Origin of the sequence: Pseudonocardia ammonioxydans, assembly GCF_900115005.1 — a bacterium.
GTDB lineage: Bacteria > Actinomycetota > Actinomycetes > Mycobacteriales > Pseudonocardiaceae > Pseudonocardia > Pseudonocardia ammonioxydans.
Genome location: NZ_FOUY01000013.1, coordinates 1 through 113995, shown reverse-complemented (window position 1 = coordinate 113995; position 113995 = coordinate 1). Strand labels below are relative to the sequence as shown.

General features: G+C 73.4%; 102 protein-coding genes, 1 rRNA gene and 1 pseudogene (1 of these 104 cut by a window edge). 52 read left to right on the top strand and 52 right to left on the bottom strand.

What is annotated here, in order from left to right:
- The 9 genes from BM093_RS14660 to BM093_RS14620 all read right to left on the bottom strand — a co-directional run.
- Positions 1 to 951: the 5' portion of a CocE/NonD family hydrolase gene (locus tag BM093_RS14660; RefSeq protein ID WP_093343056.1), read on the bottom strand. The gene continues 816 nt to the left of window position 1, outside the view; only the first 951 of its 1767 coding nucleotides appear in the window; it begins with the start codon at positions 949 to 951; its stop codon lies beyond the left edge, outside the window.
- Between the two features lie 72 nt (positions 952 to 1023).
- The gene (locus tag BM093_RS14655; protein WP_093343054.1) at positions 1024 to 2556 is read right to left on the bottom strand and encodes an MFS transporter; all 1533 of its coding nucleotides are present in this window, start codon (positions 2554 to 2556) and stop codon (positions 1024 to 1026) included.
- A complete protein-coding gene (locus BM093_RS14650; protein WP_093343049.1) occupies positions 2549 to 3820 on the bottom strand; it encodes a 2-hydroxyacyl-CoA dehydratase family protein in 1272 nt (423 codons plus the stop codon). Before BM093_RS14650 ends, BM093_RS14655 begins: the two co-directional genes overlap by 8 nt.
- A complete protein-coding gene (locus BM093_RS14645) occupies positions 3817 to 4926 on the bottom strand; it encodes a 2-hydroxyacyl-CoA dehydratase family protein (protein ID WP_093343046.1) in 1110 nt (369 codons plus the stop codon). Before BM093_RS14645 ends, BM093_RS14650 begins: the two co-directional genes overlap by 4 nt.
- Before the next feature lie 27 nt (positions 4927 to 4953).
- A complete protein-coding gene (locus BM093_RS14640) occupies positions 4954 to 6192 on the bottom strand; it encodes a CaiB/BaiF CoA transferase family protein (RefSeq protein ID WP_093343043.1) in 1239 nt (412 codons plus the stop codon).
- Positions 6189 to 7331, bottom strand: a complete 1143-nt coding sequence (locus BM093_RS14635) for a CapA family protein (RefSeq protein ID WP_093343040.1) — start codon at positions 7329 to 7331, stop codon at positions 6189 to 6191. Before BM093_RS14635 ends, BM093_RS14640 begins: the two co-directional genes overlap by 4 nt.
- Entirely contained in the window at positions 7328 to 8104 is a 777-nt protein-coding gene (locus BM093_RS14630; RefSeq protein WP_093343037.1) for an amino acid ABC transporter ATP-binding protein, read from the bottom strand. The genes BM093_RS14635 and BM093_RS14630 overlap by 4 nt, the downstream gene beginning before the upstream one ends.
- Positions 8101 to 8997 (bottom strand): amino acid ABC transporter permease, encoded by an 897-nt coding sequence (locus tag BM093_RS14625; RefSeq protein ID WP_093343035.1) that lies wholly within the window; start codon positions 8995 to 8997, stop codon positions 8101 to 8103. The genes BM093_RS14630 and BM093_RS14625 overlap by 4 nt, the downstream gene beginning before the upstream one ends.
- Positions 8994 to 9911, bottom strand: a complete 918-nt coding sequence (locus BM093_RS14620) for a transporter substrate-binding domain-containing protein (protein ID WP_093343033.1) — start codon at positions 9909 to 9911, stop codon at positions 8994 to 8996. The genes BM093_RS14625 and BM093_RS14620 overlap by 4 nt, the downstream gene beginning before the upstream one ends.
- A gap of 180 nt (positions 9912 to 10091) precedes the next feature.
- On the opposite strand from BM093_RS14620, the gene BM093_RS14615 reads away from it, so the two are divergent.
- The 6 genes from BM093_RS14615 to couO all read left to right on the top strand — a co-directional run bounded on the left by BM093_RS14615 (position 10092) and on the right by couO (position 16363).
- The gene (locus BM093_RS14615) at positions 10092 to 11087 is read left to right on the top strand and encodes a PaaX family transcriptional regulator (RefSeq protein WP_093343031.1); all 996 of its coding nucleotides are present in this window, start codon (positions 10092 to 10094) and stop codon (positions 11085 to 11087) included.
- A 123-nt stretch (positions 11088 to 11210) separates the two neighbouring features.
- Complete coding sequence (locus BM093_RS14610; RefSeq protein WP_093343029.1) at positions 11211 to 12665, top strand: aldehyde dehydrogenase family protein; 1455 nt, start codon at positions 11211 to 11213, stop codon at positions 12663 to 12665.
- An 11-nt stretch (positions 12666 to 12676) separates the two neighbouring features.
- The gene (locus BM093_RS14605; RefSeq protein ID WP_093343027.1) at positions 12677 to 13507 is read left to right on the top strand and encodes a p-hydroxycinnamoyl CoA hydratase/lyase; all 831 of its coding nucleotides are present in this window, start codon (positions 12677 to 12679) and stop codon (positions 13505 to 13507) included.
- 2 nt (positions 13508 to 13509) lie between these two features.
- A complete protein-coding gene (locus BM093_RS14600) occupies positions 13510 to 15000 on the top strand; it encodes an acyl-CoA synthetase (RefSeq protein ID WP_093343025.1) in 1491 nt (496 codons plus the stop codon).
- A 14-nt stretch (positions 15001 to 15014) separates the two neighbouring features.
- Positions 15015 to 15494 (top strand): MarR family winged helix-turn-helix transcriptional regulator, encoded by a 480-nt coding sequence (locus BM093_RS14595; protein WP_093343191.1) that lies wholly within the window; start codon positions 15015 to 15017, stop codon positions 15492 to 15494.
- Between the two features lie 2 nt (positions 15495 to 15496).
- Positions 15497 to 16363 carry a 4-hydroxyphenyl-beta-ketoacyl-CoA hydrolase gene (gene couO, locus BM093_RS14590; RefSeq protein ID WP_093343188.1) on the top strand — a complete coding sequence of 289 codons (867 nt, stop codon included), beginning with the start codon at positions 15497 to 15499 and terminating at the stop codon, positions 16361 to 16363.
- A 25-nt stretch (positions 16364 to 16388) separates the two neighbouring features.
- Here the strand turns inward: couO and BM093_RS14585 are convergent, their stop codons facing one another.
- Positions 16389 to 17006 carry a TetR/AcrR family transcriptional regulator gene (locus BM093_RS14585; RefSeq protein WP_093343023.1) on the bottom strand — a complete coding sequence of 206 codons (618 nt, stop codon included), beginning with the start codon at positions 17004 to 17006 and terminating at the stop codon, positions 16389 to 16391.
- 46 nt (positions 17007 to 17052) lie between these two features.
- Here BM093_RS14585 and BM093_RS14580 point away from each other — a divergent pair, with 46 nt between their 5' ends.
- Both BM093_RS14580 and BM093_RS14575 read left to right on the top strand, forming a co-directional pair.
- Positions 17053 to 18069: a hypothetical protein gene (locus BM093_RS14580; RefSeq protein ID WP_093343021.1), complete on the top strand. Its 1017-nt coding sequence runs from the start codon at positions 17053 to 17055 to the stop codon at positions 18067 to 18069.
- Positions 18066 to 18791, top strand: a complete 726-nt coding sequence (locus BM093_RS14575; RefSeq protein WP_093343019.1) for a YqeB family protein — start codon at positions 18066 to 18068, stop codon at positions 18789 to 18791. The genes BM093_RS14580 and BM093_RS14575 overlap by 4 nt, the downstream gene beginning before the upstream one ends.
- Here the strand turns inward: BM093_RS14575 and BM093_RS14570 are convergent.
- From BM093_RS14570 to BM093_RS14525, 10 genes are all read right to left on the bottom strand, one after another.
- Entirely contained in the window at positions 18763 to 19662 is a 900-nt protein-coding gene (locus tag BM093_RS14570; protein ID WP_093343017.1) for an NADP-dependent oxidoreductase, read from the bottom strand. The genes BM093_RS14575 and BM093_RS14570 overlap by 29 nt on opposite strands.
- 226 nt (positions 19663 to 19888) lie before the next feature.
- Complete coding sequence (locus tag BM093_RS14565) at positions 19889 to 20806, bottom strand: alpha/beta hydrolase (protein WP_177238480.1); 918 nt, start codon at positions 20804 to 20806, stop codon at positions 19889 to 19891.
- Positions 20807 to 20895: 89 nt separating this feature from the next.
- Positions 20896 to 22683: a sigma-54-dependent Fis family transcriptional regulator gene (locus tag BM093_RS14560; protein ID WP_143105384.1), complete on the bottom strand. Its 1788-nt coding sequence runs from the start codon at positions 22681 to 22683 to the stop codon at positions 20896 to 20898.
- Between the two features lie 101 nt (positions 22684 to 22784).
- Positions 22785 to 23999, bottom strand: a complete 1215-nt coding sequence (locus BM093_RS14555) for an acyl-CoA dehydrogenase family protein (RefSeq protein WP_093343009.1) — start codon at positions 23997 to 23999, stop codon at positions 22785 to 22787.
- Positions 24000 to 24009: 10 nt separating this feature from the next.
- Positions 24010 to 24837, bottom strand: coding sequence for a mycofactocin-coupled SDR family oxidoreductase (locus BM093_RS14550; protein ID WP_093343006.1), 828 nt, complete (start codon positions 24835 to 24837; stop codon positions 24010 to 24012).
- 222 nt (positions 24838 to 25059) lie between these two features.
- Positions 25060 to 26151, bottom strand: coding sequence for a tellurite resistance/C4-dicarboxylate transporter family protein (locus tag BM093_RS14545; RefSeq protein WP_218162772.1), 1092 nt, complete (start codon positions 26149 to 26151; stop codon positions 25060 to 25062).
- A 29-nt stretch (positions 26152 to 26180) separates the two neighbouring features.
- Positions 26181 to 27068 carry a DUF6282 family protein gene (locus tag BM093_RS14540; protein WP_093343003.1) on the bottom strand — a complete coding sequence of 296 codons (888 nt, stop codon included), beginning with the start codon at positions 27066 to 27068 and terminating at the stop codon, positions 26181 to 26183.
- A 30-nt stretch (positions 27069 to 27098) separates the two neighbouring features.
- A complete protein-coding gene (locus tag BM093_RS14535; protein WP_093343000.1) occupies positions 27099 to 28439 on the bottom strand; it encodes an MFS transporter in 1341 nt (446 codons plus the stop codon).
- On the bottom strand, positions 28436 to 29227 hold the full coding sequence (locus BM093_RS14530; protein ID WP_245773523.1) for an HpcH/HpaI aldolase family protein: 792 nt from the start codon (positions 29225 to 29227) through the stop codon (positions 28436 to 28438). The genes BM093_RS14535 and BM093_RS14530 overlap by 4 nt, the downstream gene beginning before the upstream one ends.
- Positions 29224 to 30141 carry a cupin domain-containing protein gene (locus tag BM093_RS14525; RefSeq protein WP_093342997.1) on the bottom strand — a complete coding sequence of 306 codons (918 nt, stop codon included), beginning with the start codon at positions 30139 to 30141 and terminating at the stop codon, positions 29224 to 29226. Before BM093_RS14525 ends, BM093_RS14530 begins: the two co-directional genes overlap by 4 nt.
- A gap of 135 nt (positions 30142 to 30276) precedes the next feature.
- Here BM093_RS14525 and BM093_RS14520 point away from each other — a divergent pair, with 135 nt between their 5' ends.
- Positions 30277 to 31059 (top strand): IclR family transcriptional regulator, encoded by a 783-nt coding sequence (locus tag BM093_RS14520; protein WP_093342994.1) that lies wholly within the window; start codon positions 30277 to 30279, stop codon positions 31057 to 31059.
- Here the strand turns inward: BM093_RS14520 and BM093_RS14515 are convergent.
- Both BM093_RS14515 and BM093_RS14510 read right to left on the bottom strand, forming a co-directional pair.
- Entirely contained in the window at positions 31029 to 32603 is a 1575-nt protein-coding gene (locus BM093_RS14515; RefSeq protein ID WP_245773522.1) for an AMP-binding protein, read from the bottom strand. The genes BM093_RS14520 and BM093_RS14515 overlap by 31 nt on opposite strands.
- Positions 32600 to 33967 carry an MFS transporter gene (locus BM093_RS14510; protein ID WP_093342991.1) on the bottom strand — a complete coding sequence of 456 codons (1368 nt, stop codon included), beginning with the start codon at positions 33965 to 33967 and terminating at the stop codon, positions 32600 to 32602. The genes BM093_RS14515 and BM093_RS14510 overlap by 4 nt, the downstream gene beginning before the upstream one ends.
- 225 nt (positions 33968 to 34192) lie before the next feature.
- Here BM093_RS14510 and BM093_RS14505 point away from each other — a divergent pair, with 225 nt between their 5' ends.
- Positions 34193 to 35080 carry a LysR family transcriptional regulator gene (locus tag BM093_RS14505; RefSeq protein ID WP_093342988.1) on the top strand — a complete coding sequence of 296 codons (888 nt, stop codon included), beginning with the start codon at positions 34193 to 34195 and terminating at the stop codon, positions 35078 to 35080.
- Here the strand turns inward: BM093_RS14505 and BM093_RS14500 are convergent.
- The 4 genes from BM093_RS14500 to BM093_RS14485 all read right to left on the bottom strand — a co-directional run bounded on the left by BM093_RS14500 (position 34983) and on the right by BM093_RS14485 (position 39181).
- On the bottom strand, positions 34983 to 35933 hold the full coding sequence (locus tag BM093_RS14500) for a LysR family transcriptional regulator (protein ID WP_177238479.1): 951 nt from the start codon (positions 35931 to 35933) through the stop codon (positions 34983 to 34985). The genes BM093_RS14505 and BM093_RS14500 overlap by 98 nt on opposite strands.
- Before the next feature lie 73 nt (positions 35934 to 36006).
- Positions 36007 to 37113 carry a zinc-binding dehydrogenase gene (locus BM093_RS14495; RefSeq protein ID WP_281248708.1) on the bottom strand — a complete coding sequence of 369 codons (1107 nt, stop codon included), beginning with the start codon at positions 37111 to 37113 and terminating at the stop codon, positions 36007 to 36009.
- A 68-nt stretch (positions 37114 to 37181) separates the two neighbouring features.
- A complete protein-coding gene (locus tag BM093_RS14490) occupies positions 37182 to 37946 on the bottom strand; it encodes an alpha/beta hydrolase family protein (protein WP_143105383.1) in 765 nt (254 codons plus the stop codon).
- Complete coding sequence (locus BM093_RS14485) at positions 37943 to 39181, bottom strand: NAD(P)/FAD-dependent oxidoreductase (protein WP_093342981.1); 1239 nt, start codon at positions 39179 to 39181, stop codon at positions 37943 to 37945. The genes BM093_RS14490 and BM093_RS14485 overlap by 4 nt, the downstream gene beginning before the upstream one ends.
- Positions 39182 to 39410: 229 nt before the next feature.
- On the opposite strand from BM093_RS14485, the gene BM093_RS14480 reads away from it, so the two are divergent.
- The 5 genes and pseudogenes from BM093_RS14480 to BM093_RS14465 all read left to right on the top strand — a co-directional run bounded on the left by BM093_RS14480 (position 39411) and on the right by BM093_RS14465 (position 43451).
- Complete coding sequence (locus BM093_RS14480) at positions 39411 to 40409, top strand: fatty acid desaturase (RefSeq protein WP_177238478.1); 999 nt, start codon at positions 39411 to 39413, stop codon at positions 40407 to 40409.
- Between the two features lie 100 nt (positions 40410 to 40509).
- Positions 40510 to 41247, top strand: a pseudogene (locus BM093_RS37275) (FGGY family carbohydrate kinase); the annotation flags it as partial.
- A gap of 48 nt (positions 41248 to 41295) precedes the next feature.
- Complete coding sequence (locus BM093_RS37270) at positions 41296 to 42099, top strand: xylulokinase (RefSeq protein WP_245773530.1); 804 nt, start codon at positions 41296 to 41298, stop codon at positions 42097 to 42099.
- A gap of 31 nt (positions 42100 to 42130) precedes the next feature.
- Positions 42131 to 42457 (top strand): non-heme iron oxygenase ferredoxin subunit, encoded by a 327-nt coding sequence (locus BM093_RS14470; RefSeq protein WP_093342976.1) that lies wholly within the window; start codon positions 42131 to 42133, stop codon positions 42455 to 42457.
- A gap of 34 nt (positions 42458 to 42491) precedes the next feature.
- Positions 42492 to 43451 carry a LysR substrate-binding domain-containing protein gene (locus BM093_RS14465; RefSeq protein ID WP_177238477.1) on the top strand — a complete coding sequence of 320 codons (960 nt, stop codon included), beginning with the start codon at positions 42492 to 42494 and terminating at the stop codon, positions 43449 to 43451.
- A 412-nt stretch (positions 43452 to 43863) separates the two neighbouring features.
- Here the strand turns inward: BM093_RS14465 and BM093_RS14460 are convergent, their stop codons facing one another.
- Positions 43864 to 45228 (bottom strand): MFS transporter, encoded by a 1365-nt coding sequence (locus BM093_RS14460; protein ID WP_093342972.1) that lies wholly within the window; start codon positions 45226 to 45228, stop codon positions 43864 to 43866.
- A gap of 136 nt (positions 45229 to 45364) precedes the next feature.
- Positions 45365 to 45982 carry a TetR/AcrR family transcriptional regulator gene (locus tag BM093_RS14455; protein ID WP_093342969.1) on the bottom strand — a complete coding sequence of 206 codons (618 nt, stop codon included), beginning with the start codon at positions 45980 to 45982 and terminating at the stop codon, positions 45365 to 45367.
- Between the two features lie 180 nt (positions 45983 to 46162).
- Here BM093_RS14455 and BM093_RS14450 point away from each other — a divergent pair, with 180 nt between their 5' ends.
- The 7 genes from BM093_RS14450 to BM093_RS14420 all read left to right on the top strand — a co-directional run bounded on the left by BM093_RS14450 (position 46163) and on the right by BM093_RS14420 (position 53676).
- Positions 46163 to 47083 (top strand): hotdog domain-containing protein, encoded by a 921-nt coding sequence (locus BM093_RS14450; RefSeq protein ID WP_093342967.1) that lies wholly within the window; start codon positions 46163 to 46165, stop codon positions 47081 to 47083.
- The gene (locus tag BM093_RS14445) at positions 47080 to 47901 is read left to right on the top strand and encodes an alpha/beta fold hydrolase (protein WP_093342964.1); all 822 of its coding nucleotides are present in this window, start codon (positions 47080 to 47082) and stop codon (positions 47899 to 47901) included. Before BM093_RS14450 ends, BM093_RS14445 begins: the two co-directional genes overlap by 4 nt.
- Entirely contained in the window at positions 47898 to 49607 is a 1710-nt protein-coding gene (locus BM093_RS14440; protein WP_093342960.1) for an AMP-binding protein, read from the top strand. Before BM093_RS14445 ends, BM093_RS14440 begins: the two co-directional genes overlap by 4 nt.
- A 5-nt stretch (positions 49608 to 49612) precedes the next feature.
- Positions 49613 to 50830: an acetyl-CoA C-acetyltransferase gene (locus BM093_RS14435; protein WP_093343174.1), complete on the top strand. Its 1218-nt coding sequence runs from the start codon at positions 49613 to 49615 to the stop codon at positions 50828 to 50830.
- Positions 50827 to 51618, top strand: a complete 792-nt coding sequence (locus BM093_RS14430) for an NAD(P)H-dependent oxidoreductase (protein ID WP_093342957.1) — start codon at positions 50827 to 50829, stop codon at positions 51616 to 51618. The genes BM093_RS14435 and BM093_RS14430 overlap by 4 nt, the downstream gene beginning before the upstream one ends.
- An 8-nt stretch (positions 51619 to 51626) precedes the next feature.
- Complete coding sequence (locus BM093_RS14425) at positions 51627 to 52799, top strand: acyl-CoA dehydrogenase family protein (protein WP_093342954.1); 1173 nt, start codon at positions 51627 to 51629, stop codon at positions 52797 to 52799.
- 67 nt (positions 52800 to 52866) lie between these two features.
- Positions 52867 to 53676 carry an IclR family transcriptional regulator gene (locus BM093_RS14420; RefSeq protein WP_093342952.1) on the top strand — a complete coding sequence of 270 codons (810 nt, stop codon included), beginning with the start codon at positions 52867 to 52869 and terminating at the stop codon, positions 53674 to 53676.
- A gap of 55 nt (positions 53677 to 53731) precedes the next feature.
- Here the strand turns inward: BM093_RS14420 and BM093_RS14415 are convergent, their stop codons facing one another.
- From BM093_RS14415 to BM093_RS14395, 5 genes are all read right to left on the bottom strand, one after another.
- On the bottom strand, positions 53732 to 57577 hold the full coding sequence (locus BM093_RS14415) for a hydantoinase B/oxoprolinase family protein (RefSeq protein WP_093342948.1): 3846 nt from the start codon (positions 57575 to 57577) through the stop codon (positions 53732 to 53734).
- Entirely contained in the window at positions 57574 to 58944 is a 1371-nt protein-coding gene (locus tag BM093_RS14410) for an MFS transporter (protein WP_093342942.1), read from the bottom strand. Before BM093_RS14410 ends, BM093_RS14415 begins: the two co-directional genes overlap by 4 nt.
- A gap of 90 nt (positions 58945 to 59034) precedes the next feature.
- A complete protein-coding gene (locus BM093_RS14405; protein WP_093342939.1) occupies positions 59035 to 59733 on the bottom strand; it encodes an isochorismatase family protein in 699 nt (232 codons plus the stop codon).
- 287 nt (positions 59734 to 60020) lie between these two features.
- Positions 60021 to 61244: a cytochrome P450 family protein gene (locus BM093_RS14400; RefSeq protein WP_093342936.1), complete on the bottom strand. Its 1224-nt coding sequence runs from the start codon at positions 61242 to 61244 to the stop codon at positions 60021 to 60023.
- A 58-nt stretch (positions 61245 to 61302) separates the two neighbouring features.
- Complete coding sequence (locus BM093_RS14395; RefSeq protein ID WP_093342934.1) at positions 61303 to 62058, bottom strand: MerR family transcriptional regulator; 756 nt, start codon at positions 62056 to 62058, stop codon at positions 61303 to 61305.
- 176 nt (positions 62059 to 62234) lie between these two features.
- Between BM093_RS14395 and BM093_RS14390 the strand changes: the two genes are divergently transcribed.
- From BM093_RS14390 to BM093_RS14365, 6 genes are all read left to right on the top strand, one after another.
- Positions 62235 to 62897: a DUF3159 domain-containing protein gene (locus BM093_RS14390; RefSeq protein ID WP_245773521.1), complete on the top strand. Its 663-nt coding sequence runs from the start codon at positions 62235 to 62237 to the stop codon at positions 62895 to 62897.
- Between the two features lie 108 nt (positions 62898 to 63005).
- On the top strand, positions 63006 to 64013 hold the full coding sequence (locus BM093_RS14385; protein ID WP_093342931.1) for a tripartite tricarboxylate transporter substrate binding protein: 1008 nt from the start codon (positions 63006 to 63008) through the stop codon (positions 64011 to 64013).
- Complete coding sequence (locus tag BM093_RS14380; protein ID WP_093342928.1) at positions 64006 to 64512, top strand: tripartite tricarboxylate transporter TctB family protein; 507 nt, start codon at positions 64006 to 64008, stop codon at positions 64510 to 64512. Before BM093_RS14385 ends, BM093_RS14380 begins: the two co-directional genes overlap by 8 nt.
- 13 nt (positions 64513 to 64525) lie before the next feature.
- Positions 64526 to 66046, top strand: coding sequence for a tripartite tricarboxylate transporter permease (locus BM093_RS14375; protein WP_093342925.1), 1521 nt, complete (start codon positions 64526 to 64528; stop codon positions 66044 to 66046).
- A 97-nt stretch (positions 66047 to 66143) separates the two neighbouring features.
- Positions 66144 to 67310, top strand: coding sequence for an acyl-CoA dehydrogenase family protein (locus tag BM093_RS14370; protein WP_093342922.1), 1167 nt, complete (start codon positions 66144 to 66146; stop codon positions 67308 to 67310).
- Between the two features lie 55 nt (positions 67311 to 67365).
- Positions 67366 to 68994, top strand: coding sequence for a class I adenylate-forming enzyme family protein (locus tag BM093_RS14365; protein WP_245773529.1), 1629 nt, complete (start codon positions 67366 to 67368; stop codon positions 68992 to 68994).
- Positions 68995 to 69078: 84 nt separating this feature from the next.
- On the opposite strand, the gene BM093_RS14360 is transcribed toward BM093_RS14365, so the two are convergent.
- Complete coding sequence (locus tag BM093_RS14360) at positions 69079 to 69426, bottom strand: hypothetical protein (protein WP_093342916.1); 348 nt, start codon at positions 69424 to 69426, stop codon at positions 69079 to 69081.
- 127 nt (positions 69427 to 69553) lie between these two features.
- On the opposite strand from BM093_RS14360, the gene BM093_RS14355 reads away from it, so the two are divergent.
- A complete protein-coding gene (locus BM093_RS14355; protein ID WP_093342913.1) occupies positions 69554 to 70195 on the top strand; it encodes a TetR/AcrR family transcriptional regulator in 642 nt (213 codons plus the stop codon).
- Positions 70196 to 70204: 9 nt separating this feature from the next.
- Here BM093_RS14355 and BM093_RS14350 read toward each other — a convergent pair whose 3' ends face one another.
- The gene (locus tag BM093_RS14350) at positions 70205 to 71965 is read right to left on the bottom strand and encodes a helix-turn-helix domain-containing protein (protein WP_093342910.1); all 1761 of its coding nucleotides are present in this window, start codon (positions 71963 to 71965) and stop codon (positions 70205 to 70207) included.
- Between the two features lie 111 nt (positions 71966 to 72076).
- Between BM093_RS14350 and BM093_RS14345 the strand changes: the two genes are divergently transcribed.
- Both BM093_RS14345 and BM093_RS14340 read left to right on the top strand, forming a co-directional pair.
- Positions 72077 to 73504, top strand: a complete 1428-nt coding sequence (locus BM093_RS14345) for an aldehyde dehydrogenase family protein (protein WP_093342907.1) — start codon at positions 72077 to 72079, stop codon at positions 73502 to 73504.
- A 48-nt stretch (positions 73505 to 73552) separates the two neighbouring features.
- A complete protein-coding gene (locus tag BM093_RS14340) occupies positions 73553 to 74005 on the top strand; it encodes a GlcG/HbpS family heme-binding protein (RefSeq protein WP_093342905.1) in 453 nt (150 codons plus the stop codon).
- A 141-nt stretch (positions 74006 to 74146) separates the two neighbouring features.
- Here the strand turns inward: BM093_RS14340 and BM093_RS14335 are convergent, their stop codons facing one another.
- The 3 genes from BM093_RS14335 to BM093_RS14325 are packed head-to-tail and all read right to left on the bottom strand — an operon-like array spanning position 74147 to position 77605.
- Positions 74147 to 75514, bottom strand: coding sequence for an MFS transporter (locus BM093_RS14335; RefSeq protein ID WP_093342902.1), 1368 nt, complete (start codon positions 75512 to 75514; stop codon positions 74147 to 74149).
- On the bottom strand, positions 75511 to 75981 hold the full coding sequence (locus BM093_RS14330; RefSeq protein ID WP_093342899.1) for a RidA family protein: 471 nt from the start codon (positions 75979 to 75981) through the stop codon (positions 75511 to 75513). Before BM093_RS14330 ends, BM093_RS14335 begins: the two co-directional genes overlap by 4 nt.
- Entirely contained in the window at positions 75974 to 77605 is a 1632-nt protein-coding gene (locus BM093_RS14325) for a gamma-glutamyltransferase family protein (protein WP_245773520.1), read from the bottom strand. Before BM093_RS14325 ends, BM093_RS14330 begins: the two co-directional genes overlap by 8 nt.
- 226 nt (positions 77606 to 77831) lie before the next feature.
- On the opposite strand from BM093_RS14325, the gene BM093_RS14320 reads away from it, so the two are divergent.
- The 7 genes from BM093_RS14320 (at position 77832) to BM093_RS35950 (ending at position 84226) form a co-directional block, all read left to right on the top strand.
- Complete coding sequence (locus BM093_RS14320; RefSeq protein ID WP_093342896.1) at positions 77832 to 79490, top strand: hypothetical protein; 1659 nt, start codon at positions 77832 to 77834, stop codon at positions 79488 to 79490.
- A 268-nt stretch (positions 79491 to 79758) separates the two neighbouring features.
- Positions 79759 to 80499 (top strand): iron-containing redox enzyme family protein, encoded by a 741-nt coding sequence (locus tag BM093_RS14315; RefSeq protein WP_177238475.1) that lies wholly within the window; start codon positions 79759 to 79761, stop codon positions 80497 to 80499.
- A gap of 63 nt (positions 80500 to 80562) precedes the next feature.
- Positions 80563 to 80904, top strand: a complete 342-nt coding sequence (locus tag BM093_RS14310; protein ID WP_245773519.1) for a Rieske (2Fe-2S) protein — start codon at positions 80563 to 80565, stop codon at positions 80902 to 80904.
- On the top strand, positions 80904 to 82130 hold the full coding sequence (locus BM093_RS14305) for an NAD(P)/FAD-dependent oxidoreductase (protein ID WP_093342893.1): 1227 nt from the start codon (positions 80904 to 80906) through the stop codon (positions 82128 to 82130). Before BM093_RS14310 ends, BM093_RS14305 begins: the two co-directional genes overlap by 1 nt.
- A gap of 8 nt (positions 82131 to 82138) precedes the next feature.
- The gene (locus BM093_RS14300) at positions 82139 to 82516 is read left to right on the top strand and encodes a Rieske (2Fe-2S) protein (RefSeq protein WP_093342890.1); all 378 of its coding nucleotides are present in this window, start codon (positions 82139 to 82141) and stop codon (positions 82514 to 82516) included.
- A 114-nt stretch (positions 82517 to 82630) separates the two neighbouring features.
- Positions 82631 to 83863 (top strand): MFS transporter, encoded by a 1233-nt coding sequence (locus BM093_RS14295; RefSeq protein WP_218162769.1) that lies wholly within the window; start codon positions 82631 to 82633, stop codon positions 83861 to 83863.
- Between the two features lie 111 nt (positions 83864 to 83974).
- Positions 83975 to 84226 (top strand): hypothetical protein, encoded by a 252-nt coding sequence (locus BM093_RS35950; RefSeq protein WP_177238474.1) that lies wholly within the window; start codon positions 83975 to 83977, stop codon positions 84224 to 84226.
- An 11-nt stretch (positions 84227 to 84237) separates the two neighbouring features.
- Here BM093_RS35950 and BM093_RS14285 read toward each other — a convergent pair whose 3' ends face one another.
- The gene (locus BM093_RS14285; protein WP_218162768.1) at positions 84238 to 85353 is read right to left on the bottom strand and encodes a winged helix DNA-binding domain-containing protein; all 1116 of its coding nucleotides are present in this window, start codon (positions 85351 to 85353) and stop codon (positions 84238 to 84240) included.
- 59 nt (positions 85354 to 85412) lie between these two features.
- Positions 85413 to 86447 (bottom strand): FUSC family protein, encoded by a 1035-nt coding sequence (locus BM093_RS14280; protein WP_093342881.1) that lies wholly within the window; start codon positions 86445 to 86447, stop codon positions 85413 to 85415.
- A gap of 54 nt (positions 86448 to 86501) precedes the next feature.
- On the opposite strand from BM093_RS14280, the gene BM093_RS14275 reads away from it, so the two are divergent.
- Entirely contained in the window at positions 86502 to 86987 is a 486-nt protein-coding gene (locus BM093_RS14275) for a MarR family winged helix-turn-helix transcriptional regulator (RefSeq protein ID WP_093342878.1), read from the top strand.
- A 123-nt stretch (positions 86988 to 87110) separates the two neighbouring features.
- Here the strand turns inward: BM093_RS14275 and BM093_RS14270 are convergent, their stop codons facing one another.
- From BM093_RS14270 to BM093_RS14260, 3 genes are read right to left on the bottom strand one after another with little or no spacing between them, the layout of a single operon-like run.
- Positions 87111 to 88331, bottom strand: a complete 1221-nt coding sequence (locus BM093_RS14270) for an aminopeptidase P family protein (RefSeq protein ID WP_093342875.1) — start codon at positions 88329 to 88331, stop codon at positions 87111 to 87113.
- 43 nt (positions 88332 to 88374) lie between these two features.
- Positions 88375 to 89262 carry a polysaccharide deacetylase family protein gene (locus tag BM093_RS14265; protein ID WP_218162767.1) on the bottom strand — a complete coding sequence of 296 codons (888 nt, stop codon included), beginning with the start codon at positions 89260 to 89262 and terminating at the stop codon, positions 88375 to 88377.
- Between the two features lie 7 nt (positions 89263 to 89269).
- On the bottom strand, positions 89270 to 90739 hold the full coding sequence (locus BM093_RS14260; RefSeq protein WP_093342868.1) for a purine-cytosine permease family protein: 1470 nt from the start codon (positions 90737 to 90739) through the stop codon (positions 89270 to 89272).
- 134 nt (positions 90740 to 90873) lie between these two features.
- Here BM093_RS14260 and BM093_RS14255 point away from each other — a divergent pair, with 134 nt between their 5' ends.
- Positions 90874 to 92424: a PucR family transcriptional regulator gene (locus tag BM093_RS14255; protein ID WP_177238473.1), complete on the top strand. Its 1551-nt coding sequence runs from the start codon at positions 90874 to 90876 to the stop codon at positions 92422 to 92424.
- Here the strand turns inward: BM093_RS14255 and BM093_RS14250 are convergent.
- Complete coding sequence (locus BM093_RS14250; protein WP_093342862.1) at positions 92393 to 93070, bottom strand: FCD domain-containing protein; 678 nt, start codon at positions 93068 to 93070, stop codon at positions 92393 to 92395. The two genes, BM093_RS14255 and BM093_RS14250, sit on opposite strands and share 32 nt — an antisense overlap.
- 133 nt (positions 93071 to 93203) lie before the next feature.
- On the opposite strand from BM093_RS14250, the gene BM093_RS14245 reads away from it, so the two are divergent.
- The 3 genes from BM093_RS14245 to BM093_RS14235 all read left to right on the top strand — a co-directional run bounded on the left by BM093_RS14245 (position 93204) and on the right by BM093_RS14235 (position 95474).
- Positions 93204 to 93671, top strand: coding sequence for a hypothetical protein (locus BM093_RS14245; RefSeq protein WP_093342859.1), 468 nt, complete (start codon positions 93204 to 93206; stop codon positions 93669 to 93671).
- A 106-nt stretch (positions 93672 to 93777) separates the two neighbouring features.
- Entirely contained in the window at positions 93778 to 94074 is a 297-nt protein-coding gene (locus tag BM093_RS14240) for a YrhK family protein (protein ID WP_093342857.1), read from the top strand.
- 53 nt (positions 94075 to 94127) lie between these two features.
- Complete coding sequence (locus BM093_RS14235; protein WP_093342853.1) at positions 94128 to 95474, top strand: aspartate aminotransferase family protein; 1347 nt, start codon at positions 94128 to 94130, stop codon at positions 95472 to 95474.
- An 89-nt stretch (positions 95475 to 95563) separates the two neighbouring features.
- Here the strand turns inward: BM093_RS14235 and BM093_RS14230 are convergent, their stop codons facing one another.
- The 3 genes from BM093_RS14230 to BM093_RS14220 all read right to left on the bottom strand — a co-directional run bounded on the left by BM093_RS14230 (position 95564) and on the right by BM093_RS14220 (position 97252).
- Positions 95564 to 96316, bottom strand: coding sequence for a DUF899 family protein (locus BM093_RS14230; RefSeq protein ID WP_245773518.1), 753 nt, complete (start codon positions 96314 to 96316; stop codon positions 95564 to 95566).
- Positions 96317 to 96444: 128 nt separating this feature from the next.
- On the bottom strand, positions 96445 to 96918 hold the full coding sequence (locus BM093_RS14225; protein ID WP_093342850.1) for a VOC family protein: 474 nt from the start codon (positions 96916 to 96918) through the stop codon (positions 96445 to 96447).
- A gap of 115 nt (positions 96919 to 97033) precedes the next feature.
- Entirely contained in the window at positions 97034 to 97252 is a 219-nt protein-coding gene (locus tag BM093_RS14220; protein WP_093342844.1) for a three-helix bundle dimerization domain-containing protein, read from the bottom strand.
- Between the two features lie 433 nt (positions 97253 to 97685).
- Between BM093_RS14220 and BM093_RS14215 the strand changes: the two genes are divergently transcribed.
- Positions 97686 to 98732 (top strand): Glu/Leu/Phe/Val family dehydrogenase, encoded by a 1047-nt coding sequence (locus BM093_RS14215; protein ID WP_093342840.1) that lies wholly within the window; start codon positions 97686 to 97688, stop codon positions 98730 to 98732.
- A gap of 34 nt (positions 98733 to 98766) precedes the next feature.
- Here the strand turns inward: BM093_RS14215 and BM093_RS14210 are convergent, their stop codons facing one another.
- Positions 98767 to 99000 (bottom strand): ketohydroxyglutarate aldolase, encoded by a 234-nt coding sequence (locus BM093_RS14210; RefSeq protein ID WP_143105381.1) that lies wholly within the window; start codon positions 98998 to 99000, stop codon positions 98767 to 98769.
- Position 99001: 1 nt separating this feature from the next.
- Entirely contained in the window at positions 99002 to 100270 is a 1269-nt protein-coding gene (locus BM093_RS14205; RefSeq protein WP_093342834.1) for a S8 family serine peptidase, read from the bottom strand.
- Between the two features lie 598 nt (positions 100271 to 100868).
- Between BM093_RS14205 and BM093_RS14200 the strand changes: the two genes are divergently transcribed.
- Positions 100869 to 101831 carry a universal stress protein gene (locus BM093_RS14200; RefSeq protein WP_093342831.1) on the top strand — a complete coding sequence of 321 codons (963 nt, stop codon included), beginning with the start codon at positions 100869 to 100871 and terminating at the stop codon, positions 101829 to 101831.
- A 26-nt stretch (positions 101832 to 101857) separates the two neighbouring features.
- On the opposite strand, the gene BM093_RS37265 is transcribed toward BM093_RS14200, so the two are convergent.
- A complete protein-coding gene (locus BM093_RS37265; RefSeq protein WP_143105380.1) occupies positions 101858 to 102544 on the bottom strand; it encodes an ANTAR domain-containing protein in 687 nt (228 codons plus the stop codon).
- 442 nt (positions 102545 to 102986) lie between these two features.
- Between BM093_RS37265 and BM093_RS14190 the strand changes: the two genes are divergently transcribed.
- The 4 genes from BM093_RS14190 to BM093_RS14175 are packed head-to-tail and all read left to right on the top strand — an operon-like array spanning position 102987 to position 106537.
- The gene (locus BM093_RS14190; RefSeq protein ID WP_093342825.1) at positions 102987 to 104621 is read left to right on the top strand and encodes a long-chain fatty acid--CoA ligase; all 1635 of its coding nucleotides are present in this window, start codon (positions 102987 to 102989) and stop codon (positions 104619 to 104621) included.
- A 58-nt stretch (positions 104622 to 104679) separates the two neighbouring features.
- Entirely contained in the window at positions 104680 to 105003 is a 324-nt protein-coding gene (locus tag BM093_RS14185; protein WP_093342822.1) for a hypothetical protein, read from the top strand.
- On the top strand, positions 105000 to 105857 hold the full coding sequence (locus BM093_RS14180; protein ID WP_093342819.1) for a mycofactocin-coupled SDR family oxidoreductase: 858 nt from the start codon (positions 105000 to 105002) through the stop codon (positions 105855 to 105857). Before BM093_RS14185 ends, BM093_RS14180 begins: the two co-directional genes overlap by 4 nt.
- Positions 105858 to 105883: 26 nt before the next feature.
- Complete coding sequence (locus BM093_RS14175; RefSeq protein ID WP_245773517.1) at positions 105884 to 106537, top strand: TetR/AcrR family transcriptional regulator; 654 nt, start codon at positions 105884 to 105886, stop codon at positions 106535 to 106537.
- 35 nt (positions 106538 to 106572) lie between these two features.
- Here the strand turns inward: BM093_RS14175 and BM093_RS14170 are convergent, their stop codons facing one another.
- Together BM093_RS14170 and BM093_RS14165 are read right to left on the bottom strand one after the other, a co-directional pair.
- Positions 106573 to 108153 (bottom strand): NHL repeat-containing protein, encoded by a 1581-nt coding sequence (locus BM093_RS14170; protein WP_093342816.1) that lies wholly within the window; start codon positions 108151 to 108153, stop codon positions 106573 to 106575.
- A complete protein-coding gene (locus BM093_RS14165; RefSeq protein WP_342743006.1) occupies positions 108150 to 110024 on the bottom strand; it encodes a flavin-containing monooxygenase in 1875 nt (624 codons plus the stop codon). Before BM093_RS14165 ends, BM093_RS14170 begins: the two co-directional genes overlap by 4 nt.
- Positions 110025 to 110199: 175 nt before the next feature.
- On the opposite strand from BM093_RS14165, the gene BM093_RS14160 reads away from it, so the two are divergent.
- From BM093_RS14160 to BM093_RS14150, 3 genes are all read left to right on the top strand, one after another.
- On the top strand, positions 110200 to 110892 hold the full coding sequence (locus tag BM093_RS14160; RefSeq protein ID WP_245773516.1) for a TetR/AcrR family transcriptional regulator: 693 nt from the start codon (positions 110200 to 110202) through the stop codon (positions 110890 to 110892).
- Positions 110889 to 112319 (top strand): DHA2 family efflux MFS transporter permease subunit, encoded by a 1431-nt coding sequence (locus BM093_RS14155; RefSeq protein ID WP_093342810.1) that lies wholly within the window; start codon positions 110889 to 110891, stop codon positions 112317 to 112319. The genes BM093_RS14160 and BM093_RS14155 overlap by 4 nt, the downstream gene beginning before the upstream one ends.
- 1611 nt (positions 112320 to 113930) lie before the next feature.
- Positions 113931 to 113995, top strand: a 16S ribosomal RNA gene (locus BM093_RS14150); the annotation flags it as partial.

Here is a 113995-nt window from a genome sequence, read left to right as displayed (position 1 = left end):
CCGCGAGCCCGGCACGTTCAGCAGCGTCGCGACGCCCTGGCCGCGCAGCTCGTCCCGCCACCCGCCGATCACGTAGACCGGCACGTCGGCGGCCCGGACCTGGTCGGCGTAGGTCCCGACGCTGCCCTCGGACCAGAACCGGGACTGCACCGACGGGGCCCAGCTGTCCCGGTACGGCATCGAGCGCCACATGTCGGCCAGCGGGGTCGCCTTCTGGTGCTCGACGGCGGCCTCCCGCAGCAGGGTCTTGTCCTCGTCGCCGTCGACGGGGGCGTTGGCGAGGTCCTGCTCGACGGTGCGGGACGGGCCGAAGCCCCACTGGGCGGAGATGCCGCCGACCCGCCACGAGTCGTACTTGTCCCAGGAGAAGCAGCCCGCGAGCACCGCCTTCAGGTGCGGCGGCCGGACGGTGAGGGTGTGCATCGCGGCGTCCCCGGTGTTCGAGCAGCCGTAGACGCCGACGTTGCCGTCGGACCAGGGCTGCGCGGCGAGCCACTCGGTGACCTCGTAGGCGTCGCCGGCCTCGAGCCGGTCGTTGTAGCCGCGCCGCACCCCGAAGGACTGGCCGTTGCCGCGGCGGGCGACCTGGGCGACGACGTAGCCGTGGTCGGTGAGCGTCGGGATCGTCTGGATGCCGCCGGTCTTCGGGCCGGCGCCGTCCTCGGGCTTGCGCTCGGTGGACAGGCTGTGCTGCCACAGCACGGGGAACGGGCCGGGCGCGGGCGCGCCGTCGATCGCGGGCCGGTCGAGCCTCACCGCGAGCCGGGTGCCGTCGCGCATCGGGAGGTAGAAGGACTCGGTGACCCGCTCGGTGAACTGTCTCTCCGGCGTGTAGGACCCGAGCGCGGACGGCGCGGCGGCCGGCGCGGCCGGCCCCGAGCAGGCCGTGACGACGGCGAGGGCGAGCAGGACGACGAGCCCGGTTGCGGTTCGTCGGGCGGGCACGGGCATGGCGAGGCCTCCGCGGGCGCGGTCGATGGTGCAGCGGTCGGACAGGACGGACAGGAGAGACAGCGCGGTGGGTCAGGGGTCCGGAGCGCCCTCGCCGAGTGCGGTCTCGCGGACCAGCAGCACCGCGACCAGGGCGAGCACCGCGACCGGCAGCGTGGCGAGGAAGACGAGCGCGAGCCCGTGCGTGTAGGACGCCCGCACCGCGTCGGCGAGTGGAGCGGGCAGCGCGGCGACCTGGGCGGGTGTGCCCAGCAGGCGCCGGACGTCGTCGTCGGTCGCGGGCAGGCCGGCTGCGGTCAGGGCGGCGGGCAGGTCGGCGCGCAGCCGGGCGGCGATGAGCGCGCCGAACGCGGCCACCCCGACCGCGCCGCCCAGGGTCCGGGCGAAGGTCGCCGACGACCCGGCGACGCCGACGTCGCCGGGCCCGACCGCGTCCTGCGCGGCGAGCACGAGCACCTGCTGGGTCAGCCCGGTCCCGGCGCCGAGCAGCGCCATCCCGGCGGCGACCTGCCAGGCCGGGGTGGCGGGGGTCAGCGGGGCCAGCACCGCCAGGCCGGCGACGAGCAACGCGCACCCGGCCGCGGGGAACCGCTTCCAGCGCCCGGTCCGCACGATCAGCCGGCCCACCACCGCCGAGGCGACGATCATGGTGCCGACCTGCGGGAGCATGAGCAGCCCCGCGGTCATGGCGTCGTGCCCGTGCACCACCTGCAGGAACTGGGGCAGGTAGATGATCCCGCCGAACATCACCGTGCCGACCAGCAGGCTGGTGGCGCAGGCGATGGTGGAGGTCCGGCTGCGGAACAGCCGCGGCGCCAGGATCGGGTCGGCCGCGCGCTGCTCGCGCAGCACCGCGAGCAGTGTGGACACCACCACGGCACCAGCCAGCACCGGCGTCGCCGGTGAGGACCACGGCCACGCCACGCCTCCGGCGGACAGCAGCACCACCAGCCCACCCGCGGCGAGCGCGAGCAGCGCCGCACCGAGGTGGTCCAGCGGGGTGTCGCGGCGGTCCGGGCGGCGGTCCGGGGCGAGCCGGACCAGCGCCGCGGCCACCAGGGTGACCGGCACGACGCCGAGGAAGCACCAGCGCCACCCCGGCCCGGCAGGCGTCACGAGCAGACCGCCGAGCAGCGGCCCGGCCACCGACGCGGTCCCGAACGACAACCCGAACCAGCCGGTGTAGCGCCCGCGCTCGCGGGCCGGGACGAGCACCGCGACCAGCGCGTTCGCGCAGGCGAGGATGCCGCCGGACGCGGCTCCCTGCACCGCCCGGCCCGCGATCAGCCACCCCATGGTCGGTGCGAGGCCGGCGGCCAGCGAGCCGGCCACGAACAGCGCGATCGCCGCGAGCAGCATGGGACGCGACCCGCGGCGGTCGGCGAGTTTGCCCCAGACCGGTGTGGCCGCGGTCATGGTGAGCAGTGCCGCGGCCGCGACCCAGGCGACCCGGTCCTGCCCGCCGAGCTCGCCGGCGATCGTCGGCAGCGCGATCCCGATGATCGTGTTGGTGAGTGAGCCGGTGAACAGGGCGACTAGGGCGCCGGCCAGCACCGCGGGCGTCGAGAAGCCGGTCCCGGCCGGTGCGGCCCGGGTCTCAGTCATCGGCCCGCGGCAACACCTCGGCCTCGAGCCAGCCGCCGACGGTGCGGTCCAGGTGGTCCGGGTCGGAGCGGCGGGCGTCGACATTGTCGGCGTGCAGCTCCAACACCGGGATCCCGGCGGCGCGCAACGCGCGGGTGGTCGCCCAGCTGCCCCGGGCGTCGTCGGAGACCAGGTGGACGACGCCCTGCACACCGTGCGCGCGGGCCTCCTTGACGTACCACTCGGCCGACCAGGGCGGGGTGTAGAGCTGGTCGGAGAACGCGGCGAACCGGGCGGCGAGGGTGCGGAGCGGGTCGTCGCCGTAGCGGACGTAGCCGTCGGCGGCGATCGCCAGGTACATCGACCAGACGAACACGGCGCCGTAACGCTCCTGGAAGCGCTGGTAGAAGCCCAGGTCGAACCACAGGCCGCGACCGACCCACATCAACCGGGCCCGCTCGCCGTCGCACACGGCGGCGCCGGCGGACACCCGGTCGGCGACCTCGTCGTGCAGCCGGTGCGCGGCGTCGCGCGCCCACGTCGTCCCGCGGTGCCACTGCGGGATCATCACCGCCGGGATGGAGTCGGTGACTGCGACCGGGCACGGGCGGGCGGCCGCGACCAGGTCGCGGGTCCGCCGGTTCCACTCCTCCTGCTCGTTGGTCAGCGCGAGCACCTCGGCGAAGCGTTGCTCGGAGAACCGCCGCCCGGTGGTCTGCTCCAGGAACCGGATCAGTCCCTCCAGCTCGCCGACCATCAGGTCGAGCCGGTCGGTGCCGACCGTGGACTCCCAGTCGTGCGGCATCAGCTCCCACCAACGCTCCGGGACGGTGTCGGCGGCCGCGCTCTCCAGTGGGTAGAACGTGACCCCGGGCTGGTCGCCCCACACGTCGAAGATCTTGCGGGAGGCGTCGCCGGTGGTCTCGGCGAGCACGATCGACGGCGTCGGCAGCCCGCCCCACGGGGCGCTCGCCGGGTCCGGGTCGAACGCGCTGCCCAGCGCGGTGGAGCTGTACTGCTCGGTGTAGTCCGGGTAGCCGCGCTCGCGCAGCCGGGCCAGGTGGTCCTGGGTGCGGCGTTTGGCGGCCACGATCGAGGCCCACCACTGGTTCACCACGTACGGGATCCCCATCGCGCGGAAGATCTCCTGCGGGGCGTCCGCGTTGACCAGGGCGAGCGGGGCGCCGGGGACGTGGTCGCGGTGCAGGTCGGCGAACCACTGCCGCTGGTACGCCGTGGCCGCCGCCGCGCCGGGCAGCCGGCCGGTCCGGACGGGGGCGTTCACGCCGCCACCGCCGGGGCCCGCAACGCGCGCACCGCGCGGTCCAGGGCGTCCGGGTCGACGCGGCCGTAGGGCTGGCGCTCCAGCAACGCAGCCGGGACGCCCGCCGCGGCCCGTTGCGCGGCCCAGTCCCACGGCGGCCCGTCGTCGTGCTCGCGGACGTAGCCGAGCAGCCCGGCCGCGTCCCGGGAGCGGACCCGGGCGGCGGTGTGCGCCGCCCGCTCGGCGATCGACGCGCGGGGTGCGGCCGGCCCGTTGTGCTGGTACCGCTCGGCCAGCGCGAGCTCCAGTCCGGCCGGGTCGCCCGGGTCCCCGACGTCGGTGGCCGCGAGCAGGTCGCCGCGGTCGTGATCCTCCCCGACGACGAGCAGCCCGCCCGCCTCCACGGCGGCGTAGACGTCCGGGCAGTCGTGCGCGGACCCGGTCAGGTGCACCGGGAGCCCCGAGCGCGGGTCCCGGTCCGCCAGCTCCGCGACCAGCGCGCCCAGCAGCTCCGCGGCCCGGTCCGGCAGGAGCGCGGTAGCCGCGTCGACGACGCCGAGGAACTCGGTTCCGGTCAGCCTGCGTCGCGGCCGCAGCTCCCCGGTGGCCCGCAGCAGGGCGCGGACCCGGTCGTGCGCGACGACGGCGGCGGCCAGCGCGTCGTCGCCGACCGGGCGACCGGACCGCTCGGCCAGCCAGGCGCGCAGGCCGCGCACCTTCGCCAGCACGTAGCGGGTGGTGGTGCGGTGCGGCAGGTGCAGCACGTCCACCAGGTGCAGCGGCGGCAGCGCGACCGAGGGCTCGACCCGGCGCAGCTCGCGCAGCACGTAGAACAGTCGCAGCGACGCCTCGCAGTCGCGGGACACGACCAGCACGTCGAGCGGGCCGTAGGAGCCGGCCAGCAGCCGGGTCAGCACCGAGCAGGCGACCGGGTCCAGGCCGCCGCCGAGGTAGCGGCGTCCCGCGGACGCGTCCTCGTGCGGCGAGCCGGACAGCCGCCGCGGGTGATACCCGGCTGCCGTCAGCAGCTCCACCGGTACGTCGGCGCCGACGTAACCGGCGACCGGCCGGTCCGGCGTCCGGCCGGGCAGGGCAGGGTCGAGCAACGCAGCGAGGGCTGCGGACATGGTGGTTCCCCCCGGGAGGTGTCGAGCTCAGATGACGCTGTCGGCGGCGAGGTCGGCGATCTCGGCCGCGTCGTAGCCGAGCAGCTCGCGGTAGACGCGGTCGTTGTGCTCGCCGAGCGCCGGCGCGGGTCCGTCGAGGCCGACGTCGGAGCCGGAGAACACGATCGGCATCCCGGTCGCGGACAGGTCGGCGGTCGCGCCGTGCCGCGGGTGGGTGAGCGGGACGACCTCGCGCCGGTCGCGGACCAGCGGGTCGCGCACCGCCTCGTGCGGGTCGCGCACCTCCGCGGCCGGGACGCCCTCGGCGGTGAGCCGGTCGATGATCTCGCCCCGGGGCAGCGTGCGGCACCAGTCGCCGATCAGGGCGTGCAGCTCGTCGGCGCGCTCGACCCGCTGGTCGCGGGTGCGGTAGCGGTCGTCGTCGACGAGGTCGTCGCGTCCCATCGCACGCAACACCCCGCGGGCGAAGGCGTCGGTGGGCGCGCACAGCGCGATGTGCCCGTCGGAGGCCTCCAGGATCCCGAACGGCGCCAGCCGGGGGACCATCGCGCCGGTGCGTTGTTCCAGGCCGACGGCGTCGTAGGCGTCGAACGGCTCGCAGGCGACCAGCGAGGTCAGCGCGCCGAGCATGGACACGTCGACGTGCTGGCCCGCCCCGGTCCGCTCGGCCTGCAGCAGCGCCGACACGGTCCCGACGACGGCGTAGAGCGGCGCGAGCAGGTCACCGACCGGCAGCCCGAACCGGACCGGGTCGCCGCCCGGCTCGCCCGCGGTCATCATCACCCCGGACAGCGCCTGGATGATCGAGTCCATGGCCTTGCCCGAGCCGGGGCCGCCCTGCGCGCCGAACCCGCTGATCGAGGTGTAGACCAGCCGCGGGTTGATCTCCCGGACGGCCGCGTAGTCGATGCCGAGCCGGCCGGTGACGCCGGGGGAGTAGTTCTCCACCAGCACGTCGGCGCCGCGGACCAGGTCGGTGAACACGATCTTCGACCGCGGGTCCTTCAGGTTCAGCGTGACGCTGAGCTTGCCCCGGCCGCGGAGCAGCATGGAGACGGACATGTCGTCGTCGTGCGTGCGGCCCAGCGCCAGACCGTCCCGGCCCAGGTAGGGGGCGTTGTTGCGGGAGGTGTCCCCGCCGGTCGCCGGGTTCTCGACCTTGATCACGGTGGCGCCGAGCCCGGCGAGCAGCAGGGTCGCGTAGGGGCCCGCCAGCGCGGTGGTCAGGTCGATCACGGTGCGGCCGGCGAGTGGCTGGTCGGTCATGCGCTCTCCTCGATCGTGCCCGCCCCGGCGACGAGCCAGTCGTCGCCGCGGCGGACCAGCCGGCCGTTCAGCCGGGCGCGGGTGGTGATGTCGGCGACGTAGCCGACGACGGGGGAGTCCGGGCCCTGTGGGACGGGGCGGCCGGCGTCGTCGATCCGGCAGGGCACGATCCCCGCCACGACCAGGCCCCCGGCGTCGTCGAACCGGCAGGTGGCGACGACGGTGTCCCGGCTCTCCGGGTGGAAGGGGTAGTAGGGCATGTCCGGGTCGGGGGCGAAGCCGTAGAGCTCCCGGCGCTTGGCCGCCCACGCGTCGCGCTCGGCGCTGTCCCCGCCCGAGGCCGGGGTGAGGGCGTGGGTGACGGTGACGAAGTTGCCGAGCCCGTGGAAGATCGGTCGCCCGCGCCAGACCTCGATCCCGCGCAGGATGTGCGCGTGGTGGCCGAACACGGCGTCGGCGCCGGCGTCGATCGCGGCCCGGGCGACCGGCGACTCGTACATCGCCACCGCGGCCGGCGTGTGTCCGACGCCCTTGTGCAGGCCGACCAGCACGACGTCGGCCTCGGCGCGCAGCCGCGCGACGTCGTCGGTCATCGCCTCCAGCGAGTCCGGGTCGGCGAAGGTGTAGATCCGCGGCGGGCCGCCGGGGCTGGCGTGGTCGAGCTCGTAGTGGGTGAGCACGTGCACCGGGGCGCAGCCCGCCTTGCGCGAGGTCGCCCAGGACTCCCGCGGCCCGACGCAGTTGTAGGACAGCACCCCGATCCGCAGCCCGCCCCGCTCGACGACGGCAGCGGCCCGCGCTTCGGCGAGGTCGGCCCCGGCCCCGGCGGTGTGCAGGCCGGCCTTGCGGGCGTGCGCGACCGTGTCGGTGACACCCTGCTCACCGGCGTCGAAGATGTGATTGCCGGCCAGGGTGACGACGTCGAACCCGGCCCCGGCCAGGGCGTCCAGCGCGGCTGGGTCCGCGGGCGGGGCGGGGACGTCGGTGGAGACCTGCACCGTGGTCGTCGAGTGGGGGACCTCGACGTGCCCGACAGTCATGTCCGCGGCGCGCAGCAGCTCTGCGGAGGGGGCCAGGAACGAGGCCGGGTCTGGCTCGTCGAGGATCAGGTCCCCGACCGCGGCGACGGTGACGGTCATGCGGGGACCTCCCGGGTGTGGCGGGACAGGAAGCTGTGCAGCCGCTCGCTGCGCGGGCTCCCGAAGATCTGTGCCGGCGGGCCGGTCTCGACGATCCGGCCGGCCTCCATGAACACGACGCGGTCGGCGACCTCGCGCGCGAAGGCCATCTCGTGGGTGACCACGACCATCGTCAGGCCGTCCCGGGCGAGCCCGCGGAGCACCCCGAGCACCTCCTCGACCAGCTCCGGGTCCAGGGCCGAGGTCGGCTCGTCGAACAGCAGGATCCGGGGCCGGGTGGCCAGCGCGCGGGCGATCGCGACCCGCTGCTGCTGGCCGCCGGAGAGCTGGCGCGGGTAGTGGTGCAGGCGGTCGCCGAGCCCGACCCGGTCCAGCAGGGCGGTGGCCTCGCGCTCGGCCTCGCCGGCGGTGCGGCCGTGCACGCGCCGCGGCGCCTCGCTGACGTTGCGCAACGCGCTGAAGTGCGGGAACAGGTTGAACTGCTGGAACACCATGCCGACCCGGCGGCGTTGGGCGGCGGTCCCCCTCGGCGTGAGCGGGCGCAACGCGCCGCGGTGCTCGGAGTAGCCGAGCAGCTCGCCGTCGAGGTACATCCCGCCGCCGTCGACCGACTCCAGCTGGTGCACGCAGCGGACCAGGGTGGACTTGCCCGAGCCGGAGGGCCCGATCACGACGACGACCTCGCCCTCGGCCACGTCGAGGTCCACGGCGTCGAGCGCGGTGTGGTCGCCGAAGCGCTTGGTCGTGCCGCGCAGGGACAGGACGGGGCTCACGAGGCACCTCCGGTCGGGGCCGTCCGGACGTGACCGCGGGCGAAGCGGCGCTCCAGCCGGCGCTGCCCGATCGTCAGCAGCGTGACGACCGTCAGGTACCAGATGCACGCCACGAGCAGCATCGGGACGATCTCGTAGGTCTGGTTGTAGATCACCTGCACGGAGTGCAGCAGGTCGTTCATCGCGATCACCGAGACGAGCGCGGTGCCCTTGAGGACGCTGATGAACTGGCTGCCCGACGGCGGGATGATCACCCGCATGGCCTGCGGCAGGACGATCCGGAAGAAGGTCTGCAGCGGCGTGAAGCCCATCGCGGACGCGGCCTCGCGCTGCCCCTGGTCCACCCCGAGCACGCCGGCCCGGATGATCTCGGCCAGGTAGGCGGACTCGACCAGCGACAGTCCGATGACGCCCGCGGTCAGCGGGGTGATCAGGTCGTTGGCGTTCCAGCTGACCAGGTCCGGGCCGCCGAACGGGATCCCGATCGAGATCTCCGGCAGCAGGTAGGCCAGGTTGAACCAGAAGATGAGCTGGACCAGCGGCGGGATGCCGCGAAACACGCCGACGTAGGTCGTCGCCGCCCAGCGCAGCGGGCCGAAGCCGGACAGCTGCGCGGCGGCGAGCAGGCCGCCGAGCACCGAGCCGATCAGCATCGCGAGCACGGCGAGCAGCACGGTGGTGCCGAGGCCGGCGAGCACCGACGGCGCGAACAGGTGGGCCGCGACGACGTCCCAGCCGAAGCGCTCGTTGGTCACCAGGAAGGTCAGGATCTGCGCGGCGACCAGCGCCAGGACGGCGGTGGCGACCCAGCGCCACGGCCGGAACCGGGGCCGGGCGTCGGCGACGTCGTGCGTGCCGGGTCCGGTCGTCGTCGGCGGTGCGGTCACGGTCATGCCGGGGTGCCCGCGTTCAGCTGCGGCGCCGGGACCCGCACGTCGCTCAGGCCCCACTTCTGCATGATCTGGTCGTAGGTGCCGTTGCGGAACAGCTCCTCGAAGGCCTGCTGCATCACCGGTCCGAGCTCGCCGGTCTTCGGCATGTACAGGGCCAGCTTGTCGGCCGTCGCGCCCTGCTCCTCGGTCTGGGTGACGTAGGTGTAGGAGCCCTGCTGCTGCGCGGTCACGTCGATCGCGGCGGCCTGGGTCATCCCGGCGGCCTCGGCACGACCGGACTGCGCAGCCAGCAGAGTGGCGTTCGTGTCGGCCAGGCCGATCGGCTCGACGGCGCCGCGACCGCTGTTCGCGCAGTACGCCGAGAGCTGCCGCAGCTGCTCCTCGACCACGCTCGCGGAGACCACGGCGACCCGGCGCCCGCAGAGATCGTCGGTGGACCCGATCGGCGTCGGCGCGTCGGCCGGCACCACGTAGGAGGTGCGGGTGGTCATCCAGGTGACCGTGTCGAACTGGCGCTCCCGCTCGGCGGTGACCTTGACCGGCCCGTTGAAGGCGTCGTAGCGGTTCGCGAGCATGCCCTGCAACGCGGCCGGGAGGCTGTCCACCACCGAGGTCTCGGTGCGGACGCCGAGCACCGTGCCCAGCGCCGCCTGGAAGTCGGCGTCGATGCCGGTCATGGAGCCGTCCGCGCCGACCGTGCGGTACGGCGGGTGCGAGTCACCGGCGAACCGGATGACGCCCGACTCCCGGATCGGGTCCGGCAGCGCGGCGTGCAGTTCGGCGTTCGCGCCGGGTGGTGGCGGCCCGGACCCGGCGTCTCCGGTACTCGCCCCGCAGCCGGTGGCCAGCAGGGCCGACGCAGTGAGCGCGGCGAGCACCCAGCGACGTGGCCGGGGGAGGGGGATGTGGCGCATGGCGGGTTCTCCCTGCGTTGGGTCGTGCCATGTGTGCTGCGTCGGGGGCCGGGGTGCAGCTTCCGGATCATTGCCGACGAAGATGGTGACGAGCGTCGCATGAGATGTCGCCTATGACAACAGCCCGATTCCACTGTGCGGAAGTCGAACCGACGACACGTACGCTCCCGGGCGGGAGGGATGCCGATGCCGGACGACGGGCGGGCGCGCGCCGAGCCGCAGCTGCTGCTCACCTCGCTGCTCGGCGACCACTGGTACTGGCGCGACGAGCACATCCCGTCCGCGGCGCTGGTGCGGTTGCTCGCGGAGTTCGGCATCGGCCGGGAGAACGCGCGGGCCGCGATGCGCAGGCTGGCCGCGAAGGGGCTGCTCACCACCTCCCGCACCGGGCGCACCACCGCCTACGGCATCCCGCCCCGCACCAGCGAGGTGATCGTCGAACGCACGCACCGGATGCTCACCTTCGGTGCCGCGACCCCGGAGTGGGACGGCTACTGGACGGTCGTGGCGTTCTCCGTGCCGGAACAGGAGCGCGAGGTCCGCACCGCGCTGCGTGCCCGGCTGCGGGTGCTCGGCCTTTCCGCTCTCTACGACGGGCTCTGGGTGTCGCCGCGGGATCTCGCCGGGCCGGCCCGCGAGCTGGTCGCCGAGCTGGGTATTGGACGGGCGACGGTGCTGCGTGCGACCGAGGTGCCCGGCGGCCCGGCGGGCGGCGGCCCGGCGTCGGCGTTCGACCTCGACGCGCTGGCCACCGACTACCGGGAGTTCGTGGCGGCCTACGCGCCGGTGCGCGCCGAGCTCGCGGCCGGGCGGATCGGGCCCGCCGACGCCCTGCGGATCCGCACCGAGCTGCGCGTGGCCTGGCGGACGTTCCCCGAGCGCGATCCCGACCTGCCGGCCGAGATGTTGCCGTCGGAATGGCCCCGCGCCGCGGCCCGGCAGGTGTTCCTCGAGGTCTACGACCGGCTCGGTCCGCTGGCCGAGCACCGGTTCCGGCAGGTGCTCGCCGAGGTCGACCCGGACCTGGCTGAGCTCGCGTCGCATCACGACAGCGCCCGTGTCGCGCAGCTGCACGCCGCTCTCGGCGGTCGGCGGGCCCGGGGGGACACGCCGTTCGAGCAGGCGGTCCAGGCACGCCGGCTGGACGAGGTGCAGCGCGGCCGCCCGTCCGTCTGACCGACAGGACATCTTCCGCAGTTCCGGTGACGCAGCCCACTCGGGCTTGCATCGTCGCACGCCGTCGCAGCAGTCTCCTCGTAACGTCATCAGGAAACCTGATGGTTGACCAAGGAGGTTCGGGTGGCATTCCTCGATCCCGGGACGTGGCAGGGCCGGGTCTTCACCGGTGCCTGGACCCCCGGTGGCGACGGCGTCCGCGAGGTCCGCGAGCCGGCCACCGGCGCCGTCATCGGATCGGTCGGGGCGGCAGGTGCCGCCGAGGTCGGTGCCGCCGTCGAGCGCGCCGCCGCGGCGCAGCGGGCCTGGGCCGCCACCCCGCACACCGAGCGGGTTGCGGTCCTGATCCGGGCGGCCGCCCTGTTCGCCGAGCACGCCGCCGAGATCGGCGACTGGCTGGTCCGCGAGGCCGGATCGGTCCGGCTCAAGGCCGGGATCGAGATCGACGGCTCGGCGGGGGAGTGCACCCAGGCCGCCGCGCTGGCCTCGGCGCCCTACGGCGAGCTGCTGCCGGCCGCCGGCCGGGTCAGCCTGGAACGCCGGGTGCCCGTGGGGGTCGTCGGCGTCGTGTCGCCGTTCAACTTCCCGCTGCTGCTGTCGATGCGCTCGGTCGCGCCGGCGCTGGCGCTGGGCAACGCCGTGATCGTCAAGCCGGACCCGCGGACCGCGGTGTGCGGCGGCGTCGTGATCGCGCGGGTGTTCGAGGAGGCGGGACTGCCCGCCGGGGTGTTGCAGGTCCTGCCCGGTGGAGCCGAGGCAGGCGCCGCGCTCGTCGAGCACCCGCGGGTGCCGGTGCTGTCGTTCACCGGCTCCACCCGGGCCGGGCGGGCGATCGGCGCGCGGGCCGGCGAGCTGCTCAAGCGGGCCCACCTGGAGCTGGGCGGCAACAGCGCGCTCGTCGTCTGCGCGGACGCCGACCTGGAGGCCGCCGCCTCCTGCGGCGCGTTCGGCAGCTTCCTGCACCAGGGCCAGATCTGCATGGCCACCGGCAGGCACCTGGTGCACCGCTCGCTCTACGACCGCTACGTCGAGCTGCTCGGGAAGAAGGCCGAGCAGCTCCCGGTCGGGGACCCGTTCACCGCCGAGGTCGCGCTCGGCCCGATCATCGACGAGGGCCAGCTCGCCAAGGTCGCCGATCTCGTCGACCGCAGCGTCGCCGCGGGGGCGCGGCTGGTCCAGGGCGGGACGTCCGACGGCCCCTTCTTCCGGCCCACCGTGCTCGCCGACTGCCACCCTGCCGTCCCTGCCTACGCCGAGGAGGTGTTCGGACCGGTGGCCTGCGTGCGCCCGTTCGACACCCTCGACGAGGCCGCCGAGCTGGCCGCCGAGACCGAGTACGGCCTGTCGCTGGGCGTGCTCACCGCGGACCCGGCCGCCGGGCTCGCGCTGGCCGACCGGATTCCGTCCGGGCTCGTGCACATCAACGACCAGACCGTCAACGACGACCCGTCCGCCCCGTTCGGCGGCGTCGGCGCCTCCGGCGTCGGCCGCGTCGGCGGTACCCGCGCCAACCTCGAGGCCTTCACCGAGACCCAGTGGGTCACCGTCCGCGCCGAGACGGCCCGCTACCCGTTCTGAGAGGAACCACCATGACCGAACCCTGGGGCAACACCGTCCTCGTCGAGTTCGACGAGGGCATCGCCTGGGTCACGCTGAACCGACCGGACAAGCGCAACGCGATGAACCCCACCCTGAACGACGAGATGGTCGCGACCCTCGACGCGCTGGAGGCCGATCCGCGCTGCCAGGCGCTCGTGCTGACCGGCGCGGGCGACTCGTTCTCCGCCGGGATGGACCTCAAGGAGTACTTCCGCGAGGTCGACGAGTCCGGCGACCCCGCCCTGCAGATCCGGGTGCGGCGCGCCTCGGCCGAGTGGCAGTGGAAGCGGCTGGCGAACTGGTCCAAGCCGACCGTCGCGATGGTCAACGGCTGGTGCTTCGGCGGCGCGTTCACCCCGCTCGTCGCCTGCGACCTGGCGATCTCCGACGAGCAGGCGCAGTACGGCCTGTCCGAGATCAACTGGGGGATCCCGCCCGGCGGCGTCGTGTCCCGGGCCCTCGCCGCCACCGTCAGCCAGCGCGACGCGCTCTACTTCATCATGACCGGCGAGCCGTTCGACGGTCGGCGCGCCGCCGAGATGCGGCTGGTCAACGAGGCCGTCCCGGCCGCGCGGCTGCGCGAGCGCACCCGCGAGCTGGCGCTCAAGCTGGCGTCGATGAACCCGGTGGTCATGCGGGCGGCGAAGGTCGGCTACAAGCTCGCCCAGGAGATGCCCTGGGAGCAGGCCGAGGACTACCTCTACGCCAAGCTCGAGCAGTCCCAGTTCCTCGACGCCGAGCGCGGGCGGCAGAAGGGTATGTCCCAGTTCCTGGACGACAAGACCTACCGCCCCGGCCTGTCGGCCTACGCGAACGGCTGACGATGCGGGACGGGGGACTGGGCTCCTGGCCGGCGCGCCGGGCGCGGATGACGCCGGACCGGGTCGCGCTGGTGCACGACGGCCGCCGCGACACCTACGCCGAGCTGGCCCGGCGCACCGCGGCGCTGGCCGCGGGCCTGCGCGGGCTCGGGGTGCGCCGCGGGGACCGGGTCGGCTACCTCGGCCCGAACCACCCGGCGTACCTGGAGACGCTGTTCGCCACCGCGTCGCTCGGGGCGGTGTTCGTGCCGGTCAACACCCGGCTGGCGGCACCGGAACTGGCGTTCGTGCTCGACGACGCCGGTGTGTCGGTCCTCGTGCATACCGCGGCGGCCGGGCCGACGGTGGACGCCGCCACGGGCGGGATGCTGCACACGCGGCTGGTCATCGGTGGCTCCTACGACGACCTGGTCGCGGGCAGCGCTGCACCGGTCGACGAGCCGGTCGGGCCCGACGACCCGTGCCTGATCATGTACACGTCGGGTTCCACCGGCCACCCGAAGGGCGCCGTGCTCTCGCACGCCAACCTCACCTGGAACTGCGTCAACGTCCTGGTCGAGTCCGACCTGTCCGGCGACGAGGTCGCGCTCGTCGCCGCGCCGCTGTTCCACACCGCGGCGCTGGGCATGACCTGCCTGCCCACACTGCTCAAGGGCGGGACCTGCGTGCTCATGGAGTCGTTCGACCCGGCTGCCGCGCTCGGGCTGGTCGAGCGGCACCGGGTCACGCTGCTGTTCGGTGTGCCCGCGATGTACGACGCGATGGCCGCCCGGCCGGACTGGGCCGCGACGGACCTGTCGAGCGTCCGCGCTCTGCTCTGCGGCGGGTCCCCGGTGCCGGACGCGACTGCGCGCCGGTGGCTGGAACGGGACCTGACCTTCGTGCAGGGCTACGGGATGACCGAGACCGCACCCGGCGTGCTGATCCTCGACCCGGCGTCGGCCCGCACGAAGGCGGGCACCGCGGGTGTGCCGTCGTTCTTCACCGACGTCCGGATCGTCGATCCCGCGGGCGACCCGGTCGCGCCGGGGGAGCGGGGCGAGATTCTGGTCAGGGGACCGAACGTGATGCTCGGGTACTGGAACCGGCCCGACGCGACCGACGAGGCGCTGGCCGGGGGCTGGATGCACTCCGGCGACGTCGCGACCGTCGACGACGACGGCTACGTCACCGTCGTCGACCGGATCAAGGACATGATCATCTCGGGCGGGGAGAACGTGTACCCGGCCGAGGTCGAGTCGGCGTTGTACGAGCACCCGGCGGTCGAGCTGTGCGCGGTCGTCGCGGCAGCGGACCCGACCTGGGGCGAGGTGCCGCGGGCGGTCGTCGTGCTGCGGCCCGGCGCCCAGGCCGACGCGGACGGGATCCGGGCCCACCTGCGCGACCGCCTGGCGGGCTACAAGGTGCCCCGCCACGTCGACTTCCTGGACGAGCTGCCCCGGACCGGCTCCGGCAAGGTCATGAAGGCGGCGCTGCGGGAGCGGTTCGGGTGACGGCCCCGACGCCGATGCCGACGCCCGCGGGAGCGGTGCGGGAGGATCCCGCGGTGCCGGACCGACCCCTCACCCTCTATCTCGTCAAGCGCCTCGAACTGGCGATCCGGGCCCGGATGGACGAGGCCCTGCGACCGCACGGACTCACCACGCTCCAGTTCACCGCACTCACGGCGCTGCGTGAACGGGACGGGCTGTCGTCCGCGCAGCTCGCGCGGCGCTCGTTCGTCACCCCGCAGACGATGAACGAGATGGTGCGCTGGCTGGAGAACCGCGGCCACGTCGCGCGCCGGCGCGACCCGGACAACCGCCGCGTCCTGCTGCTGACCCTCACCGGCACCGGCCGGGACCTGCTCGCGCGCTGCGACCCGCTGGTCGGGTCGATCGAGTCCGAGATGCTCGGCGCGGTGCCCGAGGTCCAGCACCCGCTGTTCCGGCAGAGCCTGGAACTGGGTTACACCGCGCTCACCGAGCCCCGGGAGGACTCACCGTGACGATCGATCCCGACCGGCTGGTCGCCGTCGACGTGCACACCCACGTCGAGCAGGACGGCCACGGCTGCCTGTCGCTCGACCAGGAACTGATGGACGCCTCGGCGGCGTACTTCCGCGCCGGCCAGGACCGCACGCCGACCGTCGCCGCGATCGCGGAGCACTACCGCGAGCGGTCGATGGCCGCCGTGGTGTTCACCGTCGACGCGGTGTCCGGCACCGGGCACCCGGCGTTGTCCAGCGAGGAGGTCGTGGACGCCGCGGCAGCGCACCCGGATGTGCTGATCCCGTTCGGCTCGGTCGACCCGCACGGCGGGAAGGCGTCGGTCGCGCGGATCCGCCGGCTGGCCGAGCGCGGGGCGCGCGGGTTCAAGTTCCATCCCTCGCTGCAGGCCTTCGCGCCGAACGACCCGGCCTACTACCCGCTCTACGACGCGGTCGCCGAGGCCGGGGTGCCCGCCCTGTTCCATACCGGGCAGACCGGGATCGGCGCCGGGCTGCCCGGCGGGCGCGGCATCAAGCTGCGGTACTCGGACCCGATGCTGCTCGACGACGTCGCTGCCGACTTCCCGGAGCTGACCGTGGTGCTGGCGCACCCGTCGGTGCCGTGGCAGGACGAAGCGATCTCGATCGCCACCCACAAGGCGAACGTGTTCATCGACCTGTCCGGCTGGCGGCCCAAGTACTTCCCGCCGCAGCTGGTGCGGGCGGCGAACTCGTTCCTGCGGGAGAAGGTCCTCTTCGGCTCGGACTACCCCGTGATCACCCCGGATCGGTGGCTGGCCGACTTCGCCGAGCTCGACCTGCGGGACGAGATCCGGCCGCTGATCCTCAAGGAGAACGCAGCCAGGGTCCTCGGCCTACGGCACTGACGTTGATCAAATCGGTGTGCGCGACTCAGCACGGCGTGGTCGGGGTGGAGCGCGGACCGTCCAGCAGCGCCCCGACCTGCTCCTGCAGCAGGGGTGCCTCGGTCCTGACGTCGAACCCACCGGTCGTGACCCGGGACGCGAAGCCGTCCACCAGCAACATGATCCAGACCGCGAGCCGGTCGGCGGGCAGGTCGTCGCGCACCTGGCCCTGCTGTTGGGCCGCGGCCACGACGTCGCGCAGCCGGGATCGGGTGGTGTCCTCGTCGGCCTGCAGTGCGGCGGCGATCTCCGGGTGCGCGGTCAGCCCGCCGACGACGGTGATGAAACCGGCTGCCCGCGGGTCGGCGAGATCGCCGACCGCGTGCTCGACGTAGTCGGACAGGACCTGCCGCGGCGGGCGCTGCGGGTCGCGCGCGGTGAAGAACGCGATGGTCTCCTCGACGCCGAGCTCCAGGATCGCGACCAGCAGGGAGTTCTTCGTGGGGAAGTGGTGGAAGAACGTGCCCGAGCCGATCCCGGCGATCCGGCAGATCTCCGCGGTGGTGGCACCGGCGTAGCCGTGCTCGGCGAAGGCGGTCAGACCCGCGTCGATGATCTGGAGTCGGCGGGCTCGCCGGAGGGCGGGATCGATCGGGCGCGGCATGGCTCCATCGTAGTTAATGGAGTGGCCGCTCTGTTAATGTGCCGGCATGCTCCCGCTCCGTGCCCGGATCGCTTCACTGGCCGGCATCGCCGTGGGCGCGCCGGTGGCGGCGGAGTACCTGCAGGCGTATCTGACCTCCACCGGCGACGCGCTCGCACTGCTGGCCGGCCTGCTGATCTTCGTGCCGCTCTACGGCGGCGCGGCGTTGCTGATCCGGGAGGTCACCGTCCGCACCGGGCGGGGCTGGACCGGGACGCTGCTGCTGGCCGCCGCGTTCGGGGTCGCGATGCCCGGGGTGATCGACCTCGCGATGTTCGGCGACTCGCGCCCGGACATCCCGTACTGGGCCGAGCTGCGCGAACCGACGCTGATCGAGCCGCTGCAGCTCAGCGCGTCCGCGACGCTGGGCTGGGTGGTCGGCCACGTCGTGATGAGCGTGGGTGCGCCGCTGGCCGTGCACCACGCGCTGGCCCCGTCGCAGCGGGGCCGCCCGCTGCTGGGCCGGTGGGGGATCGGGGTCGTGCTCGTACTGTGGGCGCTCGCCGCCGCGCTCGTGCACGGCGACGGCCGCCGGACCTACGGCTACGCCCCGTCCGTCCCGCAGGCGGCCGGGGTGCTGCTCGTGGTCGCGGCGCTGGTCGCCCTGGCGATGTCCCGGGCGGGCCGGCCGGCCCGGAGCAACCCCGACGGCCGTCCTGTGCGGACCGGCGCGATCCTCGCCGGCGGCGTCGTGGCCGTCCTGGGCTTCAACGTCCTCCCGCCGACCTGGACCGGCGTCGTGACCGGGGTGGCGCTCCTGCTCGCCGTCGCGGTGCTGCTGCGCCGGGTCGCGGTGCACCGGCGGTGGGGAGCCCGCGAGATCGGGCTGCTCGGCGCGGCCGCGATCGTCGGCGGCGCGCTGCTCGGCGGTCTCGCGCCGGTGCCGGAGGGCGTCCCGGTCGCCGCCAAGGCCGCCCAGAACGCGGCGCTGCTCCTGGCCGCACTCGCGCTGGCGGCCGTCGTCCGGCGCCGGACGGCACCGGACGCGCTGCCCCGTACCCCGACACCGGAGGGACGACCATGACGGCACCCACGCGCACCGTGCGGATCTCGCACGCGCTGCTCGGCGCGATCCTGCTCGCCGGGCTGCCGGTCGGTGCCGCGGCGGGCTACCTGGTCGGCCCGCTCACCCGGTGGCTGGTGGACGTGGTCGGCGGAGCCCCCGGCCCGCTGCGCCTGCTCGAACAGATCCCGGAGCCGTGGCTGATCGGGCTCGGCACCGTGGCCGGGCTGGTCGCCGCGGCACTGCTCGTCGCGGTGATCCGGGCGGAGACGATCGCGGTGGAGATCGGTGCCGACGGCGTCACGGTCGCGCGCGACCGGGCGCGCTGCTACGTCGGGCGGGAGCGGATCGCGAGCGTCTTCACCGACCCGCACGACCTGGTGCTGCGCGACGCCGACGGCCGGGAGCTCCTGCGCCGGGAGGCCGACGTCGGTGCCGCACGTCTCGCCGCCGCGTTCGAGGCCGCCGGCTACCCCTGGTCGGGCACCCGCGACCCGGACGAGGACCGCTTCCGTGACTGGGTGGACGGCACCCCGGACCTGCCCGGCGAGGCCCACACGCAGTTGCGCCGCAGGGCGCGTGCCCGACGCGACGACGACACCGACACCGCCTCCGACCTGCGGGAGCAACTTCAGGACGCCGGGGTCGTCGTCCGTGACCGGGGTTCGCGTGGCCAGCAGTGGCGCCCGCTCGGCGGCCACGGGGCGGGCCGGCCTACGGAACCAGCACGATCTTCCCGGTGACGTGCCCGCCCTCGACCGCCGCGAGTGCCGCTCCCGCCTCCTCCAGCGGGCGGACCTCACCCACCATCGGGTCGAGCTCGCCCGCGGCGACCAGCCGCGCGAGCTCGGCCAGCACCGCCGTGCTGCGGTCGCGGGTCACCTCGTCCCCGCCGAGTGCCTTGACCAGCGGCTTGTCGGCGACGGAGTAGAGCCGCCCGGCGGGCACCAGGGCGGCGACGGCACGCAGCGCGTCCCCGCCGACGAGGTCGAGCGCGCCGTCGATCCCGCCCGGCGCGGCCGCCCGGAGCCGGTCGGTCACGCCGTCGCCGTAGGCCACCGCGGTCGCGCCGAGCCGGGCGAGCAGGTCGTGCTTGGCGGGGCTCGCGGTACCGACGACGGTGAGCCCGCGCCGGCGTGCGAGCTGGACCAGCGGCAGGCCGACCCCGCCGCCGGCGCCGTTGACCAGCAGCGTGGACCCCGCTGCGAGCTGCAGGTTCTCCAGCGTGTCGTACGCGGTCCCGGCGGCCACCGGCAGCACCGCCGCCTGCTCCGGGGACACACCGTCCGGCCGGTGCGCGGCGAACGACGCCGTGACCACCGCCGTCGGGGCCCAGCCGCCGAGCATGCCGGGGCAGCCCCCGAACACCTCGTCGCCGGGGGCGAAACCGGTGACGCCCGCGCCGGCGCCGAGCACGGTGCCCGCGACCTCGCGGCCGAGCACCGCCGGGCCCTCGACGCCGTAGGAACCGTCGCGCACCCGCCAGTCGCCGGGGTTCACCCCGGCGGCCCGCACCCGCACCAGGAGCTCACCGGGCCCCGGCACCGGCTCGTCGACCTCCAGGAACGCCTGCTGCTCCGGCCCGCCCGCCCGGAGGAACCCGTAGCCCCGCATGCACCGTCCTCGCCTGTCGCCTGTCGCCTGTCGCCTGTCGCCCGGGCGTCACGCTACGCCGCAGCGATCAGCGGTTGGCCTCGCAGCGCGGCCACGAACGCCACCGTGGTGCCGTGCGGGCGCTCGTGGCCGAACGTGCTGTGCGTACCGCTATGCAACACGGCTGTGGAGGGCACACACCGAGCCACCCGCCACACGCGTCGCGACGAGCCCGGCGCGATCGCGGTCAGGCCACAGCAGCTGCGCCTGTACGCGCGCGGACGAAGGACCCGATTCGCTCGATGGCGTTGGCGGCTTCGGGGATCTTGTCGGCGAACATCTGGAACACGTGGACCATCTCGTACCCGATCTGGAGAACGGCCTCCCCGCCCGAGTTCAGGACGGCATCGGTGATTCGTACCGCGTCGTCCTCCAGGACCTCGCTGCTACCGGCCTGAACAAGGAGTGGCGGAAGGCCGGCGAGGTCGGCCAGCAACGGCGAAGCCCTGTGGTCCGTGGGATCCGCTCCCTGGAGGTAGCCCTCCTGCATGCCGGTCAGGACGGCGCGGCTGACAAGCGGGTCCATGGGCTCCCGCGCGGACATGGAGTCACCGGACAGCGTGAGGTCGGCCCACGGCGACATCAGAACTCCGGCTGCGGGCGCCGGCCTTCCGGCGTCGCGTGCGGCAACCAGTACGGCGAGGGCGAGCCCGCCGCCGGCGGAGTCTCCTGAGATCACGAGTGAGGACGGGTCAACGCCGTCGGCGAGCATGCCGTTGTACGCGCTGACGCCGTCGTCGAAGGCAGCGGGGAACGGGCTCTCGGGTGCCAGGCGGTAATGGGCGAGGAAGACACGAGCCCGGGCGGCGCGTGCCATGCGGGCGGCGAGATCGCGGTGACTCGTCGGGGAGCCGATGAGGTAACCGCCTGCATGGAAGTGCAGGATGATCGTCTCGTCGGACTCGGGAACGCTGACCCACGCACCGGGGATACCGCCCACGACTCCTTCGGCCACCTCGACCTCCGGGCCTGGGGCGGGGCACATGTCGTCGAACCCTGTCCGCATCTCCTCGACCGTCGCACCGTCGCGGAGCCAGCCTGCATAGGCCTCGGACGCGATGGTGTTGACCCGGGATGAGACCACTGTGTCCTCCTGTGCGTTCACGCCGAGCTGCATCGCTCGGTGAAGTAGACGACACCAGACCTGGAGCGCGGCAGAGGTCTCAATACAGAGACCGGCAGCTGAGAGGGGTGTCAGCGCTGCACGGGTCGTCGGATCGAGAGTGCCTTCATCTTCCGGTAGATCGTCGCCCGTGAGATGCCGAGGTGCTCGGCGGCGGACTCGGCGTTCCACCCCGTGCTCTGCAGCGCGTCGACGATGGTCGCGCGTTCTGCCTCCTCGAGGGCGATGAGCTTGCGACCGTCCCGCGTCACCGTGCGGTGGGTGGGGGGAAGGTCGTCCACTCCGATATCGCGTGACGTCGAGGTGGCGAGCGCCGTGGACAGGACGCGGCGAAGCTCGGCGACGTTGCCGGGCAGATCGTGGTGCATGAGCGCGGTGATCGCTCCCGAGGTACAGCGGCGCTCGGAATCCGCGCCGAGATCCCGTAGAAGGGCGCTCACCAGGCCGGGGAGGTCCTGTCGACGCTCGCGAAGTGGCGGGATGGTGACCGCACCGTCCGTGCGGTCCAGCAGCCTGCCGAGCACAGCGGCCTCGACTACGTCGGGGTCGACGGCGAGAAGCACCCGTGCGGCGGCGCGTTCCAGGCGGGCCGCGAGCTCGAGCGCTGCTCGTCGTGGGAGACAGTCCACGTGGTGCAGGAGGAAGGTCGACGAGGGGTCGTGATGGCCGTCGACGAACGAGCTGATGCCGTCGACAGCGAAGTCGATCTCGATGAGGGGAGTCCGCGGCGCTGTGGCATCGTGCAGCGCTCGCGCGAGCGTGGCCTTGCCGGCCCCACCTTCGCCGAGAACGGCAACCCTTCGTCGGGCACGGAACAGCCGGAGCCCGGCCTCGCGCACCTTCCACCACTCCGGTGTCGAGACCTGTCGCTTCGGCGCCTTGTCGGAGGACTGGGTTCCGGGTGTGGAACGCATGGTGAGCAGGACGCCCGCGGCTGTCGGCCCGTCGTGCACGGTGGAGCAGCGGACATCGACGGCGAACCCCCGGCTCAGGGTGACGCGTCCGGTCATGGTCCGTCTGCTGCGCATGGCTTCCTGAGCCCAATCCCAGAGTCTGGCATGGTCGGAGGGGTCGAACAGTTGCGCGGCCTGCGCATTGGTGAACAGGTACTCCTCGTTCATCGAAGCGACGGCAAGCGCGGGGGACCTGGCGGTGCGGACGAAGGCGTCGAACAACGCCCGCTCGCGGGTCGAGGAACCCAGGCGGAGGCGGTCCTCGATCTCCTTGGCCGCTTCGGCGACGAGCGGGAGCAGATGTTCGTTGGTGTCACGGTAGTGGCACGTCAGGGCGACGATGCCTTCGAGACGGCGGGAGAACGGGTCGCGGACCGGGACACCGACGCACGTGAAGTCCTGCATCCCCTCGAGGAAGTGTTCGGGGCCGGCTACGATCACGGGTCCGCGGACCTCGAGCACCGTGCCGAGTCCGTTGGTTCCGGCCACCTCTTCGGCCAGTAGCGATCCCGGCATCGCAGCGACCTGGTCGAGACCGGTCAGGAGTCGCTTGTCGGCCGAGGCGCGCCACAGGATCCACGACGAGCTGTCGGCGAGGGTGATCACGGTGTTGCTGAGGTCGGCGCTGAGCCGTTGGAGGACCGGTTCCGCCGCACGCAGCAGCCGCGGCGCGCCCTCGCGCTCCGGATCGTGGGGGAGGGTGAGCGGGGCGCCGGGATCGATTCCATTGAGTTGTGAGCGTCGCCAAGAGGTGACGATCTCGCTGCGCACGAGGGCGCTCGCCGCCGTCTCCGGTTGCGTGGTCGAGGCCCCCAGCAGGCGCTCGCGCGCCGCCATGGTCTGGCGGCGCGCGGTCTGACCCCAGCGTTCTGCCTGAAGCGGTGGGATCCCACGTTCATCGGACACGGCCACACCTCACGATGCACGACGGTCGATCTCCTGCGCGACGACCGCCGGGAACGACCCGCCCGCCCGGTCAGGGGAGGCCCCGCCGGGCGGGCCGGAACTCAGATCAGCAGCAGTCCGTCGACCGGGTCGGCGAGGCCCAGCAGGGCGGCTCCCGCGGGCACGAAGGCGCCGTCGGGGTGTAGGTAGGAGTGGTTCTTCAGAAAGTTGACGTCACGCTGTTGGCGCTGGAGAGGGTTGTCGAGGTGGAAGATGCTCGACCCCGACCCCTCCACGACGATCTGGATGGCGTCGCGGGCGACCTGACAGATCCGAGGCGAGGCCATTCGAAGCTTCGCCGCCGTCTCGACGTCCGCGGCCTCGCCCCGGTCGGACAAGTCGGTCACGATTCGCAGGGTCTCGTCCCACAGCGTGCGGGCCATCCGAGCCTCGGTGAGGGCCTGGCCGTAGCGGCCCCAGGCCTCCGGGTGCTCGCGCTGTGGCCCGAGCCCGAAGCCGACGATCCGGGTCTGGATCCGCGCATGCATGTCCTCGACGGCAGCCTCGGCGCAGCCGACGGCGACCGCGGAGAGCAGGACGTCGAACATGCGGATGATGGAGAAGCCTTCGAGCGGGCGTACGTCGTTCGGGTCCGCCGGGGTCAGACGTTCCTGGCCGAACGCTGTCCACCGGCGGTCGGCGGGGATGAAGTGGTCGTCCAGCGCGAAGGTGTTCGATCCCGTGGCCTGCATCCCTGCCATGTGCCAGATGTCGATGAGCTCGACGTCCGCGACATCGGCGCACAGACCGAGCACGGCGGGCTCCTCGTCGCCGGGGCGCTCCTCGAGCGTGACGAACAGGACGTGGTCGGCGTTCATGATGCCGCTCGCGAACGGCCACTTGCCGGTGACCCGCCAGCCCCCCTCGACCGGGACGGCGGTGCCGGACGGCGTCGCCTGGAACCCGGCCGAGAGCGCTGCGGTGGCGAAGGGGCGGCCATTGAGCAACTGCTTGAGGTCCTGGGTGATGGAGACGTTGTGCACCACCAGGAACGAGTATACCCAAGCCGTCGAGGCGCAGCCCTTGGCGAGAATGCGAGTGATCGTGCCGAGCTCGCGCATGCTGTGGCCGTAGCCGCCCTCGCTCTGCGGGCTCACGACGTAGAACAGACCTGCGGCCTCGAGGTCGGCGATCGTCTCGTCCGGGATGCGGCGCATGCCCTCGGCGGTACGGGCGCGCTCACGGAGGACTGGAACGAGGGCCTCCGCGCGCGCGTAGAGCTCCTCGGCGGCGGGACGGCCACCGGCCTGCGGGGGCGTGGTCAGGGTGGAGGTCATCGGGTCTCCTTCAGATCTGCATGGAGCCGGCGTCGACGGGGAGTGCGACTCCGGTGATGTAGCGGGCGTCGTCGGAGGCGAGGAACAGCACCGCGGTCGTGATGTCCGAGGTCTCGACCCATGGGATCGGCATGATGTTCAGCGATGCGAACCCGGCCTTGGCGTCCTCGGCTGTCGGCGCCTCGAGATCCGGGCGGAAAAGCTTGTACTGCGCGTCGTGTTGGATCATGTCGGTGTCCACGGTGGTGGGGTGCACCGAGTTGACCCGGATGCCGTGCGGGGCGAACTCGTGGGTCATCGCCTTCATCAGGCCGGTGACACCATGCTTGGCGGCGGTGTAGTGCGCGACGCCGCCGTTGCCTTTGAGGCCGTACACCGAGCTGGTCAGGACGTAAGCCCCACCGCCGGCCGCGATGACGTGTTCGATCGTGGTGCGCGCAGTGTTGAAGACACCGGTGAGGTTGGTGCCGATCATGTCGTCCCACTGCGCGGTCGTCAGATCGCGGATCCCGCCGTAACTACAGACCCCGGCATTCGCCACCACGATGTCGAGCCGGCCCAGCTCGGCCACCGCCGCGTCGACCGCCCCCGCCATGGCGTCGGCGTCGCGGACGTCGACGACGGCCTGGACGGCTCGGCGGTCTTCGGTCTCGACCAGCTTGACCGTCTCAGCGAGGTCGGCCTCGGTCCCGAGCGCGTACGGCACCGACCTGATGTCGTCGCAGAGGTCGACGACGATGACGTCGGCGCCCTCGCGGGCCAGCCCGAGCGCATGATTGCGGCCCTGGCCACGGGCCGCTCCGGTGACAAGGGCGACCTTGCCATCAAACCTACCCACTTCGACTCCTTCGTCTGGGGGGCTTGTCGTGAGCCGGTGAGGACGGCGCATCCCGTACCGGCTTGTACGGATCATCCGCGCGGCACGGTCCCGTGAAGCTCTCAGTACTGAGACTCGATGCAGGTACGGGCCTTCGCGCCGCGTGGGCGAACCCGGCGCGCTCGGCACCGGCCGACGGTGAGGCTCGGCGGGTGCGCCTGCCAGGTGTGGCTGCGGGAGTGCCTACCTGTCGTCAGGGCGGCCGTGACCGGCGGCGTCGCGGGTGCTGCGCAGGCGGTTACGCACGGGGGCGACCAGCATCGCGGCGAACGTGATCGTCCATGCCGCCAGCGCCACCCAGCCCTCGGCGGCGCCGATCGCGGTCACGATCGGCAGCTCGGCCGCCTCGCCGAAGGTGTGGCTGGCCACGCCGTACATGCCGAGCGGGAAGATCACCGTCCACAGGCTCGTCTCGTAGCGCAGCGGGACGCGGTGAACCCGGTGTCGCCACCAGCCGGCGGCGACGAGCACCGGGAACAGCCACGTGCCCAGGGTCCAGAACGCCAGCGCGGCCCCGGCGACGAACCCGCTCGCCGCGAGCGCACTCGGTGCCTCGGCCATCGTCATGATCGTCGCGGCGGCCATCGTGCTGATCGCGGTCGCGCCCATCGTGATCCAGTAGGGCGGCGTCAGCTCCTCCGGGGACGGTGGGTGGAGCAGCAACCGGGCGGTCACCAGGGCCATCGCCACCGCGTAGAGCAGCGAGCCGAGCATCCACGCGAACAGGGCCAGCAGCGCGAACGCGTCCCGCCAGACGGTCGTCGTGGCCTCCAGCGTCGCCGCGAGGACGGCGACCGACTGGGTCGCGACGACCCAGACGAGCCAGGTCCCGTCCACCTGGCCGAGCACCGGGACCGCGGAGCGCCGGAACATCGTGGTGGCCGGGACCAGGTAACCCAGGACCAGCCAGCTGAGCCACCCGACGGCCAGCAGGCCGAGGGCGACCCGCTGCCTGCCGTCGATCGCGAGCCGGGTGCCCAGCACGTTCGTCGCGGCCACGAACGTGAAGAAGCCGAACGCCCGGCCCGGGTCCATCAGGTCGGCTCGCAGCGCCCGCGGGAAGGCCAGCGCCCGGTACGACGTGGCGACCACGAGCACGGCGTACCCGACGAGTGCGATCACCAGCAGCACGGTGGAGAGCAGGCCCAGGTGTAGGTGGGCCATGCCCACCGAGACGATGCCGGTCGCCATCACGAAGGCGAACGACCCCGGGCTGAGCGTGGCCACCGCGTCCCGTACCGGCGTCCGCCGCACCCGTGCCGATCCCCGCCCCACGGTGCGTACGGTAACGGGCCCGTACCGGGTCAGTCCGACAGCGACAGGAGCTCGCGCGGGTTGTCGTGCACGATCCGGCGCAGGTCCTTCTCGCCCAGCCCGAGGTCGAGCAGGGCCCCGGCGACGCGGCGGAACGCGTCCACCGGACGCGGGAAGCCTGCCTGGCCGAGGTCGGACCCGATCAGGGTGTTCTCCGGGCCGAGTGCGGAGATCCACTCCATGAGCTGCTCGACCGGCCACCGCATCGTCGCGCCCGGGTCGTACATGTGCAGCTCGTGCTCGATGAGCGCCCCGCCCTCGATGTAGCTCGCGCACTGCTTCGGGTCGGCCCCGATGACGAAGTCCGGGTGCGAGACGACGAACTTGCGGACCCCGCGTTCGCGTGCGGCGGCGAAGCAGGCGGTGATGTCGTCGGGGTGCAGGTGGCCGCCGTTGAGCACCGCGTCGTGCTCGGCGATCAGGTCGAAGATCGGCAGCAGGTCCGGGACGACCTCCCCGTCGCGGACGACCTCGATGCGTTCGGCGGTGAGCTTCACCGTCGGGGTGGGGAAGCCGAGGTTCTCGGCGTGGCAGTCGATGTGCCGGCCCGACGACACGGTCGGCAGATAGACGATCTTGCCGCCGAGCCCGAGGCAGAGCTGCACCTGCGCGAGGTTGAGGCCGCCGACCGTGGTGTTGAGCGCGACCGCGCCGATCACCTCGGTCGGGATGTCGGCCAGCAGCGGACGCTGCGCGAGCACGTCCATCTGGGTGTTGTGGTGGTGGCACTTGGCGACCATCGCCCGCATGCGCAGGCGCTCCCAGCCGTCGCGGGCGCCGCCCGCGTGGTCGAACTCCCGGGGCATCGGGGACGGCCCGGAGTGGCAGTGCATGTCGACGAGTCCGTCGAGGACGGCGTCGACGGCGGTGCTGGTCATGGTGGTTCCTCCTGGGAGATCGGGGCGGCCTCAGCCGCTGTGCATGTCGACGTCGCGGGTCTCCGGCCCGAGCCAGGCGCCGGCGACGGTGAGCAGGCCGCCGATGACGACCAGCGCGGCCGGGGCCAGCGCCGGGCCGACCAGGGCCTCGAGACCGAGCAGGTAGTAGGCGAAGAAGGCGGGGACGACGAGCGCGAGGCTGTAGCCGACGCCGTAGCCGGTGGCCCGCAGCGACGCCGGGAAGCGCTCGGTCAGGTGCGCGGCGATCGGGCCGAACGCGAGGATCCCGACGGTGAACGCCACGGTCAGCAGGGCGGTGGCCGACCAGTAGCCGAGGTCGGTGGCCCGGCCCAGGACCGCGAGCGTCCCACCGCCGACGACGACCACGACCGCGCCGGTCACGATGTAGAACGGCCGGCGCCCGAACCGCTGGCTGGCCAGACCGGCCGGTGGGTAGGTCACGGTGCAGATCGCGGAGGCGACCACCAGCGCGAGCGTCAGCTGGGTCGACGTCATACCGGCGGCCGCGGAGGTCAGCTCCGGGAGGATCGTGACGGTGACGTTGAGGACCGTCCAGATCCCGGTCATCAGGACGAACACCTGCAGGAGGCTGCGCCGGTGCTCCCCGGCGAACAGCTCCCGCAGCGGCGAGACCCGCCGGGCACCGGTGCCCGCCGGCTGCTGGGCCTCCGGCTCCGACACGTACCGGACGAAGTAGTACAGCACCCCGAACGCCAGCAGCGCCCCGATCACGAACGGGATGCGCCAGCCCCACACCGCGTACGGCGAGTCGGGCGAACCCGCGGGGAAGATCTGCAGCAACAGCAGCGTGAGCAGCGAGATCAGGCACAGCGCCAGCGGGGACGTCATCGTGATCAGCCCGCTGGCGAGCCCGCGCCGGCGTTTCGGCGTCCACTCCATCGCGAGCGGGATCGCCGCGGTGTACTCCCCGCCGAGGAACACACCGTCGAGCAGGCGCAGCGCGATCAGCAGGACCACGGCCCAGATGCCGATGCTCGAGTAGCCGGGCAGCAACGCGATGAGCAGCGTGGTCACCGCGATACCGGTGATGGCGATGATGGTCGCCTTGCGCCGGCCCGTCCGGTCGGCCAGCACCCCGAAGATCATCGCGCCGATCGGGCGCCCCAGCAGCGTCGCGGTGAAGATGAACGCGCCGATGATCGTCCGGGTGCTCGCGTCGAGGCCGGGCGGGACGAAGAAGGCCATCGCCGGCGCCAGCGCGATGACCGGGAGGTAGATGTCGAACTGGTCGACGAAGTAGCCGGTGATGCCACCGGTGAGTGCCCGGCGGCGTTCCGGGGACTGTGCCGCGGCCCCGGCGGGCCGGTCGTCGTGCACGGAGGAGGTCATGGCCGGTCCTTCGCTGTGGCGGCGGCCGGTGCGCTGGCACCGGCCGGTCGCAGGTCGTCGACGGTGCCGCGCGCGGCACCGGCGAGCATCGAGGCGTCGTTGCCGACGAGGACGAAGTCGTAGTGGTCGGGGAGCGCCCGGGCCGCCGCCGGGTTCCCGACCGCGGTGCCGAGCGGGACACCGTGGGTCACCGCGGCCTCCCGCACCCGGGTGAGGAGGCCGTCGAACTCGGCGGAGCCCGCCGGAAGTCCGGTGGCGACCGTGAGGTCGGCCGGGCCGACGAAGAGCGCGCCGAGCCCGGGGACGGCGGCGATGGCGTCGACGGCCGCGACGGCCTGCGGGCTCTCCAGCTGCGGGATCGCCACGGAGCGCTCCGCGGCCTCGAGGTAGCCGGGTACGTCGGTGCCCCACCGGCCCGCCCGCACGGTCGGGCCGTACCCGCGGGTGCCGTGCGGCGGGAACCGGGTGTGCGCGACGGTGGCGAGCGCCTGCTCGACGTCGTCGACGTGCGGGACGAGCACGCCGGCCGCCCCGGAGTCGAGCACCCGGCCGATCGTCGAGGCCGTCCGGTCGGGCACGCGGACCAGCGCCGGGAGGCCGCAGCCGCGGGCCGTGCCGATGAGCCGGTGCACGGTCGGCAGGTCGAGCGGCGCGTGCTCCATGTCGACGGCGACGAAGTCGAACCCGGCCGCGGCCAGCATCTCCACGCTGTCGGCGACCGGGAGCTTCACCCAGGTTCCGAGCGCGGGCCCGCCGGGGGTGAACAGGTCACGGAACGCCGGGATCACGGCCGGGCCCCGGGCGGCAGCGGGTACTCGGCGTCGTTGAGCACCCAGCCCGGGCGCTCGGAGAAGTCGAGGCGCGGTGGGCAGAAGACGTCGATCAGCTGGTTGACGCCCTGGCCGACCGAGCGGCTGGTGTGGACCGCGGGCGGCGGGATGACCGTGACCGAGGGGCTGGCGACCTCCACGTGCTCGTCCGGCCGCCAGTCGGCCAGGTCCCGGGTCCAGGGGGTCCGGATGTGGTGCACCCACCGGCCGGCGACGGTCAGCGAGTACTGCTCGAAGTCGTCGTGATGGTGCGGCGAGAGGTTCGCGGGGTCACGCGGCCCGAAGTCGGCGTCGAACAGGTTCACCATGACGGTGCTGCACCGGAAGATCCGGCCGAAGCGGCCCGGCTCGTACGGATGGTCGGCGACCGGGTAGATCCGCACCCGTGGGCCGTCGACCGGGTCCGGCCAGGGTTCGAACGGCGCGACGTTCGGGTCCGGCTCGGCGTAGGCGGACCGGTTGCGGCAGCGGTCGAGCAGGTCGGCCGAGCGGACGGAGAACAGCCGCACGACCGTCGTGTCCGACCGGACCTCGACATGGCTGTCACCGGCCGGCACGACGACGACGGACCGGTCGGTGACGGTCGCCTTGTCGGTGCCCGTGCCGATCTCTGCCACGGCCCCGGCGTCCGGGAACACCACCATGTACTCGTCGGCCTGCCCGGCGCGCTCGAGCCGTTCCCCGGCACGGGCCTGGGTGTGCGCGACCACCATGTTCTGCCCGCGGACCCACCACGTGCGGCTGCCCAGGGAGCTGATCTCGTCCGGTTCCAGCTCACTGAGGTCCAGGAACTGGGCCGGTGCGTTCGGCCGCGCCGGGGTCTGCCGGCCGGCCGCGATGGCGCTCCGGGGGTCGTTCGCTCCGTACGACATCCTGCTCCTTGATGTTCACATCGTGATATCAATGTTCGTGATGTGAACAGAATGCAGCGTGCCGGGGGCTCGGTCAAGACGCCGAGCGGCCTAGGGTCGACCTCGTCGATCGACGAGGTGGGGAAGGGATCTGCCATGGACGAGCCCGTGCAACGGGGGAGCGACGGGGCCTCGTCGGACATCCAGGCCGTGACCAGGGCGAGCCAGATCCTCGCCCTGTTCCGGTCGGACCGTCCGCAGCTCACCGTCGCCGCCGCGGCCACCGAGCTGGGGCTCAACCGGACCACGACGCACCGCTACTTCGCGTCCCTCGTCTCGAGCGGCCTGCTGGAGCGCGGGCGCGACGGCACGTCGTTCGTCCCCGGCGGCCTGCTGGTGCAGCTCGGTACGTTCGCGCTCGGGCGGCGAGCGGTCGTCGACCTGGCACCGGCACACCTGGCGCGGCTCTCGCGGGCGACCGGCCTGTCGTCGGCCCTGGGGCTCTGGGGGTCCTCCGGTCCCGTCGTCACCCGGGTCGAGGAGGACAGCTCGAACGCCGTGGTGGTGTCGGTGCGGGTCGGGCACCAGCTGCCCGCCGACTCGGCGCAGAGCCAGGTGTTCCTCGCCTTCATGGCCGACCGGTCGCGGGCCGAGCGGCGCCTCGCCGACGACCCCGGGCTGGCCGAGCGCGTGGAGCAGGTCCGGCGGACCGGCATCTCGTCGACCCACATCACCGAGTCCGACATCACGGCGTTCGGGGCACCGGTCTTCGACGAGGCGGGGATCTGCGCGACCGTGGCCGTCATCGGCACCGCGCGCACGCTCCCGGTGCACGAGCCGACCCCGGCCGTCCGCGTCCTCGCGGACACGGCGTTCGCACTCAGCACCGAGCTCGGTGGTGAGCGGTACTACCCGGCGGAGTTCGTCGGCGGGGCCTGATCGGGCGCCGGTGCTCGGCGGGCGTCGCGCAGCTCCCGGCGCAGCAGCTTCCCCGACGCGGTGCGGGGGAGCTCGTCGGTGAACTCGATGGTGCGCGGCACCTTGTAGCCGGCCAGCGCGGTGCGGCAGTGCGCGACGAGCTGGTCGGCCAGGGCGCTCCCGGCCGGTACGCCCGGTTCCGGCTGGACGACGGCGACGGCGCGCTGCCCCCATTCCGGGTCGGGGACGCCGATCACGGCGGCGTCGGCCACGGCCGGATGGGCCGCCAGCACGCCCTCGATCTCCGCGGGGTAGAGGTTCACCCCGCCGGAGATCACCAGGTCGGTGCGCCGGTCGTGCAGGAACAGCCAGCCGTCGTCGTCGAGGTGGCCGATGTCGCCGGCGGTGAACAGCCCGTCGTGCATCGCCGAGGCCGTCTTCGCCGGGGCCTTGAAGTACTCGAACGGCGTGGGCAGCGAGAAGTGGACCGTCCCGGCCTCGCCGGTGGGGACGTCGCGACCGTCGTCGTCGAGCACGCGCACCCGTGTACCGGGCAGCGGGTAGCCGACGCTGCCCGGCTTGGTGAGCCACTCCGCCGAGGTCAGCGCCGTCGCCGAGCCCTCGGTGGCGCCGTAGAACTCGGTGAGTACCGGTCCCAGCAGCTCGATCGCCTGCCGCTTGACCTCCGGCGGGCACGGCGCCCCCGCGTGCACGACGCTGCGCAGCGACGAGGTGTCGTGGCCGCCGCGGACCGCCGCGGGCAGGCGCACCAGGCGCTGCAGCGTCGTCGGCACCGTGAACGTCACCGACACCCGGTGCTGCTCGACCAGGCGCAGCCACTCCTCCGGCGTGGGACGTTCGGCGAGTACCACCGTGTGCCCGAGGGCGAGCGCGACGGCGGAGAAGGTGCCCGGCGCGGCGTGGTAGAGCGGGGCCGCGGCGAGATGGACCTCGCGCCCGGGCCGGATGTCGAGCCGGGCCATGAAGTCCAGCACGTGCTGCGAGAACCGCGGTGGCCCGTCGGGCAGCGGCTTGCGGACCGCCTTCGGACGACCGGTCGTCCCCGATGTGTAGCCCATCACCTCACCGGCCCGCGGTTGCGGGAGCGGACCGTCGGGCTGCCCGGCGAGCAGCTGCTCGTAGTCGGTCCACCCCGGCGCGCCGTCCACCGCGATCCGGCCGCCCGGCCCGAAACCGATCTCGTCCAGCGCGGCACCGACGGTCCCGGTCAGCGTCCGGTCCGCGACGACCAGCCGTGCCTCGCTGTCCGCCACGACGTAGGCGATCTCGGCGGTCGTGAGGTGGTGGCCGATCGGCGTGAAGTACAGCCCCGACTGCCCGGTCGCCAGCCGCACCTCGTAGTACGCGCGCCGGTTCGGCAGCACGGCCGCGACCGTGTCGCCGGGGCCGAGCCCGCGGGCCGCGAACGCGTGCGAGAGCCGGTCGACCCGCCGGGCGAGCTCGCCGTAGCTCGTTGACGTCCCGTCGGCGTCGAGTACGGCGACCCGACTGGGGTCGGTCGCGGCGATCGCCGCGAAGCCGAGCCGGTCGAGCACGTCCGTCACTCCTGCACCCCGGCGTGCCGGCTCGTGGCGGACGCACCCAGCAGGCGGGCCTTGTCCCGTTCCGGGTTCACCGTCAGCAACGCGATCACCGCACCGACCACGGACATCACCCCGAAGATCTGAAAGGCGGAGGCGTAGCCCTCGGCGGGGGTGGCCGCGGCGTCGACGACGAGACCGGTCAGGTACGGCCCGACGAGCCCACCGGTCGCCATCAGCGCGAGGAACACCCCGAGCGTGCCGGCGAGCTGCCGGGCCGGGACCACCTCGGAGATCGCCGAGTTGAACAGCGGGAAGATGCTTGCGCCGAACGAGTACCCGACCGACACCACGACCACGGCCATCCACGGCACGTCGAACCAGGGCAGCGCCGTCAGCGACAGCCCGCACGCGAGCAGACCGGTCGCGGGGAGCACCCCACGCAGCATCCGCGACGTCGAGCCGCGGGAGATCAGGCGGTCGCTGATCCCGGTGAGCACGAACAGCATCAGCAGGCTGGCGATGCTGGGGAAGCCGAACATCACGCCGGCCTGCACCCGGGAGTACCCCAGCCCCTCCTCGAAGTACGACGGCAGCCACGTCAGCACGACCGTCACCACCGCGTACATCGGGAGGATCGCCGCGACGCCGCCGAGGAACGTCGGGGTGCGCAGGATCCGTCCCCATGGCACCGACGCGGTCGGCTGATCGGCCTGCGTCGTCGACTCGGTGGTGCTCCGGGCGGGCGCGGCCCGCTTGCCGTACGGGCCCTCCCGCCAGGTCGGCAGCCACACCAGGCACCACACGACGCCGACGGCGGCCAGCGTGACGAACGCGGCCCGCCAGCCCCACGTGGCCACGATCAGCGTCAGCACCGGGGCGATCGCGATCTTCGCGATGGAGGCGGCCGCGGTGATGCAGGCCGAGGGCACGCCCCGCTTCTCCGGCGGGTGCCAGGAGTAGACGCCGGTGTGGATCATCGCTCCGGACGGGCCCTCGGCGAACCCGAGGACCATCCGGCTCACGAGCAGCACCGCGAACGTCGCCGCGACGACGGCGGGCAGCATCGCCACCGCCCACCCGAGCGCGAGCAGCACCAGCGACCACTTCAGCGGCATCCACCGGTCGAGCAGGCCCGCGAAGAACCCGCCGATCGTGAACGTCACGAAGAACGCGCTGCCGACCAGACCGATCTGGGACGCCGACAGGCCCAGCTCGTCGGCCAGGGGCTGCGCCACGATCCCGAGGACGGCCTTGTCCGCCCAGTTGACCACGTACAGCAGCACCAGCAGCCCGGTGAGCCCCCACGCCGTCGTGCGGGACCCGGCGCCGGGGTCCGGGGTGGTCGTCGCGGTGCCGGTCACCGCCGGGGCTGAGCCTGAGGCCATGTCATCGGACCCTTCGGAGCGGGAGGTACTCGTCGGTGAGGACCCACGGGTCGCCCGGTCGCCGGTGCGGCGACGGAGGCCGGGTGGTCCGCGTTCCGGGCCAGTGAAGGTGACGTGGGTCGCACGGGTCAAAGACGGGGCCGCGAACACGGTGTGAGCCGGTGCCTATGTGGCCAGGTCACAGGGCCTGTGACCGGGGTCGGCGGTCGGTAGGGTCGGCCACCGATGGAGCTGCACCAGGTCGAGTACTTCCTCGCGGTCGTCGACCACGACGGCATCAACGCCGCCGCGAGCGCGCTCGGCCTGGCCCGGCCCTCCGTCTCCCGGGCGATCCGGGTCCTGGAGCGCGACCTCGACGTCGAGCTGTTCCACCGGGTCGGGCGGGGCATGGTGCTGACCTCGGCCGGTCACGCGCTGGTGGGCCCGGCGCGCCGGATGCTGCGCACCGTGGTCTCGGCGCAGGGGGCGGTGGTGGACGCGGCCGGGAAGCCGCGCGGACGGCTCGACCTCGTCGCGTTCGCGAGCCTCGCCGCCGAGCCGGTGGCCCGCCTGGTCGGGGCCTTCCGCCGGGAGTACCCGGGGGTGTCCGTGCGCATCGGGGACCTGCGGGTGGAGGCGTCGGCGGCGTCGATGATCCGGGACGGGCACTGCGAGATCGTGTGCTGCCACCTGCCCGCACTGGACAGCGCGGACCTCGAGGTCCGCGAGCTCGGTGCGCAGGAGTGGTGCCTGGTCTTCCCGCCCGGCTCGGACGTCCCACCGGACGACCCGATGCCGCTGTCCGGGCTGCCGGACCTGCCGCAGGTGATCGTGCCGCGGGGCGGTTCGCAGGCCGGGGAGATCGAACGGTCGGTACGCCGGGCCGGTCGCGGGATCCGGCCCGCGGCGGTGCTGCAGAACCGGGAGGCCCGCCTGCCGTTCGTCCTGGCCGGGGTGGGCGCCACGTTCCTCGAACGGTCCCTGGCCGACGACGCGGTCGCCCGCGGGGCCGTCGTGCGCGACATCGAGCCGCGGATCAGCCGGTCGTACGGCCTGGTGTTCGACCCGGCGGCGTTGTCCCCGGCGGGGCAGGCGTTCGTGCGGTCGGCTCTGGCGACCGCCCGTCCCGGATGAGTTCGGCGGCACGCAGGAAGGCCGTCGCGGCGGGAGACAGCGGGCCGGGCCGGTGGACGACGCGGACGGTGTGCCGGATCGAGGGGACCGTGGAGCGCACCACCACGTCGCGGAGCTCGTCCTCCGCGATCCGCCGGGGCAGGAACGCCGCCCCGGCGCCGTGCACGACCAGCTGCCCGATGGCCGGCCGGTGCGCGCACTCGACGCCGACGTCGAGGAGGTCGCCGAGCTCGGCCTCGAGCACCGCGCGGCTGCGGGAGCCGGAGGGCTCCACGATCATCGGGATCCCGGCGAGCGCGGTCAGCGGGACCGGGTCGGGCAGGTCGGCCGCCAGCGCCGGCGGGAGCACGAGCACCGTCTCCTGCTCCCACAGCTCGTGCACGGGCAACGACCCGTCCGGCATGGGGCGGTCGATCAGCCCGAGCTCGGCCCGGCCGCGGCGCACCTCGCCGACCACGCCGTCGGTGGTGCCCGGGTCGAGCACGGTCAGCCGGATGCCCGGGTGGCCGGTCAGCAGCGCGCCGGCCAGGTCCGGGAGCGGGTCCACGGTCAGCGCGGCGACCGCGGCGATCTCGAGGCGCCCGGCGGCGAGGTCGCGGACCGAGCGGACGCGGTCACGGGCGTGCTCGGCGTCGGCGAGGATGCGCCGGGCCGGTCCGGTGAACGCCTCGCCGTCGGGGGTCAGGACGAGGCGGCGCCGGGACCGGTCGAACAGCGTGACGCCGAGCTGCCGTTCGAGGGTGCGGATGGCCTGGGACAGCGACGGCTGGGAGACGTAGAGGGCCTCGGCGGCCCGGGTCGTCCCGCCGTGGTCGACGACGGCGACGAAGTACTCGACCAGCCGCAGGTCCACTCGGTGGACCCTACCCGCGGTGCCGGCACGACGGTGCGTGACGGACGGCGGCGCCGGGCTCGGCGAGCGAACGTCATGATCCGAGTTCGAGGACCGTCCGGATGCCGACGCCGGCTGCCATCCGCGCGAACCCATCGTTGACGTCGGCGAGCCGACCCCGGTGGGTGATCTGGGAGTCGAGATCGAGGTCGCCGTCGAGATAGAGGTCGACGAACCGGCTGAGGCCGGTCCGGCCTCGAACTCCGCCGAAGTAGCTACCCTTGATCGTCTTGCCGTAGCGGACCCCGACCGGCGGGATCGGGAGCTCGGCGCCGGTCGGCTCCACTCCGAGCAGCACGCAGGTGCCCCATCCGGGTCGGGCGGCGTCGACGGCCTGACGCATCACGGGGACGATCCCGGTGCATTCGAACGACGCGTCCGCGCCGCCACCGGTCAGCTCCCGAATCGCTTCGACGACATCGTCGACCTCGCCGGCGTGTACGAAGTCGGTCATCCCGAACCGCTCGGCGAGTTTCCGCTTGGCCGGGACGGTGTCGACCCCGATGATGCGGGCCGCGCCCGCCAGGCGGGCGCCCTGCACCACGTTGGTCCCGATCCCGCCGAGTCCGAGGACGACGACGTCATCGCCGGCCTCCACGTCGGCGAGCGCTGCGCCCACCCCGGTGGTCACCCCGCACCCGAGCAGGCACACCGCGTCCAGCGGCGCGTCCGGCCGGATTCGGCTCAACGCGATCTCCGGCACCACGGTGTAGCGGGACAGGGTCGAGGTGCCCATGAAGTGGTGGACCGGTTGCCCGCCGAGCGAGAACCGGGTGGTGCCGTCCGGGAGCACACCGCGGTCCCGGGTGGCCTTGATCGACCAGCACAGGTTGGTGCGGCCGCTGCGACACATGCTGCAGGTGCCGCACTCGGGCCCGTAGAGGGGGATCACGTGGTCGCCAGGGCGGAGATCCACCTCGGGCCCGGTCTCGACCACCACGCCGGCGCCCTCGTGTCCGAGCACCGCTGGATACACACATGACGGGTTGTCACCGTCCAGCGCGGTGGTGTCGGTGTGGCACAGGCCCGTCGCAGCGATCTCCACCAGGGCCTCACCGGGGCCGGGCGGGTGAACGTCGATCGTCTCGATCGTCAGCGGTTCACCGGGGCGGTGCAGCACGGCCGCCTGCGTGGAGATCATTCGGTAACCGTGTCCGGAGGTGCGTGGGAAGTCGAATACATGTTGTCGAGCAGGGGTATCGACCCCGGCTATACGAGCCGGCCCAGTGCCTCGGAGGCGAGCGCGAAGTCCGGGCTGCCGGGCTCGATCGCGGCCGTGTGCGCACCGGATGCGTGAACGAGCTCGGCGTCGTCGCCTGCGGCTCGTGCCCGCTGCACCCAGGACCAGGACTGTGTGGAGGGGACGCGTTCGTCATGGTCGCTGTGCAGGCAGCGGGCCGGAACGCCGAGCGGAAGCCGCAGCGCCGGGTCGGCCTCGGCGAAGCGGGCCGGGACCTCCTCCGGCTCACCGCCCAAGAACCCGGCGACGGCCCCGTCCCCGACCCCGTCGCGGGCTGCGCTACGCAGGTCCAGCGCCGCGCCCGCGGTGACCAGCCCGGCAATCCGGACCGCGGGGGGCTGTCGGCCCGTGCGCGCGGCGACGGCCTGTCGCCCGGCGCACCACGCTGCGAGCTGGCCCCCGGCTGAATGCCCGAACAGCAGAACCGGGGCCTGATCGAGTCCGTGGTCGTGGGCGAGCTCGGGTAGGTGGTCGACCGCCGCGCCGACGTCGGACAGCGTGTCCACCCAGCTGCCCTGACCCGCCCGCCGGTACTCGACGTTCCACACCGCGAAACCGTGCCGGGTCAGTGCTGCTGCTGCGGCCGAGGTCATGTCGAGGGTGCGGTGAGCCCGCCAGAACCCCCCGTGCACGACGACGACCACGGCGCGTGGGGAACCCGAGCACCGGTGCAGGTCACCGACGTGGTGCGGGCCGGGACCGTAGGCGAGCCGGATGACCGGCGCGTGGGTCATCGGGTGCACCGCGCCGCACGGGCCAGCGCCTTGAGGGTGGTGGCCGGGTCGTCCAGGGAGCCGGGATCGACCCGGGTGCCGGAACGGATCAGATCGGTCGCCGGCCGGACGTCCCGGCCGCGGTTGACCGCGGTGATGCCGGTGACGAGCCCGTCGTCGTGGTACAGGACCGAGAAGCACAGATCGGCGACGTCGCCGCGCACACATCGCTGTGGGCCGCGCCCGGGGGCACCCGCCAGCTGGATGTTGAGATCGAACTGGTCGGACCAGAACCAGGGCACCGTCGGGGGCTCGGGTGGGAGCCCGAGCACGTCGCGGGCGACCCGGACGCCCAGTTGGGTCGCCGCCTTCCAGTGTTCGGTCCGTTGGCGCCCGTTGCCGGGGGCCGGGGTCGCGGCCACGTCGCCCGCCGCCCAGATCCCGGGGGCCGACGTGCGGCCCCGGTCGTCGACGTGGACGCCGTCCCCGACCGCCAGACCGGCGGTCGCTGCCAGCTCGTGGGACGGCGCCATCCCGAGTCCGACAACCACCAGGTCTGCGGCCAGGCGGCTGCCGTCGGCGAGTTCGACCCGTTCCACCCGACCGTTCCCGGCGAACCCGGTGACCGCGACCCCGGTGCGGAGTTCGACGCCACGTTCCCGGTGCACGCCCGCGAGCACGCCGGCGACCTCGGAGCCGAGCACCCGCCCCAGCGGCAGGTCCGCGGACTCGACCAGGACGGTCGGGCAGCCGCGGGTGGCGGCGGCCGCGGCCACCTCCGTCCCGATGAACCCGCCTCCGACGACGACCACCGGCCCACCGCGCTCCAACCCCGCCCGGATGGCGGCGGCGTCCTCGACCGTGCGCAGGGTGTGCACCCCGCCCAGGTCCGCACCCGGCAGGTTCACCGTTCGAGGGCGTCCGCCGGTGCACAGCACCACGGCGCTCGCCGGCACCCGGTCACCGTCGGCGAGATCGACGGCGCCTGCGGCCCGGTCGACGCGGACCGCGGTGCAGCCGAGCCGCAGGGCCACGTCGTACTCGTCGTAGAAGGCCTCGGGACGCAGTGCGAATGTCTCCGGCGCCGCGTCGTCCAACAGGGCTTCCTTCGACAGCGGGGGACGGTCGTAGGGCAGGTGGTCCTCGGCCGACAGGACGGTGATCCCACCGGTGTGCCCGGCCTCCCGTAGGTGCTCGGCGACGGCGATACCGGCCGGGCCGGCGCCGATCACCACAGTATCGGTGGATTCGTGCATCGGATTCCTCTCGTGAGCGGATCGCACAGATTCAACAGGAATGCAGAATGCCGGTTCGGAGGGTTGTCGTCAAAACTCGGTAAGGGGTCTGTGTCGCCCGGAGCAGGAGGTATAGAGGTTTTGAATGGGCTTCTTGCGGTTTTTCGATTCGACCGCGACCGGTCGGTGACTGCAGAATCGGCGTACATCTTCGGACCTACCGCTACAGAAAGAGTCGACGATGGCGCCGATGCTCACACCCGACGACGTGGATCCCTGGGCGCAGCCCCCGAAGCCGCCGCTCCCGCGTAAGGAGCTGAAGGCGTTCCAGAAGCGCCGGGACGCGCCGGCATTGCGCTATGTGCTGGGGCATCTCGCCCTCGCCGGCGTGACCGGTGCGTTGATCGCAGTCTCCTGGGCGAGCTGGTGGATGCTCCCGGCGATGTTCGTGCACGGGATCGTGCTCGTCTTCCTGTTCGCCCCACTGCACGAGTGCACCCACGGCACAGCGTTTCGGACACGGTGGATGAACTCCGCCTTCGCACAGTTCTGCGGCCTGGTGCTGATGCGCCCGGCGCTGTACTTCCGGTACCGGCACGCCGCGCACCACAGCTACACGCAGGACCCGGCTCGTGACCCGGACCAGGTCCCGATGCCCGACGGCCTCGGCGGTTACCTCGGCGAGGTCTTCGGCATGGAGTTCTGGCCGAAGATGATCGGCACCCTGTACCGCGGCGTCACCGGTCGCTTCAACGAGCGGGAGAAGACGTTCCTGCCCGAGTCCGAGCGCGGCCGGATCATCGGCGAGGCCCGACTGATGGTGGGCTTCTACGTGCTGCTCGCCGTCGCCTCGGTGGCGCTGTCGTTCTGGCCGCTGCTCCTGGCGTACTGGATCGTCCCGCGGGTCATCGCCGAGCCGACCCTGCGCCTGGTCCGGATGGCCGAGCACACCGGAATGGAGGAGAATGCCGACTGGCTCGCCAACACGCGTACGACGCTGTCCAACCCGCTGGTCAGGTTCCTGTACTGGCAGATGCCCTACCACGCCGAGCACCACTTGGCGCCGTCCGTGCCCTTCCACAACCTGAAGGCCCTGCACCATGCGCTGCCCGGGCGACCCGAGGAGCGCCAGTACGTGGTGAGCAAGGGCTACGTCCGGGCTCACCGCGACATCGTGTCCAATCTGGGGAACGGGGCTGGCTCGACCGTTCCGACCACCACCGCACTCACGGCGGCCGGCAGGGGCTGAACCCCGCTTGCCACCCCGCCGGCCGGGGCCGACCGGTCCCGGAGCGCGGCAGCGGTGCCCGACCGCTGCCGCGCGCCGTCCCCGATGCAAAGGAGCATCCGTGCCCGGACAGCTGACGCTCGGTGTCGATATCGGCACCACCAATGTCAAGGCCTGCGTCCTCGACACCACCACGGCGACCGTCGTCGCCTCGGCTGCGGCCGAGCATCCCCTGCACCATCCGCATCCCGGCTGGGCCGAACAGCTCGCCGACGAGTACTGGGATGCCGTCTCGGCGTGCATCCGTGGCTGCGTCGCCGAGCTCGGCGGCAGCGGCCGGGAGATCGCCGCGGTTTCGGTCTCCGGCCTGGTCGGCGTGACCCTCGGCGTCGACGTCGACGGACGTCCTGTCCGGCCCGGGATGATCTAGATGGACTCCCGCTCGCACGCCGAGTGCGAGGAGATCCGCGAGCGGGTCGGCGAGGCCCGGATCAACGCCGTCAACGGCAACCGAGTCGCTTCTTGGTTCGTCGAACCCAAGCTGCTGTGGATGCGCACCCACGAGCCGGACGCCTACCAGCGGATCCACAAGCTGCTTTCCCCGACCGGCTACTGCAACCTGCGTCTGACCGGCGAGTTCACCATCAACCCCGGCGACGCAGGCCTCTTCTACCCCTACGAGCACAAGATCGGTGAGTGGAACCACGCACTCACCGCGGACCTGGGGCTCGAGCCGTCGATCTACCCGGACATCAAGGCCTCCCAGCAGATCATCGGCACGGTGACCGAGCAAGCGGCCACCGCCACCGGGCTGGCCCCGGGGACCGCGGTGGTCGCGGGCGGCACCGACATCAGCGCTGCCGCGCTCGGCTGCGGGGTCGCCGAGGCCGGCCGCGCCTACTACTCGATGGGGACCGGATCGAACCTGGGCATCGTCGTCCCCCGGGAGCAGGAGATCCCGGAGTACCGGATCCTCAAGTGGCCGCACGTGCTCGACGGGCTGACCCTCTACGACGCGCCGATGGCGTTCACCGGGGCGTCCCTGAAGTGGTTTCGGGACAAGTTCGCCGACCCCGAGGTCGTCATGGCCGAGCGTATGGGGCGCAACGTCTTCGACCTCGTCACCGAACAGGCCCGCAACGTCGGGGCCGGCGCCGACGGCCTGCTCTACCTGCCCTACCTGGGCAACTCGTTGGCACCCCGCTGGGACCTCAACGCGTGCGGGGTGTTCTTCGGCGTGCAGCCGTTCAGCAGCCGGGCACACTTCATCCGTGCGCTCATCGAGGGCGTCGCCTTCGATGTGCACTCCAACGTGCGGATCGCGGAGGAAGCCGGCGTGGAGTTCGACGAGATCGTGCTCAACGGCGGGCCGACGAAGAGCACGTTCTGGAACCAGATCACCGCTGACGTGACCGGTCGTCGCCTGCTCGTCCCTGATGTCGACGAGGCCGCCCCGCTGGGTGACGCCGTCGTCGCGGCGACCGGGGCCGGGTTTTACCGCGACATGCGCGAGCCGCTGGCGGAACTCGCCCCCATCCGGTCGGTCGTGGAACCGGACCCCGAGCGGCATGCCATGTACGGCGAGTTCTTCGAGCTCTGGCACTCCGTCTACGCCGACCTGGCCGACTGCATGACTCGCCACAAACAACTGGTGACGAAGTACAGCCATCCGGCGCCGAGCGAACTCCTGGGCGCCGGCGGCCACCGCTGACCGACCACATGCGACGAGAAGAGGCAGCACCATGAGTACGACCGACGGCTGGAAGGCTGTCACGCCCGCCGACGAGGTCGAGGAGGACGACGTCGTGTGCGTCACCGCGTGCGGGCGGCGCCTGGCCGTGTTCCATCTGGAGGACGGGGAGTACGTCGTCACCGACGACCGGTGTACCCACGGGGAGGCGTCACTGGCCGACGGCTACCTCGACGGTGACACCATCGAGTGCCCGCGCCACCAGGGCGTGTTCCACGTGCCGACCGGCAAGGCGATGAGCCCGCCGGTCGTGGACGCGCTGCCGGTGTACCCGACGCGGATCGAGGACGGGCAGGTCTGGGTGCAGCTCCCGGACTGAGACAGGGCCGGGGGAGTACGACATGGTCGGCAGGATGCCCACCGGGGGGACCGACGAGCACGGCGACGGGGGACGGCGTGAGACCCCCGGCGGCCTGCCCTACGTCAGCTTCAACCAGCTGCGCTCGTTCCATGCAGTGGCCGTGGCCGGCAGCGTCACCGCAGCGGCGGCGCTGCTGCACGTCAGCCAGCCGACCGTCACCACACAGCTGCGCCAGCTCGAGGCTCACTACGGCATCGAGCTGGTGCGCCGTACCCCGCGCGGGATGGTGTTGTCGCCGCTCGGCGAGCAGCTGTTCGGACTGACGGAACAGGTGTTCGACCTACAGAGCCGGATCGTGGACCTGCTCGGCAGCTCGGCGACCGCCGTACGCGGCGAGCTCCGCGTCGGCGGCGTCGCGCCGCACTACGTCATGCCTGCGCTGGCAGCCTTCACCCGTGCCCACCCGGCCGTCCGGGTCAGCCTGCAGCTCGCGAACTCGGCCGCTGTCGTCGAGGGGCTGGTCGAGCAGTCCCTCGACGTTGGTGTCGTCGGCCAGACCGTCCTGGACTCACGACTTGCTGCCGTGCCGTCCAGCACACAGCAAGTGGTCATCGTCTGCCGCGACGATCATCGCTGGGCAGGCCGGGAGGGGATCGAGTTGGCCGAGCTCGACGGCGAACCGCTCGTGATGCGCGAGCCCGGGTCGACGAGCCGCCTGGTCCTCGAGCAGGCCCTCACCCGGCGCGGAGTCGTCCCGTACGTCTCGCTCGAGGTCAACCGGGAGGGGGTCCGAGAGGCGGTCGTTGCCGGCTTCGGTGTCGGAATCAGCACCGAGGTGGAGTACGTGGCCGAACCCCGGACCCGGAGACTCCCCATCATGGACGCCGACATCTCCACCGAGGCGTTCGCCGTATGCCTGCGCGGCCGCCGACACGGGCCCGCGGTCCGTGCGTTCATGGCAACGGCCGAGCGGCTCTTCGACGAGAATCGCCCTGTGCGAAGCCCGCACTGACGCGCACATCGTGAGACCACCGAGCCGGAGCACGTCGATCAGAGACGAACAGCGGGGCCGCTGACCGGGCTGCGCCGCACAGGTTGTGTGCCCGCCGCACGACTCCGGTCCTGTGCGGCGCCCGCGCAACGTGTGCGGCGGGCGGCGGCTCGGCCGTTCCGGCAGGCCCCGGCCGCGGCGGCCGCCCGGTCGGGAACTCCGGTGTCGGAGACCTGGTGCGGAATCGCGGTGCCGCGATCTCGGTCGGGGCCGGGGCCGCGTGCCGTGGTCGCCGAAGCGCCGCGGGGAGTGCCGGGTGCCCGTGCCGCACAGGTTCGGTGCGCGTCGCACAAGGCCGGACCTGTGCGGCGCCCGCGCAACCTGTGCGGCAGCGCGCAACGTGTGCGGCGCGGGCGCCGGTGCCGGGCGGTGGTCAGGCGCCGGGCGAGGGTTGCTGTGCGCGGGCGGCGGCCAGCTCGGAGGCGGAGGTCTCGTAGAGGTCGCGGCGGAACCGCTCGTTGATCGTCACCACCGAGACGAACGTGAGGACCGCGCCGCCGACGATGTAGAGCGACACCGACCACGAGCCACCGGTCGCGGCGAGCAGCGCGGTCATGATGAACGGCGCGAGCCCGCCCGCCAGCACCGAGGCGACCTGGTAGCCGAGCGAGGCACCGGAGAAGCGCACGTCGGCCGGGAACATCTCGGCGTACAGCGCGGCCTGCGGGCCGTACATCGTGGCGTGGATGGTGAACGCGATCAGCAGGCCGAGGAACACCAGCGGGACCGAGCCGGTGTCGATCAGCCAGAACAGCGGGAACGCGAACAGTCCCATCAGGACGGTGCCGGTCAGGTAGAGCTTCTTGCGCGAGCCCATCCGGTCGGTGAGCGCGCCGAAGAACGGCATGGTGACGACCTGGGTCAGCCCGGCGATCATGACGCACCACAGGATCGAGGTGCGGGACATGCCGACGTTGCTCGTCGCGTAGCTCAGGATGCCGCTGATCAGGATGTAGAACGTGGCGTTGACGACGAAGAACGCGCCGGCGGCCTGGACGATCTCCTTGCCGTTGCGCCGGACCGCCTCGACCAGCGGGGCCTTGCGCAGACCGGCCTCCTGCTGGGACTCGGCCGACTCCTGCTGCATCTGCTTGAAGACCGGGGTGTCCTCGATCTTCATCTGCACGTACGCGCCGATCAGCACGAGGAACAGCCCCGACAGGAACGGGATCCGCCAGCCCCATGAGCCGAACTGTGCGTCGGTGAGCGTCGCGGACAGGATCAGGAAGAACATGTTGCCGGCGACCGCGCCGACGATCGCCCCGGTCTGGACCAGGCTGCCGTAGAACCCGCGCCGCTCGACGGGTGCGTGCTCGGTGAGCAGCAGTGCCGCACCACCCCACTGCGCCCCGACGCCCAGGCCCTGCACGAGCCGGGCGACGACCAGCAGGACCGGCGCCCACACGCCGATCGCGTCGTAGCTCGGCAGCACGCCGATCGCGAACGTCGATCCGCCCATGAGCAGCATCGATGCCACCAGTGGTGGCTTGCGTCCGAAGCGGTCGCCGACGTGTCCGGCGATCACGCCACCGAGCGGGCGGGCCACGAACCCGACGGCGAGCGTCGCGAACGACGCCAGGGTCCCGGCGACCGGGCTGACCGACGGGAAGAACAGCTCGTTGAACACCAGCGCTGCCGCGGTGGCGTAGACGAGGAAGTCGAACCACTCGAGCGCGGTGGCGAACACCGCGGCGGTGGCGAGCTTGCCCATCCTCGCGGGCGGTGCGTGCTGGGTCATGGATCCACCTCCGGGCCGCTGCAGTGCGGCCGAGCCGTGACGGGGACGATCGGTTGCGTGGAAGCACGAACGATCGTTCAGCAAGGTACCCACGGCGTTCCCCCGCGGCAAGGGGCCGGCGTCGATCAGGGGGATGTCACTGGGGGAGCGGGCCCTCCAGCAGGGCCAGTGCGAACCGGGCGTACTGCTCGGCGAGCTGGCCGCGGCTCAGCGGCCCGTCGGCGCGGTACCAGCCGGCGATCGCGCCGACCGCGCTGAGGATCGCCCGCGCCGCGTCGTCGGTGTAGGGGGTGCGGAAGCTGCCCTCGGTCGCGCCCTGGGTGATGATCCGCTCGAAGGTCGCCTCGGTCGCGTCCCGGTCGACGACCAGCGACGTGCGGTCGTCCGGGTCCAGGTAGCGCACCTCGTTGGTGGACACCAGCATCGCGACCTGGTGGTCGACCACGAATCCCACGTAGGCCCGGACCGCCTCGCGCAGCCGCGAGGGCGCGTCGTCGCCGGCCTGCTCGACGCCGGTGTGCACGCGCAGGAGCAGCTCGTCGTTGGCGTGGCGCATGGCCGCGGCCAGCAGCTTCGACTTCGACGGGAAGTAGTTGTAGAGGTTCGACAGGCTGGTTCCGGCGCCCCGTGCGACGTCGCGCATGGAGGCGCCGTTGAAGCCCTTCGTGCCGAACGCATGGATGGCGGCGTTGAGGATCGCCGCCTCGTTCCGGCGACCGGTGTCGGCGACGAGGGCCGCAGAACGGGTGTTCATGTCGCGAAGCGTAACCCATCGCGGACCGCGCGCGGTCGTCTTTGACGGTCGGGTGTCGAGCTGTCTAGCGTGCGAAGTAAGAACGTTCGTTCATGTCGTGCTCGCCGATCGCGGTGGGCCGGCAGCGACGAGAGCGTCGGGGGAGCAGCCACGCGCGCCCACGACCCGAGAGGACGGTCCATGACGGACAGCATCACCGCCGACGCGCCCGTGGCCACGGCGTCACCGCCCGGCCCCGCCCCCTACTTCGAGGACTTCGAGGTCGGCCAGGTCTTCAGCGGGCCGGCGCGGACCTTCTCCGCGGAGGTCGTCGCGGCGTTCGCCGAGCTCAGCGGCGACCGGGCCGCGCTGCACACCGAGCACGGCCGGACCGCCGACGGGCGCCCGCTCGTGCACGGCGCGCTCGGCCTCGCCGGGTTCTTCGGGTGGCACCACGAGCAGGGGCTCTCCGACCACGTCGAAGCCGCACTGGACACGCACTGGGACTACCTCGCCCCGATCCACGTCGGCGACTCCGTCACCTACGAGATGACCGTCGTCCGGACCCGGCGCACCTCCTCGCTGCGCAACGGCGTCGTCGGCCGGCACGTCGTCGTGCGCAACCAGGACGGCGTCGTCGTCCAGCAGGGACGCACCTCCGCGCTGGTCACCGCCCGGTCCGCTGTCGACGACAGCGAGCTCCGGGCGGGTCGCGCGTTCGGCACGCCGGCCTGGGCGTCGGCCCTCGCCGGCCGGCTCGGGAACTCCGCGGCGTTCACCCGCGCCACCGGCACCTGGGACGGCGCGATCGGCCTGCGGTTCGGCGACGACGTCGTGCAGTTCCGCGTGTACCGCGGGCGGGTACTGGAGAGCGGGCGGCGCACCCCGCACGGGCCGACGTTCGTCGTGGGGGCCTCCGACCTCACCTGGGCCCGGCTGCTGACCGGCCCGGCCAACGACTTCACCGTCCGGACCATGCGCGACGAGTTCCACACCGACGGCGACGCCTACGAGTACCTCCGGCTGACCGCAGCGCTCGTCGCCCTGATCGACGAAGCGCGAGCCCTGGTCGACGAAGCGCGGGCGCTGGCCGGGACCGAGCACGAGGACGGTGACCGATGAGGGCCGAGTACATCGAGGTGGGCGGGACGCGATCGTTCGTCCTGGAGGACGGCGACGGGCCGCCCGTGCTGTGCCTGCACACCGCGGGCCAGAACGGCGTCCAGTGGCGGGACGCCCAGTCCGAGCTGGCCGCGCTGGGCTACCGCGTGGTGGTCCCGGACCTGCCGGGGCACGGCCGCTCCGAGCCGGCCGCCGGCGGCCCCGTCCGCGACCTCGGGGTCTACGCGGCCTGGTGCGAGGAGCTGATCGACCGGCTCGGGATGGAGCGTCCGTACGTGGCCGGGTGCTCGATCGGCGGGGCGATCACCCTGCAGCTCGCGGTCCGCTGCGGGGACCGGCTCGCCGGGGCGGTCGCGATGGCCGCGCACGGCGGCACGGACTCGCCCGGGCTGAGCGTGCGCGGGCTGGAACGGGAGCTGGTCGACGCCTCGGCGCCGAGCCGGACCGACCGAACCTACTTCGGCACCCTTGCCGTGGTGGGGAGCCGGGTCCCGGCGGAGCGGGCCGAGCTGATCGCCCGGATGCACCGGCGCGAGGACCCCGAGATCTCCACCAGCGACCTGATCGGCTGGACGACCCACGACGTCCGCGACCGGCTCGACACGGTCGCCTGCCCCACCCATCTGGTGGTCGGCGCCGACGACCTCTGGCTGGACCCGGCCGAGGTGCGGCGCACCGCCGACCGGATCCCGGGCGCGCGCTACACGCTGCTCGAGGGCATCGGGCACTACCCGATGGAGGAGCTCGAGGGCTTCGCCGGGACCCTCGACGGGTGGCTGCGCGAGCTCGCCGGGCAGCGGGACGCGGTGACCCGGTGACAGCCGGCCCGACCCCGAACCCGAACCCCGGTCCGACCCCGAATCCCGGTCCCACCCCGAACGTCGGTCCGACCCTGACCGGGGTGCTGGCCGACACGGTGCGGGCCGCGCCCGGCACGGTGGCGCTGATCGACGGTGGCCCGCAGCCGCGCCGGGTCACCCGCGCCGAGCTGTGGCGGCGCACCGTCGCGCTCCGCGACGACCTGCGTGCGCACGGCGTGGGCGCGGGCGACTGTGTCGGCGTGTGGCTGCCGAACTGGTCCGACGCCGTCGTCGCGCAGTTCGCGGCCGCCGCGCTCGGCGCGCACGTCATCGGCATCAACACCCGCTACGGCGTCGCCGAGGTGGCCCACGTCCTCGGGCACGCGCGGCCGGTCGTCGTGCTGGTCGCGCACGGGTTCCTCCACCTCGACCTGCGCGCCACGCTGCACGCCGCGGTGGCCGAGGCCGGGGTCGCCGCGCCGTCGGTCGCGGTGCTCACCGGGCCGGGCGAGGACCCCGCCACCGCGGACGAGGCCGCCGGCTACGACCTCGGCGCCGGCACCTGGGCCCCGGCCCCGGCGCCGGATGCGGAGCCCGACCTCGCCGCGCTGCACGGTGCCCCCGATGGGCTCGCCGTCGCGTTCACGACGTCCGGGTCGACCGGCATGCCCAAGCTCGCCGCCCACCGCGACGGCGCCGTCGCCGAGCACCTGGGCCACGTCGCCGCGGCCGGGGGCTGGGACCCGAGCTCGGTCAGCCTGGTCGCGCTGCCGCTGTCCGGGGTGTTCGGGTTCGTCCCCGCGTTCACGGCGGTCGCCGCCGGCGGGGCGGCCCTGCTCGAGCCCGTGTTCGACACCGGACTCGTGGTGGCGCACATGGCCGAGTTCGGGGTCACCCACCTCGCCTGCGCCGACGACGTCGCCGGGCGGCTGATGACGCAGTGGCGCGAATGCCCGGCCGACCTCGGCACGTGGCGCCGGATGCTCATCGGCGACTTCTACGGCACCTCGATGCAGGTCGCGGCCTGGACCGAGGACGAGCTGGGCGTCCCCACGCTGGGGATCTACGGCTCGAGCGAGACGTTCGCGCTCGCCGCGTTCTGGCGCACCGACGATCCGGCCCCGGAGCGCAGGCGGGGTGGCGGGCGACCGGTCTCGGACCGGATCGAGGTCCGCGCGGTCGACCCGGCCACCGGCGGGCCCCCGACCGGCGACGAGCCTGGCGAGCTGCAGTTCCGCGGCTACAACGTGGTCGACGCCTACCTCGGCGACGACGACGGGGCGATCCGTGCCCGCTCGTTCACCGATGACGGCTGGTTCCGGTCCGGTGATCTCGGGTTCGTCCGCCCGGACGGCGGGTTCGAGTACCGCGGCCGGATGGGCGAGTCGCTGCGGCTGCGCGGGTTCCTCGTCGAACCCGCGGAGATCGAGGTGCGGCTGGCCGAGCACCCGGCGGTGGCCCGCTGCAAGGTCGTCGGTGTGACGGTGGACGGCGACACCCGGGCGGTCGCGTTCGTCGAGGCCGCCCCCGGGACCGCACCCGACCCGGGCGAGCTGCGCGCGTGGTGCGCGGCGACCCTGGCCCGGTTCAAGGTGCCCGAGTCCGTGCAGGTGATCGAGGAGATGCCGACCACGGTCGGCACCAACGGGTCGAAGATCCGCGCCGCCGCGCTGCGCGAGCTGGCCGAAGAGCTGATCCGGCGTCCCCAGGAGGTCCAGCCGTGAACGCACTGTCCGATGTGGTGATCTGCGACCCGGTGCGCACCCCGGTCGGCGTCGACGGGGGCGTGTTCGCCGGCCTGACCGCCGCCGACCTCGCGACCCAGGCGCTGCGCGGCCTGCGGGAGCGGACCGGCCTCGGCGAGGGCGACGTCGACGACGTCGTGCTCGGCTACTGCTACCCGACCAGCGAGGCCCCGGCGATCGGCCGGGTCGCCGCGCTGAACGCCGGGCTCGGCGTCGGCGTCGGCGGGATGCAGCTCGACCGGCGGTGCGGTTCCGGGCTGCAGGCCGTCCTGCAGGCGGCGCTGACCGTCGGGCAGGGCTGGGCCGACGTCGTCGTCGCCGGCGGGGTGGAGGCCATGAGCCAGGCCGAGTACTACGCCCTCGGCCTCAAGGACGGGGTCCGGGCGGACGAGCTGAGGCTGGTCAACCGGATCGCCCGCGGCCGCACCACGGCCGGCGGCACCGACTTCCCGGTGCCGGGCGGCATGCTGGAGACCGCGGAGAACCTGCGCGCCGAGTACCGGATCAGCCGCGAGGAGCAGGACGAGTTCGCGCTCGCCTCCCAGGAGAAGGCCGTTGCCGCGGCGAAGGACGGCCGGTTCACCGACGAGATCGTCCCGGTCACCGTGCCCGGCACCCGGCGCACCCCGGAGACCGTGGTGACCCTCGACGAGCACCCCCGCCCCGGGCTCACCCTGGCCGACCTGGCCCGGCTCAAGCCGGTGCGCCGCCGGGAGGACCCGGACGCGACCGTCACCGCGGGCAACGCCTGCGGGCAGAGCGACGGCGCCGCGGCCTGCGTGGTCACCACGGCGGCCCGCGCCGCCGAGCTGGGCCTGACCCCGTACCTGCGGATCGTGTCCTCGGCCGTGGCCGGGGTGCCGCCGCGGACGATGGGCATCGGCCCGGTGCCGGCGGTGGCGAAGGCACTCGACCGGGCCGGCCTGAGCCTCGCCGACATCGACCTGCTCGAGATCAACGAGGCGTTCGCCGCCCAGGTGATCGCCTGCCTGCGGGAGTGGCGGTTCACCCCGGCCGACCACGAGCGGCTCAACGTCAACGGGTCGGGCATCTCGCTCGGCCACCCCGCGGGCGCCACCGGCGGGCGGATCCTCGCCACGCTCGCGCACGAGATGCGCCGCCGCGGCAGCCGCTACGGGATCGAGACGATGTGCATGGGCGGTGGCCAGGGCCTCGCCGCGATCGTGGAGCGGGTCGGATGAACGTCCTGTGGGTCTTCGCGCACCCCGAGCCGCGCTCGCTCAGCGGTGCGCTGCGCGACGACGCGACCCGGGCCCTCGAGCGGGAGGAACACGCGGTCACCCACTCCGACCTGTACGCGATGGGGTGGAACCCGGTCGTCACCGCGGCCGACTACGGGCACGACCCGCAGGAGCGGTTCCGCGTCGGGCCGGTGTCGGCGTCGGCGCTGGAACGGGGCACGCTCAGCGCGGACGTGCTCGCCGAGCAGGACAAGCTCAAGGCGGCCGACGCGCTGGTCGTGCAGTTCCCGCTCTGGTGGTACTCGGTGCCGGCGATCCTCAAGGGCTGGTTCGACCGGGTGTTCCTCAAGGACTTCGCCTACGGCATCGAGGACCCCGCGCACCCGGGACGCACCCTGCGCTACGGCGACGGCAACCTGGCCGGGCGCCGCGCGCTGGTCGTGACCACCGCCGGTGGCCGGGCGCCCGCGCTCGGGCCGCGCGGGATCAACGGCGACGTCTCGGAGCTGCTGTTCCCCCTGCTGCACGGCACGCTGTTCTACGTCGGCATGGAGGTGCTGCCCCCGGTCGTCGTCCCCGGCGCCAACCGCGTCACCGACGACGAGTTCCGGGCCACCTCGGCGATGCTGCGTGAGCGGGTGCTGTCGATCCCGACCGCGGAGCCGCTGGCCTACCGCACCCAGAACGACGGCGGGTACGACGACGACCTCGTCCTGGACGACCGCCACGCCCCCGGCCGGGCCGGGCTGGGCGTGCACCTGCAGCAGGACCCCACCGACCCGAGCTGAGGACACACATGGACACACACCACCCCGGGGTCTTCCTCACCGAGGACCGCCTCGCCATCCGGGAGATGGCGCGCGAGTTCGCGACGACCGAGGTCCTCCCGCTCGCCAACGAGCTCGACCCGGTCCACGGCGAGATCCCGATGGCGCTGCGCGAGAAGATGGCCGAGCTCGGCTTCTTCGGCATCCTCGTGCCCGAGGAGTACGGCGGGCTCGGCCTGGGCCTGTCGGAGTACGCGATCGTCGTCGAGGAGCTGGCCCGGGCCTGGATGAGCGTGGCGAGCCTGATCGCCCGCGGCCAGCAGTTCACCGCCGGGTTCGGCCCGGAGCAGCGTGCGCGCTACCTGCCCGCGATGGCGCGCGGCGAGTTCCTCAGCGCGTTCGCGCTGTCCGAGGCCGAGGCCGGTTCGGACGTGGCGAACCTGAGCTGCCGGGCCGTCCCGGACGGTGACGGGTGGCGGATCACCGGCCAGAAGATGTGGTGCACGTTCGCCGACGGCTCGGACTACCTGCAGGTCTTCGCCCGCACCGCGCCGGTCGACCCGGCCCACCGCTCGCGCGGCGTGACCTGCTTCCTCATGCCCAAGGAACGCGGCACCCTGCCCGAGGGCGTGACCGGCACCCCGGTCCGCAAGATCGGCTACCACGGCTGGACGACCTGGGAGCTCTCGTTCGCCGACGCCTGGGCCGACGAGGTCGTCGGTGAGCTCGGCAAGGGGTTCCGGGTGGCCATGGGCGACCTCGACACCGCCCGCATCCACACCGCCGCCCGCGCGATCGGGCTGGCCCGCGGCGCCCTGGAGGACTCGATCACCTACGCCGGGCAGCGCGTGCAGTTCGGCAGGCCGATCGGGGAGAACCAGGGCATCCGGTTCAAGATCGCCGACATGGCCGCGCAGATCGAGGCGTCCCGGGCGCTGATGTACCAGGTCTGCACCGCCGTCGACACCGGCCGGCCGAGCCCGGTCGAGGCGTCGATGGTCAAGCTCGTCGCCTCCGAGATGGCCGAGCGGGTGACCAGCGAGGGGCTGCAGATCCACGGCGGTGCCGGGTACACCACGGACTTCCCGGTCGAGCGCTACTGGCGGGACGCGCGCCTGACGAAGATCTTCGAGGGCACCTCGGAGATCCAGATGAGGATCATCTCCGACGCGCTGCTGGGGCGGCCGGACGCGCGGACGTGAGCCACCGGCCGGGGGCGCCCGCCCCCGGATATCCTCGTCGGCGACCGCGACGGGGGGAGGAGCCACGATGGCGTCGACTCGACCGGTCGGCGACGCGGCGCAGGTGGAGGACGGCCCGGTCCGGGGTCCGCTGGTGTCCGTGCTCAACGCGGTCGCGCTGCTCGACACGTTCTCGGTCGCGGAGCCGCGGCTGAGCGTCACCGAGATCGCGCGGCGGCTGGACCTGCACAAGAGCACGGTCTCCCGGCTGCTGGGCACGTTGGAGAGCGTCGGTCTCGTCGAGCGCGACGGCGGCAAGGGCCACTTCGGACTCGGCGTCGGCATTCTCGGGCTGGCCGGCCCGCTGCTGGCCCATCTCGACGTCCGCAAGATCGCCTACCCGGAGATCGAGGCGCTGGTGCACGCCACCGGCGAGACGTGTGCGCTGGCGTTGTGGAGCGGGCACGAGTCGATCGTCGTGGAGCAGATCCCGAGCCCTCGCCAGGTCAAGCACACCACCCCGCTGGGCGCCCGCTTCAGCAAGGTCGCCAGTGCCTCGGTGCGGGTGTTCCTGGCCGAGCTGCCCGAGTCGCGGGTGCGCACCCTGCTGCGCGAGGGCCTGGTGACGGCCGACGGCCGCGACGCCGAGGCCGTGCTCGAGGAGCTGGCCGCGGTCCACCGCGACGGTCTCGCGGTGAACGACGGCGACACCGACCCCGAGGAGCTCTCGATCTCCTCGCCGATCCGGGACCATCGCGGCCTGGTGACCGGGGCCGTGCTGCTGTCCGCGCCCCGCGCCCGGGTCACCCCGTTCCTGCGCGACGACTACGGCGAACGCGTCCGCCGGTCCGCCGCCAGCGTGTCGTCCCGGCTGGGCGGTCTCGTTTCCGGCGGCTGAGCCCCGCGCCCTCCCGCGGCCCGGGCCCCCGGGCCCGGGCCGCAGCGGGAGGACGTCAGCCCGTGCGGTGGGCCCGTAGCGCGGTGGTGGCCGCGTCGTCGACGGCCATCCGGTCCGGATCGATCACCACGCCGTAGTCGGACTCCGCCCGCTCGAGCGTGGTCAGGTCGTCGAGCACGTCGGCGAGCACCTTCTGCGGCGCCCGGCGCAGCGGGTCGCCGTAGCCGCCGGAGCTCGGCACGGTGATCTGCAGCGAGTCCCCGGCCTCGATCCGGCGTGCGGTCACCTTCGACGGCCACGGCTCGTCGTCGTGCCCGGGGTTGCGCACCAGTGAGGCGTTGAGCCCGTCGTGACCGCCGAACACGCCCCACGGCGGGTCGGAGTCGTGCCGCTCGCCCTCACACGTGACCACGGTGGGGGTGAGGAAGGTGTTGACCCGCACCATCCCCACGCCGCCGCGCTGCTCCCCGGCCGCGCACGGCTCGGTGCGCAGCTCGTAGCGGTCGGTGCGCATCGGGAAGCGCCACTCGAGCTCCTCGATGGGGTTGTTGCGGGTGTTCGCGACCAGGCAGTCGACGGCGTCGAGCCCGTCGGAGGTCGGGCGGCCGCCGTAGGACCCCTCGTTGACCTCCAGGTACACCCAGTACTCGCCCGCGGTGTCGTCCCACCCGGAGTAGGACATGAAGTGCAGGTGCGCCGAGTTGCCGGCGGTGACCTGCTCGGGCAGCACCGGGGCCAGCGCCCGCAGCGCGAGGTCGACGGCGCGTTGCACCTGGCAGAACCGCGCGAAGCAGGCCGTCGGGTAGGTCGGGTTGAAGATCGACCCCTCCGGCGCGACGACCTTCACCGGGCGGAGCATGCCCTCGTTCTGCGGCACGAACACCGGGTTGCTGACCTCGTCGAGGAAGATCATGCGGGTGATGAAGGCGAACGCCGACATCGTCGTGCCCTCGAACGGGCAGTTGTAGGCCGTGGGGACCTGGGCGCTGGAGCCGGTGAGGTCGTAGGTGATCTCGTCACCGGAGACGATCACCTTCACCGCGACCGGCAGCGGCACGTCGCGGTTGCGGCCGTCGTCGTCGAGGTGGCCGATGTCGGTCTCGTAGACCCCGTCGGGGACCCGCGCGATGGCCTCGCGCAGCATCGTCTCCGAGTAGTCGATCCACGCGGTGCCGGCGTCGAGCACGGGGTCGCGGCCGTAGCGGCCCATCAGGTCCAGGACCCGGCGTCCGGCCAGGTCACACGCGGCCATCATGGCCTCCAGATCACCGGCGTTGTGGGTCGGTGTCCGGGTGTTGGACAGGATGTGGTCGATCAGCCGGTCCTGGCGCACCCCCCGGTCGACGATCTTGAGGGCCCGGAAGATCTGGCCCTCGGCCTTGTTGTCGACCAGGTCGACGGCCAGCCCCGGGAAGGCGCCGCCGATGTCGAGCAGCTGGCCCGACGCACCGGCGAACCCGACGAGCTCGTCCTCGTGGAAGATCGGTGTCACGACGGCGACGTCGGGGGAGTGGGTCGCGCCCAGGTACGGGTCGTTGTGCAGGATGACGTCGCCGGGGTGGATGTCGTCCCCGAGCAGCCCCAGCACCCCCTTGACGATCTTCGGCATCGCGCCCATGAACATCGGGGTCGAGTCCGACTCGGCCAGCACGTTGCCCTCGCGGTCGAAGATGCCCGCGCCGAGGTCCTCGGACTCCCGGATGATCGACGAGTACGCCATCCGGAACAGGACCGAGGCCATCTCCTTCGCCGCCGAGGCGAAGGCACCGCCGATCACCCGCATGAGGATCGGGGTGGCGAGCGCGTGGGAGTCCTGGCCGTCGGACCGGGCAGGGACGTCGATGACCAGGTTGCGGGCGTCGTCGACGCGCACCCCGAACCCGGGCGGCACCACCGTGGTCGAGTCGTACTGCTCGATGACCGCAGGACCGTCGAACGTCGTCCCCGGCCCGAGGCGGTCGCGGTCGTAGAAGCGGGTCGGGCGGGTCTGCAGCGTCCCGCCCACGTCGAAGGTCACGTCGGCGGTCTCGAGCAGCGCGTCCTCGGGCGCCCCGCCCTCGGCGCCGCGCGGCGCGACGAGCTCCTCGACCCGGCCGAGTCCGAGCACGCGGATGTTGACGACCTCGATGCCGCCCTCGGCGAAGCGGTGGCCGAACTCCTCCTCGTGCGCGGCGTGGAACGCCTCGGCCAGGCGCTGCACCCAGTCGTCGTCGATCTCGCCGGCGGGCACCTCGAAGCGGACCTCGTAGCCCTGGCCCGCGTAGCGGCAGTCGGCCAGCCGCCGGATCTCGCGGGCCGGGTCGGGCACCCCGTCGGCGTCGAGCTGCGCGCGTGCCTGCGTGATCAGCTCGCGGTAGCGGGCGTCGAGCCGCGCGTGGTCCAGTTCGGCCAGCGCGTGCCGCTCGGTGGCGACGAACTCGTACTTCTGGTCCGTGGCGAGCAGCCCGTTGGCCGCGATGATCCCCGGGTGTGGCGGCACGAGGACGTGCGGGATGTCCAGCTCGGCCGCGATCTCGCAGGCGAACAACGGGCCGGCGCCGCCGCCCGCGACGATGGTGAAGTCGCGTGGGTCGTAGCCGCGGCGGACCGAGTTCAGCTCGATGGCCTGGCACATGCCGAAGCGCTGGATCTGCAGCGCACCCAGGGCGGCCTCGCGGGCGTCCATGTCCAGCTGCTGCGCGACCGGCCCGAACGCGCGGGCGGCGGCGTCCCGGTCGAGCTCCATGTCGCCGCCGGCGAGTCCGCGGCGCGGGCGCAGGCGGCCCAGCACGACCTGGGCGTCGGTCGAGGTCGGCTCGGTGCCGCCGTGGCCGTAGCAGGCCGGGCCGGGGGTGGCGCCCGCCGACTGCGGGCCGACCCGGAACACCCCGCCCGGGTCGACGTAGGCGATCGACCCGCCGCCGGCACCGATCGTGTCGATGTCGACCATCGGCACCATGGCCTGGTAGTCGCCGACCTTGGTGTCGAGCAGGTGGCGCATGCGCAGCTCGCCGTCGTGCGCGACGCCGATGTCGGCGGAGGTCCCGCCGATGTCGAGCGTCACGACGTTGTCGAAGCCGGCCTGCTCACCGGCCCAGATGCCGCCGATGAGCCCGGCCACCGGCCCGGACATGAGCAGGGCGACCGGCTGGGCGGCGGCCACGTTCAGCGGGATCATGCCCCCGGACGAGTGCATGATCAGGACTTCGCGGGTGTATCCGAGCTCCTTGACCGCCGCGGCGAGCTCGCCCAGGTAGCGGGAGACCTTCGGGCCGACGTAGGCGTTGAGCGCGGTGGTCGAGAACCGCTCGAACTCCCGGTAGAGCGGGACGACCTCGCTCGAGACCGAGAGGAAGCACTCGGGGTACTCCTCGGCGACGATCTCCTTGACCCGTCGCTCGTGCGTCCCGTCGAGGTAGGAGTGCAGCAGGCACACCGCGATGGACTCGACGCCGGCCGCGCGCAGGGTCCGCACGCGGGTGCGCACCTCGTCCTCGTCGAGCCGGACCAGGACCTCGCCGTCGGGCGCGGTGACGCGTTCGCGCACGGTCAGCCGGTGCCGGCGCTTGACCAGCGGGTGCGCCTGCCACGGCAGCTCCTGCTGCAGTGAGAAGTTGTGCGGCTTCTTGTGCCGGGCGATGTGCAGGATGTCGCGGAAGCCCTCGGTGGTGATCAGGCCGACCTCCGCACCGCTGTGGGTCAGCGCGATGTTCGTCGCGACCGTGGTGCCGTGCACGAGCTGGTCGACGTCACCGAGTTCGACGCCGGCCTTGCGGCACAGCAGCTGCAGTCCGTTGAGCACGGCGCGTGCCGGCTCGTCCGGTGTGGACGGCACCTTCTCGATGAGGACCCGGCCGTCGTCGCTGTCGGAGAAGTAGAGGTCGGTGAACGTTCCGCCGACGTCGACACCGATGCGTTTCATCCTGCCTCGCTTCCGTGGATCGTCGCTTTCGCTGCCCGGGGCCGTGTCGCAGCCCCGGGCTCGCCGTCGCCGTGGTCGAGCGGGCGCCCGGCCGTCTCGGGCAGCGACCAGGCGGCCGCCAGCGCGACCACCGCGACGACGGTCATGTAGAACGCCGGGGCGAGCTGCAGGCCGGTCGTCGTCACCAGCCAGGTGGCGACGAACGGTGCGGTCCCGCCGAACAGTGCGTAGGCCACGTTGTAGGTGATCGCCGATGCGGTGAACCGGACCCGGGTGGGGAACAGCTCGGACAGCAGCACCGCGGTGACCACGTTCGCGGTCACCGCGCCCACGGCGATCAGCAGCTGGCCGGCCAGCGCGCCGCCGAAGCCGCCCTGGCCCGCCAGCAGGTAGCCGGGGACCGTGAGGACGATCAGCGCCGCGCAGGCCGTGACCATCGTGGGGCGCCGCCCGATCCGGTCGGATAGCCGCCCGACCAGCGGTGCGGCCAGCATCGCCGCGCCGAGGGCGAGCACGTTGGTCACCAGGACCACGTCCGTGCGCATGCCGACGACGGAACGCAGGAACGTGGTCAGGTAGGTCGAGAAGATGTAGAACGACAGCGCCGTCAGCATGATGAAGCCGCCCAGGCGCAGCATCGTCGAGGCCTGGGTGCGTAGCGTCGCGCGCAACGGCGAGTGCTCGGGCGCGCTCTGCTCCAGCCTGCGGAACGCGGGGCTCTCGTCGAGCCGGCGCCGGATGACGAAGCCGACCAGGCCCAGCGGTGCGGCCAGCAGGAACGGCACGCGCCATCCCCACTCGGCGACCTGCTCGCCGGCGACCGGGGCGCTGAACAGGAACGCCACCAGCGCGGCGGCCGCGAACGCGCCGAACGTCGCGGCCGGCATCAGGGCGGCGTAGGTGGCCCGCTTGTGCGGCGGGCAGTGCTCCACCAGGTAGGTGCAGGCCCCGGCGTACTCACCACCGGCGGAGACACCCTGCACGCACCGGGCGACGGCGAGCAGGATCGGGGCGGCCAGGCCGATCTCGGCGTGCCCCGGCAGCAGCCCGATGACCGCCGTCGACCCGGACATCAGCAGCACGGTCAGCGCCAGCACCCGCTTGCGCCCGATCCGGTCGCCGAGCGTCCCGAAGACGACCCCGCCGAGCGGGCGCATCGCGAACGCGACCGCGAACACGGCGAACGTCTCGAGGAGCCCGGCCGTGGGGTCCTCGGAGGGGAAGAAGGTGGCCGCCAGGGTGGTGGCGAAGAAGCCGTAGACCGCGAAGTCGAACCACTCGACGAAGGTGCCCGCGGCCGCCGCCCCGCTGACCTGTCGCAGCTCGTTCCGGCGGGTACCCGGTGGTTCCACGTCGCTGTCGGCCATGTCGGCCCCCTGTCGCTCGTGATCGGGTCGATGGACACCGGACGCACGCCCGGCCCGGCGGGCGCGCGTCCCGCGCCCGCCGGGGTCGTGTCACGGGGTCGTGGTCTCGGCGAACTTGGGCAGGCCGTCCAGATAGGCCAGCACCGCGTCGAGCGGCTCGACGTCACCGAACTTCGCGTCGATGTCGAACAGGTTCCAGTCGACGACACCGGCGACCCGGTCACCGACGGCCTCGCGGACGACGATCGGCCGGAAGCCCTCGGCGATGGCGTCCTCGACGGTGTGGCGCACGCACCCGGCCGCGGTGACCCCGGTGATGATCACCGTGTCGATCCGGTTGACCGTGAGGAACTGCTGCAGGTTCGTTCCCGGGAAGGCGCTGGCCCGCTTCTTGGTGAGCACCAGCTCACCGGGCTCGGGAGCGATCCGGTCGTCGATCTGCACCTCGGGCGTGCCGACGGCGAGCTTCTCGACCGGGATCTTGTTCACCCACAGGCCCATGTCGGACGGCCGTCCCGGGTCGGTGACCTCGTACGCGGTCGTCGTGTAGGCGACGGGCACCCCCTTCGCCCGGGCCGCCTGGTTCAGCGCCTGGCAGGCGGGAATGATCGTGTCCATGTTCTCGCAGGAGAACGCATGGCCCGGGCGCGTCCACGCGTTGGCCATGTCGATGTGGATGACGGCGGGCCGATTGCCGTAGCCCACGCGCCGCTGGAAGCCGCGCTCGTGGTACTCCGCCGAATCGGTCTCGAAGGTCTTCTGCAGCAGCTCGCGGAGCTCCTGGCTCATGCACCCTCCTGGGTCGTGCCGGTACGGGCCGGGCAGTGGCCGGCGGGTGGCACGCTAGTTGCCGTTGCGCCAACGCGATAGCCCCTGTGGCAACGAAGTTCGATGCGAAGGCTTCGCGTGCGACCGGCAAAGGAGGGCGGGATTCCGGTTCTACCTGCAGCTATAGATGGCGTCTCTCCCGTGTCTGGGGTGAGCGCACACTCGTCCTCCGAGAGGGAGCTGTTCCGATATATGACAACTGTGATGCCGCTATGGCAACAACGAGGTGAACTCGGGAGGAGTGGCTGTCAGGACACCCGCACGAACAGCTCGGGCAACCGGTGGAACCCGAGGTGCGACGGCTGCGTGGCGTCCGTGCCGGCGTGGTCGAGACGCAGGTCCTCGAAGCGGGTGAACAGTGCCCGCAGCGCCACCTCGGTCTCCTGCCGGGCGAGGGCGGCGCCGAGGCAGTAGTGCGCCCCGTGGCCGAACCCGAGGTGCCCGTCGCCGCGGCCGGTGTCGCGCCGGACGTCGAGCTCGTCGGGGGCGTCGTAGGTCCGCGGGTCGAAGTTCGCGGGCAGCAGGCCGGGGAGCACCGCGGCCCCCTGGGGGATCGTGGTGTCGCCGATCTCCACGTCCGTGGCGGCATGACGCGGCAGCCCGGTCGGGATCGGGCCGCAGGTGCGCACCAGCTCGTGCACCGCCCGCGGCCAGAGGCCCGGGTCCGCCCGCAGCGCCGCGAGCTGCTCCGGCCGGGTCAGCAGCGCCAGCGTGGCCTTGGACAGCAGGTGGGCGGTCGTCTCGAACCCGGCCGTGACCAGGTCGAACACCATCGTGACCAGCTCGCGTTCGGTGAGCCGGTCGCCGTCGTCGTCGTGCGCCCGGACCAGGTCGGTGAGGAGGTCGTCGGCCGGGACGGCGCGGCGCGCCTCGATCAGTTCGGTGATCTGGCCGGCCACCGCGCGTGCCACCTCCGGCATGCGTCCGGTGTCCGGGGTGAACAGCAGCGCGCCGAGCTCCTGCCACCGTGCACGCCGGTCCGCGGGTACGCCGACCAGCTCGCAGATCACCGCGACCGGCAGGGGATAGGCGAACCTGCTCACCAGGTCGACCGGGCGGCCGTCGGCTCCCGCCGCGGCAACGTCGTCGAGCAGGCCCTCGGTGATCGTCTCGACGCGGGGCCGCAGCGCGTCGACCCGCCGGACGGTGAACGCCCGTGAGACGAGCCTGCGCAGCCGGCTGTGGTCGGCACCGTCGCGGGTGAGCAGGCCACGACCGAGGTGGGCGAGATCGTCCGGGAAGCCGAGGATCTCGAACAGGCTCGCCACCGTCTGCGAGGCGCCCTCGATCGCGTCCGGGTCGCAGCGGAACCGAGCGTCGGTCAGCACGGCGCGGACGTCGTCGTGCCGCGTGACCATGACGGTGCGCCCGCCGCCGATCCCCGGCAGCTCGACGGTACGAGCCTGCTCGCGCAGCCGGCCGAACTCGGTGACCGGGCACTCCGGGGTCTCCGGCGGTGTCGTCGGGTCCATCGTGTCTCCTCGCTGTCGCCGCTCCTCCCGGAGGGCGGGCCGGTGGGCGGGTCGTGGTTCAGCCGGCGCCGGTGGGCGGGTGCGACTCGGCCTTCCGGGACTCCAGCAGCGTGTGGGCGCGGCGCATCACGTCGATCTGGGCCGGGTTGTAGAGGTCCCGCATCGCGATGCCGACCGTCCGGGCGACGAAGTGCTCGCCGCGCGGTGCGTCGGTGTCCGGCCCGGTGAGCCCGGGGTTCGACTCGAGCAGCGTGTGGATGTAGGGCGCGAGCCGCTCGGCCAGGTCCTGGCGGGTGGCCTCGTCGGCGTCGGCGGGCAGTGCATCGAGCTCGCCGTCGAGCGGGTCGGCCGGGAGATCCTGCAGCATGTCCGCGTAGGCCTGTATGCGCTGCGGGCCCAGCACCCGGCTCAGCACGACGACCAGCGAGCGGTCGGCGTCGGACATCCGGGCGCCGGCCGCGGGCGCGAGCTCGGCCGGGAGATCGGTCGGCACCGACGTGCGAAGGATCAGCCCGAGCTCGACGCGGACGCGCTGCAGACGCTCGATGGTGGCCGCGAGCTCGGCGTCGAGGGTGCGCAATGCCTCTTCGGGATGGTCGTCCTCCTCGCCCATGGCCGCGATCTGGGACAGGGAGAAGCCGAGGTCGACCAGCCGCTTGATGCGCAGTAGCCGCACGAGGTGCGGGACGCCGTACTGCTTGTAGCCGTTGGACCGCCGCTCGGGCTCGGGCAGCAGTCCCACCTCGTGGTAGTGCCGCACCGCCCGCAGGCTCGTGCCGGCGAGCTCGGCGATCTCCCGGGTGCTCCAGGCCACGACGACCCCTCTCTCCTCGACTGCACGTCCAGTGCAGACCGTGCCGTAGCGGCATGGTCAAGTCCCGCCGGAAACAGTGGCATGGGCCACAACCGGGTTGAGTATGCCGTTGCGGCACGCCTTCTCCTGGGGATCGCGCCACACCAGGCCGACGCGCAGCACCCGGGAGGACGGACATGACCATGACGCAGCCGGACCGGCATCGCCGGAACGACCAGCCCGCCGCGCAGCCGCGCACGGCACTCGACCATGCAGGCGGCCCGATGGGGATCGTGTACTCCACCATCCCCGTGATCGTGTTCGTCGCGGCCAACGCATTCCTGTCGCTGACGATGACGATCGGGATCTCCATCGCCGTCGGGCTCGCGCTCACCGGGTTCCGGCTGCTGCGCGGGGAGGCGTTCACCTCGGCCGTCGGGGGGCTGCTCGGCATCGCGGCGGCCGCCGGCCTCGTCGCCTGGACCGGGTCGGCCAAGGACTTCTTCGCGATCGGCATCTGGGCGGCCCTGGCGGGCTTCGTCGTCACCTTCGGGTCGGTGCTCGTCCGGCGACCGCTGAGCGGCGTGATCTGGAACGCCGTGCACGGCGGTGCCCACCGCTGGCGCGAGGACCGCGTCGCGCTGCGAGCGCACGACGTGGCGACGCTGTTCGCGTCCGTCGTGTTCGGTGCGCGGTTCGTGGTCAAGGAGTGGCTCTACCTCGTCGACGCCACCGGCTGGCTGGCGTTCGCGAAGATCGCAATGGGGACGCCGCTGACGGTGCTCGCCGCGCTGGTGGTGGTCTGGGCGTTCCGGCGCACCACCCGGCGCCTCGTCGAGCCGGCCCGCGAGAGCGACTGAGCGCAGTGCGGCCGCAGGTCGACTATCGAACGACCGGTTGACTCATCGACGGCCCTCGTGCCTACCCTGAGTCACCGCGCAAGGGTGCGCGGTGAATCGGGGGTACGGATGCCCGCACGGACGTACCGTCGGCGAGGACGCCGGCGCCCGGCGCCGACCGTCGCGCTCGTCTCGATGGTGGCGGTGTCGGCGGTGATCCTCACCGGCTGTGCGGCCGCACCGACGTCCGGGGCCGAGAACTTCCCGCAGCGGGAGGTCCGATTCGTGCTCCCGTACTCGGCCGGTGGCCCCTCCGACCTCGGCGCTCGGGCCTTGATGGACTGCTTCGAGCAGCGGTTCGGCGAGTCGTGGGTGGTCGAGAACCAGGCCGGGGGAGCAGGCGCACCGGCCATGGTCGACGTCGCTACCGCCGGTCCGAACGGCTACCTGCTCGGCCTCGGCACCCAGTCCACACTGGTCACCACCCCGACGCTCGAGGAATCGGTCGGCTACACCGACGGCGATTTCACCTACCTCGGGCAGCCGATGGCGATCCCCAGCCTGATCATGGTTCGTCCCGACTCCCCGTTCCGGACCATCGACGACCTCCTCGCGGCGGTCCGGGCGACGCCCGAGACGGTCAGCGTCGGCACCAGTGGGGCACAGACATCGTTCTCGATGGCGCTGCGCGAGCTGTCCGGACGCGGGACGGTGTTCAACACGGTCCCGTTCGAGGGCACGTCCGAGGCCAACGCGGCACTGCTCGGCGGCACCGTCGACGCCCGGTGGGACGCGGCGGGCCGCGACACCCTCGCCCTGGTGGACGCCGGGCGCATGCGGCCGCTGGCCACCGGCTCCGAGGAGCGGCTCACCTTCCTGCCGGAGGTGCCGACGCTGGCCGAGCACGGCATCACCGATCTCATCGACACCACCACCTACTACGCGATGATCGGGCCACGGGATCTCGATCCGCGGATCGTGGAACGGCTGCGTGCCGAACTGCCGGGCTGCGTCGCCGATCCCGGCTACCGCAACGCCGTCGGCGCGCCGTACGCGGTGCACACCGCCCCGGACGTGCTGACCGACCGGTTGGAGGCGTTCGGGCGACGGCTCCGGGAGGTGGTCGCCGGTGGCTGAGCCGACGACCACGTCGAACACCCCGGGCGGGGCGGGTGACGCCGAGCCGGTCCCGCGGACGTCCGGCCCCGGGCGCTGGCTGACGTCCGCGGTCGCGACGGTCGTCGGTGCCGCGGCGGTCGTGCACGCGCTGCGGATGGGGGTCGGGTCGGCGGCCGAACCCGGGCCCGGCCTGTGGCCTCTGGTCGCCGGCCTCCTGCTGGTCGGATCCGGCGCGGTGAGCACCCTGATCGACGTTCGGGCGTCCGACGGACCGGCTGTCGGGATCAATGTGCGGGTCCTGCTCGGTATCTCCGCGCTGGTCACCTACATCCTCGCGTTCCGCTCCTACGGGCTGCTGCTGCCGACACCGCTGTTCCTGCTGTTCTGGGTCCGGGTCGTCGCCGGCGACGGATGGCGGGTCGCGATCGCCACCGCCGTGCTCGGTACGGCGGGGTTCTGGCTGGTCTTCGCGGAGGCGTTGCAGGTGCCGCTACCGATCGGACCGTTCGGGCTGTGAGCGGGGTGACCTGATGGGCGTGCTCGACTCGATCGTCTTCGGCTTCTCGGTCGCTCTGACCCCGGCGAACCTGCTCTACGTCTTCGCCGGCGTGCTGCTGGGTACGGTCGTCGGCGTCCTGCCCGGGCTCGGTCCCACGGCCGCGATCGCGCTGCTGCTGCCGCTCACCTACACCGTCGAGCCGACCTCGGCGATCATCCTGCTCGCCGGGATCTACTACGGATCGATGTACGGCGGCACGATCACCTCGGTGTTGCTGCGGCTGCCCGGCGAGGCGGCATCGGTGGTCACCACCTTCGACGGCTACGAGATGGCCCGGCAGGGGCGGGCCGGACCCGCGCTCAGCATCGCCGCGATCGGGTCCTTCGTGGGAGCGACCGTCGCACTCGTCGGCCTGACCCTGCTCGCCCGCCCGCTCGCCGAGTTCGCCGTCGGTTTCGGCCCGGCCGAGTACACCGCGCTCGCCGTGCTCGGCATCCTGCTGGTCGCCTACCTCGGGACCGGCTCGTTCAGCCGGGCGCTGGTCATGGCGGCGGGCGGTCTGCTCCTCGCGACCGTCGGACAGGACCCGATCACCGGGGCGGCCCGGTTCAGCTTCGGGAGTCTCGACCTGCTGGGAGGGCTGGACCTGGTGTCGGTCGCGATGGGACTGTTCGGGGTCGGCGAGCTGCTGCACAACGTCGCGAACCGGCACGGTGCAGCACCGCTGGCCCGCGTCGGTCGGCTGCTGCCGGACCGGGCCGACGCGAAGCGCTCGATCGCGCCGGTCGCCCGAGGGTCCGTGCTCGGGTTCCTCGTCGGTGCGCTGCCCGGCGGCGGCGGGCTGATGGGATCGCTCGCCTCCTACGCGGTCGAGAAGAAGGTCGCCCCCGAGCCCGAGCGGTTCGGTCGGGGCGCGATCGAAGGTGTGGCCGGTCCGGAGACCGCCAACAACGCGTCCTCGACGTCGGCGTTCATCCCGCTGCTGACCCTGGGCCTGCCGTCGAACTCGGTGCTCGCGCTGCTGTTCGGGGCGCTGCTCCTGCAGGGCGTGACGCCGGGGCCGTTGCTCGCCACCGAGAATCCGGAGATCTTCTGGGGTGTCATCGCGTCGATGTACATCGGAAACGTGATGCTGCTGGCGCTGAACCTGCCCCTCGTCGGGGTGTTCATCCGGTTGCTGCGGGTCCGGATCGGGGTGCTGTCCTCGGTCGCGGTGCTGCTCACTCTGATCGGGGTCTACAGCATCGGTAACAGCACGTTCGACATGGGAGCCGTGCTGGCCTTCGGGGTGCTGGGCTTCCTGCTCAAGCAGGCCGGGTTCGAACCGGGGCCGCTGGTGCTGGCCTTCGTGCTGGGGTCGCTGTTGGAGAGCTCGTTCCGGCAGGCGCTGCTGCTGTCCAACGGCAGCTTCGGCATCTTCGTGCTCCGGCCGGTCTCCGCGGTGCTGCTCGGCGTGACGGTGGTGTTGCTCGCCGTCGCCGCTGTCCGGGCGTGGCGCTCTCGGGTGTCGGGGCGCCGGAACCCCGAGAGCACGACAGAGGGCGTCGGCTGAGCTGTAGGCGTCGTCTGCCCTACCAAACGGTTGTCTGGGCGCGTACCGTGTGACCCGGGTCGCAACGCAGTGGGTCGTGGCAGCGGAGGTGGCAGCAGTGGACTTCGAGCTCACCGAGCAGCAGCAGCTCTTCCGGAAGACGGTGCGCGACTGGGTGGAGCGCGAGGCACCCAAGTCCTGGGCGAACGAGCTGGAGAAGGACGAGCGCAACTTCCCGCACGCGCTCTTCGACAAGATCGCGGCCGCGGGGTTCCACGGCATCGGGATCCCCGAGGAGTACGGCGGCCAGGGCGGCGACGTGCTGACCCAGATGATCCTGGCCCGCGAGCTCGCCCGCTCGCTGGCCGGGCTGACCTGGGTCTGGGGCATCACCTCGTTCGCCGGCGGCAAGTCGGTCGGCTTCTACGGCACCGAGGAGCAGAAGGCGAAGCACCTGCCCGCGATCGCGGCCGGACGCGAGAAGTGGGCGATCGGGTTCACCGAGCCCGGCGGGGGGACGGACCTGCTCGGTGGCATGCGCACCCGGGCCCGCAAGGTCGACGGCGGCTGGGTGGTGAACGGGCAGAAGACCTGGAGCTCGGCCTCGCACGTCGCCGACCATGTCCTGCTGCTCGTGCGCACCGCCGACCACGGTGCCAAGCGACACCAGGGTGTCTCGCTGCTGATCCTGCCCACCGCGAGCGAGGGCGTGACGATCCGCGAGATCCCCAAGCTCGGGATGCGCTCGCTCGGGTCGTGCGACATCTTCCTCGACGACGTGTTCGTGCCCGACGAGAACCTGCTCGGCGAGCAGGACCGGGCCTGGTACATGCTGCTGCCCACGCTGAACAACGAACGGATCATGCTGTCGTCGTTCTGCGTGGGGATCATGGACGGCGTCCTGGAGGACGCGTTGCGGTACCTGTCCGAGCGGGAGGCCTTCGGCGGTCCGATCGGCCGGTTCCAGGCCCTGCAGCACCACGTCGCGAACATCGCGATGTGGCGCGACCAGGCCGAGCTGATGGTCTACCGCGCGGCCTGGATGCAGTCGCTGGGCCGGCCCTGTGGCCAGGAGGCGAACATGGCCAAGGTGGTGGCCTCCGAGCTCGCCGGGCAGGCCGCCGACCTCGGGCTGCAGATCCTCGGCGGGATGGGCTACTCGGCCGAGACGGACATGCAGCGCTACTGGCGCGACGTCCGGCTCTTCCGGATCGGGCCGGTCACCAACGAGATGGCGCGCAACGGCATCGCCGAGGGGCTCGGCCTGCCGCGCTCGTTCGGATGACCGGGCCCTGATCGCCGGGCGACACTCGTCAGTGGGAGGCAGGCAGTTGTCGATTGTGGAGGACGGCGTCCTGACGGTGCCCGGTCTCGCCCTGCGGGCGGCCCGCGAGCATCCCGACTCCGACGCGGTCGTGTTCCCGGAGGTCCGCCAGACCTACCGCGAGCTGCTCGACTCGGCGACCGCGGTCGCCCGGGCCCTGCTCGCGCTCGGGGTGCGCCCCGGGGACGCAGTCGGGACCCTGATGCCCAACGGGCTCGCGTTCGTGCACGCGATGCTCGGTGTCTCGATGACCGGCGCGCTGTTCGTACCGATCAACGCCCGGCTGGCGCCGCGGGAGATCGCGCACGTGGTCCCGGACTCGGCGATGTCGGTCCTGCTGACCACGGACGCCGTCGACGAGCACGTCGACTACGTCGCGCGGCTGCACGAGGCCTTCCCGGAGCTGGCCGCGGCGGAGCCCGGTGTCACCCCGGCCGTCGCCGGTGCGCCCGCGCTGCAGGCGGCGGTGGTGCTGGGTACCCGGACGGCGCCGGGGTTCGTCACCGGGGAGGCGTTCCTGGCCGGGGGCGGCCAGGTCGCGGAGGGCGCCGCCCTGGCCGCGGTCGAGGCGGTCACCCCGGAGACGCCCTACATCATGATGTACACGTCGGGGACGACGGCCGAGCCGAATGGCTGCCCGCTGACCCACCGCTCGGTCGTCCGGCTCGGACGTGCGGTGGGCGAGGAGGCCTTCGGGCTGACCGCGGCCGACCGGATGTGGAACCCGCTGCCGATGTTCCACGTCAGCGCCCAGGCGCCGATGGTCGGCGTGCTCAGCGCGGGTGCGGCCTGGCTGTCGATGACCCGGTTCGAGGTCGACGCGGCGCTGGACCAGATAGAACGTGAACGCGCCACGCTGCTGTACCCGGCCTATCCGACGCTGACCGGACCGCTGCTGCACCATCCCCGCTACGGCCCGGACACCTTCCGCCGGGCGCGGGCGATGCTCACCGTCGGCCCGCCGGAGCTGCTGCGGTCGTTCCAGGAACTGTTGCCGCACACCGCGCACGTCAGCTGCTACGGATCCACCGAGACCGGCGGAGTCGCGATCATGGGCCGGCTCGACGACCCGCTCGAGGCCCGCCTCACCTCGGGCAAGCCCTTCACCGGCGTCGAGGCACAGGTGCGGGACCCGCTGACCGGCGCCGAGCTGCCCGCGGGGGAGACCGGTCCGCTGTGGATCCGCGGGTTCAACCTGTTCCAGGGCTATCGCAACGACCCGGAGAAGACCGCGGAGTGCTTCGACGACGACGGCTGGTTCCACACCGGCGACCTCGCCTCGATCGACGCGGCAGGCAACCTGACCTTCCGCGGCCGCACCAAGGACATGCTCAAGGTCGGTGGCGAGAGCGTCGGCTGCCTGGAGGTCGAGGCGTACCTGGGCACCCACCCCGACGTGCAGATGGCGGTGGTGGTGGGTGTGCCCGACGCGAAGTACGGCGAGGTCCCGGCCGCGTTCGTGGAACCGCGGCCCGGCGCCGTACTGACCGAGGAGGCGGTGCTGGCGCACTGCCGGGCGGGGCTGGCGAAGTACAAGGTGCCGCGGCACGTGCGGTTCACCACGGACTGGCCGATGTCCGCGACCAAGATCCAGAAGTTCCGGCTCCGGGACCGGCTGCTGGCGGAGCAGGCCCTCGGCACATGACCGCGCACACCGGCGGGTCCGGGACCGTCACGGTGACGGTCCCGGACCTCGCGGCCGACGCTCGCGGTCCGGCCGGGTGTGCTCCTACGTCTGCGGTGACCCGTCGGGCGCGGACGACTGCTTCCGGAGGGCGATCGGCGCCCCGGCGAGATCCTCCTCGTTGCAGAGCAGCTTCAGCTCGTAGTAGATCGCATCCGGGGCGTCGTCGTAGTCGAGGTGCACGGCGAGCACGTCGACCGGCTCGCCCAGCCACTCCTGTGTCTCACGCAGCCAGCCCGCGGCCCGTTCCAGGGCGGTGGGCAGGTCGTTGTCGCAGAACTGGACCGGGCGGAACGGGACCTCCCCGACCGCGTCGCGGCGGTCGGTCGGGCGAGGCAGCCCCTGAGCCAGTCCAGAGTCGTCGAGATCGAGCGCTACGGGGTCCTTACTCACCCCACCAGGATCGCTCCGGCCGCTCGGCGGTGCAGCACGGGCCCCCGCAACGCCGGCCGGGGCCGGTCGGTACCGCGCCGCGGCAGCAGGCGGACGGACGTCGTCACCAGGTGGTTAGCGTGGGCGCGTGGTGAACAGGAGAAGGGCGGCACGGGCCGACACCGCGCCGCCCTTCCGCTCCGACGACGGCCGCTGGCACGAGCTGCTCGACATCTCGGCCGCGATCTTCGCACGCAAGGGGTACCGCTCGACCACGCTGCAGGACATCGCCGACGAGTTCGGGGTGCTCAAGGGCAGCCTCTACCACTACATCCGCAGCAAGGACGACCTCCTCTTCGAGGTGATCCGCTCGGTGTTCGCCGCCGGGCTGGCCAACCTGCGCACGCTCGCCGAGGCCGACCTCGACCCCGTCGAACGCCTGCGGGCGGTCATCCACGGGCACGTCCTGTACCTGATCGACAACCTGGTCAAGACCACGGTCCTGCTGCACGAGTACGACCAGCTCACCGACGAGCGCCGTGTCGAACTGCCCGTGCGCGAGTACCAGGCCCTCATCGCCGGGCTGATCGGCGACGCGCAGGCCGACCCGCGCGTGAAGTCCGACCTGGACGCCCAGCTGGTCGCCCTGGCCGTGCTCGGCGCCGCGAACTGGGTCTACCGCTGGTACCGGCCGGGTGGGACGCGCAGTCCGGAGCAGATCGCCGACGCCTACGCGGACTTCCTGGTGGACGGGATGCTGGACCGCGCCGAGGCGGGAGGCCACGACTGAGAGGCCTGATCACGGCGGCGGGGCCAGCTCGGCGTCCAGGCTGTCGTTCACCTTCGCCAGGGTGTCGACGTGGTGCGCCAGCCAGACCATGAACTGGGTGTCCGAGGAGCGGATGTCCATCCCGATCGCGCGCGAGATCCGGTCGAGCTTGTACAACGTCGTGTTCCGGTGCAGACCGAGTCGTCGCGCGGCGGCGTTGAGATTGCCCGACTCGCCGATGTAGGCGAGCACGACACTCTCCAGGCTGCGGTTGTGTCCGTCGGCGCGGCGCAACGGCGTGAGGACCTCCTCGGCGAACCGGCGTCCGTTCTCGGAGTCGGCGATCTCGCGCAGCGCCACGAAGATCCGGAGGTCCTCGTAGCCGACCACCGGGGCCGCATCGACGCGTCGGGCCAGCGAGAGGGCCGTGCGCGCTTCGCGGTAGCCGGTCGCGGCACCGCCCGCGCCGGACCGGGCACCGCCGAACGCCACCCGGGCCGTGCCCACCAGCCGCTCCTGCACGGCGCGCGCGACCGCGCCGGCGAGCGTGCGGACCTCCTCGGGGCCGTGGTCGCCGGGGACCGGGGCGACCACGACCAGGTTCCCGCCGACCTGGGTAGCGAGGATCGGCCCGGCTGCGCCGTGATCGATCCGCTCCACCGCCCGGGCCGCGGCCTGGAACCGGCGGACCGCTCGCGCGTCGTCGGAGACGGGCGGGTCCGGCTCGGCGACCAGCACCACGTGCCGGCCGTCGGGAACGAAACCGTGGTGGCGTGCCCGGGCGACCAACTGCTGCCCGTCGGCGAACCGGCCGTGGACGAGGTCGACCACGAAGTCCCCGCGGGTGCGTTCCTCCGCCTCGGTCATCGACCGCATCCGGAGCATCTCCGCACCGATCAGGACGGCGCCCTCCTGCACCACGATGCGACGCTGGGCCCGGTCGTGGGCGTCGCCGTCGACCGGCTCCAGCACCGCGACCAGCCCGCAGGGCTCCCCGCCGATCGAGATCGGCGCGGCCAACGGCACGACGGCCGTACCACCGGCATCGGTGGGGCCGAGCGCGACGGCCTCGTGGGACGGCGGCCCCGCGCCGAGGGTGTCGCCATGGCGGCGGAGGAGGTCGGCGGCGTACTCCGGCGCCGGCCGGGCCTGACCGACGCCCGACTCGTGGGCGAGCACCGCCCCGTCGAGATCGACGACCATCACCGGGGCGCCGGCCATCCGCGACATGCCGTGGGCGAGCGCCGGGATGCCGGTGCCGCGGGCCAGGATCTCGCCGAGCGAACGGTGGACGCGGTCGCTGTACTCCAGCACGTGCGTCGACTGGGCCAGCACCTTCGTGGCCACCAGCTGGCTCACCGCCCGGAAGTCCGCCGTCGCGGGTAGCAGCGCGAGGGGCAGGCCCGCCTCGTCGGCGGCGGCCCGTGCCTCGGGCAGGTAGCCGCGCAGCTGGGCGGGCGGGGCGGCGTCGGCGGGTTCGACGCGCACCAGCAGCGCGACCGCTCCGGCCCCCGCGACGCGGCGGACGACGTCGGCACCCACCGGGCCGCGCAGCCGGGCGACCGGCGCGTGCACGACGAGCCCGGCGTCCGGCTCCGGGGGCGGCGCGCCGTCGATCTCGGACAGCGGGATGCACCAGCGCACGGTCCGGGACGTCCCGTCCGAGCCGGCCAGGAGCGTGTTGCGGAGCAGCGGCTCGGCCAGGAGGTCGGCGATCGAGACCAGGTCGGACGGGTCGACCCGCGCGGTGTGCGCACCGCGGCCGGCATCGGGGGGTGCGGTCTGTGCCATCTGCCTATATCCGATCCGTGGTCGGCTGCACTTCGTCCAGTGCCGGTCATGGTGGACCGCGCCCAGAATCACCGGTAGCCGTCACATTCCACAATCCGCCGGAGGTTCTTCGTGCATCCCGCACCGACTCTCCCGGGCGAGGACGTCCGCGCGACCGAGTCGTGGACGACCGATCCGGCCCGCCCCAGCCGTTCCGTCAGCCGGTTCCGGCCCGCCACCGCCGTCGACGCGCGCGCCGCGGTCGATCGTGCCGCCGCGACCGGATGGGCCGACACCACCCCGGCCCGCCGGGCCGCGGTGCTCGGCGGGATCGCCGAGCAGCTCGAGGCCGACCGCGACGAGCTCGCCGACCTGATCACCCGGGAGGAGGGCAAACCGCTCGGTGCCGCCCGCGGCGAGGTCGGCAAGGCCGCCGAGCAGTTCCGGCTGGCCGCGCAGCTGGCGTTCCTGGTCGAGGGGACGACCTACCCGTCCGAGACCCCCGGCACGTTCGCCTACACCCTGCGCGGACCGCTCGGCGTGGTCGCCGCCGTCACCCCGTGGAACTTCCCGCTGTCGCTGGCCGCCCGCAAGATCGCGCCGGCGCTCGCGGCGGGCAACGCCGTCGTGTTCAAGCCCTCGCCGGTCACGGCCGGGACCGGTGAGCGGCTCGCCGCGGCGGCCACCGCGGCCGGGCTGCCCGACGACGCGATGCCCGTGCTGCACGGCCACGACCCGCAGGCGATGACCACGCTGCTCGCCGACCCGCGCGTCCGGGGGATCAGCTTCACCGGCTCCGACCAGGTGGGTGCGGCGATCCGCGCGCAGGCGCACGGCCAGGCCCGGCTGCAGCTCGAGCTCGGCGGCCGCAACTGCGCCGTGGTGTGCGCCGACGCCGACCTGGAGCGGGCGGCCACGGACATCGTGACCGGTGCGTTCGGGCTCACCGGGCAGGCGTGCACCTCCACCGACCGGGTCCTGGTCGCCCGGCCCGTGGCCGCCGAGCTGATGGGCCTGCTCGCCGAGCGGGTGCGGGCCCTGACCGTCGGCCCCGGCGACGACCCGGCGACGACGACCGGTCCGGTCGCCACCGCGGGACAGTTCCGGCGACTGGAGGCGCTGCGGGCGAGCGCGGTCGAGGCGGGCGCCCGGATCGTCGCCTCCGCGGGGGCCGTCACCGACCGCGATCCGGACGGCTTCTGGGTCCCGCCGACGCTGTTCACCGAGGTCCCCACCGGCCATCCCCTCGTCACCGACGAGGTGTTCGGCCCGTTCTGCACCGTGCTGCCGGTCGCCGGCGTCGACGAGGCCCTGGCCGTCCTCGACGACTCGACCCACGGCCTCGCGACCGCGGTGCACACCACCGACCTCGCCGTCGCCCACCGGTTCGCGGCCACCGCACCCTGCGGGATCGTCAAGATCAACGGCCCGACGACGGGCAACGGGGTCGCGCCGCCGTTCGGGGGCCTGCGGGCCTCGTCCGGTGGTGGCTTCCCGGAGGGCGGGCGCCAGGCCCTCGACTTCGTCACCGACGTCCGGACCGTCTACCTGACCCCCTGACCCTGACCCCCCGATTCCCGAGCACCACCCCGACCGGAGGAGAGACCCGTGCAGACCATCCACCGACTGACCCTCGAGGACGCGCTCGTCGTGCTGCGGGCGGCCGAGGCCGAGGCCGAGCGGATCGGCGTCCGCCAGACCATCTGTGTCGCCGACGACGGCGCCCACCCGATCGCGCTGCACCGCATGACGGGTGCCCGGCTGACCGGCGTCGAGATCGCCATCGCCAAGGCGTTCACCGCGGCCGGCCACCAGCGGGCCACCCACCTGTTCAACGAGGCGCCCAACGGCCCGGCGCTGCCGGGCAACGAGGCGTTCGGGATCCAGCACATGCACACCGGCCGGTTCGCCGTGTTCGTCGGCGGCTTCCCGCTGGTGCACGACGGCCAGGTCGTCGGCGCGGTGGGCATCAGCGGCGGCAACGGGGAGCAGGACAAGGCGGTCGGGGCGGCGGCGCTGAGCGCCTTCGAGGAGCTGGTCGCGGACGCGGTCCCCGCCTGATCGTCTCGGTCAGACGGGCCCCTCGCCGCCGGCGAGGGGCCCGTCGCGGTCCGGTCGAGTGGCCGGGCGCCGCACATGGTGCGGACGTGCCGCACCAGACCGGACCCGTGCGGCGACCACTGACCCGTGCGACGCGCAGGGTCAGCCGCGGACGCGGCCCGCGAAGCTGACACCCAGGGCGACCAGTGCCGACCCGGCACACACGAGCGCGACGACCACGGTCGCGGTCCGGTCGGACGGGCCGTCGCCGACGGCCAGGGCCACCACCACGCCCCCGAGCGCGGCACCGACGAAACGCAGGGAGTTGAACACCCCCAGTCCCGCCCCCGACCCGGCCAGCTGCGCCGACCGTGCGGCGCCGGTGGCCGCCGGGGTCTGGGTCAGGGCCATGCCGCAGCCGATCGCCGCACAGCCGGCGACGAGCGCGGGCAACGCCGAGGCCGTGCCGAGCACGACGGCCAGGGCGGCCTCGGCCGCGGCGAGCACGAGCAGCCCGCAGCGTAGTGCGAGGCGGGGGCTCCACCCCTCGGTCAGCCGGCCGACGACCGGCGCGAGCACGGTCATCACGACCGGCACGGCGACGACCAGCAGGCCGGCGTCCCGGGCCGGGATCCCGAACTCGGCGAGCAGGAACAGCGGGACGGCCAGCAGGGTCGCGGTCAGACACATCATTTGGACCAGCGCCGCCACCGCCGAGCGCGCGAACCGGGCGTCGCCGAACAGACCGAGCGGGACGAACGGGCGGGTGGCCCGCCGCTCGACCAGCACGAACATGACCAGCGAGGCCAGCCCCGCGCCGAAGCCGCCCCACGTCACGGCGGCTGCGGGGCCGACCGCGCCGAGTGCCGCGGCACCGAGGAGCACGCCGACCGTGCCGAGGGTGAGGGTGAGGGCACCGGCCCACTCCAGCCGGACGGCGCGCGGCTCGTCGCGGGGGAGCCCGCGTAGCGCACCGGCGAACGCCACGAGCGCGAAGGGGACGATCACCGCGAAGACCGACCGCCAGCCGGTCGCGTCCGCCAGGAACCCGCCGAGGGTCGGTCCGGCCGCCTGACCGGCGCCGTTGGCCGCCGCCCACCACGACACCGCGCGGCCACGGTGCTCCGGTGTGGCGGCCGCGGTCAGCAGCGCCAGCACCGTCGGCAGCACGAGCGCGCCGGAGAAGCCCTGCACCGCGCGGAACGCGACGAGCAGCGGCAGGCTCGGGGCGAGGGCGGCACCCGTCGCGCCGGCGGCGACCCCGATCATCGAGATCAGGAAGAGCCGCCGCCGGCCGAGCCGGTCACCCAGCCACCCGGCGAACGGGAGCATCGCCGCGCAGGTCAGGTTGAACGCGACCACCACGAGTGTCCCGGCGGTCAGCGGAGCCCCGAGGTCGGTGACGATGGCCGTGAGCGGCACCGTGACCAGGGTGTTCGCGATCGTGCTCGCGAACGTCCCGAGCACCAGGAACCCGGTGGCCGGTCCGAGCCGGCCGCCGGTCCGGACGGCGTCGACCGTGCCGGTCACCGCGGGCCCGCCGGCGCGAGCGCGGCGACGAGCTCGACCTCGACCGGGGCACCGCCGGGCAGCGCGAGCGCGCCGACGGCGGCCCGCACCGGCAGGAGGTCCGGGCCGAAGACCTGAGCGAGCACGGCGGAGGCCCCGTCCGCGACGGTCGACTGTCCGGTGAAACCGGCCGAGCACGCCACCCACACCCTCATCCGCACCGGCCGGGTGAGGACCCGCCCGGCCGCCTCGGCGGCGGCCGTGCACGCCCGCAGCGCGTTGCGCACGGCGATCCCGGCGGCCTCTGCGGCCTCGGCGACCCCGACCGTGTCGCCCACCCGGCCGGTCACCAGCAGCCGGCCGTCCCGGCGGGGAGTCATCCCGGCGCTGTGGACGAGATCGCCGTCGACGACGGCCGCCACGTACCGCCCCTGGGGCACCGGCGGAGCCCCGGCCGCCACCGGCTCCACCGCCTCCTGCTCAGACACCGAGCGCCACCCCTTCCTGGCGGGAGTCCGACCCCGCCACCAGGCAGCCGCTGCGCTGGTCGACCGACACGACCTGGGCGCTCCCGCCCGCCCCGTGCCCGCCGACGTCGACGACCCGGTGCCCCCGCGCGGCCAGGCCGGCGAGGACCGCGGGCCCGAGCCGGTCCTCGCACCGCAGCTCCGCCGGGCTGCCCAGGTCACCGGCGTCGCTGCCCGGGAAGACCGAGAACCGGGGCGCGTCCACCGCGTCCTGCGGGCCCGCGCCGTGGTCGAGCAGGTGGGAGATCAGCTGGGCGTTCCACTGCACCTGGCCGTCGCCGCCGGGGGTGTTGCCGACGTGCTGCAGCCGGCCGCCGTCGTCGGTGACCAGCCAGGTGTTGAGCGTGTGCAGGGGGCGGCGGCGCGGCCGTACCTCGTTCGGATGTCCGGGCACGAGGTAGGCGCCCCGGGCGAGCCGGTTGTTGAGCACGATGCCGGTGCCCGGCACGGTCGTCCCGGCACCGAAGGTGAACGCCAGGGACGCGATCAGCCCGACCGCCCGCCCCTCGGCGTCGACGGCGACCATCGACGTCGTGTCCCCGCCGGCCCGGGCACCGGCCGGACCCGGCAGGTCCCCGGCCCGGATCCGTTCCCGGGCGTGGGCCAGTGCGGCCGGGTCGCCGGCCCGGGCGGGGACGGGGACGTCGGCTCCCGCCCGGTGATAGCGGTCGTCGAACGCGATGCGGGCGGCGCCGGCGAGCCGGTGGACGGCCTCGACGCCGAGCGGCGCCGGGGCGGTACCACCGGTGCGCAGCTCGCCGTCGCACATCGCCAGCTGGTCGAGCACCATCCAGCCCGGGGTCGGCAGCGGGGTCTGGAAGACGCGGTGGCCCGCGTACCGGCCCTCGAGCGGGGCCTGGGCCGGGACGTGCCCACTGGCGGCCCACTCGTCGCCGGTGAAGGGCGCACCGCCCGCGACCAGGGCCTCGACCGCCCGGTCCGCGAGGGAGCCGGTGTAGAGGGCGTCCGGGTCGCGGGCGAGGGTCGCGATCGACTCGGCGAGGCGGGGGTGGGCGAGGCGGGTCCCGACGGCCGGTGCCCGGCCGTCGCGGAGCAGGGCGGCGGCCGTGTCCGGGTCCGCGGCCAGCCGGTCGCGGTGGCGGCCGATGTCGTCGCGGGTCCGCGCCGTGCACGGCAGCCCGGCGGCGGCGATCCGGACCGCGGGCTGCCACAGCTCAGGCAGGGGCCGGGTTGCGCCCGCGACGTGCAGCGCGGCGAGCGCGGCGACCGCTCCCGGTGCGGTGACCGACAACGGTCCGTACCGGGGCAGCGTCGTCGCGGCGCCGTAGCGGTCCGGGGTGCCGCCGTCCGGACCGAAGCCGCTGCCGCAGAACGCACGTACCTCGCCGTCGGCCTCGCGGACCAGCGCGAACGCGTCCCCGCCGACCCCGCACTGCCCCGGCAGCGCCAGCCAGGCGACGGCGGCCATCGCCAGCGCCGCGTCGACGGCGTTGCCGCCCGAGGCCAGTACCTCGGCCCCGGCACGGCTGATCGCCGGATGGCTGGCGGACACCATGCCGTCGGCGCCGAGCGCCGGTACGCGGGCGGACACGGGGAACGGGGACGCGGGTGCGAGGACGGTCATGCGAGGCACGATCCACTCCGGTGCTCTGTGCCGCCTACGTGAAACCTGCACAGAACCGAGCCCTCGACGAGGGCACTGTGTCGGCACGGCGTCGTCACGGCACCTTGCACAATCGGTGACCGCAGGGCTGTGCACTGTTGGCCTGGCCCACCGGTCGGGGGAGTGTGAGTGTGTTCCGCCACACCACCACACACACCGCCGTGTGCTCGGCGGGAAGGAGGCAGCGGTGGCTCTGACTGCTGCGCACTGGGTCTATCTGGGCGGCGTAATCCTGATCCTCGGCACGATGATCGCCCGGAGGAACGTCCTGGTACCGGCCCTGCTGGCGACGGTCGCGACGGCCTGGACCGTGACGGCCGACCCGATCGTCGCCGTCCAGGCCATCTTCAACGCCACGTTGACCGCGGCGGCCGAACTGTTCAACATCTTCCTGATCATCGCGATGGTGACGGCCCTGCTCGGCGCGCTCCGGGCGATGCGCGCCGACCAGCGCATGGTCACCCCGTTCCAGAAGGTGATGCGCGGCGGCTGGTCCGCCTGGACCGTGCTGATCGTGGTCACGTTCGTGGTCAGCCTGTTCTTCTGGCCGACGCCCGCGGTCCCGTTGATCGGCGCGATCCTGGTGCCGGCCGCGATCCGGGCCGGGCTCCCAGCGATGGGGGCCGCCATGGCGATCGCGGTGGCCGGCCAGGGCATGGCGCTGTCCAGCGACTACGTCATGCAGGTGGCACCGGGCCTCTCCGCGACCGCGGCCGGGACCGATCCGGGCCGGGTCGCCGACGTCGCACTCGTCCTCTCGATCGTCACCGGGATCACCGCGCTCGCGATCATGGGGGCGCTGCTGGCCCGGCACATGCGGGCACCCTCGGACGCGCACCTCGAGGAGTGGGAGTCCGGTGTCGTCGTCGGGCCGCGGCCCTCGGCCGGGCTGGTCCGCCGGCTGCGGCTGCGCCTGCTCGGTGCACGAGAGGCCGGCGGCAGCGGGGCCGAGCCGATCGCCGTGACCGAGCAGGTCGAGGAACGGGTCGCGGTCGGCGCGGCGGTGGGTGGCGGGCCCCGGACCGGGGAGAGCGACGCGAACGGTGCGGCGCCACCGCCGTCGGGTGGGTCCGGGGACGTTCCGGACCGCGACGCGGAGCCGGCCGGGCGGGACACCGTGCCCCAGGACCCGCGCACCGAGCGGCTGGCGAGGGTCTTCGCCGTCGCGGTTCCGGTGACGTTCGGATTGATGATCGTCTATCTGGTGCTCGGCGAGCTGTCGCTCGTGCCGCCGGTCGAGAGCGGCTCCGCCGCGGCGCTGGTCGGCGGGCTCGCGGTCGTGCTCGCCGTGCTGGCCTGCATCGCGCTCGACGGCCCCCGGGCCGCGCTGTCCTCGGTCGGGGAGCACGTCACCGACGGGCTGGTCTTCGCGTTCCGGGCGATGGGTGCGGTCCTGCCGATCGCCGGGTTCTTCTTCATGGGGAACTCCGACTTCGCGGGCGAGATCCTGGGGCTGCCCGACGACGCGCAGGCACCGTCGCTGTTGCTCGACCTCGTCGTGTCCGCGCAGCACCTCATCCCGGACAACCCCGTCGTCATGTGTTTCGGAGTGCTGATCGTCGGGCTGCTCGGCGGGCTCGACGGCTCCGGCTTCTCCGGGCTGCCGATGACCGGTTCGCTCGCCGGTGCACTGGGACCGACGGTCGGCGTGGACCCGGCGACGCTGGCCGCCGTCGGGCAGATGGGCTCGATCTGGGCCGGCGGCGGCGTCCTCGTCGCCTGGTCGTCACTGCTGGTCGTCGCCGGGGTGACCCGCGTGCCCGTCATCGAGCTCGCCCGCCGGTGCTTCCTGCCGGTGATGGCCGGGCTGGCGGTCTCGACGCTGGTGGCCGCGACCTTCTTCTGACCCCTCACGGCACGTCCACGGCCCCGGACCCGCAGGCGCCCGCCTGCGGGTCCGGGGCCGTCGTCGTCGCTGTCGTCGTCTCCGTCGTCGCCCCCTGTGCCACCGGGACGCACCGGGTGCGAAGTGCTGCAAGAACGCATCGATCGTTGTGCGCAATGACCGGCGATCCGGCGTGCCGGCCCGCATAACGTCGAGGTCACCGGGTCGGAGGCAGACCCTTCGGCCGGTTCACCCGACACCGAACACCCACTCCTCTGGAGGGTTCGCCATGACCCTGACCGTCGACGAGACCACCGGGACACCCGCCCCGGGGATGCTGTCCCGGGAGGACTTCCGGGCCGCCCTGGAGGACGCGATCAAGGGCCGCGAGGCGAAGAACGCCTCGTTCTCGAAGGCCTGGGCGGACGGCACGCTGACCCGCGAGCACTTCAGCCGCTGGGCCGAGAACCACTACCACTACGTCGGGCCGTTCGCCGACTACCTCGGCTACATCTACGGCAACACCCCCGACCACTGCACCGACGCCAAGGACTTCACCCTCCAGAACATGTACGAGGAGGAGCTCGCCGACATCCGGCACACCGACCTCCTCATCCGGTTCGGCGAGGCGTGCGGGACCAGCCGGGAGCGGATCGAGAACCCGGACAACATGAACGCGGTCACCCGCGGTCTGCAGTCCTGGTGCTACGCGGTCGCGATGCGCGAGCACTTCGTGGTCGCCACCGCCGCGCTGGTCGTCGGCCTCGAGTCGCAGGTGCCGAGCATCTACAAGAAGCAGATCGTGCCGCTGCGCGAGGCCTACGGCTTCACCGAGGACGAGATCGAGTTCTTCGACCTGCACATCACCTCGGACGAGGTGCACGGCGAGCGGGGCTTCCAGATCGTGCTCGACCACGCCGACACCCCGGAACTGCAGCAGCGTTGCCTGCAGTTCGTGCGCTGGGGCGCGGAGATGCGCTTCTCCTACACCCGCGCGCTCTACGACACCTACGTCGCGCCCACCCTCTGACCGCCCCGCCGCGGCGGGTGCCCGACCGCACCCGCCGCGGCCCGACGCCAGGGAGGAGGGCTCGTGACCGACACCGACACCACCCACTGGATCGCCACCGTCCGCTACGCCGACCTCGCGCGCCGGCGCCGGACCCGGGTCGAGCTCGGCGACCGCGCCGTCGCGCTGTTCCTCGTCGGCGACCGGGTCTTCGCCTTCGACGACGTCTGCGTCCACAAGGGACGGTCGTTGGCCCGTGGCGTCGTCTGGCAGGGCCGGGTCGTGTGCCCGGCCCACCAGTGGGCGTTCGATCCCGAGACCGGCCGGGCCGAGGGGCGCGACGAGTGCCAGCCGGTGCACGACGTCCGGATCGTCGACGGCGTGGTGCACGTCGACCCCCGGCCCCGCAGCCACGAGGAGATCTGATGCCCGACCTACCCCGCAGCCTGGTCACCGTGGGTGCCGGCCAGGCCGCCGTCGCTGCGGTGCGGATGTTGCGCCGCCGGGGCTTCGACGGCCCGGTGACCGTCCTGTCCGACGAGCCCCATCTGCCCTACCAGCGTCCGCCGCTGTCGAAGGACTTCCTGACCGGCGAGTCCGGCTCCGCCGACCTGGTGCTGCTCGACGAGGCCTGGGCCGCCGCGAATGACGTCGTGCTGCGGCCCGGCAGTGCGGCGGCGGCCGTCGCCCCGGGCGAGGTGGTGCTCGCCGACGGCTCCCGGATCGACGCGGACGCTGTCCTGCTCGCCACCGGCGTCCGGGCCCGCACCCTGCCGGGCCTCGCCGGCGAGCGCGTCCTGCACCTGCGCACCGTCGCCGACGCCACCCGGCTGCGCGACGCGCTGCCGGCGGTCGAGCGGCTCGCCGTCGTCGGCGGCGGGCTGATCGGCGCCGAGGTGGCGTCCTCGGCCCGTGCGCGGGGGATCGACGTGACCGTCCTGGAGGCCGGGCAGCTGCCGATGCTCGGGCAGCTCGGCCCGGGCATGGCCGGGTTCTGCGCGGACCTGGCCCGCGACCACGGGGTGGACCTGCGGTGCGGGCAGGAGATCGGGTCGATCGAGGAGACCGCGGACGGGGTCGTGATCCGCACGGCGGCCGGGCCCGTGGCGGCCGACCTGGTGGTCGTCGCCGTCGGGTCGGTGCCGAACGACGAACTGGCCCGGGCCGCCGGCATCGCCACCGACCCGGTCCGCGGCGGCATCGTCGTCGACGACGCCTGCCGCACCTCCGCTCCGGGGGTCTTCGCCGCGGGGGACGTCGCGACCCGCGCCGCGGGGGAGGGGTACCTGCGCATCGAACACGTCGACAACGCCACGACCCAGGGCGGGACGGTGGCACGGGCACTGCTCGGCAAGCCGACCCCGCCCGCCGAGGCGCCGTGGTTCTGGTCCGACCAGTACGACCTCAACCTCCAGTTCGTCGGCCACGCCCCCGCCGACGCCGAGATCGTGATCCGCGGCAGCGTCACCGAGCGGGACTTCACCGCCTTCTACCTGGCCGACGGCTGCGTCCGTGCGGCCTTCGCCGTCGAACGCGGGGGCGACGTCCCCGCGGCCCGCCGGCTCCTCGCGCTCGGGACCCCGGTCCCGCGCGAGGCCCTGGCCGACGACGACCAGGACCTCTTCGACCTGCTCGACAGCATCACCGCCTAGGAGTCATCGTGGAGTTCCACAAGATCGCCCGTTCCGGCCAGATCCCCGAGGGGGTCGTGCGCAGGTTCTTCGCCGGTGAGGTCGAGGTCGCGCTCTCGCGTTCCGACGGCGAGGTCCACGCGACCTCCAACTACTGCAGCCATCTGGACTGCCTGCTCTCCAGCGGCAAGGTGACCGACGAGGGTCTGCTGTGCTCCTGTCACGGCAGCGTGTTCGACTACGCCTCCGGTGAGCCGTTGTGCCCGCCGGCGACCCGCCCGATCACCGTGTTCCCGGTGCGGGAGGAGGACGGGCACGTCTACGTCGGCGTCGACGCCGAGCTCGCGGAGGCCGCCATGCGTCGCCGCGCGGTCGGGGCACGGCGGCTCGGGGACACCGCGTCCTGAGCGGTGGAGCGACGCACGTCGGTCGTCGCGGTCCACGTCCTGTCCTGATCGCGGGAACTTGTCCTTGCTCACGACCGGGTGCCGCGGAGCGCGGCGGACGCCAGCATGGACCCGGTGTCCACGACGCATCCCACCCCCACCCGCCGGGCCGTCGCCCCCGCACTGCTGATCACCGCGATCGTCCTGCTGGCGTTGAACCTGCGCGGGCCGATCGTGGCGGTCTCCGCGGTGACCGGCGACATCCAGGCCGACCTGGGGATCGACGCGGCGACCGCCGGCCTGCTGACCAGCCTGCCGGTGCTCTGCTTCGGTCTCGCGACGCCGGCGGCGTCGGCGTTGCTGGCCCGGACCGGGCTCGGGCGGGGTGTGCTGGTCGCGCTGGCGGTGCTCGCCGCGGGCATCGTCCTGAGATCGGTCGGGGGCCTCGGCACGGCGGTCGCGGGGACGCTGCTGATCGGCGCCGCGGTGACCGTCGGGAACGTCGCGGTACCCGTGATCATCGGCCGGGACCTGTCGCGCCGGGCCGGGCCGGTGCTCGGGCTCTACACCGCGACGCTCAACGTCGGCTCGATGGCGACCCTCTCGCTGACCGCGCCGATCGCGGGTGCCACCGACTGGCGGTTCGCGCTGGCGGTGTGGGGCGGGCTGGCCGTGGTGGCCGGGCTGTCGTGGTGGCTCGCGACCCGCCACCTGCCCGACGACGACGGTGACGCGGCCGGCACCCGTCCGGCCGGGGAGACGACCGGGCCGGTCTGGTGGCGGCGACCGGTTGTCTGGGGACTGACGGTCGCGTTCGCCGGCCAGGCCTTCGCCTACTACGGCGTCACGGCCTGGCTACCGGTGCTGCTGACCGACGAGCTCGGCATGACCCCGGAGGGCGCCGGGGTCGCCGCGTCGCTGTTCCAGATCTCGGCGATCGCGGGCGCGTTCGGTGTCCCGGTCCTGCTGCGGGTCTGCCCCGCGCCGTGGATGCCGATGGCGCTCGTGGGCGTCGTCTGGACCGCGCTGCCGCTCGGGCTGCTCCTCGCACCGGGATCGTGGCCGGTGTGGTCGATGCTGGGCGGCGCGGCCCAGGGCGGCGGCATCACGGTGATCTTCGCGCTGGTGGTGCGCCGGGCCCGGGACCTGACCGAGAACCGCCGGATGTCGGCGCTGGTGCAGGGCGGCGGCTACCTGGTGGCCGCCACTGCACCGCTGGTGGTGGGGGCGGCGTACGAGCGCACCGGCGGGTGGGAGGTGCCGCTGCTGGTCGTGCTCGTCGCGCTGCTGGTGCTGCTCGTGGTCGGGACCGTGTCGGCGGTGACTCGCCCCACCGGGCCGGAGGCCGTGCGGGTCTCCGCGGGCTGACCAGGGCCGATGCCCCCGGCCCGGGCTGTTCGCGGGGCGTTGCACCGTTCGATCGGCCCCGGCCTCCTCGGGTGTCACCGGGTGTTCATCCGGCCGGGGAAAGTGGGGTTCGTGAACCTTGTCGTGACCGGTACGGAGCCGCAGCAACGTGTGTCCCGGGGACGGGCCGAGGCGGTGCTGTCGGTGAGCGACCGCCTGGTCGCCGAGTTCGAGGGCCGGGTCACCCGGCCGGTCGTGACCGGGGTGACGGCGCGCTGCGCGCAGCAGCTGCAGGGCCAGGGCCTGCCGGAGGCCGCCCTGCCCGAGCTGCTCGAACGTCTCGCCCGCGCCGACCTGGTGGATCTCCTGGCCGAGGCCTGCTGAGTGCGAGCCGGTCAGCACGGGGACGCGTGGACCCGCACGCGCAGGCTCTCCCCACCGGAGAGGAACGCGGCCAGTTCCCGGCCCTCCTCGGCGACCGCGCCCCGCTCGGCCCGGGTGAACCGGCGCAGCGGTGTGACGACGACCGTGCCGTCGTCGACGGTCCAGGTCGCGGCGACCCGTCCGTCGACGAGCACGACCCGTGCCCCGGCCACCGACAGCCCCCGGTGCTCGGTGTCGATGATGCGGCTGCGGTCGTGGTAGCCGAGGATCGCGTTGTCGAACGCCGGCAGGTACCGCACCGGAGCAGGCGTGTCGGGGTCCGGGCGCGGTGCGTCCGGCAGGTCGAGCAGTTCGCGTCCGCGGTCGTCGCGGAACGTCACGAGCTCGTCGCGCACGGCCGCCACGGCCGCGGGGAGCCCGGCGAGACCGGACCACGCCCGCACGTCGGCCGTCGCGGCCGGCCCGAACGCCGCGAGGTGGCGGCGGACCAGCGCCCGACCGGCCGCGTCGGCTGCGTCGGCTGCGTCGGGATCGTGCTCGCCCGACCAGGTCACCAGCAGCGCGTAGCGCGCCGGGCCGGTACTGCGCCACAGCCCGCGCGGCGGCACCTGCACCATCGGCACCAGCGCCACCGCGGTCTGCCCGAGGACCCGTGGGTCCGGGCCTGGCCACCGGGCCGCCAACGCCCGGCCGATCTCCCCGGCGGTGCGCGTCGTGTCACCGGCGAGCTGCGCGCGCGTGGCCTCCGCGAGCGCGTCGAGGTCGACCCCGGCGAGTTCGCGGCGTGCCGCGCCGAGCATCCGCTGCCGCAGCATCGCCTGGTGCCGTGGGCGCCAGGCCTGCGCGTCCGCGGCGGTCACCAGGTGCACCGTCCCGCGCATCAGATGGATGCGCACCACCTGGCGTGCGGCAAGCAGCTCCGACAACGCGGCCGGGTCGAACCCGCGCAGCCGCGACCACAGGCCGGTGAACGGTTCCTGCGGTTCCTGGGCCTGCAGGCCGCCGAGGTGGGCGACGGTGTCGAGCACGCCGGCCGCGGAGCGCTCGAGCAGGCGCTGGCGGGCGAGGGCGGCGCGGTTGAGTGCCCGGGCGCTCAACCGGGGCGTCGTGGTGCGGGTGGTGGACACGGGGCCACGGTCGCACCCGATGCGGTCGGTTCCTGTCCGCGATCCGGAGGTCGGGCAGGTCAGGGTGCCGGGTCGGGAGCCCGCCGGTACCGCTCGGTGGTGATCCGGACGCCGAGCACGAGCAGCGCGACGACGACCCCGATCGAGGTCGACAGCAGCCGGTCGAGCAGCAACGCTCCCGCCGGACCGGGGTGCGTGAGGTGCGAGACCAACAGCGCCAGCGGTGTGATGAACAGCAGTGCGACCGCGTAGTTGCGCAGCACCAGCAGCTCGGCGAGCCCCTGCAGCACGATCACCACCAGCACGACGCCCCACGTCGGCAGGTCGGGGGCGAGCAGGGCGGCGGCGACGGCGAGGCCGGCGACCGTCCCGCCGATCCGCATGACGGCACGTACCACCTGGCCGGTGGTCCCGGCGACGGTCAGCGGGACGACGGCCGCCACCAGCGCCCAGTAGTGGTGCTCGGTGCCGAGCGCGACGGTCAGCGGCACGGTCAGCAGGCAGGCCACGACGATGTCGGTGACCGGCCGCCGTGCCAGGGCCTCCCGGAACCCGGTCACCACCAGCGGCCTGCGCAGCGGGGAGTGCGAGGGCAGGAGCCGGCAGGCGCTGCCGACCAGGACCGCGAACAGCGCGGTCGCCGCCGTCGTCGCGACGGCCTGCACGCCCCAGCCCGCCGGCATCGGGGCCGAGCCGGCGAACGCGCCGGCGGCGAAGACGAAGAACAGCGGGCCGCGGGGCTTCCAGGCGATCATCTCGCCGGCCACGGTCGCCACGGCGGCGACGGCGATGACGACCAGCAGCGCCCCCCACGGCGCGGCCGGGAGGTGCGCGGCCGCCACGCCGAGCGCGACGCTCGCGGTGAGCCCGAGACCGCAGACGGCCTGCACTGCGCTACGGGCCGGCGCGGTCAGGTCGCGCGCGAAGATCGCCGTGAACGCGCCGAACGCCGCCGCGCCGACGAGGTCGATCCGGCCGGCCACGAGCAGCGTCAGCATCGGGACGGCGACCGAGATCGCACACCGCAGCGCGGGGCGGTGCGCCCCGTCGTGCGGCGCGAACCGGACCAGCTCGCGGGTCAGTACCTGCGGCACGCATACTCCTTTCACCAGTGAAGCACTATAGTTCACCGGTGAAAGGAGGTCACGATGAGCGGACGTGATGTCGTCGACACGATCCAGACCGCCTGGGCCGAGCGGTTCCCCGAGCTCGACACCGAGCCGGTCGCGGTCGTCGGGCGGATCTTGCGTGCCGCCCGCTTCCTGCAGGAGGCCGCGGACGAGCGGCTGGCCGGCGCGGGCCTCACCCGGACCGAGTTCGACGTGCTCAGCCAGCTCCGGCGCAGCGATGGCCCGCTACGTCCCGGCGAGCTCACCGCCGGTGTGGTCGGTTCCCCGGCGGCCACCACCAAGCGGCTGCACAAGCTGCTCGACGCCGGCCTGGTGCGGCGCGCGGCCGACCCGCAGGACGGGCGGGCCGCCCGGGTGTCGCTGACGCCGGCGGGGGAGCGGCTGGTCGACGAGCTCCTGCCGCGCCAGCTCGAGGCCGACGCGGCGCTGCTCGAGGTCCTGAGCCCGGACCAGCGCCGCTCGCTCGCGGCCCTGCTGCGGACCGCGCTGCTCCGCTGGGAGTAGACCCGCCCCGGCCGGCTCTGCGCGCTCGCCGACGCATCTGCCGCACAGGATCGGACCCGTGCGGCGGGCACCGGACCTGTGCGGCGGGCACCGGACCTGTGCGGCGCACGGTCGCCGAGCGGATCAGCCGCCGAGGATGTTGTGCTCCGGGCCGAACGGGAAGCCGGTGATGTTGCGCGCGCCGTTCTCCTCGATGACGAGGATGTCGTGCTCGCGGTACCCGCCCGCGCCGGGCCGACCCTCCGGGATCATGATCATCGGCTCCATCGAGACGACCATGCCGGGCTCGAGGACGGTCTCGATGTCCTCGCGCAGCTCGAGGCCGGCCTCGCGGCCGTAGTAGTGCGAGAGCACGCCGAAGGAGTGGCCGTAGCCGAACGTGCGGTTCGGGAGCAGGCCCTCGGCCTCATAGATCTCGTTCAGCTCGGCGGCGATGTCCTTGCACACCGCACCCGGCCGCAGCAGCTCCAGCCCGCGGCGGTGCACCCGGGTGTTGACCTCCCACAGCCGCAGGTGCTCGTCGCTGGGCCGGCCGAGGAACAGCGTGCGCTCCAGCGCGGTGTAGTAGCCCGCGATCATCGGGAAGCAGTTCAGCGACAGGATGTCGCCGCGCTGGACCCGCCGGGAGGTGGCCCAGTTGTGCGCGCCGTCGGTGTTGATCCCGGACTGGAACCAGACCCAGGTGTCGCGCAGCTCGGCGTGCGGGTAGGTGGCGGCGATCTCGCGCACCATGGCCTCGGTGCCGGCCAGGGCGACCTCGTACTCGGCCACCCCCTCGGCCACGGCGGCGGTGACCGCCGCCCCGCCGATGTCCGCGATCCGGGCCCCCCCGGTGATCAACGCGATCTCCTCGGGGGACTTGACCATCCGGTGTCGCATCACGGCCTGCGAGACGTCGACGAACTCGAAGTCCGGCAGGGCGTCGGCGAGCTGCCCGCGGGTGCGCATCGGCACCGTGTCGTCCTCGATGCCGAGCCGGCCGCGGGTCAGCCCGCCGTCGGCCAGCACGGTGCGGACGGCGTGGAAGTAGTTGTCGCGCTGCCAGTCGGTGTAGACGACGTTGTCGTGGGTGCTGCGCCGCCACGGCTGCCCGGCGTCGATGTTCGCCGAGATCGTGGTGTGCGCGTCCTGAGTGACGAGCAGCCCGTAGTTGCGCCCGAACGTCGTGTAGAGGAAGTCGCTGTAGTAGTTGATGTTCTGGTAGCTGGTGAACAGGACGGCGTCGAGCCCGCCGTCGGCCATGTGCTTGCGGAGCCGGCCCAGCCTCCGGTCCATCTCCTCGCGGGAGAACGTCGGGGTGACCTTCTCGCCGTTGTGGATGTCCTTCAGCCGTTCGAGCGTCACGGTGCTTCCCTTCGGATCGTGGATGTGCGTACGGGTGGGTGGGTCAGGGCTGCCCGGGTGCCCGGGTGGGGGCGGGCATCTCCGGGCGCAGGTGGGTGAACGTCGCGGTGCAGGTCGACCAGGCCTGCTCCGCGATCTCGGCCAGCGTCGTGACCCACATGCCCTCCAGGGCGGCGACGCGGCCGATCAGCTCGTCGAGGGCGTGCGCCCGTCCGGGCCGCCCGGAGAGGAACGGGTGGTTGGTCAGCACGAAGCACCCGCCCCAGCGGTGGTGCGCGGCGGCCTCGCGGTACCACATGCCGGTCGCCTTGTCCGGGTCCTCGATCACCCCGCTGCCGGTCCAGCCGGGGAAGAAGGCGTACTGCTCCCAGTCGTCGAGGGCCCAGTCGACCGGGATCTCGATCAGGTCGGCCCCCGCGGCGGCGGTGAACCGGTAGGGCCGGTCGCCGTCGAGCAGGCTGGAGTCGTAGCGGAAGCCGCGCTCGGCGAGCAGCTTCGGGGTGTGCCAGTTCATCTCCCACCAGGGAGCCCGGTACCCGGTCGGGACGACCCCGGCGACGTCGCGCAGCACGTCCAGGCCGCGGTCGAGCACGGCGAGCTCCTCGGCCTCGTCGAGGCCGAGCATGTTCTCGTGCAGGTAGCCGTGGTGGGCGATCTCGTGTCCGCGCTCGGCGATCGCCCGCACGGTGTCCGGGTAGAGCTCGGCGGTGTAGCCGGGGACGAAGAACGTCGCCCGCACGCCGTGGCCGTCGAGGATGTCGAGGATCCGCGGTACCGCGACCCGCGGCCCGTAGGACTGGTGCGACATGACCGACGTGCGGCGCGCCAGCGCCGGGTCGTGGGCCAGCGCGCACGACTCGGCGTCGACGTCGAAGGTGAACGCGGCGGCGGCGCGCACGCCGCTCGGCCAGGTGATCTCGAACTCGCTCATCATCCACTCACTGCTGGGTCGGGGTCGGCTCCGGGCGGGCCGCCCGGGCGGGGACGCCGGTCGTGGCCGGCGTGGTAGGGCGGCCGAGCACCAGGTAGGTCCCGGCCGAGACGAGGCCGCCGGCCAGCCAGGACAGGTCGAGGCCGCCGAGTGCGGTGGAGATCGGGCCCTGCAGCAGCGACGCCTCGCCGTGCAGGAACAGCCAGGTCGCGACGACACCTGCGGCGAAGGACACCAGGCCGGGGGTGTGGAACGCGGGGATGCGCCGCTCGGCGGGTTCGGCGAGCAGCCGGTCGGTGTCGACCGTGCCGCGCTCGAACACGAACCAGTGCACGAGCATCACCCCCGCCCAGGCGGCGATCCAGGCGACGATGCCGACCAGCCAGGTGTCGAGCACCGTCGCGAAGTCCTCGGCGTAGACGAAGAAGATCACCGCGACGAGTGCGACGACGCCGACCGCGAGGCTCAGCGCCCGGCGCGAGACCTTGATGTCCAGCGCCTGCACGGCCACCGAGAACGTGTAGATGTTGAGGATGTTGGTGGCGATCGGCCCGTGCACCACGAGGAGCAGGACCGGGATCGCGAGCGCCCCGAAGTTCTCGACGACGAGCTGGCCGGGGTCGATCGAGCCGTTGCGGGTGGCCAGCGACGCGCCCAGCACCCCGAGCCAGACGACCGGGATGAACTGCCCCAGGACGCTGGCGAGGTAGAGCCGGGAGCGCGGCATCGAGCGGCTGACGAAGCGGGAGTAGTCGGCGGCGTAGGTGAACCACGTGATGCCCCAGCCGATGCCGATCGCCGTCATCACCCCGGACATCGCCACGATCCGGTCGGTCCCGGTCAGGATCTCCCCGGGCGGGCCCTGGTAGCCCCAGTCGACGCCGATGAAGAACCACGCCGCCACCGACATGACGACCAGGACGACGATGGTGGGCGGGACCGTCCAGCGTTCGAAGCCGGCGATGGCGCGGTAGCCGGCCCACGAGATGGCGACCTGGATCGCCATGATCGCGGCGGCGACGCCGATCCGCCAGCCGGCGTTGGCGGCGAGCGGGTCGACCAGGCCGATCTTGCCGAACAGCGCCATCACCAGGTCGAGCACGATCCAGGTGTTGACCGCGCACCAGCCGATGGCCAGGCACGCCTGGATGGTCGCGGGGAGATACGCGCCGCGGCGGCCGAACGGGCCCCGGGACAGCACCATCCCGGTGACGCCGGTCTTCTGTCCGAGCAGGACGAAGACGCCGAAGCCGGCCATCCCGATCAGGTTCCCGGCGATCAGCACGATCAGGGTGTCCGAGAGGGACAGCCCGAGCTTGATCCCGAGGGCGCCCAGGACCCAGTTGATCGGGGCGATGTTGGCGCCGGCCCAGATCCAGAACTGGCCCGAGACGCTCGACGTCCGCTCGGAGTCGGGGACGCGCCGGGTCGCCTGTTCGAAGTCCGGGCCGGCGGCCGATCCGACCGGTGCGTCCATGGAGGTGTCCTTCCGGCTGGGGTTCCGTCGATTGCGTGTCAGAAGTCGATGCGTGTCGAGAAAGGGTGACGGAGGTGGTGGCCGGGCCAGAAGGTTCAGAATGTCCACTGATCATGCGAAGGAGGCGACATATCGTGCCGATCCCGTTGCGGGACGTGCTGGACGAGCCGTTACTGGCCGAGGCGGACCCGTGTGTGGTTGCCGGCGCCGGGAGCGGGGACGCCCTGGAGCGGGCGGTGAGCTGGGTGCACACCAGTGAGGTGCTGCACATCGCGACGTTGCTGCGCGGCGGTGAGCTGCTGCTGGTCGGCGGCGTCGTGCTCCGCGACGCCGACGCCGAGCGCCGGCGCCGCTACGTGCGCAACCTCGCCGCGCGGGCGGTCACGGCGCTGGCCGTCGAGTGCGGCACCGGGCTGGCGGGGATCCCGGCCGAGATGTGTGAGGTCGCCGACGAGGTCGGCCTGCCCCTGATCGAGCTCCGCCGGGTGGTCCGGTTCGTCGACCTGTGCCGGGCGGTGAACGGCCAGCTCGCCAACCGCTCGGTCCGCCGCCTGCAGGCCGGCGACCGCATCTCGCACGCGCTGGTCGAGGCGCTCTCCGGCGGCGCGGACCTCACCGAGCTGCTCGCGGTGCTCGCCGACCAGGTCGCCTCGGACGTCGAGCTGAACGGCCTCGACGGTGCGACCATCGCCTCGGCGGTCGCCCCGCAGGACCGCGACGGGCCCGGTCTCGGGGAGGGCGGGCTGTCCGCGCCGGTGGTCGTCAGCGGCCTGACGATGGCGGTGCTGACGATCAGCCCGCGCCGTGCGGCCGACGTGACGGTGCTCGAGGTGGCGCTGGAGAAGGCCCCGGAGGTGCTGGCCCTGGAGCTGCTGCGCAGCCGCCCGCCATCGGCCCTCGACCACGCGGCCCACGACCTGCTCGGGCTGGCGGTCGCCGGTGACCCGGACCCCGCCCGGTTCGCCGAGCTGGGGCACACGCTCGGGTTCGACCCGGACGCCGGTGTCGTCGCCCTCGTCGCCGACCTGCCCGCCCCGGCGTCGGCCGGCGCGGTCGAGGCGGTGCTCGGTACGCGGGCGCGCACGGTCGTGGCGCAGGTGCGGGACGGCCGGCTCCTCGGTGTCGTGGCGGTGCACGACGAGCCCGGCCGTGCCGCACTGCTCGACGACCTCGGACGGGGCATCCCCGCCGTCGACACGCGCGTCGTGGTCGGCCCGCTCGCGCACCGGCTGGCCGGGGTGCCCCGGTCGCTGCACGAGGCGCTGACGGTGCACGGCATCGACCGGGCCGGGCCGCAGGTCGTCGACAGCGCCGACTACGCCGTCGAGTCCCTGCTGCTCCGCCTCGACGACGACGCGGTCGCCGACTTCATCGCCGACCAGCTCGGCGACCTGCTCGACGACGCCCGGCGCGACCGGGGCCTGGTGTCGACGCTGAGCACCTACGTGCGGCACTGGGGGCGCAAGGTCGACACCGCGCGGGATCTGCATCTGGGCCGCCAAGGGCTCTACCGGAGACTGGACACGATCTTGGGGATCATCGGCCGGATCCGCCCGGGCTCGGCGCGGGTCGGGGCGGTCGTCGTCGCCACCGAGCTGGAGATCGCCCGGCGGCGGCTGGCGGGCTCCGGCGCCGGCCCGGTGCCCTCGCGGCTCAGCGGGCGGAACCGGCTGCCGCCTGCATGAGCATGAGGTGGGTGCCCCACACGTGTGTCGTCGCCGTCCGCCGCGCCTGCTCGGGCGTCCCCTCGGCGACGGCCCGCAGCACGTCACCGAGCTCGGTCAGGTGCGGTCGCACCGCGTCGAGGACGTCGCCGGTCGCCCGTGCCCGGCCCGCCCAGTCCCGGTGGGCGAGGGCGCACAGGTCGGGCAGGTCGGGGTCGGCCGGTCCGCCGCCCGCGATCCGGTAGAGCAGCGCGTGCACCTCGGCGTCGTGCCGGAACAGCCGGTCGGGGTCCGACTCGCCGCAGGCGGCCGTGGCCAGGAAGCTCGCCCGCTCGCGGAGCAGGTCGCGGTCCTCCGGGCCGGCGGCCGCGGCCGCACCGGCCGCCGCGGCCGGTTCCAGGACCAGTCGCGCCGCGGTGATCTGCTCGAGCCCCGCGGCCGTCGCGGTGCCCGCGGTGCGCGGCCACCGCACCGGGAGCCCGGCTTCGTCGAGCCGGTCGGCGGCCTGCTCGAAGGTGATCGCCCCGGACGCGAGGTCGGCGGCCGTCCGGACCCCGACCAGGGCCGCCCCGGACAGTGCGGCCGGGGCGTGGTCGCCGCCCCGCAGGCTCCGGTAGACGGTCTCGGCCGGCATCAGCCGCCGCTCCGGCTGCCGCGTGCTGCTCATGGGGCTCCTCCCGATCAAGATCCGCAGACTGACATATCAGAACTCATGTCAAAGAAATTCGGAAGGGGTACGACGGGGTTTCTCGGCCGGCGACCCGTCGGTTTGGTCACGGCCGGTCCGGGAAGTCCCGGTCGTGACCGATGAGCCGCAGCACGCCGACGAACCCGATCCCCTGCACCTGCGCCCGGAGGGCGTGTCCGACGACGCCGTCGCCGCGGTGGGGAAGATGAACGAGGCCGTCGAGATGATCGAGCGCGCCCGTGGCCACCTCTACGCGTTCCACCAGATGACCGGCTACGCCGACGAGCTGCTCGACGACGTCATCGACGGCCTGCGCCGCACCGGGCACCCGGAGGTGGCCGACCGGATCGACCAGGAGCTGATCGGCCTCAACGTCATCGCGGGCCGTTGGACGTTCCAGGTCGTCGAGGAGTACGACGACGGCTACTACCGCACGTTCTGCGACCTCGACACGGCTGTCCGCGACGCGGTCGTCGGAGGACGCCGGCACGTGATGGAGGCCGAGGCCAAGGAACGCCGCCGGACCCGCGGGCGGCCCGGGCACGCCGCGCGGCCGCGGGAGACCGACGACCCCCGCTGACAGCGTCCGGTCCCCGCGGGACTCCCCATGGGGCGGGCCCGTGCGCGATCCTCGGCGGCACGCAGTCGGTCACCGCGCAGCAGTACCGCCGAGCGAGGAGGCGTCCATGCCGGAACGGTCCGGGGACGGCACGACCGTCGTGTTCCACATCGGGCACGACGAGCTGGTCGTCCGGCAGCGCTACGAGGTCCTCAGTATCGTCAACGACCTGCTGATCGGGCTGTGGTTCGCCGTCGGCAGCGTCCTGTTCTTCTCCGACGCGACGGTGTTCTGGGGGACGTGGCTGTTCCTGGCCGGCAGCGTGCAGATGCTCGTCCGGCCGGCCATCCGGTTCTCCCGGCGCGTGCACCTGCGGCGGATCCACCCCGGTCACGGCTCGGGGGACGGGGCCTACGACTTCTGATCCGCCCCGACGGACGTCGCGCGCATCGGCCCCGTGTTCGTAGCGTCCGGTCGATGACGTCCTCGTGCACCGACGGGCCGGTACCCGGCCCTGCCCCCGACCGCCACCTCGTCCGTTACGCGGGCCGGGGCGGGTTCAGCCCCGGGATCGTCGATCGCGCCGCAGGCGCCTCGGTGTTCACCGAGGACGGCCGCGAGCTGCTCGACTTCACCTCCGGGCAGATGAGCGCGATCCTCGGTCACTCGCACCCGGAGATCGTCGCGTGCGTGCGCGAGCAGGTGGGACGGCTCGACCATCTCTACAGCGGGATGCTGTCGCGGCCGGTGGTGGACCTGGCCCGGCGGCTGGTGGAGACCATCCCGGTGCCGGCGGGGGAGACGCCGCTGGACAAGGTCCTGCTGCTGACCACCGGGGCGGAGTCGAACGAGGCCGCGATCCGGATGGCCAAGCTCGTCACGGGCGGCCACGAGATCGTCTCCTTCGCCCGGTCCTGGCACGGGATGACCCAGGCGGCCGCGAACGCGACCTACGTCGCCGGCCGCGGAGGCTACGGCCCGGCCGCGCCCGGCAACTTCGCCCTGCCGGTGCCGGACCGGTTCCGGCCCGCCCTGCTCGACGCCGACGGGAACCTCGACTGGCGCCGTCAGCTCGACCTCGGCTTCGACCTGATCGACGCCCAGTCCGTGGGCAGCCTCGCCGCCTGCCTGGTCGAGCCGATCCTGAGCTCCGGCGGCGTCGTCGACCTGCCGCCCGGCTACCTCGCCGCGCTGCGCGACAAGTGCCACGAGCGCGGCATGCTGCTGATCGTCGACGAGGCGCAGACCGGGCTGTGCCGCACCGGCGACTGGTACGCCTTCGAGCGGGACGGTGTCGTCCCGGACATCCTGACCCTGTCCAAGACCCTCGGGGCCGGGCTGCCGCTGGCCGCCGTGCTGACCGGCGCCGAGATCGAGCAGGCCGCCCACGAGCGCGGCTACCTGTTCTTCACCACCCACGTCAACGACCCGCTCCCGGCCGCGGTCGGCAACACCGTGCTGGACGTGCTGATCCGCGACCGGCTCGACGAGCGGGCCCGCGAGCTGGGCAGGCTCTTGCAGGACGGGTTGCGGGAGCTGGCCGGGCGGCACCCGGTGATCGGCGACGTCCGCGGGCGGGGCCTGCTGGTCGGGCTGGAGCTGGTCCCCGAACCCGGTGCCCCGGACGCCGACGCGCTCGGTGCCGCCGTCACCGCGCGCTGCGCCGAGCTCGGCCTGCACATGAACATCGTGCAGCTGCCGGGCATGGGCGGCACGTTCCGGATCGCGCCGCCGCTCACCGCCACCGATGCCGAGATCCGCCGTGGTCTGGAGATCCTCGACGAGGCTCTCGTCGCGGTGGCGCCGGGCGTCCCGGCACACTGAAGAACCGGCACACTGAAGAACCGGCACACTGAAGAACCGGCGCACTGAGGTCCCGGCGCAGCGAAGTTCCGGCAGAGCGAAGTTCCGGCTCAGTGCGGGTCGCCGTAGGCGGCCGCGATCTCCTCCGGACCGGCCCAGCGGCTGTAGGTCGGCCCCTGCGGCCACCCCTCGGGGGAGTCCTGCCACACCTCCTGACGGCCGTAGGGCAGCAGGTCGACCAGCCCGAACAGGTAGCTCAGCTGCTCGGTGCCGCGGCCGTCGGTGTGCCAGGTCCGGTAGACGGTGTCGCCGTCGCGCAGGAACACGTTCACGGCGAACCCGGCGTCCGGCGGGGCGCCGACGTCGCTGCCGAACGCGCTGTGCGCGGTGGAGTACCAGGTCATGGTGTTGCCGACCCGGCGCCGGTAGGCGAGCGCCTCGTCGATCGGGCCCTGGGTGACGATCACGAACCGGGCGTCGAACTTCTCCAGGCCGGCGAGGCGGGTGAACTGCGAGGTGAACCCGGTGCAGCCGCCGCACTGCCACTCGGCGCCGTCGTGCCACATGTGGCTGTAGACGATCAGCTGCGGGTGATCGCCGAAGATCTCGGCGAGCCGGACCGGGCCGTCCGCGCCCTCGAGGACGTAGTCGGGCATCCGCACCATCGGCAGCCGGCGGCGCCGGGCGGCGATGGCGTCGAGCTCGCGGGTGGCGGCCTTCTCCCGGACCCGGAGCGCGGCCAGCTCCCGCTCCCAGGTCGCGGCGTCGACGACGGGCGGCAGGGCGGTGCTGAACGGGCTCGTACTGGTCGGGCTCGTGCTGGTCGGGCTCGTGCTGGTCGGGCTCGTGCTGTTCGAGGTCACGATTGCCTCCCACGGTGCGGTGTCGTCCCCCGCAGGTGCCGACCCCGGCGCGCGGCCGGACTCATCGGTGTATCGGGAAGTTCGGCATCCGGAGGTTCGGCACCGGGAAGTTCGGCACCGGGAGCGGGTCAGGACCCGCTGCCCCAGCGCGCACGGACCAGTGCGAAGACGTCCTGCCCGTGGGAGAACTCGACGACGTTGCCGTCCGGATCGGTCAGCGCGCAGATGTAGCCGACCGGGCCCGGCATCTGCCGGGGCTCCCAGTGCAGGCAGCCCGCGGCACGGGCACGGTCCGCGGCGGCGTCGACGTCCTCGCGTCGCGGCACCTCGATGCCGATGTGCGCGAACGGCTGCAACAGCCCCAGGGACTCACCGCGGTCCTGGTCGAAGGAGACGAGGACGAGCACCATCGGCGTCTCGACCTGCTTCTCGTTGGACAGCCAGGCGCTCTCGCCTGCGTCGTCGGAGAACCGTTCGACGACGACCAGCGGGGTCATCGTGGTGTAGAAGTCGATCGCGGCGTCGAGATTCCCGGTGGGCAGCGCGATGTGGGTCCAGCGGGCCTCGGTCAGCTGCCGGTCGTGCGGGACGGCGTCGGACATCACGGCTCCTCTCCCGGTCCGGTGCGGGACCGGACTCGAACGTGACCACCAGCATGACGGCCGCCCGGCGCCTGCGGGAACCGGTGGATCCCGGACACCGGGCCGCCGGTGCGGATCAGCCCGCTACGTCGGCGCCGTCGAGCAGCCGCTGCCGGGCGAGCCGCTCGACCAGCTCGGGGAGGGCCGCGACGGGAGCGGCGTCGAGGTCGCGGCGCGAACCGCGGACGATGCGGTCGACGACGGCGGCGGGCGCACGGCCGGCGAACTCGGCGGAGAGCCGGTCGATGGCCCCGCGGACGCTCGGGTCGGCGGACAGGGGGACGGAGGGGTACACGGTCGGAATCGTTTCGTCGTTTCGTCGAAGGACGCGCGTGCGGACAGCACGCGGCGGGCCGGGCGGACGTGACCGGCCGTCGCGATGGCGACCGGCCGGTGGCCGGGCAGTTCTACTCACGGTAGCCGGACGGCATCCGATCGTCGACCGGATTGGACCGCCCGGGCGGGGTCGGCGTTCCGGTCGCGGGCGGGTGACCGCTCGGCCACCCCACTGCTCGTCGCGGGCCCGGTCGCCGTTACGCGTCCCCAGCGAACTTCCGTCCCCGTGGCTCCGGACGCAACAATTGCGTCCGAACAAGACCACATCTGCGGATTCGTTGCGTGTTTCCGGGGATCGGTCTCGACGATCTTGCTTGCGTCCCGCACCGGAGGTGGACTGCGTCGACGGCCACACCCCGGCCACCCCGATGCCGCCTCACCGTGGAGACCCCATGAGCATCCTGGACGTCCTCGACACCGACGACTTCGAGCAGCTGACCCTCGTCCGGGACCCGGAGAGCGGGATCCGCTCGGCCGTCGCCGTCCACGACACGACGATGGGCCCCTCGCTCGGTGGCGTCCGGATGCGGGCCTACCCCACCCACGACGACGCCGTCCGCGACGCACTGGCCCTCGCCCGCGCGATGACCGTGAAGTCCGCCCTCGCCGGCCTGGACCTCGGCGGCGGGAAGAGCGTCATCGACGCCGAGCCGACCGCGTCGAACAAGGCCCGGTTCCTGCCCGTGCACGCCCGGCACATCGCCTCGCTCGGCGGGCGCTATGTCCCGGGCGCGGACATGGGCACCGACGCCTCCGACATGGAGGTCCTGGCCAAGCACGTGCCCGTGGTGTCGAGCCGGCGCGCCCCGTCGCCGTTCACCGCGCGTGGGGTGTTCCGGGCCGTCGGTGCGACGCTGGAGTGGGCGGGCGAGCGCGATCTCGCCGGCCGCCGGGTCGCGGTCCAGGGCCTGGGCAAGGTGGGACGTGCGCTGGTGACGCTGCTGCGCCGGGCGGGGGCGAGCGTCGTGGTCGCCGACGTCGACGACGCCCGGGTGCGCGAGGCCCGCGACACCGCCGGTGCGGTCCCGGTGGGCGCCGACGAGATCCTCACCGCCGACGTCGACGTGCTCTGCCCGTGCGCGGCGGGGGGTGTGCTCACCGCGGACGTCCTGGCCGGCCTGCGGGCCCGCGCCGTCGTCTCGGGGGCCAACAACCCGCTCGCGACGCCCGGGCAGGCGGCGCTGCTGCGCGAGCGCGGCGTCGTCTACGTGCCCGACTTCGTCGCGAACGCCGGCGGCGTCATCGCCTGCGAGGCCGAGGTGCACGGCAGCGACGACGGCGTCGACACGAAGATCGAGGCCATCGGCGTGACCGCGGTGGAGATCCTCGACGCCGCCGCCGCGCGGGGGACCGACACGCTCACCGTCGCGGAGGAGATCGCGCGGGAGCGGCTGGCGGCCCGGGCCGCGGCACGTCCGGCGTTCCCGGCCGTGCCCTGACCGGTCCTGCGGGCGGCCTCTCGCCTGCTGCCGCTCACTGGACGTCGGAGCCGGGTGGGGGCAGCCGGACCTCCCGGTCCGGCTCCACTGCGCCGACCCCGGCCACCTCGGCCAGCGCGGCGCGCCGCGACTCGTCACAGCTGCCGACGATCACGCCGACGCCGCGCAGCACCTTCTCCACCTGCAGCCCGGCCGCGTCGAGGGCGGTGGCGACGTCGTCGATGCCGTGACCGTCGGCGACGGACACGAGCAGGCGCCGGGTCGCCATCTCAGGCCCCCGGGGCCCGGACGAGACCGGCACCGACGTCGTCCGGGGACAGCGGCAGCCGCTGCGCGGACCGGGTCAGCCCGGTCCACAGCTCCCGGCCGCGGGCCCCGGTGCGCTGTGCCCACAGCGCCGCGATCCCGCTGACGTGCGGCGTGGCCATCGAGGTCCCGGAGATCGTGTTCGTGCCCTGCGGCAGCGGCCAGGACGAGTACACGTCGACGCCGGGACCGGCGATGTCGACCTGCCCGCCGTCCACCGACGAGGCGGCGGCGGAGAAGTCGGCGATCGCGAGCACCGGGTCCACCGCACCGACCGCCATGATCGACGGGCTGTTCGCCGGGACGCCCACGAACCCGGTGTCCCCGGCCGACCGCTCCGCGTTGTTCCCGGCCGCGGCGACGATCAGCACCCCGGCGTCCAGCGCGCGCCGGCCGGCGTTCTCGTAGGCGGTGGAGACCTCGTTCAGGTCGGCGCCCAGCGACATCGACACGATCTGGGCGCCCGCGCCGATCGCCCACTCGATGCCCTCGAGGATGCCGGCGTCGGTGCCGGAGCCGTCGTCGCCGAGGACCTTGCCGACCAGCAGCCGGGCCTCGTGGGCGACGCCGTAGCGGCGGCCCGTGCCGGGCGCGAGCGGCCCGCACGCCGTCCCGGCGCAGTGCGTGCCGTGCCCCGCGACGTCGTGCACCGGCTGCCCGTCGACGAACGAGCGGGACTCGATCTCCCGGCCGGCGAAGTCCGGGTGGGCGAGGTCGAAGCCGCTGTCCAGGACTGCTACGGCGATCCCCGCGCCGGTCTCGGGGCAGACGTCGACGCCGGTGACCTGCAGCCCCCAGGTCAGCTGGTCGGTGTCGGCGATCCGCGGCGCCGGCGGGGCGCCGGCCGGGCCCGGATCACCGCCCGCCCGGCCGGCCAGGAACGTTGCGGCGTCGGCGAACCCGCGCAGGTACTCCGCGGACAGGCCGGGCCCGGTCAGGGCACGCAGCACCCGCTCCGGCTCCACCGAGAGGACGCGCCGGTCCGCCCGCGCCGACCGCACCCGGTCGGGGTCGAGCTCCGCGACCGCGACCCCGAGCCGCGACAGCAGCGTCGGGTGCGTGTCCGCCGCCCGGTCCCGGCTGCTGGTCACCTCCGCCAGCCCGGTCAGCTCACCGACCGCCGCACGCGCCGCCGCGTCGTCGCCGACGAGGTCGTCGCGCAGCACCAGCAGGTGCCGTCCGGTGTGCGTGCCACCGGCACGTGCCGGTTCCGCCGTACGGGGGTCCACCATGTCGTCTCCGTGCCGTCTGCGTGCCGACTCCGCGCCGACTCCGGTCGGCCGACAATGATCGGTGCCGTCCCATCCTGCCGCACCGTGCGGCCCGGTCGCAGCGTCGCGCGCACCCGGCCGGGCCGGCGTCGGTGCGCCTCGCCCGGCGCACCTCGCCCGGCGCCCTTCGCCCGGTGCGGCCCCGTCCGAGGCACCCGTCCCCGTGCCCCGAGGGACACCCTGGGGGCACAGGACGCTACGAGGGTGCCCTTCGGGACTTCGTGGGGAGCGTCGCCCCGGTGTGCGTGTGCTCCCGGGGGCTCCCTCGGGGCGCGTGGCGCTACCAGGGTGCCCCTCGGGGCACGTGCGCGGGAGCCGCGTGCGTGCCGGGAGCCGCGTGTGTGCCGGAGCGGTGCGCGGGCGGGAGCGGTGCCCGGGGGCGCCGGGGCGCCGGGGAGCCGGGGAGCCGGGCGCGGGCGGTGCGCACCGGAGGCGGGTGACCGGCGGGCTCGGGACCTCCGGCCCGGGCGGAACGGTACGGATCACCCGGGCGCGGCCCGGTCGGCGCGGGGATCCTGGGCGGTGTCCGGCGACGTCCGCCGGGGACGGGAGAGCCTCGATGTCGCAGCAGCAGGGCGGTCCGGTGGTCGCCGGGGTCGACGGGTCGGAGTCCGCACTGGACGCCGTGCGGTGTGCCGCAGCGGAGGCGGCGGACCGTCGTCGTGGGCTCCGGCTGGTCGCGGTCTTCACCCCGCTGCCGTCCGGCACCCGGCACGACCTCGGGCTCGCGCCGGTCTACCGGGAGCAGGCGATGGGCGTGCTGCGGGAGCAGCTCGCGGCGGCCGCGGAGGTCGCGACGGCGGCCGCCCCGGGGATAGAGGTCGAGACCGAACTGCGCACCGGGTATCCGGCGCAGGTCCTGGTCGAGGAGTCGCACGGCGCGTCGCTCACCGTCGTCGGCAGCCGTGGGCTCGGCGGGTTCTCCGGCCTGCTGGTCGGGTCGGTCGCGGTCGCGGTGGCCGCGCACGGCGGATCGCCGGTCCTGGTCGTACGCGGTGACGGTGCAGCCCGTGGTGGCAGTGCGGCGGGCGGCGCCGGTGTGGTGGGCGGCGACGGTGCGGCGGGTGGCGCCGGTGTGGTGGACGGCGACGGCGCGTCGCAGGCCGGCCTGCCGGTGGTGCTCGGGGTCGACGGCTCGCCGGCCGGTGAGGCCGCGGTGGGGCTCGCATTCGAGACGGCGGCCCGCCGCGCGGTGCCGCTGCGGGCGGTGCACGCCTGGTCCGACGTCGTCCTCGACCCGGCCGTCGCCGTCCTGATCGACCGGGAGGCCATGGAGACCGAGGAACGCGCGCTGCTCGCCGAGCGGCTCGCCGGCTGGTCGCAGAAGTATCCCGACGTCGAGGTGGAGCACGTCCTCGTACGGGACCGTCCGGCGCACGCGCTGGTCGAGGAGTCCGCCCGGGCCGGGCTGGTCGTCGTCGGGTCCCGCGGGCGGGGCGGTCTCGCGGGGCTGCTGCTCGGGTCGGTCGGGCACGCCCTGCTGCACCACGCGCGGAGCCCGGTGCTCATCGCCCGACCGTGATCCGTCCGGGTGCGCTCCCGAGCGGATCAGCTTCCGGGGCGGGCCGTGTCCTCGAGCAGGGCCTCCGCGACGACGTGCAGCTTGGTGTTCGTCTCGTGCGAGAGCGTGCGCAGCAGGTCGAAGGCCTCGGCGGCCGAGCAGCCCCGCCGGGCCATCAACGCCCCCTTGGCCTGCTCGATGCTCACGTGCCGCTCGAACCGCTCCCGCAGCTGGGCGTTCTCCGCGCCCAGTGCGCGGGCCAGCGCGACCGCGGCGGCGACGGGGTGCTCGTCGGCGCCGGGGGTGAGCAGACCGGTCACGTCCTCGGCGTGGTGCAGCACGCCGGCCACCCGGCCGTCCGGGGCGATGAGCGGCGAGTTGACCGCCACCCACACCCGCTCGACGAAGCCGGGGGTCCCGGTCGGCCCGGGGACGTCGTGTCGCAGCACCGGCAGCCGGTCGCGCCGGCCCAGCCGCAGCACCCGCTCCATCGAGGCCGCGACGGCCGCGGCGGCACTCGCGCCGGGCACGTCCCGGTTCTCCGGGAACGCCGCGGCCGGCGTCCGGCCGAGGAGCTCGGCGGGTGCCCGCAGCGTCGCCATGCAGTAGGCGGGGTTCGCGCCGACGATGCACAGGTCGCGGTCGACGATCAGGTACGGCGAGCGCGTGGCACGGAACGCGGGGTCGTCACGACAGGCGTGCAGGACCTGCGTATCCGGGGACCCGGAAAGCATCTCGACCTCCGCCGCCCCGGACGGCGACAGGTCGTCGGCACCGCTCGACGCGGTGCCGGAGGCCGAGCCCGGCGCGGTCCGGCAGCGCTGACGTGCGTGCGCGGAAACGGACCCCCGGGCGGCCGGCACCGACGCTGCGCTCGGCGTGTCCCGCCGAGGCGAACCTCGCCACCCGCTGACTGTCCGGGGATGCCGGGCCGGTTGCTTGACCCTGCTGAGCACCTGCCGGTCCGCTCGACCCGCGGGTGCGTCCGGAGAACGTTAAAGCAGTGTGCCGCGGGCGCCGACGCCGGGTGGCCGGTGACGCCCGGATGCCGTGCCGGACTTGCGCCGGACGAGCGGAAGGTCCTGTTCTCGCGACCGCGGCACGGTAGGTTGAACAGTGAGCCGGCTCACCCACGGCCGCGACCGTCCCCGCGAGTACGACCACCCAGGAGCAACGATGCTCGGTCTGATGCAGGACCGCCCCCTCACGCTGCCGCACGTGTTCCACCGCGCGGAGCAGTACTTCGGTCACCGGGAGCTGGTCACGGCCACGCCCGCCGGGACCACCGTGACCACGACGATCGCCGAGTGGGCGGTCCGGGTCCGCCGCCTGGCCGGTGTGCTCGACACCCTCGGCGTCTCCGCCGACGGCCGGGTCGGCACGTTCTGCTGGAACACCGCCCGCCACCTGGAGCTCTACATGGCGGTGCCCTGTACCGGGCGGGTGCTGCACACGCTCAACCTGCGGCTGTTCCCCGACCAGCTCGTCTACGTCGCCGACCACGCCGAGGACGAGGTCGTCTTCGTCGAGCGTTCGCTGCTCGGGATGTTCTGGCCGCACGTCGACCGGCTGAGCACGGTCCGGCACGTCGTCGTCATCGACGACGTCGGCGCCGGCGGCCCGGCGCTGCCGGACGACCCGCGGATCCGCGACTACGAGGAGCTGCTCGCCGCGGCCGAGCCGCACGCGGGCCGGTTCGTCGTCGACGACGAGAACACCGCGGCGGCCATGTGCTACACCTCCGGCACCACCGGCAACCCGAAGGGCGTCGTCTACAGCCACCGGTCCACGCTGCTGCACTCGCTGGCCACGCTGTTCGCCGACGGCGTGGGCCTGACCGAGCGCGACGTGGTGCTGCCCGTGGTGCCGATGTTCCACGCCAACGCCTGGGGCCTGCCCTACGGCTGCCTGCTGGCCGGGTCGTCGATGGTGCTGCCGGGGCCGAACATGGCGCCCGACGCGCTCCTGTCGCTGATGTCCACGCACCGCGCGACGGTCGCGGCGGGCGTCCCGACCATCTGGATGGGGCTGCTGCCCAAGCTCGGCGAGTACGACCTGTCGTCGCTGCGCACCGTCCTGTGTGGTGGGTCCGCGGTGCCGAGGTCGCTGTCCGAGGGGTTCCGGGCCGCCATCGGACTGCCGCTGCTGCAGGGCTGGGGGATGACCGAGACGTCCCCGGTCGCCTCCCTCGGGCTGCTGCGGACGGTGCACGACGACCTGTCCGAGGACGAGCAGGCCGACGTGCGGGCGATGCAGGGCCCGCCGGTCCCGCTGGTCGAGCTGCGTATCGCGGATCCGACGACCGGCGAGGAACAGCCGTGGGACGGCGTCAGCACCGGTGAGGTGCAGGCGGCCGGGCCGTGGATCGCCGCGGAGTACTACCGCGGTGAGGGCGGCGGGGCCCAGTTCACCGACGACGGCTGGCTCAAGACCGGCGACGTCGCGGTCGTCGACCGGCACGGCTACACCAAGCTGGTCGACCGGACCAAGGACCTGGTGAAGTCCGGCGGCGAGTGGATCAGCTCGGTGGACCTGGAGAACGAGATCATGGCCCACCCGAAGGTGGCCGAGGCGGCCGTGATCGCGATCGCGCACGAGAAGTGGGTGGAGCGTCCGCTGGCCTGCGTGGTGGTCGAGGACGGCGAGTCGCTCACCGGCGAGGAGCTGATCGAGTTCCTGTCCGGCCGGGTCGCGAAGTGGTGGCTGCCCGACGCGGTGGAGTTCATCGAGGAGGTGCCCAAGACCAGCGTGGGCAAGTTCTCCAAGAAGACGCTGCGCGAGAAGTTCTCCGGGTACGCGCTTCCCTCGTGACCGCGCCGTGCCCCGGGCCGGGCCGGGTCCTGTCGGTGGCCCGGGCTACGGTCCGCCCATGACGTCTGCCGCACGCGGGGCCGCCACCCGCCCGTCCACCGCCGCGGTGGTGGCGCCCTGGCTCGCGCTCGCCGAGATCACGATGACCGCCCCGCTCGTGATCGGCCTGCGCACCGCCCGGCTGGTGACCGGCGGCCTGTTCCCGAGCGCCCGGGACCGGCGCGAGATCCGGCGGATGTGGGTGGAGAAGGCCGACGCCTTCTCCCGGTCCGCGGTCGTCGCGGCGACCTCGGTGCCGGGCCCGGCGACCGCGGCGGCGGTGCTCGCCCCGATCCGGACCCGGGTGCGGGGCAACGCCCGCCGGCTGGCCGGCAGCCGATGAGCGGGGACGGCGCGAGCACCGGGACGGGCGGGACCGTGCACCGGGGACGGGTGGCGGGAAAGGTCGCGCTGGTCACCGGCGCGGCCCGCGGCATGGGGCGGGCGCACTGCGTCCGGCTCGCGCGCGAGGGTGCCGACGTGATCGCCGTCGACGTCGCCGGGCCGCTGCCGAGCGTGCGCTACGAGCACGCCGGCCCCGAGGACCTGGCCGAGACCGTCCGGCTGGTCGAGGAGCAGGGCCGCCGGATCGTGTCGGCGCAGCTCGACGTCCGCGACCTCGACACGCTCCGCGCCGCGGTGGAGGGTGCGGTGGAGCAGCTCGGCCGGCTCGACGTCGTCGTCGCGAACGCCGGGATCTGCGTCCCGGCGCCGTGGGACGAGGTCGACCCGCAGGTGTTCGCCGACACCCTGTCGGTCAACGTCACCGGCGTCTGGAACACCGTCATGGCGGGCGCCCCGCACCTGGTCGCCGCGGGCGGCGGCTCGGTCGTGCTGGTCAGCTCGGCGGCCGGGATGAAGGTCCAGCCGTTCATGGTCCCGTACACGACCAGCAAGTGGGCGGTGCGCGGGATGGCGAAGGCGTTCGCGGTCGAGCTGGGACGCCACCACGTGCGGGTCAACAGCCTGCACCCGACCGGCGTCGAGACCCCGATGGGGACCGGCGACATGAGCACCTCGATCGGTGCGGCGATCGCCCGCGACCAGCGGCTCGCGCCGATGTTCACCAACCTGATCCCGGTCGCGGTGACCCAGCCGGAGGACGTCGCGGACTCGGTGCTGTTCCTCGCCTCCGACGAGTCGCGCTACGTCACCGGGCACGAGATCGCCCCGGACGCCGGGGTCACCGAGTTCTGACCAGCCCGGCATCGGGAGGCGCACAGGTGACCGAGACGGCGCCACCGGCCCGGCGTGGCCGGCGGCCGATGAGCGAGCGGCGCCGCGCGCTGCAGCGGCTCGAGATCTCCCGTGCCGCGATCCGGCTCTTCCGCGCGCACGGGGTGGCCGCGACCAGCGGTGAGGACATCGCGCACGCGGTCGGGCTGTCCGCGCGCACGCTGTGGCGCTGGTTCCGCACCAAGGAGAGCTGTGTCGAGCCGGTGCTGAGCCTGGCCACCGACGCGTTCACGGCCTCGCTGAGCCGGTGGCCGGAGGGCCGCCCGCTCGACGAGCACCTCCTCGCCGACTACCGGGCCCCGGACGGCAGCGGGCCCGACGACGGCGAGCTGGTGTTCGCCGTCCTGCGGCTGTCCCACTCCGAACCGGCGCTGCGAGCGATCTGGCTGGTCGTGCAGGAACGGGCGGAGCCGGTACTCGCCGCCATCCTCGCCGAGCGGCTCGGCCGGACGAGCGACGACGTCGGGGTCCGGGTACAGGCCGCGGCGCTGAACGCGGCCCTGCGGATCGCGACCGAGGACATCGCCGCCGCCACCGCCGACGGCCAGGAACCGCCGGTCGACGACCTGGTGGCCCGGCTGTCGGCGGCGGTGCGCGCCGCGGGCCACGGCATTGCGGACCCCGGGCCGGCACCCCGGTAGCGGCGGCGCCCCGGTAGCGGCGGCGCCCGGTCAGGTCAGCGGCGCAGCCGCAGCAGGCCGCCCTCGCCGGAGAGCCCGACCACGACCCCGTTCGCGTCGGCCGCGACCCCGGCGAACGGCGCCGGACGCCGGGCCGCACCGCTGCGGCAGTCCACCGGCACGTGCGGCGGACGCACGTCGAACGCCGTGCCCGACGCCGCCGTCGACACGACCCGCGTCACCGGGTCGATCCGGACCAGCCGGCCGGCCCCGGCCTCGGCGCACCACAGCGCCTCGCCGTCGGCGGCGATCCCCTCGGGCCGGTGCAGACCCGCCGCGACGACGGCGGTGTGCCCGTCCCCGTTGAGCCGCAGGACCTGCCCGCCACCGGTGACCGTGACGTGGACGTCGCCGCCGGGGCCGGTGGCCACGTCGACCGGCCGGTCCAGCCCGCGGGCGCGTTCGGTGACGGTGCCGTCGTCGGCGATGTGCAGGACCCGCCCGGACCCGGTGTCGGCCACCAGCACCCCGTCGTCGGTACCGGCGACACCGGTCGGTGCGATGAGCCCGTCGGCGATCCGGGTCCAGTCCCCGGCGCCGCCCCGCCACACCCCGCCGGTGTCGGTGGTCAGCACGGTGGCACCACTGCGGCGGCCGATGCCGCGCACCCCTCCACCGACCTCGGTCACCGGATGGGTCAGGACGGTGACCCCACCGCCCCCGGGACCGGCGTGGGCGAGCGTGAAGTAGTCGGCGACCAGCACGCCGTCGGGGGTGGCGACGATCCCGAAGGGTCCGTTGAGCCCCTCCGGCACGACCTGCCGCACGGCACCGCCGGGGTCGACCGCGTGCATACCACCGCGGAACGCGCCGGTGACGTAGGCGGTGCCGTCGGCGGTGAACGCGACGTTGTCGGCGCCGGTGATGCCGGTGTCGATCCCGGAGAGCACGCCGCCGCCGGCGCAGGTCCACAGCGTCCCGCGGTCGCCGTTGGAGAGCACACGCAGCCGTCCGGCCGGGTCGAACCGCACCGCGACCGGCCGGTCCAGCCCGCTCAGCAGCCGCTGTGGGGTGCCGCCGTCCGGGTCGATCGACCACACCTCACCGGAGTAGAGGTGCGGGTAGTGCAGCAGCCCGTCCGGCCCCACCGCCATCGCGTTGCCCAGCGCGAGCCCGGTGGCCAGCACCCGGTGCGGCCCACCGTCGAGATCGATCTCGAGCAGTCGCCCGTCGGGCGCGAGTTCGTTGACGAACAGCCGCCCGCGGTGCCAGGCGATCCCGTCCGGCGCGACGATGCCGTCGGCGACCACCGTCGTCGTCCCGTCCGGGTCCCGGCGCCACACCAGCCCGGCCGGCAGGTCGACCACGAACAGTTCGCCGCCGTCGCCGAAGACGAGGTCGTCCGGGCCGGTGAGCGGGCCGTCCGGGCCGAGCACGGTCTCGATCGCGCCCGTGGTGACGTCCAGTGCGCCGACGGTCCCGCCGAGGAACTGCGCGATCCACAGCCGGCCGTCCGGCCCGAACGCCGCGCCGTTCGACGCCCACAGCGGGTTCGGGCCGCAGAGCCGCTCCGCGCGCAGGTGGGGTGCCGTCCACAGCGGACCGACAGCGGGCCCCGCGTGCGGGCGGGCGCTCACCCGGCCCCGCCGAGCACGTCGTCGAGGGACCCGTCCCGCCACTCACGCAGGATCCGGTGGAACTCCACCGGCCCGCCGCCGAACTGCTCGTTGCGGCGGCGCGGGCGTCCCTCGAAGTTGTAGTAGCCGGGCGTGCACTCGGCGAGGAAGGCGTGACCGTCGACGGCCCGTTCCCGGATCGTGCGCACCCAGTCCCGCTCCGCCTCGGCGGTGGGCTCGACGACGGGCCGGCCACGCCGGCGGGCCGCCGCGACGACCGCGGCGATGTGGGTGGCCTGCTCCTCGAGCACGTGCGCGAAGTTCACCGACGCCGCGTTCTGCAGCGCCCCGACGTGGAACAGGTTCGGGAACCCGCGGCTGACCCAGCCGTGCAGCGTGCTGAGCCCGTCGGCCCAGGCGCTCGCCAGGGTGCGCCCGTCGCGTCCGCGGATGTCCACCCCGGCACGGGTGGCGGGATCGGCACCGAGCTCGAAGCCCGTGGCGAACACGATCGCGTCCACCGGGTACTCGGTCCCGCCGACGACCGGCCCGCGCGGGGTGATCCGTTCCACGCCCTGCCCGCCGGTGTCGAGCAGGGTGACGTCCGGGCGGTTGAACGTCTGCAGGTAGCGGTCGCTGAACGTGGGGCGCTTGCACATCTGCCGGTACCAGGGCTTGAGCGCGGCGGCCGTGGCCGGATCGTCGACGACCGCGTCGACCCGGGCCCGGATCTCGTCCATCTTCTCCGCGTCGGCGATCTCCAAGGCCTCGGAGAGGGTCTCGGTGCCGCGGGTGCGGGCGTAGCGCACGGCACCGCGGACCGGGGCGATGTCGGTCCACCGGTCGGCGACGCCCTGCCCGCCGTGCTCGGGCGGGAGCATGTTCACCAGGTTCAGGAAGTCCTCGCGGCGGCGCCGCTGCCAGCCCGGCTCCAGCGACGCCCACCAGTCCGCGTCGTAGGCCGCGTCGTCGCGCACGTCCACGGTGGACGGTGTCCGCTGCACGACGTAGAGGTGCTTCGCGCCCTCGGCGAGGTGCGGCACGCACTGGATCGCCGTCGCGCCGGTGCCGATCACCGCGATCGTCCGGTCGCCGATCCGGTCCAGGCCGCCGGTGGCGTCGCCGCCGGTGTAGTCGTAGTCCCAGCGGCTGGTGTGGAAGGTGTGCCCGGCGAAGGTCTCGATGCCGGGGATGCCGGGCAGCTTGGGCCGGTTGAACGGGCCGGAGGAGAGCACCACGTACCGGGCGGCGATCTCGTCGCCGTGGTCGGTGCGGGCCTGCCAGCGGTCCGTGTCGCCGTCCCAGTCCAGGCCGGTGACCTCGGTGCCGAACAGCGCGTCGCGGTGCAGGTCGTGGCGCTCGCCGATCGCGCGGGCGTGCGCCCGGATCTCCTCGCCCGGCGGGTAGCGGCGGGTCGGCATGCCGCCGGTCTCCTCCAGCAGCGGCAGGTAGATCGACGACTCGATGTCGCAGGCGATGCCGGGGTAGCGGTTCCAGTACCAGGTACCACCGAAGTCGCCGGCCGTGTCGACGACCCGGATCCGCTCCAGCCCGGCGTCGCGCAGCCGGGCGGCCGCGACCAGGCCGCCGAACCCGCCCCCGACGACGAGGGCGTCGACGGTGTCGCGCACCGGTTCCCGCGCGACCGGCGGGGACCACGGGTCGTCGGCGTAGAAGCCGAACTCCCCGGTGGTCCGCCGGTACTGGGCGGTGCCGTCCGGGCGGATCCGGCGGTCGCGCTCGGCGCGGTAGCGCTCGCGGAGCCGCCCGAGGTCGGCAGCAGTCGGTTCCCCGGAAGTGGGTTCCACAGCAGTCGGTTCCACGGCAGTCGGTTCCACAGCGGCGGGCCCGGCAGTGCCGGGGTCGGGGGCGCTGAGGTCGGTGGTGTTCACGCGGTCGTCCTCCGATGTCCGCGGTGACAAGATCATTACGCCCCGATACTGACAGAGACTGCCAAAAAGTCTGGTGAGACGAGGCTCTCGTGGTCGACGGCCCGCTCGCGTCGTTAGTGTCAGTGAGCGACAACAAGGCAGTGAATGACATCCGGATGACGGGCAGGGGGACGACGTGGTCGCGGTCGACACCGCCGCCCGCGGGCGCGCGCCGATGAGCGAGCGGCGGCGGACCCTGCTGCGGCTCGAGATCTCCCGCGCGGCGGTACGGCTGTTCCGTACCCACGGCGTCGCCGCGACCAGCGGTGAGCGGATCGGAGCCGCGGTCGGGCTGTCCGCCCGCACCGTGTGGCGCTACTTCGGGACCAAGGAGAGCTGCGTCGAGCCCGTGCTCGTGCGGAGCATCGAACCCGCCGTCTCGACGTTGCGGTGCTGGCCGCCGGACCGCACGCTCGCCGAGCACCTGCTCGCCGAGTACCGCCCACCGGCCGGGCCTGAGGAGGCCGCCGACGCCGATGCGGGCCTCGCGGTGATCGCGCTCGCGCGCACCGAACCGGGGCTCCGTGCGGTCTGGCTGGCCGTGCACGAGCGCGCCGAGCAGGTCCTCGCCGAGGCCCTCGCCGGACGGCTCGGCCGCGCCGCCGACGACGTCGAGGTCCGGGTGCACGCCGCGGCGATCGCCGCCGCCCTGCGGATCAGCGGGGAGGACGTCGCCGCGGAGGTCGCCGCCGGAGCAGCCCCGGCCGACCCGGTGTCGCGGCTGTGCACCGCCCTGCGTGCGGCGACCGACGGCGTCGGCGCCGCGGTCGGGGCCCCCGTCGCCACTGCCACCACCTCCGTCGACATCCGCCCAGGAGAGCCCGAGTGAGTACCCAGTCCCGTACCGATCCGGTACCCGCGCGCGGCACCGGAGCGCTGATCGCGGTCCTCGTCGGTGCCGCGTTCGTGATGATCCTCAACGAGACGATCCTCAGCGTCGCGCTGCGCGACCTGAGCGTCGACCTCGGCGTGCCGACGACCACCGTGCAGTGGCTGACCAGCGGCTTCCTGCTCACTATGGCCGTGGTCATCCCGACCACCGGCTACGTACTGGACCGCTTCACCCCGCGCGGTGTCTTCCTGACCTCGGTGGGGACCTTCACCGCCGGCACCGCGATCTCCGGGTTCGCGCCCGGGTTCGAGGTGCTCCTGGTGGGCCGGGTGGTGCAGGCGGCCGGCACCGCGATCATGATCCCGCTGCTGATGACGACGATCCTGCGGCTGGTCCCGCCCGAGCGGCGGGGCGCGACGATGGGCACGATCACGATCGTGATCGCCCTCGCGCCGGCGATCGGGCCGACGATCGGTGGCGCCGTCCTCGGGCTCGGCTGGCGCTGGATGTTCTGGCTGGTGCTGCCGCTGGCCGCGATCGCGCTGGCCGTCGGGGCGAGTCTGCTGCGGCTCGACGGCGGTGGCCGTCCGGTCCCGCTGGACGTCGCGTCGGTGCTGCTGTCCGCGGTCGGTTTCGGCGGGCTGGTCTACGGGCTGTCCGCGATCGGCACGGGATCCGGTGGGGGCGTCCCACCGTGGGTGCCGGCCGTGGTCGGCGTCGTCGCGCTCGTGGTGTTCGTCGCCCGGCAGCTGCGGCTGCAGCGCGACGGGCGGGCGCTGCTGGACCTGCGTCCGTTCCAGCAGCGTTCGTTCGTCGTCGCGCTGGTGCTGACGGCGCTGGTACTGCTCAGCCTGATCGGCGTGGCCGCGGTGCTGCTGCCGCTGTACCTGCAGTCGGTGATCGGTGTGAGCACCGTGGTCTCGGGACTGGCGGTGCTGCCCGGGGGGTTGCTGCTGGGTCTGCTCGGCCGCCCGGTGGGTGCGCTGTTCGACCGGGTCGGTGCGCGGCCGCTGGTGATCCCGGGTGCGGTGCTGATGGCGTGCGGGCTCGGCCTGTTCTCCACGATGGGCCCGGACACCCCGCTCGCCGTCGTGATCGTCTACCACCTGATCCTGATGGGCGGGTTGTCGCTGATGATGACGCCGCTGATGACCGAGGCGCTCGGGTCGCTGCCGGACCGGCTCTACTCGCACGGCAGCGCCATCCTGACGACGCTGCAGCAGGTCGCCGGCGCCCTGGGGACCGCGCTGTTCGTCACGGTCGCCGCGCTCGGCTCGGCCTCCGCCGCCCCGGCGCCGGACGCCGCCGGGCTGCACGCGGCGTTCCTCGTCGCCGGGGGAGTGGGTGTCGTCGCGGTCCTGCTGTCGCTGCTGGTCCGGCCGCGCAGCAGCACGCCCGAGCCGGTCGAGGCGGCCGGGGCGTGAGCTCCGAGCAGTGACGTCCGAGCAGTCAGCTGCGGGCAGTGAGCTGAGGGCAGTGAGTTCCCGAGCAGCCGGCTGCCGGCGATGAGCTCCTGGGGGTGAGCTCCGGATGGTGAGCTCTGGGCAGCGAACTCCGGACAGCGAACTCCGGGCAGCGAACCCCGGGCAATGAGTTCCCGGTGATGAGTCCCGGGCAAGGGGTCCGAACACGGAGCACGGAGCACCGACTACGAAGGACCGAGCACGGGAGCACGCCGAGCACCGAGCACGGGGCACACGGGGCACGGGGCATCGAGCACCGAGCACGGGGCACCGAACACCGAGCACGGGGCACACGGGGCACCGAGCACCGAGCACCGAGCACGGGCATCGAACACCGAGCACCGAGCACTGGGCGTCGAACACCGAGGTCCGGGTGCCGAGCACCGGGTGCCCAGGCTGCTCGAGGCCGCGAACGCCCGGTGGACCCGGACCGCGTCGGACCTGACGAGGAACATCAGCACCCCTCCGAGCACCGGCAGCCGGTGTCGACAGTCGGCCCCGACAGCCGACCGTCACCAGGAACCGGCCTCCGCCCCGTCGCGCGTCCAGCGCGGCGGGGCGGTCGTCGTTCCGGTCGCAGTCCGGGCATCGCCGACCCCTGACCCCTGACTCCTGACCCCTGACTCCCGGCCCCCTGACCCCGGCTCCCGGACCCGGCCTCCGTCCTGGGCCGGTTCGGCTCTGGTCTCAGGGGCACCCTCGGGGCCCAGGACGCCGCGAGGGTGCCCCTCGGGGCAGGACCGGGGCATCCGGCGTGCCGGGACAGGTTCGGCGTGCTGTTCCCGTGCGCCGCGGCCGTGCGCCGCACGCCGGGTCCGGCACAGGGCCAGCGGGTGCACAGCCGCACCGTCACCGGGCGCGCAGCCGCACCGTCGCCGGTGCGTCACTCCTCCGGCTCGGCGGAGCCGGGACCGCGCACCAGGAGCGTGAGTGCACCGGCTGTGGCCGACGAGCTGCCGGCCGGGACACGAGCCCCCGAGGCCCACGAGAAGGCAGGGCGTCACGAGACCGCAGGGGTCACGAGCCCGCAGGGGCACGAGACGGCGGGGAATGGAGACGGCGGGCTGTGGAGACAGGGGGTACGGAGACAGAAAGGTACGGAGACGGCGAGAGGGTGAGAGGGGGCGCGAGCACCGGGGCCGGCGGTGTCGAGCCGCCCGGGCGCTACACCGGCGAGCGCCGCGGTGGACGGTCATCCGGCCGTATCCGGCCGTTCACCTGCGAGAACGCCGATAACCGACCCCCCTGTTCACGGGCCCCGCAGCGTCCTGTAACTTATTCCTTGTCAGCGAGAGAGCCGGACAGAACGAGCCACTGAGGTTCGGTCAACAGGCCCGCTGGCCACAACAGGCCCCCCGGTCGCGTCGGAGAAATCCGGTGTGGTTACAGTGGTGGGGTCAAGGCGATCCGCCTTCTGGATCCGGTCTGGTGGCTGGTGATGGTGGTGCGGGTGTCTTTTGAGAACTCAACAGTGTGTCGAGCTATTTTTTGGTTTGGCGTTTTTGTGCCAGATTGTTTGTTCGGCTGTGATGCGACCCCGTCGTGTTGTGGCCGGTTTTTTTGTCAGGGTTTTTGTTGGAGAGTTTGATCCTGGCTCAGGACGAACGCTGGCGGCGTGCTTAACACATGCAAGTCGA

Coding starts and splice junctions, on each gene's coding strand:
- BM093_RS14655 (WP_093343054.1), bottom strand. CDS start 2,556: ATGACTGAGACCCGGGCCGCACCGGCCGGGACCGGCTTCTCGACGCCC.
- BM093_RS14645 (WP_093343046.1), bottom strand. CDS start 4,926: ATGTCCGCAGCCCTCGCTGCGTTGCTCGACCCTGCCCTGCCCGGCCGG.
- BM093_RS14640 (WP_093343043.1), bottom strand. CDS start 6,192: ATGACCGACCAGCCACTCGCCGGCCGCACCGTGATCGACCTGACCACC.
- BM093_RS14635 (WP_093343040.1), bottom strand. CDS start 7,331: ATGACCGTCACCGTCGCCGCGGTCGGGGACCTGATCCTCGACGAGCCA.
- BM093_RS14625 (WP_093343035.1), bottom strand. CDS start 8,997: ATGACCGTGACCGCACCGCCGACGACGACCGGACCCGGCACGCACGAC.
- BM093_RS14620 (WP_093343033.1), bottom strand. CDS start 9,911: ATGCGCCACATCCCCCTCCCCCGGCCACGTCGCTGGGTGCTCGCCGCG.
- BM093_RS14615 (WP_093343031.1), top strand. CDS start 10,092: ATGCCGATGCCGGACGACGGGCGGGCGCGCGCCGAGCCGCAGCTGCTG.
- BM093_RS14605 (WP_093343027.1), top strand. CDS start 12,677: ATGACCGAACCCTGGGGCAACACCGTCCTCGTCGAGTTCGACGAGGGC.
- BM093_RS14600 (WP_093343025.1), top strand. CDS start 13,510: ATGCGGGACGGGGGACTGGGCTCCTGGCCGGCGCGCCGGGCGCGGATG.
- BM093_RS14595 (WP_093343191.1), top strand. CDS start 15,015: ATGCCGACGCCCGCGGGAGCGGTGCGGGAGGATCCCGCGGTGCCGGAC.
- BM093_RS14585 (WP_093343023.1), bottom strand. CDS start 17,006: ATGCCGCGCCCGATCGATCCCGCCCTCCGGCGAGCCCGCCGACTCCAG.
- BM093_RS14580 (WP_093343021.1), top strand. CDS start 17,053: ATGCTCCCGCTCCGTGCCCGGATCGCTTCACTGGCCGGCATCGCCGTG.
- BM093_RS14575 (WP_093343019.1), top strand. CDS start 18,066: ATGACGGCACCCACGCGCACCGTGCGGATCTCGCACGCGCTGCTCGGC.
- BM093_RS14570 (WP_093343017.1), bottom strand. CDS start 19,662: ATGCGGGGCTACGGGTTCCTCCGGGCGGGCGGGCCGGAGCAGCAGGCG.
- BM093_RS14555 (WP_093343009.1), bottom strand. CDS start 23,999: ATGACCTCCACCCTGACCACGCCCCCGCAGGCCGGTGGCCGTCCCGCC.
- BM093_RS14540 (WP_093343003.1), bottom strand. CDS start 27,068: ATGACCAGCACCGCCGTCGACGCCGTCCTCGACGGACTCGTCGACATG.
- BM093_RS14535 (WP_093343000.1), bottom strand. CDS start 28,439: ATGACCTCCTCCGTGCACGACGACCGGCCCGCCGGGGCCGCGGCACAG.
- BM093_RS14525 (WP_093342997.1), bottom strand. CDS start 30,141: ATGTCGTACGGAGCGAACGACCCCCGGAGCGCCATCGCGGCCGGCCGG.
- BM093_RS14520 (WP_093342994.1), top strand. CDS start 30,277: ATGGACGAGCCCGTGCAACGGGGGAGCGACGGGGCCTCGTCGGACATC.
- BM093_RS14510 (WP_093342991.1), bottom strand. CDS start 33,967: ATGGCCTCAGGCTCAGCCCCGGCGGTGACCGGCACCGCGACGACCACC.
- BM093_RS14505 (WP_093342988.1), top strand. CDS start 34,193: ATGGAGCTGCACCAGGTCGAGTACTTCCTCGCGGTCGTCGACCACGAC.
- BM093_RS14495 (WP_281248708.1), bottom strand. CDS start 37,113: ATGATCTCCACGCAGGCGGCCGTGCTGCACCGCCCCGGTGAACCGCTG.
- BM093_RS14490 (WP_143105383.1), bottom strand. CDS start 37,946: ATGACCCACGCGCCGGTCATCCGGCTCGCCTACGGTCCCGGCCCGCAC.
- BM093_RS14485 (WP_093342981.1), bottom strand. CDS start 39,181: ATGCACGAATCCACCGATACTGTGGTGATCGGCGCCGGCCCGGCCGGT.
- BM093_RS14480 (WP_177238478.1), top strand. CDS start 39,411: ATGCTCACACCCGACGACGTGGATCCCTGGGCGCAGCCCCCGAAGCCG.
- BM093_RS37270 (WP_245773530.1), top strand. CDS start 41,296: ATGGGGACCGGATCGAACCTGGGCATCGTCGTCCCCCGGGAGCAGGAG.
- BM093_RS14470 (WP_093342976.1), top strand. CDS start 42,131: ATGAGTACGACCGACGGCTGGAAGGCTGTCACGCCCGCCGACGAGGTC.
- BM093_RS14465 (WP_177238477.1), top strand. CDS start 42,492: ATGCCCACCGGGGGGACCGACGAGCACGGCGACGGGGGACGGCGTGAG.
- BM093_RS14460 (WP_093342972.1), bottom strand. CDS start 45,228: ATGACCCAGCACGCACCGCCCGCGAGGATGGGCAAGCTCGCCACCGCC.
- BM093_RS14455 (WP_093342969.1), bottom strand. CDS start 45,982: ATGAACACCCGTTCTGCGGCCCTCGTCGCCGACACCGGTCGCCGGAAC.
- BM093_RS14450 (WP_093342967.1), top strand. CDS start 46,163: ATGACGGACAGCATCACCGCCGACGCGCCCGTGGCCACGGCGTCACCG.
- BM093_RS14445 (WP_093342964.1), top strand. CDS start 47,080: ATGAGGGCCGAGTACATCGAGGTGGGCGGGACGCGATCGTTCGTCCTG.
- BM093_RS14430 (WP_093342957.1), top strand. CDS start 50,827: ATGAACGTCCTGTGGGTCTTCGCGCACCCCGAGCCGCGCTCGCTCAGC.
- BM093_RS14425 (WP_093342954.1), top strand. CDS start 51,627: ATGGACACACACCACCCCGGGGTCTTCCTCACCGAGGACCGCCTCGCC.
- BM093_RS14420 (WP_093342952.1), top strand. CDS start 52,867: ATGGCGTCGACTCGACCGGTCGGCGACGCGGCGCAGGTGGAGGACGGC.
- BM093_RS14415 (WP_093342948.1), bottom strand. CDS start 57,577: ATGAAACGCATCGGTGTCGACGTCGGCGGAACGTTCACCGACCTCTAC.
- BM093_RS14410 (WP_093342942.1), bottom strand. CDS start 58,944: ATGGCCGACAGCGACGTGGAACCACCGGGTACCCGCCGGAACGAGCTG.
- BM093_RS14405 (WP_093342939.1), bottom strand. CDS start 59,733: ATGAGCCAGGAGCTCCGCGAGCTGCTGCAGAAGACCTTCGAGACCGAT.
- BM093_RS14400 (WP_093342936.1), bottom strand. CDS start 61,244: ATGGACCCGACGACACCGCCGGAGACCCCGGAGTGCCCGGTCACCGAG.
- BM093_RS14390 (WP_245773521.1), top strand. CDS start 62,235: ATGACCATGACGCAGCCGGACCGGCATCGCCGGAACGACCAGCCCGCC.
- BM093_RS14385 (WP_093342931.1), top strand. CDS start 63,006: ATGCCCGCACGGACGTACCGTCGGCGAGGACGCCGGCGCCCGGCGCCG.
- BM093_RS14375 (WP_093342925.1), top strand. CDS start 64,526: ATGGGCGTGCTCGACTCGATCGTCTTCGGCTTCTCGGTCGCTCTGACC.
- BM093_RS14350 (WP_093342910.1), bottom strand. CDS start 71,965: ATGGCACAGACCGCACCCCCCGATGCCGGCCGCGGTGCGCACACCGCG.
- BM093_RS14325 (WP_245773520.1), bottom strand. CDS start 77,605: ATGACCGTCCTCGCACCCGCGTCCCCGTTCCCCGTGTCCGCCCGCGTA.
- BM093_RS14315 (WP_177238475.1), top strand. CDS start 79,759: ATGACCCTGACCGTCGACGAGACCACCGGGACACCCGCCCCGGGGATG.
- BM093_RS14305 (WP_093342893.1), top strand. CDS start 80,904: ATGCCCGACCTACCCCGCAGCCTGGTCACCGTGGGTGCCGGCCAGGCC.
- BM093_RS14275 (WP_093342878.1), top strand. CDS start 86,502: ATGAGCGGACGTGATGTCGTCGACACGATCCAGACCGCCTGGGCCGAG.
- BM093_RS14265 (WP_218162767.1), bottom strand. CDS start 89,262: ATGAGCGAGTTCGAGATCACCTGGCCGAGCGGCGTGCGCGCCGCCGCC.
- BM093_RS14260 (WP_093342868.1), bottom strand. CDS start 90,739: ATGGACGCACCGGTCGGATCGGCCGCCGGCCCGGACTTCGAACAGGCG.
- BM093_RS14250 (WP_093342862.1), bottom strand. CDS start 93,070: ATGAGCAGCACGCGGCAGCCGGAGCGGCGGCTGATGCCGGCCGAGACC.
- BM093_RS14240 (WP_093342857.1), top strand. CDS start 93,778: ATGCCGGAACGGTCCGGGGACGGCACGACCGTCGTGTTCCACATCGGG.
- BM093_RS14235 (WP_093342853.1), top strand. CDS start 94,128: ATGACGTCCTCGTGCACCGACGGGCCGGTACCCGGCCCTGCCCCCGAC.
- BM093_RS14225 (WP_093342850.1), bottom strand. CDS start 96,918: ATGTCCGACGCCGTCCCGCACGACCGGCAGCTGACCGAGGCCCGCTGG.
- BM093_RS14215 (WP_093342840.1), top strand. CDS start 97,686: ATGAGCATCCTGGACGTCCTCGACACCGACGACTTCGAGCAGCTGACC.
- BM093_RS14210 (WP_143105381.1), bottom strand. CDS start 99,000: ATGGCGACCCGGCGCCTGCTCGTGTCCGTCGCCGACGGTCACGGCATC.
- BM093_RS14205 (WP_093342834.1), bottom strand. CDS start 100,270: ATGGTGGACCCCCGTACGGCGGAACCGGCACGTGCCGGTGGCACGCAC.
- BM093_RS14200 (WP_093342831.1), top strand. CDS start 100,869: ATGTCGCAGCAGCAGGGCGGTCCGGTGGTCGCCGGGGTCGACGGGTCG.
- BM093_RS37265 (WP_143105380.1), bottom strand. CDS start 102,544: ATGCTTTCCGGGTCCCCGGATACGCAGGTCCTGCACGCCTGTCGTGAC.
- BM093_RS14190 (WP_093342825.1), top strand. CDS start 102,987: ATGCTCGGTCTGATGCAGGACCGCCCCCTCACGCTGCCGCACGTGTTC.
- BM093_RS14185 (WP_093342822.1), top strand. CDS start 104,680: ATGACGTCTGCCGCACGCGGGGCCGCCACCCGCCCGTCCACCGCCGCG.
- BM093_RS14180 (WP_093342819.1), top strand. CDS start 105,000: ATGAGCGGGGACGGCGCGAGCACCGGGACGGGCGGGACCGTGCACCGG.